Source organism: Chloroflexota bacterium (assembly GCA_009840355.1).
Taxonomy (GTDB): Bacteria; Chloroflexota; Dehalococcoidia; order Lucifugimonadales; family JADFKI01; genus Bin90.
On sequence record VXNZ01000056.1, the window covers coordinates 57,259 to 172,601 of the forward strand.

General features: G+C 58.2%; 101 protein-coding genes, 1 tRNA gene, 1 pseudogene and 1 other annotated feature (3 of these 104 cut by a window edge). Of the genes and pseudogenes, 43 read left to right on the top strand and 60 right to left on the bottom strand.

What is annotated here, in order from left to right; translation table 11 throughout:
• Positions 1-167, top strand: the 3' portion of a protein-coding gene (locus tag F4X57_14260) for a polyphosphate kinase (GenBank protein ID MYC08308.1). It extends 739 nt beyond the left edge of the window; the window shows 167 of its 906 coding nt (coding positions 740-906); its start codon lies off the left edge, out of view; the stop codon is at positions 165-167.
• A complete protein-coding gene (locus F4X57_14265) occupies positions 160-612 on the top strand; it encodes an NUDIX domain-containing protein (GenBank protein MYC08309.1) in 453 nt (150 codons plus the stop codon). Before F4X57_14260 ends, F4X57_14265 begins: the two co-directional genes overlap by 8 nt.
• Before the next feature lie 128 nt (positions 613-740).
• On the opposite strand, the gene F4X57_14270 is transcribed toward F4X57_14265, so the two are convergent.
• From F4X57_14270 to F4X57_14280, 3 genes are all read right to left on the bottom strand, one after another.
• Positions 741-1,787, bottom strand: coding sequence for a hypothetical protein (locus tag F4X57_14270; protein MYC08310.1), 1,047 nt, complete (start codon positions 1,785-1,787; stop codon positions 741-743).
• Between the two features lie 470 nt (positions 1,788-2,257).
• Complete coding sequence (locus tag F4X57_14275; GenBank protein MYC08311.1) at positions 2,258-3,388, bottom strand: DUF1501 domain-containing protein; 1,131 nt, start codon at positions 3,386-3,388, stop codon at positions 2,258-2,260.
• A gap of 105 nt (positions 3,389-3,493) precedes the next feature.
• Positions 3,494-4,912, bottom strand: coding sequence for a DUF1800 domain-containing protein (locus F4X57_14280; GenBank protein ID MYC08312.1), 1,419 nt, complete (start codon positions 4,910-4,912; stop codon positions 3,494-3,496).
• 383 nt (positions 4,913-5,295) lie between these two features.
• On the opposite strand from F4X57_14280, the gene F4X57_14285 reads away from it, so the two are divergent.
• From F4X57_14285 to F4X57_14310, 6 genes are all read left to right on the top strand, one after another.
• Positions 5,296-6,846, top strand: coding sequence for an MFS transporter (locus F4X57_14285; protein ID MYC08313.1), 1,551 nt, complete (start codon positions 5,296-5,298; stop codon positions 6,844-6,846).
• 103 nt (positions 6,847-6,949) lie between these two features.
• The gene (locus F4X57_14290) at positions 6,950-7,627 is read left to right on the top strand and encodes an alpha/beta hydrolase (GenBank protein MYC08314.1); all 678 of its coding nucleotides are present in this window, start codon (positions 6,950-6,952) and stop codon (positions 7,625-7,627) included.
• Between the two features lie 63 nt (positions 7,628-7,690).
• Complete coding sequence (locus tag F4X57_14295; protein MYC08315.1) at positions 7,691-8,500, top strand: SDR family oxidoreductase; 810 nt, start codon at positions 7,691-7,693, stop codon at positions 8,498-8,500.
• Between the two features lie 190 nt (positions 8,501-8,690).
• A complete protein-coding gene (locus tag F4X57_14300) occupies positions 8,691-9,182 on the top strand; it encodes a cysteine hydrolase (protein MYC08316.1) in 492 nt (163 codons plus the stop codon).
• Complete coding sequence (locus tag F4X57_14305; GenBank protein MYC08317.1) at positions 9,179-9,544, top strand: hypothetical protein; 366 nt, start codon at positions 9,179-9,181, stop codon at positions 9,542-9,544. Before F4X57_14300 ends, F4X57_14305 begins: the two co-directional genes overlap by 4 nt.
• Positions 9,545-9,789: 245 nt before the next feature.
• Entirely contained in the window at positions 9,790-10,599 is an 810-nt protein-coding gene (locus F4X57_14310) for an SDR family oxidoreductase (GenBank protein ID MYC08318.1), read from the top strand.
• Between the two features lie 232 nt (positions 10,600-10,831).
• Here F4X57_14310 and F4X57_14315 read toward each other — a convergent pair whose 3' ends face one another.
• The 3 genes from F4X57_14315 to F4X57_14325 form a co-directional block, all read right to left on the bottom strand.
• Entirely contained in the window at positions 10,832-11,419 is a 588-nt protein-coding gene (locus F4X57_14315; protein MYC08319.1) for a hypothetical protein, read from the bottom strand.
• Positions 11,388-11,858 (bottom strand): MaoC family dehydratase, encoded by a 471-nt coding sequence (locus F4X57_14320; GenBank protein ID MYC08320.1) that lies wholly within the window; start codon positions 11,856-11,858, stop codon positions 11,388-11,390. The genes F4X57_14315 and F4X57_14320 overlap by 32 nt, the downstream gene beginning before the upstream one ends.
• A gap of 138 nt (positions 11,859-11,996) precedes the next feature.
• Entirely contained in the window at positions 11,997-12,650 is a 654-nt protein-coding gene (locus F4X57_14325; protein ID MYC08321.1) for a PHP domain-containing protein, read from the bottom strand.
• A gap of 223 nt (positions 12,651-12,873) precedes the next feature.
• On the opposite strand from F4X57_14325, the gene F4X57_14330 reads away from it, so the two are divergent.
• Together F4X57_14330 and F4X57_14335 are read left to right on the top strand one after the other, a co-directional pair.
• Positions 12,874-13,920, top strand: a complete 1,047-nt coding sequence (locus F4X57_14330) for a hypothetical protein (protein ID MYC08322.1) — start codon at positions 12,874-12,876, stop codon at positions 13,918-13,920.
• 138 nt (positions 13,921-14,058) lie between these two features.
• The gene (locus tag F4X57_14335; protein MYC08323.1) at positions 14,059-14,709 is read left to right on the top strand and encodes a hypothetical protein; all 651 of its coding nucleotides are present in this window, start codon (positions 14,059-14,061) and stop codon (positions 14,707-14,709) included.
• Positions 14,710-14,745: 36 nt separating this feature from the next.
• Here the strand turns inward: F4X57_14335 and F4X57_14340 are convergent, their stop codons facing one another.
• The 4 genes from F4X57_14340 to F4X57_14355 all read right to left on the bottom strand — a co-directional run bounded on the left by F4X57_14340 (position 14,746) and on the right by F4X57_14355 (position 18,291).
• Positions 14,746-16,149 carry an amidase gene (locus tag F4X57_14340; GenBank protein MYC08324.1) on the bottom strand — a complete coding sequence of 468 codons (1,404 nt, stop codon included), beginning with the start codon at positions 16,147-16,149 and terminating at the stop codon, positions 14,746-14,748.
• Positions 16,150-16,323: 174 nt separating this feature from the next.
• On the bottom strand, positions 16,324-16,563 hold the full coding sequence (locus F4X57_14345; GenBank protein MYC08325.1) for a hypothetical protein: 240 nt from the start codon (positions 16,561-16,563) through the stop codon (positions 16,324-16,326).
• A 150-nt stretch (positions 16,564-16,713) separates the two neighbouring features.
• On the bottom strand, positions 16,714-17,457 hold the full coding sequence (locus tag F4X57_14350; GenBank protein ID MYC08326.1) for a DUF3179 domain-containing protein: 744 nt from the start codon (positions 17,455-17,457) through the stop codon (positions 16,714-16,716).
• Between the two features lie 3 nt (positions 17,458-17,460).
• Positions 17,461-18,291 (bottom strand): DUF3179 domain-containing protein, encoded by an 831-nt coding sequence (locus F4X57_14355; protein ID MYC08327.1) that lies wholly within the window; start codon positions 18,289-18,291, stop codon positions 17,461-17,463.
• Between the two features lie 376 nt (positions 18,292-18,667).
• Between F4X57_14355 and F4X57_14360 the strand changes: the two genes are divergently transcribed.
• From F4X57_14360 to F4X57_14370, 3 genes are read left to right on the top strand one after another with little or no spacing between them, the layout of a single operon-like run.
• Positions 18,668-18,964, top strand: coding sequence for a hypothetical protein (locus F4X57_14360; protein MYC08328.1), 297 nt, complete (start codon positions 18,668-18,670; stop codon positions 18,962-18,964).
• Between the two features lie 32 nt (positions 18,965-18,996).
• The gene (locus F4X57_14365; protein MYC08329.1) at positions 18,997-19,305 is read left to right on the top strand and encodes a hypothetical protein; all 309 of its coding nucleotides are present in this window, start codon (positions 18,997-18,999) and stop codon (positions 19,303-19,305) included.
• Positions 19,283-19,708: a hypothetical protein gene (locus F4X57_14370; GenBank protein MYC08330.1), complete on the top strand. Its 426-nt coding sequence runs from the start codon at positions 19,283-19,285 to the stop codon at positions 19,706-19,708. The genes F4X57_14365 and F4X57_14370 overlap by 23 nt, the downstream gene beginning before the upstream one ends.
• Positions 19,709-19,798: 90 nt before the next feature.
• Here the strand turns inward: F4X57_14370 and F4X57_14375 are convergent, their stop codons facing one another.
• From F4X57_14375 to F4X57_14410, 8 genes are all read right to left on the bottom strand, one after another.
• Positions 19,799-21,400: a hypothetical protein gene (locus F4X57_14375; GenBank protein MYC08331.1), complete on the bottom strand. Its 1,602-nt coding sequence runs from the start codon at positions 21,398-21,400 to the stop codon at positions 19,799-19,801.
• Between the two features lie 107 nt (positions 21,401-21,507).
• The gene (locus tag F4X57_14380; GenBank protein ID MYC08332.1) at positions 21,508-22,878 is read right to left on the bottom strand and encodes an ATP-grasp domain-containing protein; all 1,371 of its coding nucleotides are present in this window, start codon (positions 22,876-22,878) and stop codon (positions 21,508-21,510) included.
• A gap of 7 nt (positions 22,879-22,885) precedes the next feature.
• Entirely contained in the window at positions 22,886-23,107 is a 222-nt protein-coding gene (locus tag F4X57_14385) for a biotin/lipoyl-binding protein (GenBank protein MYC08333.1), read from the bottom strand.
• A gap of 118 nt (positions 23,108-23,225) precedes the next feature.
• Positions 23,226-25,703 carry a CoA transferase gene (locus F4X57_14390; GenBank protein MYC08334.1) on the bottom strand — a complete coding sequence of 826 codons (2,478 nt, stop codon included), beginning with the start codon at positions 25,701-25,703 and terminating at the stop codon, positions 23,226-23,228.
• Positions 25,704-25,715: 12 nt separating this feature from the next.
• On the bottom strand, positions 25,716-26,456 hold the full coding sequence (locus tag F4X57_14395; GenBank protein ID MYC08335.1) for a biotin transporter BioY: 741 nt from the start codon (positions 26,454-26,456) through the stop codon (positions 25,716-25,718).
• 324 nt (positions 26,457-26,780) lie between these two features.
• Complete coding sequence (locus F4X57_14400; protein ID MYC08336.1) at positions 26,781-27,761, bottom strand: D-2-hydroxyacid dehydrogenase; 981 nt, start codon at positions 27,759-27,761, stop codon at positions 26,781-26,783.
• A 68-nt stretch (positions 27,762-27,829) separates the two neighbouring features.
• A complete protein-coding gene (locus F4X57_14405; GenBank protein MYC08337.1) occupies positions 27,830-28,462 on the bottom strand; it encodes a hypothetical protein in 633 nt (210 codons plus the stop codon).
• A gap of 23 nt (positions 28,463-28,485) precedes the next feature.
• The gene (locus F4X57_14410; protein ID MYC08338.1) at positions 28,486-29,691 is read right to left on the bottom strand and encodes an LLM class flavin-dependent oxidoreductase; all 1,206 of its coding nucleotides are present in this window, start codon (positions 29,689-29,691) and stop codon (positions 28,486-28,488) included.
• Positions 29,692-30,155: 464 nt separating this feature from the next.
• On the opposite strand from F4X57_14410, the gene F4X57_14415 reads away from it, so the two are divergent.
• The 6 genes from F4X57_14415 to F4X57_14440 all read left to right on the top strand — a co-directional run bounded on the left by F4X57_14415 (position 30,156) and on the right by F4X57_14440 (position 40,350).
• Positions 30,156-31,610, top strand: a complete 1,455-nt coding sequence (locus F4X57_14415; GenBank protein ID MYC08339.1) for a DUF1800 domain-containing protein — start codon at positions 30,156-30,158, stop codon at positions 31,608-31,610.
• Between the two features lie 156 nt (positions 31,611-31,766).
• Positions 31,767-32,405 carry a Uma2 family endonuclease gene (locus F4X57_14420; GenBank protein MYC08340.1) on the top strand — a complete coding sequence of 213 codons (639 nt, stop codon included), beginning with the start codon at positions 31,767-31,769 and terminating at the stop codon, positions 32,403-32,405.
• A gap of 74 nt (positions 32,406-32,479) precedes the next feature.
• Entirely contained in the window at positions 32,480-33,496 is a 1,017-nt protein-coding gene (locus F4X57_14425; GenBank protein ID MYC08341.1) for a hypothetical protein, read from the top strand.
• A gap of 339 nt (positions 33,497-33,835) precedes the next feature.
• Complete coding sequence (locus tag F4X57_14430) at positions 33,836-35,437, top strand: ribonuclease J (protein MYC08342.1); 1,602 nt, start codon at positions 33,836-33,838, stop codon at positions 35,435-35,437.
• A gap of 112 nt (positions 35,438-35,549) precedes the next feature.
• Complete coding sequence (locus tag F4X57_14435; GenBank protein MYC08343.1) at positions 35,550-38,252, top strand: DNA translocase FtsK; 2,703 nt, start codon at positions 35,550-35,552, stop codon at positions 38,250-38,252.
• 298 nt (positions 38,253-38,550) lie between these two features.
• Positions 38,551-40,350, top strand: a complete 1,800-nt coding sequence (locus tag F4X57_14440) for an acetyl-CoA carboxylase carboxyl transferase subunit beta (protein MYC08344.1) — start codon at positions 38,551-38,553, stop codon at positions 40,348-40,350.
• Positions 40,351-40,777: 427 nt separating this feature from the next.
• On the opposite strand, the gene F4X57_14445 is transcribed toward F4X57_14440, so the two are convergent.
• The 16 genes from F4X57_14445 to F4X57_14520 all read right to left on the bottom strand — a co-directional run bounded on the left by F4X57_14445 (position 40,778) and on the right by F4X57_14520 (position 55,021).
• Entirely contained in the window at positions 40,778-41,656 is an 879-nt protein-coding gene (locus F4X57_14445; protein ID MYC08345.1) for a dihydrodipicolinate synthase family protein, read from the bottom strand.
• Between the two features lie 48 nt (positions 41,657-41,704).
• Positions 41,705-42,325 carry a 3-isopropylmalate dehydratase small subunit gene (gene leuD, locus F4X57_14450; GenBank protein MYC08346.1) on the bottom strand — a complete coding sequence of 207 codons (621 nt, stop codon included), beginning with the start codon at positions 42,323-42,325 and terminating at the stop codon, positions 41,705-41,707.
• 135 nt (positions 42,326-42,460) lie between these two features.
• Positions 42,461-42,820 carry a cytochrome c gene (locus F4X57_14455; protein ID MYC08347.1) on the bottom strand — a complete coding sequence of 120 codons (360 nt, stop codon included), beginning with the start codon at positions 42,818-42,820 and terminating at the stop codon, positions 42,461-42,463.
• Positions 42,821-42,832: 12 nt separating this feature from the next.
• Positions 42,833-43,060 carry a hypothetical protein gene (locus F4X57_14460; protein MYC08348.1) on the bottom strand — a complete coding sequence of 76 codons (228 nt, stop codon included), beginning with the start codon at positions 43,058-43,060 and terminating at the stop codon, positions 42,833-42,835.
• A 14-nt stretch (positions 43,061-43,074) separates the two neighbouring features.
• Positions 43,075-43,566: a hypothetical protein gene (locus F4X57_14465; GenBank protein ID MYC08349.1), complete on the bottom strand. Its 492-nt coding sequence runs from the start codon at positions 43,564-43,566 to the stop codon at positions 43,075-43,077.
• Positions 43,567-43,599: 33 nt separating this feature from the next.
• Positions 43,600-44,997: a 3-isopropylmalate dehydratase large subunit gene (leuC, locus tag F4X57_14470; protein ID MYC08350.1), complete on the bottom strand. Its 1,398-nt coding sequence runs from the start codon at positions 44,995-44,997 to the stop codon at positions 43,600-43,602.
• A 241-nt stretch (positions 44,998-45,238) separates the two neighbouring features.
• Complete coding sequence (locus tag F4X57_14475) at positions 45,239-46,792, bottom strand: 2-isopropylmalate synthase (GenBank protein MYC08351.1); 1,554 nt, start codon at positions 46,790-46,792, stop codon at positions 45,239-45,241.
• A gap of 476 nt (positions 46,793-47,268) precedes the next feature.
• Positions 47,269-47,772 carry a hypothetical protein gene (locus tag F4X57_14480; protein MYC08352.1) on the bottom strand — a complete coding sequence of 168 codons (504 nt, stop codon included), beginning with the start codon at positions 47,770-47,772 and terminating at the stop codon, positions 47,269-47,271.
• A gap of 36 nt (positions 47,773-47,808) precedes the next feature.
• Positions 47,809-48,423 carry an HAD-IA family hydrolase gene (locus F4X57_14485; GenBank protein MYC08353.1) on the bottom strand — a complete coding sequence of 205 codons (615 nt, stop codon included), beginning with the start codon at positions 48,421-48,423 and terminating at the stop codon, positions 47,809-47,811.
• 27 nt (positions 48,424-48,450) lie between these two features.
• A complete protein-coding gene (gene ilvC, locus F4X57_14490) occupies positions 48,451-49,452 on the bottom strand; it encodes a ketol-acid reductoisomerase (GenBank protein MYC08354.1) in 1,002 nt (333 codons plus the stop codon).
• A 55-nt stretch (positions 49,453-49,507) separates the two neighbouring features.
• A complete protein-coding gene (locus tag F4X57_14495; GenBank protein ID MYC08355.1) occupies positions 49,508-49,864 on the bottom strand; it encodes a four helix bundle protein in 357 nt (118 codons plus the stop codon).
• Positions 49,865-49,920: 56 nt separating this feature from the next.
• On the bottom strand, positions 49,921-50,493 hold the full coding sequence (gene ilvN, locus F4X57_14500; GenBank protein ID MYC08356.1) for an acetolactate synthase small subunit: 573 nt from the start codon (positions 50,491-50,493) through the stop codon (positions 49,921-49,923).
• Positions 50,493-52,190 (bottom strand): biosynthetic-type acetolactate synthase large subunit, encoded by a 1,698-nt coding sequence (gene ilvB / locus F4X57_14505; GenBank protein MYC08357.1) that lies wholly within the window; start codon positions 52,188-52,190, stop codon positions 50,493-50,495. The genes ilvN and ilvB overlap by 1 nt, the downstream gene beginning before the upstream one ends.
• Before the next feature lie 74 nt (positions 52,191-52,264).
• Positions 52,265-52,541, bottom strand: a binding site (T-box leader).
• Between the two features lie 381 nt (positions 52,542-52,922).
• Positions 52,923-52,998 (bottom strand) — tRNA-Pro (locus F4X57_14510).
• 330 nt (positions 52,999-53,328) lie between these two features.
• A complete protein-coding gene (locus F4X57_14515; GenBank protein ID MYC08358.1) occupies positions 53,329-54,117 on the bottom strand; it encodes a 2,4-dihydroxyhept-2-ene-1,7-dioic acid aldolase in 789 nt (262 codons plus the stop codon).
• A gap of 352 nt (positions 54,118-54,469) precedes the next feature.
• Positions 54,470-55,021, bottom strand: coding sequence for a uracil phosphoribosyltransferase (locus F4X57_14520; protein ID MYC08359.1), 552 nt, complete (start codon positions 55,019-55,021; stop codon positions 54,470-54,472).
• Positions 55,022-55,257: 236 nt separating this feature from the next.
• Here F4X57_14520 and F4X57_14525 point away from each other — a divergent pair, with 236 nt between their 5' ends.
• Positions 55,258-55,803: a type II toxin-antitoxin system VapC family toxin gene (locus F4X57_14525; protein ID MYC08360.1), complete on the top strand. Its 546-nt coding sequence runs from the start codon at positions 55,258-55,260 to the stop codon at positions 55,801-55,803.
• Between the two features lie 19 nt (positions 55,804-55,822).
• On the opposite strand, the gene F4X57_14530 is transcribed toward F4X57_14525, so the two are convergent.
• Positions 55,823-56,728, bottom strand: a complete 906-nt coding sequence (locus F4X57_14530; GenBank protein ID MYC08361.1) for an NAD(P)-dependent oxidoreductase — start codon at positions 56,726-56,728, stop codon at positions 55,823-55,825.
• A gap of 266 nt (positions 56,729-56,994) precedes the next feature.
• On the opposite strand from F4X57_14530, the gene F4X57_14535 reads away from it, so the two are divergent.
• The gene (locus F4X57_14535) at positions 56,995-57,669 is read left to right on the top strand and encodes an RraA family protein (protein ID MYC08362.1); all 675 of its coding nucleotides are present in this window, start codon (positions 56,995-56,997) and stop codon (positions 57,667-57,669) included.
• 80 nt (positions 57,670-57,749) lie between these two features.
• Here F4X57_14535 and F4X57_14540 read toward each other — a convergent pair whose 3' ends face one another.
• Both F4X57_14540 and F4X57_14545 read right to left on the bottom strand, forming a co-directional pair.
• The gene (locus F4X57_14540; protein ID MYC08363.1) at positions 57,750-57,887 is read right to left on the bottom strand and encodes a multicopper oxidase domain-containing protein; all 138 of its coding nucleotides are present in this window, start codon (positions 57,885-57,887) and stop codon (positions 57,750-57,752) included.
• Positions 57,884-58,084 (bottom strand): multicopper oxidase domain-containing protein, encoded by a 201-nt coding sequence (locus tag F4X57_14545; protein MYC08364.1) that lies wholly within the window; start codon positions 58,082-58,084, stop codon positions 57,884-57,886. The genes F4X57_14540 and F4X57_14545 overlap by 4 nt, the downstream gene beginning before the upstream one ends.
• A gap of 112 nt (positions 58,085-58,196) precedes the next feature.
• Between F4X57_14545 and F4X57_14550 the strand changes: the two genes are divergently transcribed.
• From F4X57_14550 to F4X57_14560, 3 genes are all read left to right on the top strand, one after another.
• A complete protein-coding gene (locus F4X57_14550) occupies positions 58,197-60,005 on the top strand; it encodes a gamma-glutamyltransferase family protein (protein ID MYC08365.1) in 1,809 nt (602 codons plus the stop codon).
• Positions 60,006-60,034: 29 nt separating this feature from the next.
• A complete protein-coding gene (locus tag F4X57_14555; GenBank protein ID MYC08366.1) occupies positions 60,035-60,469 on the top strand; it encodes a nucleoside deaminase in 435 nt (144 codons plus the stop codon).
• A gap of 72 nt (positions 60,470-60,541) precedes the next feature.
• Positions 60,542-61,894, top strand: coding sequence for an MFS transporter (locus F4X57_14560; protein ID MYC08367.1), 1,353 nt, complete (start codon positions 60,542-60,544; stop codon positions 61,892-61,894).
• 38 nt (positions 61,895-61,932) lie between these two features.
• On the opposite strand, the gene F4X57_14565 is transcribed toward F4X57_14560, so the two are convergent.
• Positions 61,933-62,346 carry a hypothetical protein gene (locus tag F4X57_14565; GenBank protein ID MYC08368.1) on the bottom strand — a complete coding sequence of 138 codons (414 nt, stop codon included), beginning with the start codon at positions 62,344-62,346 and terminating at the stop codon, positions 61,933-61,935.
• Between the two features lie 457 nt (positions 62,347-62,803).
• On the opposite strand from F4X57_14565, the gene F4X57_14570 reads away from it, so the two are divergent.
• Positions 62,804-63,301, top strand: coding sequence for a hypothetical protein (locus F4X57_14570; GenBank protein MYC08369.1), 498 nt, complete (start codon positions 62,804-62,806; stop codon positions 63,299-63,301).
• A gap of 89 nt (positions 63,302-63,390) precedes the next feature.
• On the opposite strand, the gene F4X57_14575 is transcribed toward F4X57_14570, so the two are convergent.
• Positions 63,391-63,699 carry a hypothetical protein gene (locus F4X57_14575; protein ID MYC08370.1) on the bottom strand — a complete coding sequence of 103 codons (309 nt, stop codon included), beginning with the start codon at positions 63,697-63,699 and terminating at the stop codon, positions 63,391-63,393.
• 153 nt (positions 63,700-63,852) lie between these two features.
• Here F4X57_14575 and F4X57_14580 point away from each other — a divergent pair, with 153 nt between their 5' ends.
• The gene (locus tag F4X57_14580; protein MYC08371.1) at positions 63,853-64,986 is read left to right on the top strand and encodes a hypothetical protein; all 1,134 of its coding nucleotides are present in this window, start codon (positions 63,853-63,855) and stop codon (positions 64,984-64,986) included.
• Between the two features lie 126 nt (positions 64,987-65,112).
• Here the strand turns inward: F4X57_14580 and F4X57_14585 are convergent, their stop codons facing one another.
• The 8 genes and pseudogenes from F4X57_14585 to F4X57_14620 all read right to left on the bottom strand — a co-directional run bounded on the left by F4X57_14585 (position 65,113) and on the right by F4X57_14620 (position 84,914).
• On the bottom strand, positions 65,113-66,018 hold the full coding sequence (locus F4X57_14585) for an NAD(P)-dependent oxidoreductase (GenBank protein ID MYC08372.1): 906 nt from the start codon (positions 66,016-66,018) through the stop codon (positions 65,113-65,115).
• A 62-nt stretch (positions 66,019-66,080) separates the two neighbouring features.
• Positions 66,081-66,851: a sulfite exporter TauE/SafE family protein gene (locus tag F4X57_14590; GenBank protein MYC08373.1), complete on the bottom strand. Its 771-nt coding sequence runs from the start codon at positions 66,849-66,851 to the stop codon at positions 66,081-66,083.
• 419 nt (positions 66,852-67,270) lie between these two features.
• Positions 67,271-68,659 carry a signal recognition particle protein gene (locus tag F4X57_14595; GenBank protein MYC08374.1) on the bottom strand — a complete coding sequence of 463 codons (1,389 nt, stop codon included), beginning with the start codon at positions 68,657-68,659 and terminating at the stop codon, positions 67,271-67,273.
• Positions 68,660-68,753: 94 nt separating this feature from the next.
• The gene (gene hrcA, locus F4X57_14600) at positions 68,754-69,965 is read right to left on the bottom strand and encodes a heat-inducible transcription repressor HrcA (protein MYC08375.1); all 1,212 of its coding nucleotides are present in this window, start codon (positions 69,963-69,965) and stop codon (positions 68,754-68,756) included.
• On the bottom strand, positions 69,931-73,209 hold the full coding sequence (locus F4X57_14605; protein ID MYC08376.1) for a hypothetical protein: 3,279 nt from the start codon (positions 73,207-73,209) through the stop codon (positions 69,931-69,933). Before F4X57_14605 ends, hrcA begins: the two co-directional genes overlap by 35 nt.
• Positions 73,210-73,647: 438 nt before the next feature.
• Positions 73,648-73,875: pseudogene (locus tag F4X57_14610) on the bottom strand (hypothetical protein).
• Between the two features lie 1,067 nt (positions 73,876-74,942).
• Entirely contained in the window at positions 74,943-81,101 is a 6,159-nt protein-coding gene (locus tag F4X57_14615; GenBank protein ID MYC08377.1) for a cadherin repeat domain-containing protein, read from the bottom strand.
• 141 nt (positions 81,102-81,242) lie between these two features.
• Positions 81,243-84,914: a cadherin-like beta sandwich domain-containing protein gene (locus tag F4X57_14620; GenBank protein MYC08378.1), complete on the bottom strand. Its 3,672-nt coding sequence runs from the start codon at positions 84,912-84,914 to the stop codon at positions 81,243-81,245.
• A 446-nt stretch (positions 84,915-85,360) separates the two neighbouring features.
• Here F4X57_14620 and F4X57_14625 point away from each other — a divergent pair, with 446 nt between their 5' ends.
• Positions 85,361-86,032: a hypothetical protein gene (locus F4X57_14625; protein MYC08379.1), complete on the top strand. Its 672-nt coding sequence runs from the start codon at positions 85,361-85,363 to the stop codon at positions 86,030-86,032.
• A 22-nt stretch (positions 86,033-86,054) separates the two neighbouring features.
• On the opposite strand, the gene F4X57_14630 is transcribed toward F4X57_14625, so the two are convergent.
• From F4X57_14630 to F4X57_14660, 7 genes are all read right to left on the bottom strand, one after another.
• Entirely contained in the window at positions 86,055-86,426 is a 372-nt protein-coding gene (locus tag F4X57_14630; protein ID MYC08380.1) for a hypothetical protein, read from the bottom strand.
• 63 nt (positions 86,427-86,489) lie between these two features.
• Positions 86,490-86,906: a hypothetical protein gene (locus tag F4X57_14635; GenBank protein ID MYC08381.1), complete on the bottom strand. Its 417-nt coding sequence runs from the start codon at positions 86,904-86,906 to the stop codon at positions 86,490-86,492.
• A 66-nt stretch (positions 86,907-86,972) separates the two neighbouring features.
• The gene (locus F4X57_14640; protein MYC08382.1) at positions 86,973-88,256 is read right to left on the bottom strand and encodes a transcription termination factor Rho; all 1,284 of its coding nucleotides are present in this window, start codon (positions 88,254-88,256) and stop codon (positions 86,973-86,975) included.
• A 540-nt stretch (positions 88,257-88,796) separates the two neighbouring features.
• Positions 88,797-90,467, bottom strand: a complete 1,671-nt coding sequence (locus F4X57_14645; protein MYC08383.1) for a CTP synthase — start codon at positions 90,465-90,467, stop codon at positions 88,797-88,799.
• A 175-nt stretch (positions 90,468-90,642) separates the two neighbouring features.
• A complete protein-coding gene (locus tag F4X57_14650; protein MYC08384.1) occupies positions 90,643-91,395 on the bottom strand; it encodes a glucose 1-dehydrogenase in 753 nt (250 codons plus the stop codon).
• A 129-nt stretch (positions 91,396-91,524) separates the two neighbouring features.
• Positions 91,525-91,950 carry a ThuA domain-containing protein gene (locus F4X57_14655; protein ID MYC08385.1) on the bottom strand — a complete coding sequence of 142 codons (426 nt, stop codon included), beginning with the start codon at positions 91,948-91,950 and terminating at the stop codon, positions 91,525-91,527.
• On the bottom strand, positions 91,833-92,186 hold the full coding sequence (locus F4X57_14660; protein ID MYC08386.1) for a ThuA domain-containing protein: 354 nt from the start codon (positions 92,184-92,186) through the stop codon (positions 91,833-91,835). The genes F4X57_14655 and F4X57_14660 overlap by 118 nt, the downstream gene beginning before the upstream one ends.
• A gap of 397 nt (positions 92,187-92,583) precedes the next feature.
• Between F4X57_14660 and F4X57_14665 the strand changes: the two genes are divergently transcribed.
• The 7 genes from F4X57_14665 to F4X57_14695 all read left to right on the top strand — a co-directional run bounded on the left by F4X57_14665 (position 92,584) and on the right by F4X57_14695 (position 100,183).
• Positions 92,584-93,855: an MFS transporter gene (locus F4X57_14665; GenBank protein ID MYC08387.1), complete on the top strand. Its 1,272-nt coding sequence runs from the start codon at positions 92,584-92,586 to the stop codon at positions 93,853-93,855.
• Between the two features lie 187 nt (positions 93,856-94,042).
• A complete protein-coding gene (locus tag F4X57_14670; GenBank protein MYC08388.1) occupies positions 94,043-95,731 on the top strand; it encodes a thiamine pyrophosphate-binding protein in 1,689 nt (562 codons plus the stop codon).
• A 146-nt stretch (positions 95,732-95,877) separates the two neighbouring features.
• A complete protein-coding gene (locus F4X57_14675) occupies positions 95,878-96,705 on the top strand; it encodes a hypothetical protein (protein ID MYC08389.1) in 828 nt (275 codons plus the stop codon).
• A gap of 98 nt (positions 96,706-96,803) precedes the next feature.
• On the top strand, positions 96,804-97,718 hold the full coding sequence (locus tag F4X57_14680) for an SMP-30/gluconolactonase/LRE family protein (GenBank protein MYC08390.1): 915 nt from the start codon (positions 96,804-96,806) through the stop codon (positions 97,716-97,718).
• 17 nt (positions 97,719-97,735) lie between these two features.
• Positions 97,736-98,779, top strand: a complete 1,044-nt coding sequence (locus tag F4X57_14685; protein ID MYC08391.1) for a hypothetical protein — start codon at positions 97,736-97,738, stop codon at positions 98,777-98,779.
• A 122-nt stretch (positions 98,780-98,901) separates the two neighbouring features.
• Positions 98,902-99,954: a Gfo/Idh/MocA family oxidoreductase gene (locus F4X57_14690; protein MYC08392.1), complete on the top strand. Its 1,053-nt coding sequence runs from the start codon at positions 98,902-98,904 to the stop codon at positions 99,952-99,954.
• Positions 99,955-100,027: 73 nt separating this feature from the next.
• Positions 100,028-100,183: a hypothetical protein gene (locus F4X57_14695; protein MYC08393.1), complete on the top strand. Its 156-nt coding sequence runs from the start codon at positions 100,028-100,030 to the stop codon at positions 100,181-100,183.
• Positions 100,184-100,302: 119 nt separating this feature from the next.
• Here F4X57_14695 and F4X57_14700 read toward each other — a convergent pair whose 3' ends face one another.
• Complete coding sequence (locus F4X57_14700) at positions 100,303-100,656, bottom strand: GYD domain-containing protein (GenBank protein MYC08394.1); 354 nt, start codon at positions 100,654-100,656, stop codon at positions 100,303-100,305.
• A gap of 204 nt (positions 100,657-100,860) precedes the next feature.
• Between F4X57_14700 and F4X57_14705 the strand changes: the two genes are divergently transcribed.
• The 5 genes from F4X57_14705 (at position 100,861) to F4X57_14725 (ending at position 106,031) form a co-directional block, all read left to right on the top strand.
• On the top strand, positions 100,861-102,039 hold the full coding sequence (locus tag F4X57_14705) for a PLP-dependent aminotransferase family protein (GenBank protein ID MYC08395.1): 1,179 nt from the start codon (positions 100,861-100,863) through the stop codon (positions 102,037-102,039).
• A 136-nt stretch (positions 102,040-102,175) separates the two neighbouring features.
• The gene (locus F4X57_14710; protein ID MYC08396.1) at positions 102,176-103,456 is read left to right on the top strand and encodes a DNA helicase UvrD; all 1,281 of its coding nucleotides are present in this window, start codon (positions 102,176-102,178) and stop codon (positions 103,454-103,456) included.
• 30 nt (positions 103,457-103,486) lie between these two features.
• Positions 103,487-103,915, top strand: coding sequence for a pyridoxamine 5'-phosphate oxidase family protein (locus F4X57_14715; GenBank protein ID MYC08397.1), 429 nt, complete (start codon positions 103,487-103,489; stop codon positions 103,913-103,915).
• A 7-nt stretch (positions 103,916-103,922) separates the two neighbouring features.
• Complete coding sequence (locus F4X57_14720; GenBank protein ID MYC08398.1) at positions 103,923-105,662, top strand: hypothetical protein; 1,740 nt, start codon at positions 103,923-103,925, stop codon at positions 105,660-105,662.
• A gap of 81 nt (positions 105,663-105,743) precedes the next feature.
• Entirely contained in the window at positions 105,744-106,031 is a 288-nt protein-coding gene (locus F4X57_14725) for a DUF1330 domain-containing protein (GenBank protein ID MYC08399.1), read from the top strand.
• 50 nt (positions 106,032-106,081) lie between these two features.
• Here the strand turns inward: F4X57_14725 and F4X57_14730 are convergent, their stop codons facing one another.
• On the bottom strand, positions 106,082-106,288 hold the full coding sequence (locus F4X57_14730; GenBank protein ID MYC08400.1) for a hypothetical protein: 207 nt from the start codon (positions 106,286-106,288) through the stop codon (positions 106,082-106,084).
• Positions 106,288-107,712 carry an MFS transporter gene (locus F4X57_14735; GenBank protein ID MYC08401.1) on the bottom strand — a complete coding sequence of 475 codons (1,425 nt, stop codon included), beginning with the start codon at positions 107,710-107,712 and terminating at the stop codon, positions 106,288-106,290. The genes F4X57_14730 and F4X57_14735 overlap by 1 nt, the downstream gene beginning before the upstream one ends.
• A 265-nt stretch (positions 107,713-107,977) precedes the next feature.
• Here F4X57_14735 and F4X57_14740 point away from each other — a divergent pair, with 265 nt between their 5' ends.
• Positions 107,978-109,216, top strand: coding sequence for an MFS transporter (locus tag F4X57_14740; protein ID MYC08402.1), 1,239 nt, complete (start codon positions 107,978-107,980; stop codon positions 109,214-109,216).
• 50 nt (positions 109,217-109,266) lie between these two features.
• Complete coding sequence (locus tag F4X57_14745; GenBank protein MYC08403.1) at positions 109,267-109,614, top strand: diacylglycerol kinase; 348 nt, start codon at positions 109,267-109,269, stop codon at positions 109,612-109,614.
• Between the two features lie 76 nt (positions 109,615-109,690).
• On the opposite strand, the gene F4X57_14750 is transcribed toward F4X57_14745, so the two are convergent.
• The gene (locus F4X57_14750) at positions 109,691-110,443 is read right to left on the bottom strand and encodes a class I SAM-dependent methyltransferase (GenBank protein ID MYC08404.1); all 753 of its coding nucleotides are present in this window, start codon (positions 110,441-110,443) and stop codon (positions 109,691-109,693) included.
• Positions 110,444-110,547: 104 nt separating this feature from the next.
• Between F4X57_14750 and polA the strand changes: the two genes are divergently transcribed.
• Positions 110,548-113,415 carry a DNA polymerase I gene (polA, locus tag F4X57_14755; GenBank protein MYC08405.1) on the top strand — a complete coding sequence of 956 codons (2,868 nt, stop codon included), beginning with the start codon at positions 110,548-110,550 and terminating at the stop codon, positions 113,413-113,415.
• Positions 113,416-113,420: 5 nt separating this feature from the next.
• Positions 113,421-114,356, top strand: a complete 936-nt coding sequence (locus tag F4X57_14760; GenBank protein MYC08406.1) for an LLM class flavin-dependent oxidoreductase — start codon at positions 113,421-113,423, stop codon at positions 114,354-114,356.
• Between the two features lie 58 nt (positions 114,357-114,414).
• Here the strand turns inward: F4X57_14760 and F4X57_14765 are convergent, their stop codons facing one another.
• Positions 114,415-115,343: the 3' portion of a crotonase/enoyl-CoA hydratase family protein gene (locus F4X57_14765; protein MYC08407.1), read on the bottom strand. The gene runs 133 nt beyond the window's last position; the window shows 929 of its 1,062 coding nt (coding positions 134-1,062); its start codon lies off the right edge, out of view — the gene reads right to left on this strand; its stop codon occupies positions 114,415-114,417.
• Position 115,343, bottom strand: partial view of a class I SAM-dependent methyltransferase gene (locus F4X57_14770; GenBank protein ID MYC08408.1) — a 1-nt sliver only. It continues 728 nt past the right edge of the window; just 1 of its 729 coding nucleotides falls inside the window; its start codon lies beyond the right edge, outside the window — the gene reads right to left on this strand; the stop codon is cut by the window's right edge — 1 of its three bases falls inside, at position 115,343. The genes F4X57_14765 and F4X57_14770 overlap by 134 nt, the downstream gene beginning before the upstream one ends.

A 115,343-nucleotide genomic window follows, 5' to 3' on the forward strand; every position in this document is an offset into this window, starting at 1 on the left:
TCCTGAGCAGCTTCGACTACGACGGCAGAGACCTGAGCCTTAGGGCGGTGGACGCGAGCGTGAGCGCATCGCGGAAAACGCGAAATGTCATGGTCGATGGAGTGCTGTTCAGGCAGATGACGCCGGAGCAAGTCTCCGTGCTCGAACGGATAATGATACATGTCTAACGCCGAACTGCCCCAAACGGCTGCCGCGGGAGGGCTTGTGCTCTGCGGCGGCAACGCTCTACTAATTCGCAAGCACGGTCAGTGGGACATACCGAAAGGCAAGCGCAAGAAGAAGGAACACTTAGAGAAGTGCGCGCTGCGCGAGGTGGCGGAAGAGACGGGGCTGGACAAAGACATGCTGTCGGTCCGGCGCCACTTCTGCCGGTCGAGCTACATCACCTATTATGCCAGCAAGCCGGTGAACAAGACGGTTGACTGGTTCCTGATGGACTACGCCGGCACGCCAAACGACCGCCTGACCCCCGACCTGTCAGAGAACATCGACCTTTGCATCTGGGTCCCCTTCGCCGAACTGTCCGACAGAATGCGGCAAGCCCGCACCTACCTGCGCGGCGAAGTGGCGGCAGCAATCGAGGGGGCGCTGGGAGCGCCCGCGCCAGCATAATGTACGCTGTGCTGCATTCCAATCGAAATTGCCAATCAATTGAGTGAAGCACATATCTTACGGGGAATAGCCCATTACCGGAGCCGAATTAAGCATCGCGGCTGCATAGAATCCGTCATCGCTGATTTCTATCGGAATTGCAGTTCGCGCTTTGGGTTCTCCAGGTCCAGCCAATCCGCATCAACGGCTACGGATTCCTTTTGGTAAATTTGCAGGCGGTGGCGGCTGGTGTCGGTGATGATGATGCGGTCTTCCGGATCGACCTGCACGGAGTTGGGACGCCAAAGGCTGCGCTCCGGCTCTAGCGTGGCGCGGTGGCGTTCTCGCGCGAAATCCGGGCTGCCTAGGATAATCTCCAAGCCCCATTTCGAGAGCGACGCGTCGCCGGTGAACTTGAGCTGGTAGATGCCCTTGGGGTCGAAGACTTGCACTCGGTCGTTGCCCCAGTCCGCTACATATATATCGCCGCCTCTATCGACCGATACGCCCGACGGACGGTGGAACTGCCCGCTGCCGCTGCCGCGCGCGCCGAACGACATGATGAACTCGCCGTCCGCCGTGAACTTCTGCACGCGGTCGTTGCCCCAGTCGGAGACATACACGCAACCCTCGCCGTCGAGCGCGACGCCCCAAGGCATGCTGAACTCGCCTTCGCCGCTGCCGCGCGCGCCCCAGTCCATGATGTACTTGCCGTCCGCCGTGAATTTCTGGATGCGGTGGTTGCCCGCGTCCGCGAGGTACATGTTGTCGTCCGCGTCGAACGCGATGCCTGTCGGCTCTTTGAATTCGCCGCGCTCGCTGCCGTACAAGCCCCAGCGCGTTATCAGCGCGCCCGATTCGTCGTACACATTGACCCGTTGCGTGTGCTGCTCGGTGATATAGACCCGGTCGGCGCTGTCGATGGCGATGCCACCGGGCCAGCGCAGCTGCCCTTCGCCGCCCGCGCCCGGAGTGCCAAACTCGCCGTGAAAGTTCTCGTCGATGTCGATGATGGTAACGCGCGGCGTGGTCTCGGCGCGTCCGGCGACATATATCCTGCCCTTGGAGTTGAACGCCGTATCCACCGGGCACTCGAAGCTGCGCCCGCCAAGCACGCCGTGGCACCCTATCGTCTTCACATAGTGGTGCCCGACCCGAATATAGACTTGTTCCTTCGCCTTTTCTGTCGTCGTCATGCTTCACCCGTCCAATCTTAAAATCAGCGTTGCCAGCGTGAGAACGCCAACTATCTATGTTACCGCGAGCGTGAGGAAGAACCGCCACATGTTTCGGTTCGTTTCATCGAGTTTATCAATTATGTCGTCAAAGGAATTCACCCACCGAGTCTCCACATCAGGGCTACGGGTTAACTAACATGGTAAAACGATTTCACAAATCCCTAATGCTGTCATTCCCCTCTGTCTTTGTCATTCCCCACTATTTCTGTCATTCCGAACGCAGTGAGGAATCTGAAGCATGTCCCTGCGAAGGCAGGGATCGTCGCATGCAAACCTGTTTCCGACTTTAGATTCCTCGCTTCGCTCGAAATGACAGGCATAAATTGCATTTGTGAAAGCGTCTTATGGATACACAGAATGGACAGGATGGGGATGGAGTGTCTATCCTCCTTATCCTGTATATCCATGTTAGTTCTAGTAATTCGTGGCTACTGCAAGAACGAAATCTGCTCGTAAGTACCATCGACTATCGGCGCGGCGTCCAGCCCCAGCCACTGGTCTAGGATGCTGGAGTATAAGCCGCGGTAGTCGTAATTGAAGCGCAGGTCGCCGTCGAGCTGCTTTTCCGGGGCGAGCGAGGGATATTCGGCGTACATGCCGCCCTGCACTCGGTCGCCGATTAGGAACGAGCCGCCACCGCTGCCGTGGTCCGTGCCGTTGCCGTTGTCGCGCACGCGCCTGCCGAACTCGGTGAAGACGAGCATGACTACATTCTCGGACGCGTTGTGTTCACGCAGGTCGGCGAAGAAGTCTGATATTGCACCCGACACATCGAGCCAGAGCTTGTTCTGCGTCTCGACTTCGTTGGCGTGCACGTCGAAGCCGCCGTACTGCGTGTAGAAGACGCGCGTGCCGAGGTCCGCCAGATGCACCTGCGCCACGCCTCGCAGCGCCTGCGCAATGGAATTGTCCGCATACTCTATCGTGGACGAATACCGCTGCGGCGCGACCTTGATGATGTCCGCGCCCTTCATCGCGTCCAAACCTGTCTGTCGGATGTAGTCGTTCACTTGCCCGCTGCCTATCGCCTGTCCGTAAATCTTCTGAAACACATCCAGCGCCGCGCTGCGCTGCGATTCAGCCTGCATGCTGTTCAGCAAGCCATACGATTCGAGATTCGATACGGATGTCACCGGAACGCCGGGCATCGCCATCGCGCGCGGCAGACCACTGCCGAAGTTCACGCCCGTCAGCACATTTTCCTTGTGCGGGTCCATATTGCGAATCGCCCTGCCTAACCAGCCTTCGGTCGCCACCTCGTCCGGCTCGCATGTGTGCCAGATGTCCATCGATCGGAAGTGGGACCTGTTCGGATTGGGGTAGCCCACACCGGCGACTATCGCCATATCGCCCGCGTCCCACATCGGCTTTATCGCCGACAGATGCGGGTGAAAGCCGAAATCGTCATCGATGGGCAGCACTCTGTCCTGCGGCACATTCACCGTCCGTCGGAAGTCGTAGTACAGCGGATTGCCGTATGGCACGACTGTGTGCATAAAGTCGTTGCCGCCGCTAAGCTGCACCACGACCAGAACCGTATCCTTCTCTTGCGTAGTCATGTCCTCTCCTCATTGAGTCCGTCAGTGGAGATTACTCTGAAAGCTCTTTATCTGAAAGCCCTTTACCTCGATGTACCGACTACTGATAACTGCCCACTGAAAACTCTATTCCGATTGGTATTCCGGCGTGGCTACGATGAGCTGCATCATCTCGGTGGCTCGGGCGTCGAACCTGTCGCGGTCTGCCGGCGTATCCGCACGGAGCGCGCCACTGCCCGCGACATGCTGAACGAGCGCCGAATGCGTGTCCGCTTCAAGCTCCAAGTCGCCCATCAGGCGCAGGCATCCATCCACGAAGCCTTCCGGCGACATGCTCGCCGTGTCGTCCGCAAGCTTGTCGAGCATAAGGCGAACGCCGGGCATATCGGCATCGCCGACCTGCTCCGCCGCGAAGTTGACGCGCTGCACGAGAGCGCCGCTGTCTATCCACTCTTTGCCTGTGTGCCAGCCTTCGACGCTGGGCGGGTTGAACACCTGCTGCCCCATAAAGCCAACGGTCGCCGCGAGCCCGGTGAGACCGTGCTTGGGGAATGTGCCCATTTCTACATTGAAGTCGCCGGTCATGCGCACGGTGTTGGACACCAGCTCAAGCGGGCTTTTGACCTTCTTGAAGGTTGCTTCCTTGAAGAAGTCGGACTTGAACAGCGTTTCCAGCACGGAGCGCATTTCGTAGCCGGAGTCTATGTATGCCTGCGCCAGCGTGTTCACGGCGTCAGGGTCGTTTGGCGGCGTGTAGGGCCAGGCTGGCACTTGCGGCTCGTCCGCGACGAAGAAATTGTACAGATGCCGCGCGAGGAACTGCCCTGTCGCCGGCTGCTTCACGATGATGTCGATGATGTCCTCGCCGTTGAAGTTACCCGTCTCACCGAGGAAGGTCTTTTCGCTGCCGTCGTGGTCCCACTCGCGGTACTCGAAACTGGGATGGTAGAACAGGTACGGAACGCGTGGCAGCGGGTCGGTGTATGTCCAGCCGGTGAACGCGCGCGCCGCCGTCTTCACATCGTCTTCGGTGTAGTTGCCGATGCCCATGGAGAACAGCTCCATCAGCTCTCTGCCGTAGTTCTCGTTTGGCGTGCCGTCGTGATTGTCGCAATTGTCCAGCCAATAAATCATCGCCGGGTCTTTGGACAGTTGCAGCAGCAGGTCGCGGAAGTTGCCCATGGCGTAGGCGTGCAGCATTTCGTACTGACGCCACATCGCCGTACCGGAGTTGAGCTTGGAGAAGCCGGTGGCGAATACGCAGTGCCAGAAGAGCGTCATCTTCTCTTCGAGGGGGCGGCGCGTATTCAGGATGCGGTACAACCAGCGGCTCGCCGGACCGGCGAAGCCCTGCGGTTCGACATGCATCGGCGTGAAGCGCAAGGTGATATCGTCGTCGGTTTCGGGTTCGCCGACAGGGTTCAGCAGCCAGTCAACGGTAGCGTCGTATCCCTTGGTGGCAAGCGCCTCTATTTCATCGAATCGCGCACCGAAACCGGCGCGACGCATCAGGTGCGCTATGAGCGCAGTATCGTTAGTGGACATGTGCCGCTCCTTGCATTGAACTTGACCGCATTTTATCGCACAACAGACGCCAGCACAACGCGGGGCAACTTACATCAATGGACACGATGCGGGACACGATGAACAGTATGGGATAATTGCGAATAATCCTATATATCCTAATCCTATATTCTTGTGTATTGATGCAATGCGAGGATTTCAGATCGGTCGATTGGATTACGAATGATTTACCATCGATTTATCGCATCCGTCCCCATCATGCCTCATGCCAATCCTGTACATATATGTTAAGCAGCCCATTGGTTTAGCCGCTATGCAAAGCATGGTGGTGGTGATATAGTTGCTTGGTTGATGGATAATTGGCAGGCTGCGGGTTAAGCGGCTAGTCAGGAGGGTCTCAACCGATGAAACTTGGCGCGCTCGCCCCCTTGCTTTCCACGCCCCAGCGCCGCGCGGTTCTCATCGCGCTGTCCTCTGCGTATATGCTGGTGCAGCTTTCAAGCCTGCCGGTGGCATTGTCGCTGCCCACTCTAGCGGAGCACTTCAACCGCGGCGTTGACGATGCGGCTTGGATGGTCGTCTTGTATCTGCTTACGCTCGGAGCGTTCGTGATGCTTGGCGCGCGGCTGGGCGACAGGTACGGACATGCGCGCGTTTTCTTCATCGGCCTTGTGCTTTCTACTATCGGGTCGATACTTATCGCGCTATCGACATCGCTATTGCAGGTCATCATCTGGCGCGGGCTGACGGGTCTTGGGTCGGCGCTCATTATGGGCAACGCGAACGCGATACTCGCCGCCGCATTCCCACAGGAGGAGCGCGGCAGGGCGTTCTCGGTGCCTATCGTTGGAGCGCGCTTCGGCACGCTGGTCGGCTTGGCGCTGTTCGCGCTGTTCCTGCAATACCTGAGCTGGCGGCTGGTGTTCCTGACATTCGTGCCGATGGGCATACTCGCCATAGCCGTGTCGCGGCCGATGCTGATGATGCTCAAAGACGAACCGCGCGTCAACCTGAATCCGGTGGACATCCCGGGCGGGCTGATGCTCGTGGCGACTTCGGTCGTGTTCCTGCTTGCGGGGGCGCACCTGCACGGCGGGGAAGAATCGTACACCAGCGACCAGGGTATTTTGTACCACGGTGGGATGTATGTGCTTGCGATTGCGCTGCTGGGCGTCTTCATCCTGATAGAGCGCCGCATGAAAAACCCGCTCGTGGACATTCAGCATTTCCGGCACAAGTACTTCTCGCTGTCGCTGGTGTCGAATGTAACCTTCCACTTCTCCATGCTGGCGACGATGACGCTCGTTCCCATCATCGTGGAATTGGGCTACAACAAGTCGCCGATTTGGGTGCCGCTGGTGCTGCTGCCCAATCAGATAATCGGCTTGTTCATGACATTCGCCGCAGGGTGGATATACGACCAGTACCAGCCTAAGTTGCTGCGACCTGCCGCAATGGTCAGCATCGCGGCAGGGTTCTTGCTGCTGGGCATATTCATAGGCGGCGTAACTGTTGGCGGCGCGTCTATCGGCGGATTGTACATACCCGCGCTGGACATTGGCGGCGGCGTGCCTATCTGGTACATCCCGTTGTTGATGATTCCCATATCGTTCGGCACGGCGTTCTTCAATCCGGTGAACAACGCGATGATTATGAGTTCGCTGCCAATGAGCGAGCGCGGCTTCGCGTCCGGTATGCTGGAGACGACACGCGAGCTTGGACACGCGCTCGGCTCGACCGTTTCCGCTACCGCGCTTGCGATGGTTTTGCCCGTGGGCATCGCGCTGCTGTCCCCCGAGCAGGTTGGACCCTTCTACTTGGAAGGCTTCCAGACTGCGGCGATGCTCGTCGTTATGACGATGCTGACGGGCGGCATTATCGCGTTCTTCCACAAGCCGTACTCGGAAACGCAAAGGCCTTCCACGCCTGCCGCAGCCGCAGCGGGCAACGACTAGAACATTCTATTCCGTTATTCCTACGAAGCATGTCCCTGCGAAGGCAGGGAGCAGGAATCCACGAAAATTGCCGATCAAACTGACAATTGATGACTGACAACTGATGACGCAAGATAACGACGACCTGACGATACAGATAGAAGATGTCAGCCGATGGGTTCCGCACGAGGATCAGCCCGGCAACGGCGTCCTGCTGCACACGACGCGCGGCGACATTCACACCATCGTACACAGCAACCCGGACCCGGAATACCGCACGACGAAGGCGGTTGTCTATGTCTGGGGAGCGCGCGGCGGCTTCGATGGACCGGCGGAAGGAATATACGCACGGCTCTCGGAAGACCTGAAGTATGAGATGACATCCATCCGCATCGACTATCGTCTGCCGAATGTGCTTGCGGAGTGCGTGTTGGACACGATGGCAGGCTTGTCCTTCCTCAGCGCGACGGGGCATTCCGAGGTTGCGCTTGTCGGGCATTCGTTTGGCGGCGCGGTGGTCATCGCGGCAGCGCCGTTCAGCCCGCTTGTAAAGGCGGTAGTGTCGCTCTCGCCGCAGACTTATGGCGCTTCAAATGCCGGCGCGGTATCGCCGAGACCGTTGCTGCTGGCGCACGGCGGCGCGGACACTCGCCTGCCGCCGAGCTGCTCCGAGCAGATATACGAATGGGCGAATGAGCCGAAGGAGATGGTGATTATCCCGGGCGCAGAGCACGGGCTGGTCGAGTGTAAAGACGCGCTCGACGACCTTCTAGTAGATTGGCTGCGGCATAATCTTGCCTGAACGCAGATAACAACTACCTTACATCGAAATACAGGATGACTAGGATTAGAAAGGACTGGATTAATGGGAGACCTTGACGGAAAAGTGGCAATCGTAACCGGCGCAGGGCGACTGCGCGGTATTGGCAGGGCGGCAGCGGTGGAACTGGCGCGAATGGGCGCCGATGTGGTCGTTACCGGCACGGGACGCAGCCCTGACCGCTATCCGGACGACGAGAAGGCTGTGGGCTGGCGCGATGTGGAGAGCACGGCAGACCAGGTTCGCGAGCAGGGTACGCGCGCGCTTACGCTGACGGTCGATGTTTCCAGCGCGGACGATGTGCAGATGATGATCGATCGCACTGTCGAAGAGTTCGGCAGGCTGGATGTTCTCATCAACAACGCCGCCTTCGCGCGAGGTCCGGACCGCGTGCCGATTCTCGATCTGCCGCAGGATATTTTCCAGCGCGTGGTGGACATTAAGATTACCGGCACTTATCTTTGCACCAAGGCTGCGATACCGCACATGATAGATGCGGGCGGCGGCAAGATTGTCAATATATCGTCCACGGCGGGCAAGCGTGGCAGCGCCAACACGCTCGCCTACAACGCATCAAACTTCGCGCTTGTGGGCATGACGCAATCTATGGCGCGCGAACTCGGACAGTATGGCATAAATGTCAACTGCGTTTGCCCCGGCGCGGTGGACACGCACCGCATGGACGACATTGACCGCGAGACGCGCTGGGTCGAGATGGCGAATACCACGCCTATTGGCAGGAACGGCACGGACGACGAGGTGGGCGATTTCGTCGCGTACCTCTGCTCCAACGCCGCATCCTGGATTCACGGGCAGTCCATAAACATCAACGGCGGCTCCGTGATGGAGCATTAGACTCTATTCCGTCATTTCCGTGAAAACGGTAAGAGATGCCGGTCTCACCTAATTCTGCCAATCACACCCGTTGATGGCGCCGGATTCCCCTGTTTGCACAGGGGCAGGCTCTGATTTCGCAGGAATGACGAGTGGAGAGGACGCGAGAATGACCGGATGATTTTCGCACAGCCTAGACGGAAGCACTGAAATGGAGAACCCTCACTGCGCGCTGCTGATAGTCGATGTTCAGGTTGGATTCGTCAACGACGCTACGCGGCACATCTTGCCCAAGGTCGTGGCGCTGCAATCGCAGTACGCGCATGTCTATGCCACGCGCTTCGTCAACGCGGAGGGTTCTCCATACCACAAACTGCTGGACTGGCACAGATTCTACGCCAATTCCGGCGATGTGCCGCTCGCCTTTGAGCCGGTCGATGGTGTACAGGTCATCGACAAGAATGTTTACACCTGCGTCACACCCGCATTCGTCGAGGAGCTGCGCGGCAAGGGCATCGAAGAGGTGGCAATCTGCGGCATCGACACGGACGCCTGCGTAACGCAATGCGCCATAGACCTGTTCCAGAACGGTTTTCGCCCGGTGTTGCTATCGGAAGCGTGCGCCAGCCATGCGGGGGCGGAATATCATGACGCTGCGCTTCGCATTCTCGCGCGCCTCATCGGAAAGAACCAGATAGTATGACGACATCCTCCGAAGACTCTAATTCTCCAGCCACCACCCCGCAATTGCCCACAAGCGAAACCGCCGAATGCGAAGAGGGCTTGCGGCGCGTACTGGCGTACATCTGCGAGAAGCGCTATCGCAGGTGGAGCGCGTTTGCGCTAGTGTTCCTCGTCATTTACGCTATATTCGAGATGGTCATCTCGAATATGTTTAGCTTCCTCGTCGTGCTGCCAGCTGCTACAGGTTGGTATGATCTGCTTGAAGTTATCCCTGAATCGAGGAGTTTAGGCGTGTTATTATTTCTGGCAAAGTTTCCTCTCCCAATCGTGCTTACTCTTGTAGTTTTCGTAAGAATGAGTAAGGTTTACAGAGTTGGTTGACGATTTAGCCTAGGCTCTGTGGGGATTTGAATAATGGGTGTAATTATCTTGAAAAATCCTCTTAATCTCTCATTCTTCACTGCGTTCGGAATCTAAAATCGATGTATATGAGCCAATTTGCAACTTTAGATTTCTCGCTTTCGCTAAATTAGATTGCTAGATTTCTCGCTTTCGCTCGAAATGACGAACGAAACTGAAGCCATTGGCGAAATGTCCACATAACCTAGTTGCAGGAGTCAACAGCCATGCCCGAACTCGACGGCAAAGTGGCAATCGTAACCGGCGCGGGCAGGCTGCGCGGGATTGGCAGGGGCGCGGCGGTGGCGTTTGCGCGGCTTGGCGCGGATGTCGTGGTTACCGGCACGGGACGCAGTCCAGACCGCTACCCGGACGACGAAAAGGCGGTCGGCTGGCGCGACATAGAGAGCACGGCGGCGCAGGTTCGCGGCGAAGGCAGGCGCGCGCTGCCGTTGGTCGTGGATGTCTCGGACGCCGCCAGCGTTGAGCGGATGGTAGAGCGCACCATCGACGAGTTCGGCAGAATCGACATTCTGGTGAACAATGCCGCCTACGCGCGTGGCCCGGACCGTGTGCCTATCGCGGATGTCCCGCAGGACATATTCCAACGCGTGCTTGATGTGAAGATTACCGGCACATACCTGTGCAGCAAGGCGGTTATCCCGCACATGATGGCGCAGGGCGGGGGCAAGATTGTCAACATATCGTCCGGGTCGGGCAAGACGGGCAGCGCGAATAATCTGGCATATACTGCGGCGTGCTTCGCGCAGGTGGGGATGACGCAATCGCTGGCGCAGGAACTCGGGCGACACAACATCAATGTGAACTGCGTCTGCCCTGGCGCGGTGGACACTTCGCGCGTGGACGATGTGGGCAGAGGCGATGCGTGGCAGGCTATCGCCGACAACCTGCCCATCCGCAGGACCGGCACGGACGACGAAGTGGGCGCGTTCGTCGCGTATCTATGCACGACAGCCGCGTCGTGGATTCACGGGCAGTCCATCAACATGGATGGGGGCGGCACGATGGAGCACTAGCCCATCCTCAAACTTCCAAGGTCTTTCGGTTGTCACCCTGAACGAAGTGAAGGGTCTAAAATCGCTGTGTGAAAATAAGGCAGCCCATAGTCAGCAATTTTAGATTTCTCGCTTCGCTCGAAATGACATAGCGGAGGAATATAATAACCGAAAGCCCCTGCCCAGACTTCCCCCATAAAGGGCATCAACTAACAGGCTACACAATGTGTAGGTCGGGCGAGCAGTTGCGCGGCTATTCCTCGCGCTGGGGCAAGGTTAATATGGCGTTGCCCATGACGAGGCGCATGCCTTCTTCGCTCATCATGAACACATCGCACTCTAGGCGCGGCTCGCCGTCCACGATGTCCTTGTCCGTGACGATGCCGCTCAGGGTTATCGGCTTGTTGTGCGGGACCATGCCACGGAACACCACATCCAATTTCTTCAGGCGCACCGTGTCCGCCCAGCCCGTCAGCAGCTGCGACAGAATGGTGATGTTCATCGCGCCGGGTACGATTGCGCCGTCCAGCCCTTCCGCTTGCGCGTATTCGTCGCTGGTGAAGCGGCTGTCAACGGGCGTTTCACCGCGCACGGAAAGAAACCGCCGCACCTGCTCCACGTCAACGACCCGCTCAATGGGACCGATGTCGTCACCGAAATCTACATCTTCAAAATACAGTTCGCTCATATTAAATCTACCTTCTGACAAGCCTGACAAGCCGCTTTCAAGCGAGCTTGCGCGGCGCATGCCTATCATCAATGCCGCGCGGCGCGCCCGTATGACGGACAATTGCGGACAATACCGTTCGTTAGCCCGCGCGACCGCTGTTGCGCCGCACATACGATTCGTCAACGCGCGCTACCGTTTCGCCGTCCTGATTGTCGAAGCGCGTCTCCCAGACGGCGAAGACCATCTTGCCGGAGCGCCCGGTCTTTGAGTACACCTGCTTCAGCCGTGAAGTAACTTCGACCGTATCGCCCGGGCGGATTGGCGCGACGATTTCGATAGCCTGCCCCGCGAAGAAGCCCGTGTCGCCATATTCCAGCTTGATGTCTGGCTTTTCGCCGCCGTTGACGAACAGATTGCAGAAAGTCGGAGGCGCAATGATGTCGCCGTACTCGGACTCGGCGGCGCGCGCCTCATCGGAATATATCGGGTTCGTCTCGCCGGTCGCCTGCGAGAACTCCAGAATCATCTCGCGGCTGACCTCGAATGTGCCAATGGGGAACTCTTTTCCGAGGAGACTTCTGTCGTAGTCGATGCCTGCGTCTGTGGTCATATCGCTCTCCGCGCATGGTGGCGCCGTCGTTGTTGCTGTGATTGACTTGCGGTTTTCGCGCGTTGTAGAGGGATGGGGACTTTTGCCACCATCCTAACCTTCCCCCTGAAGGGGAAGGGACATATATACCCTAGGGCTTCATTTCCCTATCGTTTCTTCTAGGTGGACGGCGCGGAATTTGCCGTCTTTCAGCAGGTTTACTATGTCGTCAATGCATTGGACATCGCCGTAGAACTGCGTCATGCATTTACCGATGGCGCTGACGACATGCGCGTCGCTGCCACCGGTGCCCATATAGCCGTATTCGGCGATGAGCGCATCCGCCCGTTCCTGCTCGCCTGAGCGGTTGCCGGAGTTGAGCTTTTCGACGATTTTCACATTCTCGAAGCCGGGCACATCCTTGACATACTCGCAGTAGCCGATGCCATAGCGGCCCGGATGCGCCGGATACGCTATCCCGCCGCACTCGTCGGCAACTCGCACCAGCGTGGGCGCATCGAGATGCACATCGCCGAAATCTAGGCGAGTCGTCATCTCTTCAGTTACGCCAAACACCAAGAAATGCCCGCAGTTCGTGTCCAGTTCCGCGCCCTTCAGGATGAGCACGTCGTTGTCCGCTGCAAGTTGGCTGTAATCTATTTCGTGGTCGAACTTGCGGTGTTCGGTGAGCACGAATCCGTCTATGCGGTGCCCCTTGCGCCGCAGAACGTTGATCCATTTGACATATTGCTCGACGGACGCCCGAGAGTCGTCCGACGCGACCGAGTGTGTATGAATATCTATGTACATCATCAGAATACTAGGCGAGACTCCCCCATGCGTCAAGTGAATGGATTGCGATTAGCTAGGTCTATTCGGATATACAGGTTTGGACAGGCTTATACCCACCTCATGGTATCCCGACATAGAATCCCCATAAAGCGAACATCGCATTGTATCGCATGTTCGTCAGAAATGCTAAACCAAGTTCGCCAAGAATGCTAAACGTTGTCAAAAATATACCAAACTTCGCTTGATGGATTGCCTGCGCCTGTGTTGTCCTAAATGGAGCATATCAGGCACAAGTGGAAGGAGCTTGCTCATGCGAATACTCATCATACCCATTATGGCGCTGCTGCTGTTGGCGTCTCTTGCTTGCTCGTCCGAGGGTAATCCCATCGTGTTTACATCCAACATAGATGGCAATCAGGAGATATTCTCACTCGACCCGGAGAAGGCGGAGCTTGTCAACCTGACGAAGAGCTCCAGCAACGAGTACGCCCCTGCGCTGTCGCCTGACGGTTCTCGGCTTGCGTTCTTGTCGGGCGACGACGAGCATAATGTGCTGCAGGTGATAACGCTGAACGGGGAGAGTGCGAACCGAACCTCCGTCAGTGAGTTTGACGGCGGACACCGCGACCATCGCTGGGCGCCCACAAGTGAGCGTCTCGCGTACTTGGTGCAGAACGGCGGGGATCCGACAACGCATGTCTCGGGCTATGACGGTTCGACGACGATGGCACTGACAATGATAGTCGCGCACGAAGTTGGAGGCTGGTCTTATGATGGCTCTAGCGTTGTGTTCACGGTGCGCGGCGGTGCCGGGCAAGGCATTTACATCCGCAATCCCGACGGTGTGAACGAGGTGCGGCTTACCGACCAGAACGACTATATGCCGGTGTGGTCGCCGAACTCGCACAAGATTGCGTTCATTTCCGAGCGCGACGGCAATCCGGAGATTTATGTGATGAACTCCGATGCAACCGAATTGAAGCGCCTCACCGAGAGCAGCAGCACAGAATATGACATATCGTGGTCACCGAACGGCAGGAAGTTGGCGTTCGTCAGCGAGCGCGACGGCAACCCGGAGATTTATGTCGTGGATGTACGCGATGGCGAGGTCAATCGGCTTACGCACAACAGCGTGCGCGACGACCAGCCGGTCTGGTCGCGAGACGGCAAGCGCATCGCATTTGTGTCATATCATGATGGCGACGGCGAGATTGTGATGATGGACGGGGACGGCACAAACCAGCAGCGTCTTACGAATAACGGCTACGACGACTACGCGCCAACTTGGTAGCCCAAGCAATCCTCTCTCACCTGCGAGGGGATTAGGTGATGGTTGCTTAATGCAGCCAACTGATGTTATGAGAAGGGACTTGTGAAGTCTTCTCATCGGCAATTAAAAGGTTGAGTGATGGACAACACTATATGGAGAATGAATCTTGGAACCCCGGAGCAAAAGGTATCATATCTACATGAATACGCCGTAGCCATTATATGGGAAGCGCTGCATTCGGATGGTTCTTCGCCAGTTTACCTGCGAACTAAAACGGGCAAGTTGTCCGGCAACTTAAAAGCAGGTATGGCGCGCGTGGACATCCCCGATGCCTTGACCCATGTAGGAGGTATGGTACCGGATATCGCAATCTACAACTGGGAGCATCGCCCTATTAGGGTCATCCAAGTCGATTTAACTCATGACACGAACAAAGACAAGATTCAAAGGCTGTTCAAGCTAGGCGTAGAAACCTGTGTAGCCAAGATACGAACACATAGAGACCTGAACTCATTGATCATTACTGAAAGGGAATGCCAGAGTTCTCTCAAGCGATTCTCGCCGGACGCCGATGCGGTAAATCAGGCGGTGCCCAACATCCGACAGCGGAGCACAAACCTAATAATGCAGCGCGCCGCCGACAAAACTATAGAAGGCATAACACAGGCGCTTGCGTCGTGCAGTCCGAGGGTGCGACGCGAATTCCACGACATGCTCATCGGAAGCGGCAGAGCGTATGGACGCTACCCAATATCCGAGGGGAATCCCAAATATCAGATACTCGCGGACGCCGAAAAATTGGGTAGATAAGAACAAACTAAGCCTATACCGTACTGTACGACTAGGCTATAGCCCCTCCGGATGCCGTGTGTGCCAGTCGGTCAGCGACTGGTACGCCCGCGCCACTGCCAGGATGCGGTTTTCGTCATACGCGCGTCCCATGAACTGTATGCCCGTGGGCAGCCCTTCGTCCGAGAAGCCGCTCGGCACGCTTATCGAAGGCAAGCCCGCGCTGTTGCCCACCGCGCCCATCGTGTCGCGCGCCGTGCCAGCCACGACACCGCGGAAGTCCTGGTCTATGGGCGGCGCGGTGTTCGTGCCGGTCGGCGCTACCAGCGCGTCGTAGCCCTTCATCGCTTCGTCTGCAACGCGCGCTATCTTGCCGCGAATTCGCAGCGCGCGGATGTAGTCTTGCGCCGGAATCATCAGGCGCGCGTGCGGATGATGGCACTCCGGCGCGGTCAACCCTGCGACAGCGCCGCTCTCGATAAAGTCCTCGAACACGCTCGCCGATTCCGCGTTCAGAATCGTGCGTGTTGCCGCTTCGTATGGCAAGTCGGGGAACTCTATCTCTTCAATGTCCGCCACATCCGCCAGCGTGCCAAGCGCGCGCTCGAAATTCGCCACGACGACTTCTTGCCTGCCCTCGGTCACATTCTTCAGCACCGCGAGCTTGAACCGCTGCCCGACCGATGCGTGGATATCGTAGCGATACGGCATATCGGTCGTGGATGGGTCGTCAGTGTCCGCGCCTGCAATCGCATCAAGCACCAAGCCGCAGTCATCCGCGGTCAGGCACAAGGGACCGAGCTTGTCCAGCGTCCACGAAAGCACCATCGCGCCCTGCCTGCTGACACGCCCGTATGTTGGACGCAGCCCTGCCAGACCGCAGTTGTTCGCGGGGGATAGTATCGATCCCCAAGTTTCGGAGCCGATTGCGAACGGCACGAGTCCCGCCGCCACCGCCGCGCCGGAGCCGCTCGACGATCCGCCCGACCATGCTTCGTTACCTTCGCTGCCCCAGGGCGTCATTCCGGGACCGGTGAACGATGCGTTTGGCTGCCGATAGCCCATACCGCCCGCGATTTCGACCATCGCCAGCTTCGCCGCGAGTGTCGCCCCCGCCGCTTCGAGTTTGCGCACGACCGCAGCGTCATAATCGAAGGTCTGCTCGCGGAACGGCGCGGCGCCCCAAGTCGTCGGGATGCCGCCGGATGTGGCGAGCAAGTCCTTAGCGCCGTATGGTATGCCGTGCAATGCGCCCTTGTACTCGCCGGCGGCAATCTCGCTTTCGGCGCGGCGCGCCTGCTCCATCGCGCGCTCCGCCGTAACCGTGACGACGGCATTGTAGCGATGCCCAATGCTCTCCAGCCGGGCGACGAATGTCTCGGCAAGTTCCAGGGGCGACACCTGTCGCGTGCGCACAAGTTCCGCAAGTTCCCGTATAGGCATGAATATGGGGGTTGTCATAGTGGTGTCCTTTTGTCTTGGCTACTCTGTTAGGTTCTGTGGACATTTCAGTCCGTCATTCCTGCGGAAGCAGGAATCCAGTGGTTTGCAGATAGCATTAATGGCACGAATTCGGCTCAATCTTACGGCTCCGGATTCCCGTTTTCACGGTAATGACGCAAATGCCCACACAACCTAGTCCTTGCGATACGGCGGCACGCTGAACGGCAAATCGCCATGCCCAAGCTCAACGGCTCGCATATCCTCGGACGCCTGCACTATCGCCTTCGCCGCCTCGCCCACTTCATCGAACTCGTCCTCGCTGAGCCGGTCGCCATATCTCTGCCGCAGGACGGTCATGATTTGCTCTACTCTGGGGTGTGGCTCGGGTGATTCCTCTGCTTCGTGCGTCCGGTCTGTCTCGTTGGTGTTCATGTATTACCTCCGGCGAGGTCTTGAAAATGCTGATGGTTGCTCTGCTCGTCAGTGTATCTGATTTCGCCGATGTTTGTTCTATGTTGAAGAGACTGATACGTCAGCATACCGACACACCGACATACTGAAATACCGATATACCGGCAAATCTCATTGCCATAATAGCGTATCCGGGTACGTAATGTACCAGCCGAACCAGAAGGATATGTTTGCCGGATGCAGCGGCAGTGTGCGGGTTGGGTCGTCGTGCATCGATAGCGAGTCGCGGTTGATTTGCCAGATGGCGCCGGTGTCGTCGATTAGCGTGGTGGGCAAGCTGTCGGGCGCGTTGTCCGGCAGCGTGAACTGCATGCCTTCCGTGCGGAATGCGAGCGCGTCCGATGACAGCGATGACCCCACGATGACCATATCCACGCCACCAACGCTGTCATTGACCACACGCGCTTGCTGCAGTGCGTCTATGGAATATGCCTTGCGCTCTTCACCTACGGACACGCCCAGAACAAGCCGCTTGGGAGCAAGGCGTTCGTCGCGATTCCATATCGGGAACATCGTCTCCGGGTCCGCTCGGTAGGCGTGGTATATGGAGCGGCTGTCGTCCTCGCTTTCGTACATACGCGGCGCGTAGTAGCCGGTTTCGCGCGACAGCACTTTAGTGTCCGGATGCTCGGCGCGCCATTCGCCCCAAGTGGTGAGCGCGACGGGGAAGTAGTCCAATTTGGCGCCGCTGCCTACCAGTTCGCCTACTATCGGCACGCCGAGAAGTTGGCTCCAGAGCGTATCGGTTTGGCGGTCGTACATCACCTTGTTGCTGCGGTAGAGCAAGCCGGATGTGCCGAATGTGGTCGGTTCGCCGTTTACCTTCGCGGAATACACGATCCCGCTATTGCACAGCGTTCACCACGCCAGCGAGATTGGCTCGCCGCCGACGGTGTCGTTCACCATTTCGTGCCCGTTGATGATACGCAGCGGGTAGGCGCGTGTGTCGCCGTTGATGGACACGCCGAACACCCTGTCGTCGTCTCGCAGATAGTCCGCCGCCTCCGCAGTCAGCAGCTTCGGCGCGTAGATGTCCGGTATGCCGTCCGTAATCACGCCGCCCCAGACAATCTCGGTTGGGTCAACTGAAATCTGCCCATCAAGCGCAGGTCGGAGGAAGCGCGCGAATTGCGGGTATATCTGGTACAGGATGTCTATCTTCCAAGCCAGGTAGTCATCCGGCGGCGGGTAGTCTGCGCTGTTCCTGCCTAGCCATTCCATCCACTGCTTCCAATCTTCGCCGCCGTACTGCTCGCCGGTCAATTCACGCAAGACTTCGGCCGACGCTTCGCGCGCGTTCAGCGTGGACTGGTAGCGCATGGATTCGATAAGCACCGGCACCATCGACTTGTCGCCGTTGAGCCTCACTTCTTCGAGCGCGTCGTAGGTGCGAGCACTGGTCATCCCAAAGCCCGGAAACACCTTGTACATCGCGCTGCCGGAGTCGTATGGTATCGGCGTAGGCTCGGATGTGGATACGGCAGTTGGCGTAGTCACTGCTGATGGTGGCGTCGAAGTTGGGCTAGGCGTTGCTAATTCGGCGACGGGCGATTGCGCTGCGGGCGTTTCGACCGGCGGTGATATAGGCGCGGGCGTTGGCTCGGCGGCGCAGGCGGCTATCGTGATTAGCGCCGTTGCGAGCGCAGCAATTAGAACGATGATTGGTATTATTCGTGAGGTTAGTGGCACGTTACATCCTTACGGTCTGACTTCTAGTTATATCTAGGCTCTGTGGACATTTGGTGAATGAAGCGTTTTATACTTGAAAAGCAACTCTATTCTTGTCATTCTGAACGCAGCGCAGCGGAGTGAAGAATCTAAAATCGTTGCATGCAAGCCTGTTTTCGACCGTAGATTTCTCGCTTTGCTCGAAATGACAAGGCGAAAACGAAATGTCCACACAACCTAGTTATATATAGGATGCACAGTTGGACAGAAACGATAGCGAGCGTCCATTATTGCCCCCACCCCAACTACCCGAGAAGACAATTATACGAGAAACGGAGGCGTAACAATGGCAGAGGTTCAATTCTACACTTGGGCGCGATGAAGCACGTGCCGCAAGGTGAAGGCGTCGCTTTCACAGGACGGGACGGAGCTTGATGAGCGGGATTTCTTCAAGGACGGGTTCACGGAGGCGGAACTGCGCGGTCTGCTGGGAGACACCGACCCGGCAGATGTGTTTTCGTGGCGCAGCCCGTCGGCGCGCAAACTGGGGCTTGACCGCGACACGGTGACGGCGGGCGAACTAGTCCGCCTGATGCTGGACGAGCCGCGCCTGATACGCCGCCCGCTGATACAGGTCAACGGACGGCTAATCGTAGGCACGGACAAGAAGGCGATGGCGGAGGCGTTTGGATAAGATAATCGAACGCCGAAACTGTGAGGCAACATGTGAATGACTCCGAGATAACATACCGTCCGCATTTCAGACTTCGGATGCGGCAACGGGAGTTTCCTGACGGTTTCGGCGAAATGTTGTTGCGAGATGCAGACAACTACTATTATGATACACAGGAAAATACATCAGTTGCCGTAAAAAGAGTGCCGTTCAAAGGTCGTGAACGCGATATTGCGCTGATATTCTCCGTCGAGGGGAGCGCAATCGCATTTATCAGCATCTTCCCACTTAAACTTGGTGAGCTGCGGCGCAAGACGCAAATGGGTAAATGGGCGCGGGATGAAACTGCAAGTAACCTATGACAAAGAAGCCGACGCTTTCACGCTGGGGCGAGGACAGGTCAACGGCGAACCTACAGAATTGTGGGAGGCTTATCCGTGGGTCCGCCTGGAAGTGGGCGAAGAAAGCGGCGACCTGCTCTGCGTGGAGATACTAGGGGCAGCAAAGACCCTAGGCAACCTGCTGAAGCCGCTCGACACGGGGCAAGACTTCGTTTGCGCGAGCGTAGAAGGAGAAATGTCGCCGATAAAGGACGCGCTGCTGAAGCCGGACGGTGAGCTAGAAGGTCGCTATACAGAGTACATCATGTTCGGCCCAGGCGAAGAATCGGATCAGGACGCTCGTCTCAAGCAAGTGCGCGCAGCACTAGCGCCGTACCTGCTTCTCGTCCGCGAAAGTAACTTAGCACAGACGCAGACTGCTTGACACACTTCGGATTTTGCGAACCAGAGGGGGATCGCTTCGGTCCCCTTGTTGCTCATTGAGCAAACTTCACAGCTAGAAGTTTCTTGCCCCCTACGGCCGCACCGCCCGCTTCTCCCTCTGCGCCAGCTTGTGCAGCATTGGCTGCGCGAGCTTGACGAACGTGCACGCCAGGCGGCGTGTCTCGCGCGGGTCTATCAGGTCCACTACATCCCCACGGTAGGCTGCGCGAAAGGGCGAGCGCAGTTTCAGCAGGCGCTCTTCTATCATCGCGCGGTGTGCCTCCGGGTCGGGCGCGTTCTCGATTTCACGGCGGTACGCAGCCGCCACGCCACCTTCAATGGGTATGCCGCCCCACTCGCCGGCGGGCCAGCCGAAGCGCAGGTTCAAGCCATCTGGATGCCCTAGGCTGTGCGCCGCGTCCGCTGCCACGCCATACGCCTTGCGGATGTTGAACTCTATCTTCGGCACTTTCGCCTCGGCGCTGGCTATTAGCGCGCGGATGCCGCGTCGCATGGTGGCGATTCGCTCCGCGTGAGAGCCGAGCATGAAGCCGGGCATGTCCAAGAATATGACGACCGGCAGGTTGAACGCGTCGCACAGGTCAACGAAGTGCGCGTACTTTTCCGCCGCCCAGCCGTCCATCGCGCCTGCGAGCTTCATCGGGTCGCTGCCTATGATGCCCACGCTGTAGCCGTCGAGCCGGGCGAATCCGGTGATGATTGAACTCGCCCAGTGGCGGCGCATCTCGAAGAACTCGCCGTTGTCCACGACCAGCTTTATCAATTTGCGCGGGTCGTATCCGCGACGCCTGTTGGGTGGGATGATGTTCAGCAGCTCTTCGGGACGGCGGTCCGGCGGGTCGCCGGTCTCCACACGCGGCGCTACATCGTTGGTTGTGTTCGGCAGGTAGGATATGAACTTCTTTATCTGATTGAAGGCATCTTCTTCAGACTCGGCTACATTGTCAACCTGCCCGCTCTCGTGAACATGTCGCTTGTAGCCGCCGAGTTCTTCTTTGTCCATCTGTTCGCCGATTGCGCGGCGCACGACGGGCGGTCCGGACGGGAATATCTGCGACTGCTCTTTGACCATGACGGTGAAGTGCGACATCAGCGCGAACGCAGCCGGCGCTCCCGCGACCGATCCCATAATGCCCGCCGCGACCGGCACGCGCTTCATAAGCTCTACGCCCTTCCACCACAGGTCGCCGCCGGGCAAGCCCATGTGCCCTGCCGCCTCGTCCGCCTTCGCGCTGTGCCCGACGCCTTCAACGAGCTGGATGTACGGAATGCCGTACTGCGTGGCGAGCGGCTGCGTGAACTGCCGCGAGTGCTTGCGGACATTGTGCGGGCTGCCGCCGGATATGGTGAAATCGTCGCCGCCGATAGCGACCGGGCGCCCGTCAATCTCGCCAAGCCCCATCACATACGCGCCGGGCGTGAACTCGACCATATTGCCTTCGTCGTCGAACTCGGCTGCGCCAACCATCGGACCGGCTTCTAGGAAACTTCCGGGGTCAACCATCTTCTCGATGCGCTCGCGGATGGTGTAGCGTCCGCCGCTGTGCTGTCGTTTCACGCGCTCTGTCCCCCCCAGCTCAGCGGCTAGACTTCGCACGTACTTCATGTCATCGATGGCTTGCTCCCACGGCTCGCCGGGCTTCCACATATCGCGGTTCTTGTCGATTGGCATATTCAGTCCTTTCAGTTATCTGCCATACCGGGCAACGTGAATAATTTGAAATCGGAGACATGCCCCTATCTTCGCTGCGCTGCGCCGAGAATGACAATTGACGGAGGTTACCCCCAGCCCAAGCGGGGCAGCACATCGCCGTACCGCGAGAGCGAGCCTATCAGGTCGGTGGTGTACAGACCGGCGACGAAGTCCGGGTGCACCAGCGCCACATGGAGCGCGCCGATGTTTGTCGCCACGCCGCGCACTTCGGTGGCGTCAAGCGCCTCTTGCATTAGCCATATCGCTTCGTCTCTAGTGTCGCCCCATGATATGAACTTGGCGAGCAGCGGGTCAAAGTATGGCGTTACGACATCGCCTTCGCGGAATCCGCTGTCGATGCGCAGGTCGGGCATGGTGGGCAGGCGGAATGTTTCGAGCGTGCCGGGCCAGGGGATGAATGTGCGCGGGTCTTCGGCGTAGATACGGCACTCGACAGCGTAGCCGTTCAGCAGCACATCGCTTTCGATGGACAGCGGCAGACCCGCTGCGGCGCGGAGCTGCTGTTCCACGATGTCCACGCCGGTGACCGCTTCCGTGATGCCGTGCTCTACCTGAAGACGCGTGTTCGCTTCGAGGAAGAACGCCGAGTAGCTATCGTCCACGAGGAACTCAAATGTGCCCGCGCCGGCATAGTTTGTGGCGCGGGCGGCGTTTTCCGCCCAGCTCACGAGCGATTGGCGCACGGACGGCGGCAGGCTAGGCGCGGGCGCTTCTTCGATGACCTTTTGATGCCTGCGCTGCGCGGAGCATTCGCGTTCCCACAGATGGCGCGTGTTGCCGAGTTCGTCCGCGATAATTTGCACTTCGATGTGTCGTGTAGGCTTGACCAGCTTCTCGAAGTACACTAGGTCGCTGCCGAAAGCGCGGAGTGCGGTCGAGCTGGCGCGTAGAACTGCGTCGTGCAGCCGGTCCGGGTGTTCCACCATCTGCATGCCGATGCCGCCGCCGCCGTCGTTCGCCTTGACCATCAGCGGAAACCCTATCTCCGCGGCGCCGGCGTCCACGCTTGCCGAGTCAGCCGCATTGACATTGACGCCGGGCAGCACTGGCACGCCGAGCGAGTCCATCTTCTCGCGCGCCTGCCACTTGTCCGCCATCAGCCGCGCGAGTTCCGGTCGGGGACCTATGAAGACGACGCCGTGCTTCGCGCACTGATTGGTGAGCGCGTATGATTCGGACAGAAAGCCGTAGCCGGGATGGATGGCGTCCGCACCGCTCTTGAGCGCAATCTCGACAATCGCCTCGGCATCGAGGTACGACCCGGCGGGCGTCTCGCGCTCCGGCAGTTCGTATGCCTCGTCCGCGAGTTCGGCATGCAGCGGCATGCCTTCCGCAGATGTATAGACCGCGACCGCGCTCACGCCGATATTGCGGCACGTCTGTATGATGCGACAGGCAATCTCGCCCCGATTCGCAATGAGAACTTTGCCGAACACTGCCCGCTCACTCCTCGAGAATCAGCATCACATCGTCTTGCGATATGTTCTGGTTGTTACGAACGCGAATCTCTTTGACCACGCCGTCGTAGTCGGAAAGAATCTCGTTCTCCATCTTCATGGATTCGATGACGACCAACACATCGCCGAACTCGACGGTATCGCCGACCGACACGCTTATTTCAACTATGACTCCGGTTATCGGTGATTCGACTGGTATATCTGCCAACCCACTTTCACCTCGTTAAGAAAATTGCACCTGCCAGTTTATCAAGATTGTAGAAGGGATTCACCCTAACAAGTCCTGTGTATGCTGTTAGTTGCTGGCAATTGCTGCCAATTGCCAACTATTCGCTGCCCAATAATTCGTCAAGTATGTATTCGTTGTGCGCTCCCAGACGCGCGGATGGTCGCCAGTTTTGCTTGGGCAGCCCGTCCGTGATGATAGCCTGCCCCGGGTATGTTTTGCGTCCTATGTCCGGCTCGTCCAAGGATACGAAGAAGTCACGCGCTCTCAGGTGCGGGTCTGCGAGCATGTCCACGCTGCGATGCACCGCGCCGGCCGGGACGCCTGCCGCTTGAAGCGCGTTCATCGCTTCTACGGCATCGCGGGCGCTTGTCCACGCGGCTATGATGTCGTCCAGCGCGGCTTCGTTAGCCTTGCGCGCCGCTTCATCACGGAAGCGCGCGTCGTTCGCTAAGTCGGTATCGGCAATCACTTCGCATAGCGCCGCCCACTGCTCTTCGCATGTTATGGCAATGGCAAGCCATCTGTCATCACCGCGGCAGGGGTAAACGCCGTGCGGCGCGTACTTGTGGTGCTTGTTGCCCTTGCGCGGCGGTTGTGCGCCGGTGCGGGAATGTGCGCCGATAAACTCGCCTATCTGACATACGGGACCTTCCGCAAGCGCGATGTCGATGAACTGCCCCTGTCCTGTTGCCGTGCGGTGTCGCAGCGCAGTCATTATAGCAGCAGCCGAGTTCATCCCGGCGACCGGGTCCGGATACGCGATGCCCGATGTCATCGGCATTTCGCCATCGTAGCCCATCAGGCTGGGGATGCCGGTGATGGATTCGACGGATGTGCCGTACGCGGGGAACTCCGCCGCCGCGCCTTCCGAGCCGTAGCCGGATATGGAGCAGAGAATGATGTCCGGCCGCACCTGCCGCAGTGAATCGTAGTCCAGCCGGAAGTTACGCATCACATGCGGACGGAAGCTCTCGATTACGATGTCGGACACGGCGGCGAGTTCCAAGAACGCGTCCCTACCCTCCGGCAAGTCCAGACGCAACGCGAGACTGTCTTTGTTGCGATTGTGCTTATTGTCCACGCCGCGCGTGCGGTCGATAGGCACACGCGGATCCCACACCTTGACCACATGCGCGCCATAATCGCCCAGAATCCGCGCCACCAGGGGGCCCGCCCAGACGCGCGTCAGGTCTATCACGCGAATTCCGGACAGCAAGCCGCGCTGTGCTATGCGCTCTTGCAGCGCCATCGCTATTGGAGAATTGCCGTGCCGACGGGCGGCGTCGGACGGCATGCTTAGCGTACTTTGCGCGGGCGAATCATCGGTATATTCAGGTGGTGCATTGTCCGGCGAGTCGTCCGTGAGAGTAGGCTTTGCCGGCGATGCGGGCGGCGCAGTATTCGGCGGATTGTGCTGCCCTAGCAACGGCGCGGGCTTGAATTGCGGTGGCGTAGCGCTCATGTGGAAGGGAAAGCGAGGGAATGTCAGCCTGCCGCCTTGCGGATGAGCGAATTCGGCGAACAGACCGCGATAATTGTACTGGCTGTCTTGCAGTGTTTCCGACAGGTCGAATACGGGGGATGCCGGCACGGAATACACACCTGCCGCTAGTTCGACAATTTCCTGCCGCGTCTTGTCGGCGCACCATTCGAGAAGTATCTCGTCGATCTCGTCGGCGGCGTCCTTGAGGCTTGTGAATGCGGCGAAGCGCGGGTCGATGAGCAAGTCTTCGCGGCCTATCATGGCACAAACATAGTCCCACTGGTGCGCGGCGGACGCGGAGAATGTGATATAGCCATCTTTGCAGGGCAGCGTGGTTATCGGGTACCCGCCGGTGCGCCGTCCCGTTGCCAGCCGCACGCCGGCCCGCTTGCGGATGATGCCGTCGTACTCGTGCGAGACGAATGTGAATTGGTGCAGCGCGCCCAATGCCTCCATTTCCGACACTTCGACGGGCTGTCCCTTGCCCGTGATTTCGCGCGCGAGCAGGGCGAGCATCAAGCCGGCGTAGCCTTTGAGCGCGGTCAGACGCTGCGCCTGATAGCCGGGCAGCATCAGCGGCTCGCGGGTCTCTTCGCCGCTCAGGTACAGGTAGCCGCCGAGCGCAAGGCTGACAATCGGCGTGGATTGCCAGTCGGCGTATGGACCGGTCAAGCCGAATGGCGTCAGCGACAGGTTGACCAGCAGCGGGTTGAGCGCCTGCAATGTCGCCGCGTCGATGCCCAGAGATTGGCGTGTGCGCGGCTGCCAGTCGTCTATCAGCACATCGGCATTTGCCGCCAAATCGAGCAGCACAGCCATGCCGTCCGCGCTCTGCCAGTCGAGCAAGACGCTTTCCTTGCCCATGTTGTCATACAGGAACAGCGCGCCGGATTCGGGCGCATAGCAGTCGGGCAATTGTGGCTGCGCGTAGCGTGTCCAGCTGCCGCGCGGCGGGCGTTCGACCTTGATGACGCGTGCGCCGAATGCCGCGAGCATGCGCCCGCAGAACGCCCCTGCGACAGATTCCGCAACCTCGATTACGGTGAGATCGGCTAGGGGCAGGACGCCGGATGATGCCGCTTCGTTGCTCATTGCCTGCCGGCTTTAGTCCCTCGACCTGTTGCGGTGATCGGCAACAGCCCAGCCTGCGCTGATGACGATGGACGAGAGCATGAGCTTGACCAGATCGCCGGGGATGAACGGGTACACCGCGCCGGAGAACAGCTCGCCTTGCGCGGGCCAGCCGAAGTCGAAGATGGACAGCCATATCAGCGCGGGGACGTATATCCACAGGTTGCCGAGCAGCATCGCCCACAGCCCTTTGCCGCGAATCCAGCCGCGCTCGGACATGAAGCCGATAATTGGCACTGCCGTGATGAAGCCGATGAGGTAGCCGCCCGTAACGCCCGCGATCGAGCTCAAGCCTCTGGCGGTGTCCCACGACAGATCGGGATTGGCGAACATCGGCGCGCCCACCATGCCAAGCAGGTAGTACACAATGATTGCCCCCAAGCCCCAGCGCCAGCCGAGAAAGCCGCCCATCATCAGGACGCCAGCCGTCTGGAATGTGATAGGCACGGGGTTGTCGGGCAAGTAGAAGTGCAGCTTACCGCAGATTGCGAGAACGACTACCGCCGCCAGCGCCAACAGCGCGCGCTGAACGGTCGTTAACGAAGGAAACAGCGCATCCATCAGCGACGGATTACGCGTACCGATAAGAGCCTCGCCCGACTCGCGAGCAAGCGATGGCGCCGTGCTTATGTCTCTCTGCATAAAGAACCCGCCTCCTGCGTAGAATGCGTGATTGGCGTTGTTGTGCGCGATGTCGGCGATTTTGGTTACCACGTGATTGCGCAGCCGCGATTGCCGACAGTGACTCTCAATAGCCCGCGCCGATGGTAGCAACGCGGCGTGGCGGTGTCAAGGAAGCGATGCTTTGGACGGTCCCTTGCTTTGCGGCGCTGTCACCTAGGTTCTGTGGACATTTGACCAGATACGCTTATCATGTCATTCCGAACGCAGTTTCCTTGTCATTCCGAACGCAGTGAGGAATCTAAAGCCTGTCCCTGCGAAGGCAGGGATCGTTGCATACAAGCCTATTTTCGACTCTGGATTTCTCGCTTCGCTCGAAATGACAAATTAGAGCCATCGTCGAAATATCCACAGAGCCTAATACCACTTGCTCTTGTCCACTACATTTTGCAACCCTTCGCCGGCTAGGAAACGGCGCGCGTTGTCGAGGATAATCTCGAAGCGCCTTTCGGGGATGTTGCCGGCGTCCCGGACTGCGACGTGCGGCGTCATTAACACGTTCGGCAATCCCCAGAGCTTGTGGTCGGAGGGCAGCGGCTCTTGCTCGAACACATCCAAGCCCGCGCCTGCTATGACGCCGTTCTCGATGGCATCCGCGAGGTCGTCTATCTTACACACCATGCCACGCCCGATGTTGATGAAGTAGGCGGTGCTCTTCATCAGGCTGAAGCGGGCGGCATTGAAGGTGAACTCGGTTTCGGGCGTGTGTGGCACTGTGGTAATCACGAAGTCCGCTCTTGGCAGCACGGCGTCCAGCTCGTCGGGCGTATGGAACTCGACATACGGCAGGTCGAACTCTCGTCGCGGCTCGATGCCGATGACCTCCATGCCAAACTCGTTGCATAGCCGCGCCGTCTCGTGCCCGATGCCGCCAACGCCATTGATGAGCGCGACTGCGCCGGCGAGGTCGATGTACGGCGACTTGCGCGCGTCCTTGTCCCACTCTCTGCGCCGCTGAGCATCCATGTACCAGGGCAGCCCGCGCGACAGCGCCAGCAGGAACATCAGTATATGGTGCGATATGTGGTCGAAGTATATGCCACGAGGGTTGCATATCGTTAACGGATGCTCTATCAGTTCCGGATAGTAGTAGCCGTAGAAGGGGCCAGCGTCAGGGTTCTGCACCCAGCTCAGCTTCTCGGCGACCTTCAGCGCGTCGGGCGAGACCCAGCCATACACGCCATCGGCGTCGCGTATCGCCTCCATCGCCTCTTCGTCCGTCTCCGGCGAGGCGACCTCCCAATCGGCTTCGGTGTCCGCGAGTCGGGCGGCGAACATTCGCCTGTCATCGTCCTGTGGGGGCAGGAACACGAACTTGGGCATTTTCTTTTCCTCCATTCAGGTTTATGCATGTGAAAACCCGCCAGCGTTTGGCGGGTTCTCGGTTTATCGAGCGTGGCAGGTCGTTACTCGCCGTTCCGTCCTCGTTCCAGTTCCGCGATGCGTGCTTTCAGGATTTCGATTTCAGCATCCCTTTCGGCGTGTCCTTCGGCTCTGCCCTGCTCCCTGCTTAGGACTATTCCCTTCTCTATGCCGCGCGCTATGCCTTCCTCTATGCCCCGAGCTACACTATCTTCTATACCTTTACTTAGGCTTTTCTCTATTGCCCTGTCCCTACTTTTCTCTTCCAATATGGATTTGGTCTGAGATTCAAGCTCAGCTTTCTCCTGAGCGGCGAGGCGTCTGCGACGAGCGCCAACCGTGTTGTCCCACATGTATCCAAGCACTGTAACCACCCCTTCCAGCCATTTCAGAAGAGCGAATGACAAAATAGCTGACACCGACGCCGCTAACACGACGGCAGTCGCCAATTCCCTGTCCAGTGCTTGTATTTTGCCATCGCTCCATCTATAAATCAAGAACGACGACAACCCTACCGTAATCGCGCTGAATGCGGTGAACCAGTCCGAACGCACGCTGAACGGGGAGACCATGCCTTCGCCCGCGCCCGGCTCGCTACGCGTTCTCTCATAGAACTCTATGCACGCCGGAATGATGTAGCCAAGTGCGAAAGCTATGACCGCGAGAACTATCAGCATTTCTATGGCTGCCGCCCATCCCCCTAATCAGCCGCCATCACCGCCTCTATCTTGTCCTCCGCCTTTCGCGCCTCCGGTATCACATACTTGCCGAACATCTCGATGGAGCTCATCACCTTTTCGTGCGGGATGGTCTCGGTCTGCATTATCATCAGCACCTGATCGACGCCGATTTCTTCGTACATGCGGATGGTCTTCAGGCAACTTTCCGGGTCGCCCGCGATGATTACGCCCCTGTCCGCAAGCACATTCGCGTCCAGCGCTGCGAGGGCTGCGCGCGCGGCGCCGGGGCCGGAGTCTAACGATATGCCCACTTCAGACGCGAGTTCCTTGTGTTCTTCGTCGGACTGCCGCAGCCAGCGGCCGAAGTCCGCTTGCAGATGGTCCGGCACGCCGCCCCAGTCTTGCAGCAGCTGCTCGTATGCGCCGATGCGCCCTTGGATGTACGGCTTGTCGGGACCGAAGAAGGTCTTCATGGATTCGGCAGCGAGTTCCTTCGCGTACTGGTCGTCGCTGTCGCAGAACCCATGCACGTTATTGCCCCAGAAGTTCGTGACGAACGCACCCGCAGGCTCGGAGTCCTTGAGCGCGTCGCGGTAGATATTCACCTTGTCCTTGAGCACTTCCACGGCGTACGACGCGGACGACAGCACGCCGATGCCCTTCTGTGCGGCGAGGCGGAAGCTGTCCTCGGACGTGCAGGCGAGATACATTCGCGGGTGCGGCTTTTGGAATGTCTTCGGCAGCACTCGGCGCGAAGGCACATTCCAGAACTTGCCCTCGTACTCGAACTCGTCAGACTGCCATATCTTGGGCAGCATGGATAGGGACTCGCTCCACATATCGCGTGTGTCGCGCGGGTCCACGCCAAGCCCCATCTGCTCGTAGGCGTTGGAGCGACCAGTCCCGAACTCAACGCGCCCGTCGGTGAGTTGGTCCACCATTGCCACGCGCTCCGCGATGCGGACCGGATGCGCGTGCGGCAGGATGGACACGCCAAAGCCGATGCGAATCTGCTTCGTAATCTGGCTGAGCGCGCCGAAAAGCACTTCCGGGCAGGGCGAGCCGGAGAAGCCGGTCAGGAAGTGGTGCTCGACGAACCAGAGCGCATCGAAGCCCACTTGGTCGGCGAGTTCGCACTGCTCCAGAGTTTCCTTGTACAGGTTGTTCCAGTCGATTTCGGTTCCCGAGAATGGACGCTGCGTCTCATATAACAATCCGATCTGCATGCGGTCGACTCCTTTTGGCTATGGGTAGCTCCGTCAATGCGCGAATTATACTTGCAATCCGCAATAAGGTAAAACGGGCGGTCGTGAGGCAAGGTTGGTCGATCGGATGGTACTTAATCAGCCGATGAGACAAGGGCGCGCAATGGTCAAGCATAATAGGTATGTACGCGACACATCACGGCGCCATACTGGGCTTTCCCCTAGTGGGAAGGGGCTGATTAACGACGCAATTACGGTTGTTCAACTGTATTCCCAAACATCCTTAAACTATATTCCTAATGGACAAAGCACTTTAGGGAAACTGAAAGCCGCAATACCCCGCCGTGTGCGCCTGCATTATCCCCAAAAGGGCTAGACCATGTGCTATACTGCGCGCAAAGTCCAAAGGTGTACCTTGTGGGTTTTCAACCAATTTTCTTACGCTTTCAAACCGCTACATAAGTAAAGTCCGAGAGGAGGGCATTATGGTCGTTGAGACAACGCAGGCAGTCGAACAGATAGCACACCTCATGCGCCGCGCCGGATTTGGCGCAACGCGAGACGAACTGGACGCGCTAGAAGCGCAGGGCTACGACGCGGTTGTCGCCGCGTTGATTAACCCAAGCGACAATTCCGCGATGCCGGACGACATCATCAGGCGCTACCATCACGAGCAGTCCGGAATGATGGGGCAGATTAACCCCGGCGCCTACTGGCTGTATAAGATGATATCCACGAAGGCGCCGCTCGTCGAAAAGATGGCGCTCTTCTGGCACTCCGTCTTCGCCACCGGCTACCCGAAAATCACACAGGGCAAGGTGCTTAGCGACCAGATCCGCATGTTCCGCAGGTACGGCATGAGCAACTTCAAGACGCTGCTCACCGAGTTATCGCGCGACCCGGCGATGATTGTCTGGCTGGACAACCACGACAATCACAAGGGAGCCATCAACGAGAACTACGGCCGCGAGTTGCTGGAGTTGTTCAGCATGGGCGTGGGCAACTACTCGGAGGAAGACATCAAGGAAGCGTCGCGCGCCTTCACCGGCTGGACGCTGGGCAACACCGAGTATATGGCGCTACGCGGCGAGCGAGATTCCATCTGGCCATACGGCAGAATCGCATGGCACTTCGAATACAAGCCCGAAGACCACGACGAAGGCGAGAAGACCTTCCTAGGGCAGACGGGCAACTTCAACGGCGAAGACATCATCGACATTATCTGCCAGCAAGAGGCGACAGCGCGCTTCATCTCACGCCATCTGTACGATTTCTTTGTGGCGGAAGAGCCGCCCGTCCCCGCATGGCCCTACTCGCCGCCGCGCGACGAAGCCGCCATTCAGACTCTGATGGACGCATATTTCGACAGCGGCTACGAAATCTCCGCGATGCTGGATACACTGTTCACATCGGACTTCTTCAAGGACGACGAGGACATCCGCTTCATCCGCGTCAAGAGTCCGGCGGAGTTGGTCGCCAGCACGCTGCGGCTGACGGGCGAGTTCGCCAACAGACCGCGCCGCGAAATACTCGACCGTGCGATGCAGATGAACTACATGGGGCAGACGCTGAACAATCCGCCCAGCGTTGAAGGCTGGCACCAAGGCATGGAGTGGATCGACACCGGCACGCTTGTCGAGCGGCTAAACTTCGCCACCGCGCAGCTCGGCGATGTGAACAAGCCGGGCGTCGGAGCGATGATAAGCCGTGTCGCGTCCGAGAGCGACGGAGTCATATCGTCGGCGCGGCTGGTGGACGCATGCCTAGACGCGATGGGCGTGGTCGCCGTCTCCGACGACACGCGCGAGGCGCTGGAGACATTCGCCGCCAAGCGCGGAGACCTGTCGGTGGACGCGGACAATGTGAGCGATGCCGCAGAAGAGCACATCGCGCAGATGTTCCAGATGATCGGCGCGTGCCACGAATTCCAGCGCGCATAGCATCGGCAACGATACGGCTGTCCTGCAACCGGATTTGCGATGGGACAGCCGTATCCGCATTTCCGCATTTCCACATTCCCGCATTCGTGCGAATTGCCAAGCACGAAGATGGTGCCAAACACTTCAATTGCTATACCTCAGTAATCGGTGGACGATATGACGCAGACAGCCATCCGCCCGCAGCAGACGGTAGTCGAACACGAACCCGTCTGGGTAAAATTCAAACCGCTTGAATACATGGACGACGAGGCTATCGCCAGGTTCAGCGCGCTCAACCCTGAGTTGCGTATCGAGCGCACAGAGGAAGGTGAAATCGTCGTTATGCCACCAACACACGGCTATACAGGCTTACGCAACTCTGAAATCAGCGCCGACCTGACAGTTTGGGGAAGGCGGGATGGTAGAGGAAAATACTTCGACTCATCCACAGGATTCCGCCTTCCGAATGGCGCGATGCGCTCCCCTGATGCTGCGTGGGTTCTGCAGTCGCGCTTGGATGCGCTGAAACCGGAAGAGAAAGACGGCTACATCCACATCTGCCCCGACTTCGTTATCGAACTGCGCTCTACATCCGACAGCCTCAGTGCGCTCCAAGCCAAGATGCAGGAATATATGGACAACGGCGCTCGGCTTGGCTGGCTCATAGACCCGGTGTCATCGCCGCCGCGTGTTCATGTCTATCGACCGGGCGCGGAAGTCGAGATTTTGGACGAGCCAACCGAGATTTCCGGCGCTCCCGAATTGCCCGGCTTTGTGCTGAATATGACGCGCATTTGGGAGGCGTCCTTAGATTGAATTGGGATTGGCGCAATTGCGTCAGATTTGGCATTGAGACTACATTAGACAGCGCTGAACGGCGAGGTGCTACGATGACTACTGCACAGAAGACGGACTTCCTGAAGTACAGCCATTCCATCGGGCTTTCGACCATGGAAGGGCGCGGGTTCTACTATCCGGTGGACACAACCTTCGATGGCGACGGCAAGGTCTATACGGTGAGCCGATCGCTCGATGGCGACAATCGCGGCTTGCGCGTTACCATATATGACGCCGATAGCAACTACTACACGACATTCGGACAGTATGGCGAGGGCGACGGCGAGTTCGTCTGGCCCACGGCGATTGCGCGAGACAGCGCGGGTAATACTTATGTAGCCTGCGAGTACCTCAACCGAATCGCGCGCTTCGACTCCGCGGGCAATCCGCTGCCTAGTTGGGGCACAGCAGGTTCTGCGGACGGCGAATTGGACGGACCCTCTGGGCTGGCGGTTGATGCGGACGACAATGTCTATGTCGTTGACCATCATAACAACCGCGTACAGCAGTTCACCGCCGGCGGGCAGTTCCTGAGCAGCTTCGGCTCACAGGGCGACGGCGACGGGCAGTTCAACCTGCCGTGGGGCATCGCCATCGACGGGGCAGGCTACATATACATCGCGGACTGGCGCAACGACCGCGTGCAGAAATTCTCGGCAGACGGCGAGTTCATCGCAGCATTCGGCGAATCCGGGCGCGGCGACGGCCAGTTCCACAGGCCTGCCAGCGTTTCGGTAGACGGCGACGGCAATATCTATGTCGCGGACTGGGGCAACGAGCGCGTGCAGGTGCTCGACAGCGAAGGCAATTTCGTGCAGAACATCCGCGGCGAAGCGACAGACTCGAAGTGGGCGGACGCCTTCCTTGCGATAAACATCGAAGAGGCGGCGGCGCGTGCGGGCGCGAACTTGGAGCCGGACATCGAGTTCTTCAACGACGACCCGCACGAGGAATCTTCGCACATCGAGAAGTTCTTCTGGGCGCCCACTTCCATTAAGCTGGACGGCGAAGGGCGTGTGTTCGTTACGGAGAGCAATCGGCATCGGGTGCAGATTTTTGCGCGGGCGTAGTGGCTGATGTTCTTGGTGGGCTGATGCGCAGGGATGGAAGGCAGGGATTCAATAGATACTGAGATGCTGCGATGCAACGGTGTGCGGTATAATTCCGAGGCTTTTCGGTTGTCACCCTGAACGAAGTGAAGGGTCTAAAATCGCTGTGCGGAAACAATCCTGTCCATAGTAAACGCGTTTAGATTCCTCGCTTCGCTCTAAATGACATGAATAATCGAAAGACCTTAGTTATAATTGGGTTCGTAGGGCATTAGCGGATCAGGAGCAACCATCACACAAGCATCAGACTCTATTCTCAAAGTCATTCCTCTCGGCGGGCTGGGTGAAATCGGCCAGAATATGATGGCGCTGGAGTACGATGACGATATTGTCGTCATCGACTGCGGCTTGCTATTCCCTGAAGAGAATATGCCGGGCGTTGACCTCGGCATTCCTGACATTACTTACCTTGTCGAGAATTGGGACAAGGTGCGTGCCATACTCATCACGCACGGACACGAAGACCACATCGGCGGCTTGCCCTTCGTGCTTCCCGAACTGGATGTCCCAGTCTATGCTTCGCGGTTCGCGCACGGGCTGATTTCTGCCAAGCTGCGCGAGCGCGGTCTCCTCCGAGAGTCCCGGCTGAATGTCGTCGAGCCGCACTCTCCCTTCACGTTGGGCTGCTTCCTCATTGAGTTCTTCCCCGTCTCCCACTCCATACCGGACTCCTTTGGCATCGCCGTTACCACGCCCATCGGCACTGTCATCCACACCGGCGATTTCAAGATCGACCACACGCCTGCGGTCGGTCCGCCTATGGACCTCGCCTCCATCGCGCGGCTGGCGGGAGACGACGGCGCACTGCTGCTGTGCTCGGATTCCACATACGCCGATTTGCGAGGATTCACCGAGTCCGAGCAGGTCGTCGGCGATGCGCTCGAGCAGATTATCGCGGACGCGCCGGGCAGGGTAATAGTCGCCACATTCGCATCGCTCATATCGCGGATTCAGCAGGTCATAGACGCAGCCGTGCGACACAGCCGCAAGGTTACGGTTGTCGGGCGCAGCATGAGCAACAATGTCAAGATGGCGACGAACATGGGCTACCTTGACGCGCCACCGGACACGCTAGTCTCGCTGAACGAAGCGCGGCGGCTGCCCAACGACCGTGTGATAATCATGGCAACAGGCAGTCAGGGCGAACCGACATCGGCGCTTGTGCGCATCGCCAACGGCTCGCACCGCGACATCACGGTCGAACCGGGCGATACGGTGGTCATTTCGGCGACGCCCATACCCGGCAACGAATTAACGGTCGCCAAGACCATCGACAACCTGTTCCGGCAAGGCGCGAACGTCATCTATAGCAGGATCGCAACTGTGCATGTGCACGGACACGCCAGCCAAGAAGAGCTGAAGACGATGCTTAGCATAGTCAATCCGCGCTTCTTCATGCCTGTGCAAGGCGAATTCCGGCATCTCATGGCGCACGCGGCTATCGCGCATTCTATGGGCATTCCGGATGAGAACATATTCGTGCTCGATGACGGCGATGTTCTCGCGCTGACTTCGGACGAAGGCGTGGTCGTGGATAAGGTTGTCGCCGGCTCCGTGTTCGTCGATGGGCGGACATTATGGGATATGGACAGCAGCGTATTCGCAGAACGGCGGCGGCTTGCCAGGGACGGCGTCGTGGTCGTGTCCGCCACGATAAGCGCAGCCACTGGCGAAGTCCTGACCGATCCGGAAGTCGCCGCGTACGGCTATGTGGAGTTGAACGAAAGATTAGAATTTTTTCAAAAAACATCAAAAGTGGCACTGACCCTACTAGAAGATATGGGCGCATCCGCCTTAACTTTAGATAAGGCAAGAAATCGGGTCAGGGATTCAATCTCCAAGTTTTTGCACAAAGAGACCGGCAGGCGTCCTACCGTTCTAACAGTCATCGACTACATCTAGGACTGCATCGCTTCCGAGCGCCACGCATTTGTGCCGCCTGCCGCATCTACGCCAAGTCTGACCCGCTTGCCCTGAGACATTCTCTCGTCTTATCAGGTGAGGTCAGAAATATATGGCAAAAAGCACCACTAACGCGCCTGACAAACCGCGCGGCGCTTCGTCCAAACTAATGCGCTTGATTGCGAAGGTTACTTGGTACGAACTGCTCGCAATCCCGTTCATCGCCGTCGGCGCGGCAATCTTCTGGTTCAGAGACGAAATCGCAAACGCGTTCTGGACAGCGCAAAAAGCCACCATAGAGATGCTGGGACTCGGCATCGTGCCGCTAGGCTTATGGACAGCGGCACTCATCGCCACTCTGATATTCCAGCCGCGCCTGTTCCGCCACGTCAAGGCATGGCTGGCGTCCGCGCTGATGGTCGTGCTGACTTTCGGCGTGCTGTCGCTGTTCCGGCCGATGAATGGCACGCTCGCGCCGTTCACGCTGGGCGGCTATGTGTCGCTCGGCGGTCTCGTCGGCGAAGCAATCGCGGGATCGGCGCTGTGGCAGCGCGTACTGCGGCTTGGCGGCTTGGCGGCGCTAACACTGCTCGTCATATCGCCGGCATCCCTGCTGTTTTTCGCCGTAATCCTCGGCAGGATATTCACATTCGGGCTTGTCGCACTCGCGCTCGCGGGCAAGGGCATCGCAAGCCTGTTCAAGCGCAAGCCGCGCGACCCTGAAGAGGCGCAAGACGCCGCCGATGGCGCCGCATCCTACGACGAACAAGCGAACAGCGAATTCGCCAATTCCTATGACACACACCACAGCCCTTATTCGGACGACGACTCTGCACGCCCGCGCTCCAAGTTCGCAGAGGCGATCGCCTCCACGGAGGACGAAGGCGCGTTGGACGACAGCGAGGTGGCGCGACATCTTGCCGATTATCTAGGACTACCAGAACGAGAGGACACCGAGATGCAAGCGAACACAGACTTCGATTACGGCTTTGCCAACACAGCGAACGGCGCCGCGCTCGCGGATGCGGACAACTTCGACCGCGAACACGTGAACGGCTATGCCAATGGCTACACTAACGGCTACGCGAACGGACACGACCTCGCCGATTTCGATTCAGCGGACGACAGCCTGCTTGACGAAATAAACGGCATAGTATCCGCTGTAGATGCTGGTGAAGACGATGACGGTGCGAATTTCGTTGTAGGCATGCAGGACATCGAAGACCTGAACAGCCAGTCGTCTGCCGAAATGGTGGAAGACGACGAAGAGCGCGCGAGCTATGCCGTGCGGTTGCTGGGCAGGAATCGCGCGGATTGGGATAAGCCGTCGATACAGCTGCTCGAAGGCGTGCAGGAGCGCGGCATCCCCGAAGAGCAGATACGCGAGACAGCGGAGACCATACGGCAGGCGCTCGCGGACTACGACATCGAGGTGGAAATCGGCAGCATCAAATATGGGCCCACCGTTACAATGTACGGCATTATCCCGGGCTGGAATCGGAAATACCAGAATGTGAAGATGGAGGACGAGTTCGGCAACCCGATTAAGGACCAGAATGGCAAGCAGATTACAAAGCGTCAGGAAGTGAAGACGCGCGTCAGCGTGCAGAAGATACTGGCGCGAGAAAAAGACCTGTCGCTCGCGCTGCGCACGCCCAGCCTTCGCATAGAAACTCCCGTGATGGGCAAGGCGCAGGTCGGCATAGAAATCCCCAATGAAGACCCTGCGCCGGTAACGCTGCGCGCGATTATGGAAAGCCCGGAGTACAGGAAGCTGCGCAAGGACGCCGACCTGCCGGTTGCGCTGGGCAAGGGCACCGGCGGCGAGAACATAGCGCTCGACCTTGCCAAGATGCCGCACTTGCTCATCGCCGGCGCGACCGGTGCAGGCAAAAGCGTCGCGCTGAACGCCATCGTCGCCGGGCTGCTGATGGAACGCTCGCCCGCAGAACTTCGCATGCTGCTGGTCGATCCCAAGCGCGTCGAACTCACACCGTACAACGGGATTCCGCACCTGCTCTGCCCCGTCATAGTGGAAGTTGACGAGGTTGTGGGTATGTTGAAGGGCGTCATCAACGAGATGATGAACCGCTACCGGCTAATGGAAGACCTCGGTGTGCGCAACATCGAGGCGTACAACAAGCGCGTGCGCGACGACAAGATGCCGTTCTTGTTGGTCGTCGTGGACGAACTCGCAGACCTGATGATGACCGCCGCGTTCGACGTAGAACAATCTCTGTGCCGTCTGGCGCAGCTCGGCCGCGCGACCGGCATTCACCTGATTCTTGCCACGCAGCGACCGTCCGTGGATGTGGTTACCGGACTTATCAAGGCGAACTTCCCCAGCCGCGTCAGCTTTGGCGTAACATCGCACATCGACTCGCGCACGATATTGGACACAAACGGCGCAGAGAAGTTGCTGGGCAAGGGCGACATGCTCTACCTGCCGCGAGACGCCGCAAGGCCGCTGCGCGCGCAAGGCGCGTTCATCTCGGACACGGAAATCGACCGGCTGATCAACCACTGGCAGACGACACCACGCGGCTGGGTGCCCGATGTTGACCTGCGTCCGGTGTCCGAGAACGAAGATGACGACGACGAACCCGACGCATCCTCATCGACAGACGCGCTGTTCGACAAAGCGGTGGAACTGGCGCGCACGCAGAAGAAGCTGTCCACATCGCTGCTGCAGCGCCGCCTGCGCATAGGCTATCCTCGCGCCGCACGGCTGATGGACGAACTCGAAGAGTGCGGCGTGGTCAGCGCGAGCGACGGCGCGAAGTCAAGGGATGTTATAATCTCTGGTACAGCGTAGCGGCTGCCCTTGCGTATCGTAGCCGCGCATGCGCCGGGGCTGTGCATAATTGCCGTTCCTCCAGTCCCTTCCCCTTTGAAGCGGGAAGGTTAAGACACAGGATCTTTCGGTTATTCATGTCATTTCGAGCGAAGCGAGAAATCTAAACGCGTTGATTACGGACAGGCTTGTTTCCGCACAGCGATTTTAGACCCTTCACTTCGTTCAGGGGGACAACTGAAAGATCCTGGGTTAAGACATGGATGACATGGCTTAAAGTAAATTATGCCCACCCCAATCAAGTGTGGGAGGGCGTGCTATGATGCGTAACTTTACCGGCATCGTCGGGTCAGTGATGAGCAGCCGCAACGGACAGTCGGAGCCGCCTGTCCGCGAAATATGCCTCGTCTGCGACCAGAGTATGGCGTTCTCAGACCTGTACGCCACGCTGCGCGTCTGCCCGATCTGCCGCTTTCACTACAGCCTGACCGCGCGCGAACGCATCGAATCGCTGGCAGACACCGAGAGCTTCCGCGAGATAAATCGCTCCATATCTTCGCTTGACCCGCTGTCGTTCTCCTCGCGCGGGTCGTACAAGCAGCGCATATTCAACGACCAGCGCCGCACCGGACTCACGGAGGCGGTGGTTACCGGCAGGTGTTCCATCAGCGGCAGTCCGGTGATGATGATCGCGCTCGACTTTGGCTTCATGGGCGGCACGATGGGCTGCGTCGTCGGCGAGAAAATTGCGATTGCGCTGGAACAGGCGGCGCGGCGCAACCTGCCCGTCATCGCGGTCATCACAAGCGGCGGCGCGCGCTTTCAGGAAGGCGTGCTGTCGCTGATGCAGATGGCGAAGACGTCCATCGCAGCCGTGCAGCTCGCCAACAAGGGCTTGCCGTTCATCGTGGTGCTCGCCAACCCCGCGACCGGGCAGACTTATGCCAGCTTCGCCAGTCTCGCGGACATCATCGTCGCGGAACCGGAGGCGATAGTCGGCTTTTCGTCGATACGCGCGCTGCAAGAATCGACCGAAACTCCCCTGCCCGCCCTATCGCAGACCGCAGAGGCGAAGATGCAAAGCGGGCTGCTGGACGGCATCGTTGATCGGTCGAAATTGCGCACCCTGCTCGCCATCATTCTGGATAATCTCGGCCGTCAGTACAAGCTCACATCGGCGGAAAAAAGTCGCACGCAGACCGTCGAGCCGCACAAGACGGACGCTTGGGATTATGTGCAGTTGGCGCGGCACGAAGACAGGCCTACCTCGTCGGACTATATCCGCAGCGTGTTCGGCAACTTCGTGGAAATCCACGGCGACCGCGCGAGCGCAGACGACGACGCGGTAATCTGCGGCTTCGGTCAGCTCGGCGCGCAGACGATTATGGCAATCGGACAGGAACGCCGCCGCGCGGATGGCAAAGGTATTTCACCCAGCGGATTCCGCAAGGCGCAGCGCGCGTTCGACATGGCGGAGAAATTCAAGCTTCCGGTCGTCTCGCTGCTAGATTCCACGGGGCCAGATGTCAGCATAGAGTCGGAGCAACACGGGCTCGGCAACGCGATAGCCACGACTATCGCCCGCATGAGCGGCAACCGCATGCCAACCATCGCCGTGGTCATAGGCGAAGGCGGCAGCGAGGCGGCGCTGGCGTTCGGCGTCGCGGACAGGGTGCTGATGATGGAGAACGCGATTTACTCCACCATCTCGCCCGAAGGCGCGGCGGAGCTGATATACCAGGACGAGGGACGCGCGGAAGAAGTCGCCGAATCGCTGAAGCTCACTGCGCACGACTGCCGAGAATACGGCATAGTTGACCTGTTGGTGCAGGAACCGCCCGGTGGCGCGCACACCGATCCGGCGGAAGCGGCGAGGCAGCTGAGGCGTGTCCTGCTGCAAGAGATCGCAGAATTACAGTCGAAGTCCGGTCGCAGCCTGCTGAAAGACCGCTACAAGAAGTTCCGTAACATGGGCGAGTACAGCTCATACTTCCGCGCCGCCATCACCCGAGAAGCAAACGCGCTGCAAGGCTTCGTCTCCAGCGGGGTTCGCCGAATAGCCCGCCGCCAACAAGAAGAACAGCCTTCGCCGCCGCAGAACACCGCGATGTTTGACTGATCCGGCTGATGGCGTAGCCCCTACGCGACACTGCTCGATATGGCGGCGAACTCGCAAGAGTTCGTTCCTACATGGATGGGCTGATAGGGGTAGGTCAAGGGTGATTTCAGTACAAAACCTATTCATTCTGTCATTCTGAACGCAGCGCAGCGGAGTGATGAATCTAAAATTCTTGTGGTAAGACAAGGCTATTCGTAGTCGGAGATTGTAGATTCCTCACTTCGTTCGGAATGACAAGGGAAAACTGCCGAAGCACCGTTAATCAAATACCTACCCATGCCAGCCATGGATCGGGAAACTCCCAGGGCATTTCGGTTGTTACCCTAAACGAAGTGAAGGGTCTAATATCGCTGTGCGGAAACAAGCCTGCCCGTAGTCAACGCATTTAGATTTCGCAACACATCCGCATAATCACGACTATGCCGCATTAGAGCAACCCTTCCTCCACCAACGCCAGGCGAATGCGCTCGGAAGCATCCACATCGACAGGTACCATCGGCATACGCGGCATCATGCCTTCATAGCCCAGCAGACGCAGCGCCTCTTTTACGCCGGGCGTGCCGTATTGGATTATCACACGGTCTAGCTTCGATGCCGATTCTTGCAAGCGCCGCGCCTCCGAGAACTCGCCGCGTATGCCGTGCGTCATAATGTCGATGCACAACGCCGGCGCGATGTTGCCCAGCCACATGCACGCGCCGTTTGCGCCCATCAGTGCGCCATACGCTAGCAAGCCGCCGTTGCATATCCAAAAGCGCATATCGTCCGGCACTTCGGCGCGCACATACCCTTCGAAGCGGATGTCGTGGTCGGTGATGTAGCCCGCGACATTATCCATAGCGCAGACGGTGCCCAGCGTCTCCGGGGAGGCGGCGGGCTGCCCGCTGAATGTCTGGTGTATCACCACGATAGGCAATGGCGAATGGCGCGTAACCTCGCCGAAGTAGCTTTCGACCGCACTGTCGGGGATGCCGCGCGGCACGCGAACTCGCACCATATCGGTGCCCGCTGCGGCGTAGCATTCCGCCAGCCGTAGCGTTTCGCGCGTGGACGGGTTATCGATGCCCGCTATGGTGAAGCGCAGCCCGCCGTGCGCTGATGCTGCGACACGCACGATTTCGATGCGCTCCGCCTCGCTGAGCGCCAGTTCTTCGCCGTTTGCCGTAGTCAGCACAAAGCCAGACAGCGGCGTGCTTAGCCAGCGCCCGATGTTGCGTTCGAGCGCGGCGTAGTCCACCGTATCGTCCGCGCCGAATGGCGTAGGCGTAGGCGCGACTACGATGGGGGCGGCGTCGGGAATGGGCATTAGCGTTCTCGCGCGGCGTTGCTCTTGTTGTCTGCGTTACCGCCCGCGTTATCGCCCAACAGTAAGCGTACCGCCGTGCGGACTGCGACCGGCCTCGAACGACGATATGGCGTCTTCCTGTTCCAGCGTCAGCCCGATGTCGTCCAGCCCGTTGAGCAGCAGGTAGCGGCGGAACGCCTCAATCTCGAAGGTCGCTGAAATTTCCTCGTCATTGTCCCAGACACGCTGCCCGTCAAGATCGACATTCAGCGTGTAGCCGGGTGTGCTTTCCGCTTTTTCCAGAATGCGCTCCACGATGTCCTCGGGCAGGACGACCGGCAGCAACCCGTTCTGGAAGCAGTTGCTGAAGAATATGTCGGCGAAGCTCGGCGCGATGATGCAGCGGAAGCCGTAGTCTTGCAACGCCCAGGGGGCGTGTTCGCGCGAAGAGCCGGAGCCAAAGTTGCGCCCCGCCACGAGGATGGACGAGTTTTCGTAACCGGGCTTGTTCAGGATAAAGTCAGGCTTGTGCGTGCCGTCTTCATTGAAGCGCCAGTCGTTGAACGCGAACTGGCCGAAGCCGGTGCGCTCGATGCGCTTCAGGAACTGCTTGGGGATAATCTGGTCGGTGTCAACATTGACCCGGTTCAGCGGCGCCACAACGCCCTCATGCTTTACGAATGCATCCATAGTTGTTATTCCTCACTACTGCCAACTGTTTGGTAATCATCGTCGCTCAATTGTCCCTTCCCCAATTGGGCAGGGCTAGGATGGGAGCAGATATGCCATATACACGCTCATCCACCCTTTTACTCTGGCTTGTACTTATCTGATAATACCGCCCTCACGTTGTAAGCCTCTGACATAGGCGATAATCTGCGTTACATCGTCCTCGGACAGACCGGCTACGGGCGGCATGTCGCCGAAGTCCCAGTGGTGCGATACGACGCCATTCTTGACCGCGTTGTAGAAGGTGAAGTCGGCGTGGTGTCCCGGCTCGTAGATGCGGTGCACGAGTGGCGGTCCCAAGTTCGTGCCGTCCGCCACCGCTCCGTGGCAGCGCGCGCAGTTGTCGGCGAAGAGTCGCTCGCCTTCCTGTTCGGGCGAACCGGCGCCGCAAGCCATCGACACAATGAGCAAGACAACCAGCGCAATTGGCGCACAAACCGCAATCCTCACACGCATTCGGCGGTAATCCTATTCGTCATCGTCCAGGCTTGGCGGCGGCTCATTGAAATCGCGCCCTTCTGCTTTCGCTAACAGACGGCGGTAGTTCCAGCCTTCCCACTTCAACTGCACTCTCATCTCACCCATCGCTTCGCCATACTTGCTGCTCTGTTCAAAGGCCTTATCTATGGCCAGTTCATGGTTTTTCTTAGCTTCTTCCCGTTCAAGCCGTTCAAGCCAACGCCTTGCAAGTATCATAATCGCAGGGATCCTTAGCTGTCATCGCTGTTTTCGTTGTCAATACGCGGCGGCGGCTCATTGAAATCACGCCCTTCTTCTTGCGCCTGCAAGCGGCGGTCATTCCAGCCTTCCCATTCCCTTTGCCGCCTGGACTCGCCTCGTTCTATTCCCTGCTCCCTACCCTGCTCCAAACCTTGTTCCAGCCCTTGCTCCAAACCTTGCTCGAATCCCTTCTGCTCTTGTCGCTCAAGCCAGCGTCTTGCAAGCACCATAATCGCAGCGCCCCCTTCTACAACGCCAAATGTAACACCGGCGTCCGCTACTGCCACATATCCAACATCTATGATAATAGCATACACCGAATCGGCGGCGGCATGGCCGTTTGCCGCCGCCTTGCGAGTGAGTTCGTACCACAGCATGAAAGCCGTCCCCGCAATTAGCACGGGCAGGTACATCAGCGCGTACAAGCCCTCTATATGCGGAAGCAGCTCTCGTGATGAGATGCTGCGCTGTCTGATACTCACTCGCTCATCCTCCAATGGTTCAGCGTAACGCCACTACCACTCTCGGATGTCCACGAAGTGGCCCGCGATTGCCGCTGCCGCTGCCATTTCCGGGCTGACTAGGTGCGTTCGGCCGCCCTTGCCTTGCCTGCCCTCGAAGTTGCGGTTGGATGTGGACGCGCAGCGCTCGCCCGGTTCCAGGATGTCTGGGTTCATTCCGAGACACATGGAGCAGCCGGCGACGCGCCAGTCGAAGCCGGCGTCTTTGAATATGGCGTCCAAGCCTTCTTCTTCGGCTTGCTGCTTGATGGCGGCAGAACCGGGCACGACCATCGCATACACATTGTCATTTACCTTGCGTCCGCGCGCTATCTCGGCGGCGGCGCGCAGGTCGTCTATGCGCGAGTTCGTGCATGAGCCGATGAACACGCGGTCTAGGCGGATGTCCTCCATTGGCGTGTCGGGTTCTAGCCCCATATACTGCAATGCACGCTCGGCGGATTCCTTTTCGCCGGCGTCGTCGTACGAATTCGGGTCTGGCACGCGGCTCGTTATCGGCGCGACCATGCCTGGGTTCGTGCCCCAGGTTACATGCGGTTCGAGCGCGGCGCCGTCAATCTCCACGAGGCTGTCGTATTCGGCGCCTTCGTCGGTGGCGAGTTTGCGCCATTCTTCGATAGCGGCTTCGAAATCGGCGCCTTGAGGTACCTGCGCACGACCGCGCATGTACTCGAATGTCGTGTCGTCCGGCGCGATCATACCCGCTCGACCGCCGCCTTCGATAGACATATTGCACACGGTCATGCGCCCTTCCATCGACAACGACCGAATCGCTTCGCCGGTGTATTCGATGACATGGCCCGTCGCGCCGGCGACGCCAATCTTGCCGATGATGCTGAGCACGACATCCTTCGCGGTAACGCCGTTGGGCAGCTTGCCATTGACGCGAATTTCCATCGTCTTGGGCTTGAACTGCCGCAGCGTCTGCGTGGCGAGAACATGCTCAACTTCGGATGTGCCGATGCCGATGGCGAACGCGCCGAACGCGCCGTGCGTGGATGTGTGGCTGTCGCCGCAGACGATGACTTTGCCCGGCTGCGTGTACCCTTGCTCGGGACCTATGACGTGGACGATGCCCTGCAGCGGGCTGAACCTGTCGTACAGCGGCACGCCGAACTCTTCGCAGTTCCTGTCGAGCGCGTCCAGCTGCGCCTTTGCGATGGGGTCGGTGATGGGCAGGGACAAGTCCCAAGTGGGCGTATTGTGGTCAGCCGTGGCGACTGTCAGGTCGGTGCGGCGCACTTTGCGTCCAGCCATGCGCAGCCCGTCGAACGCCTGCGGCGAAGTAACCTCGTGGACAAGATGCAAGTCAACATACAGGATAGTCGGCTGCCCGGCTTCCTGATGCACCACATGGCTCTCCCAAATCTTCTCGAACATTGTCTTAGGCATTTATCTCAAATCCTCCCAAATTTGCATTTGATTCGCACATTCGTAAGGGCGGCATGAATAGCCGCCCCTATGTCTTTTCACTCGGTCATCCCCACATCTCTCCCTATCACTCCCGCATTTCTATCCGTCATTCCCGCGTAGGCGGAGTCCAGAGTCGCAAGGCGTCGTCCGTTTTCTTCATTCTCGCCCGTCAAATGCACCGGATTCCTGCTTCCGCAGGGATGACGAAGAATGTTGCAGGTTACGAAATCGGGACTTCCTCCGTGGGGCGCATTTCTTCGGTGGCGATTAGGCGGTTCAGGGCGTTCATGTATGCCTTGGCGCTTGCCACTATGATGTCCGTGTCGGAGCCGCGCCCGACGTAGGCGTGCTCATCCTTCTCGATGCGGATCGTTACATCGCCGAGCGCGTCTATGCCCTCGGTTACGGCGTCCACGCGATATTCGGTCAACCTGTTCGGCACATCGATAATCCGGTTGATCGCCTTATACACGGCATCTACGGGACCTGTGCCCGTGGCGGCGTCCGTGGTAGCGTTGTCATCGCTATCAACGAGCGTAACCGTCGCGGTAGGCACATCGTGGTTGCCGCAGGTTACCTGAATATGCTCCAGTGCGTACACGGCGGGAATGTCAGCGATGCGGCGCTGGCTGGACATCAGCGCGACCAGGTCCGCGTCCGTAACTTCGGGCTTGCGATCGGCGAGGCTCTTGAACGCCTCAAAAGCTTCGTTCAGGCCTTCCTGATCCAGGTGATAGCCCAGTTCGTCGAGGCGCGAGCGCAGCCCTGCTCTGCCGCTCAGCTTGCCCAGCACCAGCTCGTTGCTCGGCCAGCCGATGGTCTGCGGATCCATAATCTCGAAGGTCGTGCGCTCTTTCAGCACGCCGTCTTGGTGTATGCCCGAAGCGTGGCGGAAGGCATTGGCGCCCACAACCGCCTTGTTCGGCTGCACTGTGAACCCGGTGATGTCGCTGACCAGACGGCTCGTGCGGAAAATCTGGCGCGTATTGATGTTAGTGTCCACGCCGTACAGGTCTTTGCGCGTTTCCAGCGCCATTATGACCTCTTCGAGCGCAGCGTTGCCGGCGCGTTCGCCCAGCCCGTTGATGCAGCCTTCGACCTGCCGCGCGCCTTCCGCTACGGCGGCTAGGCTGTTGCCGACCGCCTGCCCCAGGTCGTTGTGGCAGTGGACGCTCAGCGTCGCTTCGTTGATGTTCGGCACATTTTCCTTGATGAGGCGGATGCGCTCGCGGAACTCCCATGGCATCACATAGCCGACGGTGTCGGGGATGTTGATGGTGTTCGCGCCGGCGGCGATTGCGCCTTCCAGCATCTTATACAGATATTCGATGTCGGTGCGTGTGGCGTCCATCGGCGAGAACTCTACATCGTCGCAGTAGCTCTTGGCGCGCTCTACGGAAGCAATCGCCATATCCATGACTTCTTCCGGGTTCTTGCGCAGCTGGTTCATAATCTGCACATCGGAGCTGGAAATGAACACATGGATGCGCGGCCGCTCGGCGTCCTTGATTGCCTCCCATGCGGCGTCCACATCGGGCAGCACGCAGCGCGCCAGAGACGCGATGACGGGACGGCGCACTTCGCGGGCAATGGTTTGCACAGCCTCGAAGTCGCCGGGCGAACTCGCGGCGAAGCCCGCCTCGATAACATCCACGCCCAGCCTGTCCAGCTGCCGCGCGATTTCCAGCTTCTCCGGCGTGGTCAGTCCGATGCCCGCCGATTGCTCGCCGTCTCGCAGCGTCGTATCGAAAATGATTACTTTGTCGTCTGACATTTGTTTCTCCTGTGAGTTTTCAGTAGTCAGTTATCAGTGATTAGTAGTCAGTTATCAGTTTTCAGTCGTCAATGATTAGCATATCGGGCAGTCCACAGACTGAAAACTGTCAACTGATGACTGATAACTACCCAAGGACAACGCAGTCCGCCTGACCGAGCATTGCCAAAACCCGGTCATTGCGGCGAACTGCGAAGGATGCCTCCGTGCGGTTCATGTTGTTTATCTCCCTGCTACGCTATGACTACAATCGTAAGAGTCAATATCCACATAATGGCTATGAAGAAGTACACGACCCATCTAGCCCGTCTGAAGAAAATCGCATCTCTAAGAGCTTCGCCTGAACGTCCCTCTAGTTTTATGTCGTTCAAGTAATGGTTATAAACCAGAAAAGGCAAAGGCGGCAAAAGCATGGTGAACACAATCACCAACTTTATGAGTGTATCGCTTTCCACCACAGTGGCGATTTCCTCTTTCTAAATCTTCATCCTTATGACGATTTCCATCTCGGCGTCTGCGAAGCCTTTTGCTTTCAGGTATTCGCGGATTAACTCTTGGAACTCGCTTGGCGAAAGTTCAAATATATGCTCGCGTATGTCTTGGTTAATGTTCCTTTCCGTCTGACGTTCAACTTCAGGGGAGGAATTCAAGGCAGAGTAACCTAATCTGGACAACAATTCGTCGCGGCTCAATGGTTTGGTATTGCCCGCAGTAGGCAATATCTCAAACTCAAAGTACACATTTGCACCCGCGCGAGAAGGAGCTTTACTATCATCTACTCCAACTAGTTTCACACCAGCCTGTTTGTGAAATTTGACACCGCCAAGAGCCTGGCAAACAGTGCCATGAGCCATTGTTAAGCGTAGCGCACTGTGAATATCACCCGCACGGAGGGTTATGCGCGTTCTACCTTCACGACGGACTTCTTCAACCAATTGTGTCCCATAATTCCGGACTTTGTCCGAATCTCCAACAGGCATTTACCCTCTCCCTATATAATCCCTATTGAGCATACTTCAAGACCATATTCCATACCTTCGCAGCACATCGCGCAACGCCTCCACACCCTCTCCCAACTCATACTCAACGCCATGAATCCCCACGCTCCGCGCCGCAGCAACATTCCTGTCCCTGTCGTCGATGAACAGAAGTTGCTCCGGCCGGTACGGCAAAGACTTCAATATCGCGTGAAAGTAATCGGGGTCCGGCTTCATAGCGCCCACCCTGCACGAGTAAAACTCGCCGTCGAAGAGGTCCGCATAGCCGAAGACTTCTGACATATATTGCGCTCGATACTCATGCTGGTTAGTCGCAAGATAGGCGCCGACTCCTGACTTTCTCAACGCACGAACTACTTCGATGGATTCAGGGTTCATCGTAACTATCTTCGTGTGCGTCTCAATGGCATGTGCGACGCTGAAGGGCGAGTCCCATTTCTTTAGAACTTCGGCAATCGTGTCAGCCATGTCGGCGTCGCCTCTCATACAGGGCATTTCGGCTCTGAAGAAGTCCTGAAGAAAAGCCTCATTCGGAGTCGCCGACCCATCGAGACAAGCGAGTTTCTCGCGTCCGCCCTCCACTTCTTGCTGCAATACGCCGTCGGCGTCGAATAGAACTGCCCGTATGTTCAATTCCTTACTCACAGTTTTGCTAAAGCCCTAATCCACGTCCTGCAGGAACGGCATCATGTCTCGCAGTTCCTTGCCCACTTCCTCGATGGGATGCGCCGCGTTCTCGTCTCGCATGCGGTAGAAGGTCGGACGACCTTCGTCGTTTTCGGCGATCCATTCGCGCGCGAAGCTGCCGTCCTGTATGCGTGCCAGCACTTCTTGCATATTCGCCTTCACGCTCTCGTCAACGACGACGGGCCCGCGTGTGTAGTCGCCAAACTCTGCCGTGTCGCTGACCGAATAGCGCATATAGCCCATGCCACCCTGATACAGCAAGTCAACGATGAGCTTCAGCTCGTGCATGCACTCGAAGTACGCTGATTCGGGTTGGTAGCCTGCTTCGACGAGCGTCTCATACGCCGCCTTGACGAGCGCGGTAACGCCGCCACATAGCACCGCCTGCTCGCCGAACAAGTCGGTCTCGGTCTCTTCCTTGAAGGTTGTGTCGAGAACACCGGCGCGCGTGCAGCCAACGCCGCGCGCATACGCCAATCCTATGGCATGCGCGTTGCCGGTCGCGTCCTGATGCACCGCCAGCAGACCGGGAACGCCGGATCCCTTCGTGAAGACTTCGCGCATGCGATGGCCCGGAGCTTTCGGAGCGACCATCGAGACATCGACGCCCTCGGGCGCGGTGATTGTCTCGTAGTGGATGTTGAAGCCGTGCGCGAACATCAGCGTCTTGCCCGGCAGCATGTGCTGCCTGATGGAATCTCGATAGACCTGCGACTGCAGGTGGTCGGGTATCAGCATCATGATGATGTCCGATTGCTCTGCGACTTCCGCGACCATGCCGACCTTCAGCCCGTCCGCCTCCGCCTTCGCGATGCTGCTGCTGCCTTCGTACAAGCCGACCATCACGTCCAGCCCGTTGTCGTGCAGGTTGAGCGCATGCGCGTGTCCCTGGCTGCCGTAGCCGATAATTCCGAACGTCTTGCCATCGACTAGCGACATGTCGGCGTCCGCTTCGTAGTACATCTTTGCTGCCATTGAGTATTCGTCCTTTCAAGTTAGTATTTCAGTTTTCAGTAATCAGTTTTCGTTGTTAAGTGCGGCTGGTTCTTTTGGATAGTCCAGTAAGCATTCGCTTAATCTCCGTGAGTCGTCGGGAAATGCTGTTGTAGTCTTCAGTGGGCATATAGTTAAGGTCATGCGCCAAGAGGATATGATACTCAAGTTCGCTGGCAGAACCCATGGAAATGCGGAGAAAGCGGGTTAGCTCGGCGTTCCCATATCTGCCGCAGCCTTCGGCGATGTTCGCAGGAATGGAAGCGGCAGACCTTCTAGTCTGACCTGTCAGTCCATAGAGTTCGCTCTTTGGAAATCTGCTTGTGATTCTGTAAATGTCCAGGGTCAGAGAATGGCTCTTCTTCCAAACTTCCAGATTCTTAAAATCCTGCACATCTCGGCCTTCTGCCTTCAAACTGACAACTGAACACTGACAACTGACAACTTACTCTACACGCTTCCCGTTTCGCTGAATGCCTGCCTTGCGCTGCTGCCGTTTCTGCTGCGCGCCGCGTTCAGCTGCGGGTTCGCGCCGCGCGTCATCGCCACGATGCCGGTGCGCATAACCTCTGTAACGCCATAGGGTTCTAGCAGGCTTTGCAGCGCGTCCACTTTTTCTTCGTCGCCAACGACTTCGATTATCAGGCTGTCCACGGCGACATCGATGATATGCGCGCGGAAAAGGTCCACAATCTGCATTACATCGCTGCGGGACTGCGAATTCGTGAGCACGCGTATCAGCGCTAGTTCGCGTGTTACGGCGTTGTCGTCGGATATATCCGTAACCTTGATGACATCAATCAGCTTGTGCAGGTGCTTAGTAACCTGCTCTACGGTGCGACTGTCGCCATCGACGACGAAGGTCATGCGCGACATGTTTGGCACTTCGCTGTTGCCGACGGCAAGGCTGAAGATGTTGAACCCGCGCCGCCTGAACATGCTCGCCACGCGGTTTAGCACGCCCGGCTTATCCTGCACCAGCGCCGTAATCGTGTGTCTGTTCTGCTCTGCCAACGCAGTCATTAACTCACCCCCAGAGGCACCGGCGACGGCTCCTCTATCAATTGCTGTACCGACATACCGGCCGGTATCATCGGATACACGTTGTCGTCGTTTTCGATTATGAAGTCCACTATGACAGGACCCGGGTGCAGCATCGCGCGCTCTATCGCGGAGTGTACTTGGCTTTTATCGGTAACGCGGATGCCGAGCATGCCGAACGCCTGCGCCAGCCGCACGAAGTCCGGGTTGCCGGTGTACACGGTTGCCACATGGTCGTGCTCGTAGAAGAAGTCCTGCCACTGGCGCACCATACCGAGCGCGTTGTTGTTCATTATGGCGAACTTGACCGGGATCCTGTTTTCGACGAGGGTGGCGAGTTCTACCATCGTCATCTGGAAGCCGCCGTCTCCGGCGACCGACCATACCACGCGGTCTTCCGCGCCGACCTGCGCGCCCATCGCGCCCGGCACTTCGTAGCCCATCGCGCCGGAGCCACAGGACGATACCAGCGAGTTAGGCTGCTTGAACGAGTAGTACTGAGCCGCCCACATCTGGTGCTGCCCCACGCCCGTTACGATGACCGCGTTGCCGTTGGTCGCATCGTCTATCGCCTGCACGACATAGCGCATTTCAAGGCTGTCGGACGAGTCCGCGCCCAGCAGAGGGTGTTCGCTCCGCAGTTCGTCTATGCGCGAAATCCAGTCGCCGTGCAATAGCGGCTTGACGCGCTTGTTCAGTGCTTGCAATACGAGCTTGATGTCGCCAACTATCGGCACATCAACGGCGATGTTCTTGCCGATTTCGGACGGGTCAATGTCCACATGAATCTTCTTGGAATTGACGGCAAAGGTGTTCGTATCGCCCGTGATTCTGTCATCGAAGCGCATGCCGAGCGCAATGAGCAGGTCTGCTTCTTCAATGGCGAGACTGGCGTACGCCATGCCGTGCATACCGGGCCAGCCGGCGGATAACACATGCCCTGTCGGAAAGCTGCTGACGCCGAGCAGTGTGGTGATAACGGGTATCTGCGCCTTCTCCGCAAGTTCGAGCAGCTCGTCGTATGCGCGCGACAGGATGACGCCGTGTCCGGCCAATATCACCGGGCGCTCCGCCTCTTCGATAAGCCGCGCGGCGCGGCGCACCTGTCCGGAGTGCGGCTTCAGCGTGGGACTATAGCCCGGCAGGTCGATCTGCTCCGGATACTCGAACTCCGCGACTTCCGTGAACACATCCTTGGGGATGTCAACCAGTACGGGACCGGGCCTGCCGGTATTGGCGATGTAGAACGCCTCTTTGATGACGCCGGGAATCTCCGCGGCGCTCATCACGAGGTAGTTGTGCTTGGTTATGGGCAGCGTGATGCCAGTGGTGTCACACTCTTGGAAGGCGTCGGAGCCGATGGCAGCCCTGCCGACCTGTCCGGTGATGACGACCATCGGCACGGAGTCCATCTGTGCGGTTGCGATGCCCGTAACTAGGTTCGTCGCGCCGGGACCGGACGTCGCCCACGCGACGCCGGGGCGTCCGGTAACACGCGCGTAGCCATCGGCGGCATGCGCCGCGCCCTGCTCGTGGCGCACCAGAATATGGCGCAGCTGCGGAAACTCCGGCAATGTTTGGTAGAGGGGAAGTATCGCCCCGCCGGGAAGCCCGAATATCACATCCACGCCTTCACGAATGAGGCTCTCGCAGACCATCTGCCCGCCATTCATCTTCATATATCCAACACCTCCAAGTCCATCTCTCGCTCTGTGCTTGCGACTTTCAACTTTCAACAAAAAATCCCGCCCACAAAAGGGACGGGATTAGAAATCTCGCGGTACCACCCAATTTGCCCCCTAGTATCCAACAGATGTTTCTTGGACGCCCAATGTGAACGCCATTGGCAGGAGACCTCTTAACGGCTGATAACGGTTGCCAACCGACCAACCCTAGTAGGCGGCGAAAGTGCCGTCGTTCGGGCTGGGCGCTCAGGGGCGAGTTCCGGAAGGTCCTGTGGCATCGGCTCGCAGCGCCGCCGACTCTCTGTTGCCGGTGCCTCCCGTACTACTCCCCATCTTTGCGTTTCGGATTATCGTATCATCTTGTTCAGTGCGCCTGTTTGGTGCGAATGAGATTAGCAAAGTTCAAGTGCCATTGTCAATAAATAACGCCATGTTTCATCACATTGGTGAATGATTAGCGAGTTGCTGTATTGGAATGGTCGGAATTCCTACTAGGGTCAGTGAACAGCAATTATGTCAGCAGCTGGATTATCGCTATCAAACCGGCGATATTCGCTAGTATCGCAGTAACTTGCAGTCCGATTAGCACGCGCATCCAGTGTTCGAGATTGTCCAGTCGCCTGACGATATGCGATACTTCGCCTTCCAATCTGGCAACCCGAGCTTCCAAACCTTGCTGCATTGCGTATTCCCTTTTCGGGAATGCACCGATCACATATATTTTAGTGGTCGGGGCGACTGGACTTGAACCAGCGACCTCCACGTCCCGAACGTGGCGCGCTCCCGACTGCGCTACGCCCCGACACTTCATGTCATTTTAGTCGCTAACACACCAAAAATCCACCTTTAGAAACAATGTCATAATTAACAATGACTCGGAAAAGTGCTTATGAAAGCGTCTCACTTTTAGGTCAGCAAGGCTATGGCAATCTGTATGACCGCGACTGCGCCTATAACAACGCCCGCGCCTATCCAGACCTGCTTCTGCAAGCCGTCAATCTTATTCTCCAACCTATCGAGTTGCTTGCCCTGCGTCTCTTGCAGGGCTTCAACCCTAGCCATCCGTTCACCTATCGGCTGTTGCTGATCGATGCCATATCGCAGCGCCCTCCGACTGATTGCGACAGGCTAACTATTCGCCCTGCATCGCGCGCAGCAGCGCTTCGCCGTTGCTCTTCCACCAGCCGTAGAGTATCGCCAGGTCCGTGCCTATGGAGAAGTGGCGCACGCCCATGTCGAGGTATTTCTTCGCCTCGTCCGGCGACTGAATCTCGGCGCGCGGCGCAACGCCCATGTTGATAGCGGTTTTGAAGGTCTTGTCGTGCGCGGCGAGGACATCCGGGTGATTGCGCTGGCCGGGAACGCCGATGCTCATGGAGAAGTCCGAGCCGCCCCACTGCACCATGTCGAGTTCCGGAATCTCCAGAATCTCCTCCAGTTCGTCCACGGCGCCCTTCTTTTCAATCATCACCGCCATGACCACATCGTTCAGCGATTCGACATACTCGGCGGATCCGCCATAGCCCATGTATGTATTACGGCGCGTGGCGACGCCGTACAAGCCATCAATGCCCGGCGTGTCCGGCTTTGCCTCGCGGATGCAGTCGCGCACGTCGGCGGCGCTGCGGCAGTCCGTGAACAGCACGCTGGTGAAGCCTGCGCCCACGCCGCGCTGCGCCAGGAATCCCTGATGGCTCTGGTCAACCTTAATCATCGAACCCATGCCGTGCAACTCGGCGGCGCGGCACAGGTTGTCGAGGTCGTGCAGGTCGAACGAGCCGTACTCCGCGACGAATTCCACATAGTCGTAGATGCCCGTGTGTCCGATAGCCTCCACGACAGAGGGCCAAGCGGAAAGGATGTGCGTGCTCAGCGTGGGTTCGCCTGCGTCTAGTTTCTGCCTCAGCTTGTTGGGTCTCATCAATCTTCCTCCATGTTTCAGTTCAGCATTTCTATTCACGCCGCCATTCTATCACAGCAGCGCATCGGAGTTTCTACCCTTCCCATCCCGTCCATAGGGTCCTTCGATTATTCATGTCATTTCGATTATTCATAGCACATGTCATTTCGATTACTCATAGCACATGTCATTTCGATTACTCATAGCACATGTCATTTCGATTACTCATAGCTCATGTCATTTCGAGCGAAGCGAGAAATCTAAACGCGTTGACTACGGACAAGCTTGTTTCCACACAGCGATTTTAGACCCTTCACTTCGTTCAGGGTGACAACTGAAATGCCCTGCCCCCGTCCATCCATATCAATTTCCACTATGTCCCAAAATATCTGTCTCCATAGTCGCCAATCCCCGGCACGATGAAATTCCGCGCGTCCAGCTCCGGGTCAACCGCGACCACGCTGATGTTTCCGCGCGGAATCACGCCGGCAAGCCGCTCCATGCCCTCGCGCGATGCCAGAACACCGACGAAGTGCATGGCGTCAGGTGCATAGCCCTCGCGCATCAGTAGTTCGGTAACGAGGCATGCCGTTCCGGCAGTAGCAAGCATCGGATCTATGATGAGAGCTCTTGTCGGCATCACCTCGGGAAATCGCGTGTAATACAAATCCGGCTGAGCCGTATCTTCATCCCGCGCGATGCCGATGAACGCGACCGGCGCATCCGGCAACGCACGCGTGAACGCCGGCAGCAACGCCAGACCCGCACGCAGCACAGGCACGAGCATCAGCCCGCGCGCAGCCTCGTCGCCCAGCCCCTCCAGCGTCTCCGCGCACAGCAATCGCGCCAGCTCATCCGACGCCTTTCGGAAGTCTGCGGTGCCAGTGGTGCGGTCGCGGAGAGTAGAGAGCAAACCACTTTTCATTTATATCTGATCTCCTTGACCAAGCATCATTCGTTAGTTAGCATTGATGCGTGTTATAAATGGATCGCTATTCTGTCAGACGCACAAACGCTTTGCAAAAGGAGCGGAGTCATGGAAGATGTAACTCAAACGCAAGATACGGAATTAAGCGAGAACGGGTATATGCCGATAAACGAAGCTGCACCGGAAATGTCAAACGCTGCCGCCGAACTTCTAGCAGACCCTGCCGTACCTGAATGGATCAAAGGATTTGTCAGGATGGCGGAGGAAATGCCGGAAGAAGAGCGCAAGAAGTTCCCGTCCGACTATTCCGAGAATATAGACCACTACCTCTACGGCTTGCCCAAGAAATCGCAGTAGATATGCCTGCTCGAGTGATATTCATCGACTCACAGTACTTTATCGCTATATCATCTAAAGATGACCAGTGGTATGAGTTGTCGATGCAAGCCGCCAGAACGCTCAGTGATGCAGTGCGATTCGTAACTACTTACGATGTTCTGAGTGAATTTCTTGCAGCAGTGTCCAGGGGCAACCCAGATACTCGCCTAAGAGCGGTGTCACAAGTGCGCAACATATTCGCGGACGACACCATTACGCTCGTGCCGCAGACCTTGGAACTCTTCACAAGCGGTCTCCAACTCTACGCCAGCCGACCCGACAAGCGTTACAGCCTCACCGACTGCATTTCAATGACGGTCATGCGCGAATTGGACATCACCGAAGTCCTCACGCATGACCGCGACTTTGAGAACGAAGGCTTCATTCGCCTCATCAGGTAGTGGGCAACGCATCCCTACCCTACCCTACCCGACCTCCGCCGGCACCCCCGTCAATCAGCAGCCTCCGAACATCCTCGGCAAACTTCACCTCCGAATCGTCCTCCGGCGCGTATCCCAGAACTTCGCGAGCGTTGCTCAGCGACCAGAACGCCCGCGTGTTGTTGCTGATGCCATAGACTACCTGCCACGGCACACCGTGTTCGTTGTCGATGTTCGGCGTCTCTATCGCCTTCTGAAACAGCTGCGTGATGTCGCGCGGGCTGATATATGCGCCGAGGTCGCGCTTGTAGTTGTCCGGGTCGTCCACGTATATCGCGGGGTCAAGCTCGCGCGGCGCGCCGATGCGCACCATCACCACGCCCGTCTTGCGAAGGAACGATGTGCCACCCGTGTGCTGCTGCCTGCCCGAGTCGTCGCCGAAGCCGCCGAGTCCGCAGGCGAACAAGAACCCCAAGTGCTCATAAGTTGCCTTCGCCCAGCCGTAGAAATTGTCCGACAGAGGCAGCTTGTATGGGTCGAGCGATTCCATCTTGCGCGTGTGGATGAGATTGTGCTCGTACCAGTCTGCGGCATGGTTCGAGCTGGCGATGGCGAGGCGAGGCACGCCGGCGTCATACGCGCTTCGCAGCACGTTGTACGCCATCTGCACATTCTCATTCTCGTCGAAGAAGTGGTCGAGCGGCTCGCCCTGCCTGCGCTTGTAGCCCAAATGCACCACCGCGTCCACGCCCTCGAACAAGCCCGCGTACTTGCTGCGGTCGGTGTCTATCAGATTGGCGATTTGCACGCCCTCCACCTTCTCGCCGCGCGGGTTCTCGTCCTTAACATCCACGAGCACCATCTCGTAGCTCTCGCGGAATGTGGGCAGCAGTTGATTGGCGATGTACCCGGTCGCCCCCGTCATAAGCACCTTGTTGACAGCCATATTCCAGTTTTCCTTTCTTTATAGCTCGTTAGTCGATCAGCATTTTCAGTTGGATTTCCAGTCGGTCGGTATGTCGGCTATCGTTTCGGCAGTCCCGTCCTTTCCCGCGTCAGTCGCGCTTTCGCAGGCCCAATTTCGCAGGGATGATGGGGCACAAGTATAATCTAAATGGTCTTGCGCGGTTTGCTGACATTGACGGCAATTCGCACGCGAAACTGATAAACTGACTATCCGACAGACTCATTTACTTCAATGGAGATTTTACCATGTACGAACCGCTAAACGCCGACGAGCTGAACGCCCTACGCCGGATAGACACCGCGACCATCGCCAACGCGATTGAGCACTTCGACATTCGCAGCAATACGGACGGGTTTATGGGCTGGGACATTCGCTGCATGTTCCCGGAGATGGGAGTGATGGTCGGGTACGCCGTAACCGCCACGCTCGACACCACTACACATGGCAGAGTCCATGACCGCGAGGCGCGCTTTCAGATGTTTGAGGCGATCGACGCATCGCCCAAGCCCGTCGTGCTGGCGCTGAAAGATGTCAGCTCCAAGCCGCGGCACGGCTGCCACTTCGGGGATGGGCTTGCGACAGTATCCATGCGGCTGGGCGCCATCGGGCTGGTAACGGATGGCGGCGTGCGCGATGTGGACACGGTGCGCGATATGGGCTTCCACTACTTCTCGCCCGGCATGGTGCCGGCACACGGCAATTTTGGCTTCCTAGAGGCGCAAGTGCCGGTGCTAATCAGCGGAGTGCTGGTCAACCCGGGCGACCTCATCCACGCTGACGCGAACGGCGTAGTAACCATCCCGAACGAAATAGCGCGCGATGTCGTCGCAGCCGCGAACGAAGTGCTGCAGCGCGAAGAAGAGTACCGGGACTGGGTGAACGGCGACGATTTCTCGGTGGAGAAGCTGCGGCAGAGGTAGGCCGCGCATATTTGCGTCATTCCCGTGAGGCATGTCCTCGATCCCGATCGGGGAACGGGAATCCAGAGCCGTAAATTGAATCACCTAACGATTCTATACTGCCCCATCATGTCCAGGTCCTCATGGTCGAGAATGTGACAGTGGAACAAGTACGGAATATCCTCAGCCGGATAAGTATCGAAGCGGGCTGCGATAACGACTTCGCCGTCCGCATTCACTCACACCGAATCCTCCCAGCCTGCTTCCCCAGGCGGCGGGGGTCGCTATTTATCGCCAATATCTGAAACATCGTCTGATGGACATGGAACACATGTTGCCCGTCGCCAACGGTGAGCGTCCAGCACTCAGTATCTCCGAACTGCACCGTCTCGTCGATCCTGTTCATAAGGGTTGATTTACAGTCCTCGCCCATCAAGGGTAAGGGGCTGTCAATATCGTCAATGCCAGTTTGACATACGCGCGTGTCTAATGGAACATGAACGCCAGAAGTCAGGCGACACGATTAGCAGCAGAGCGAGAGGACAAAAATGCCTACATCCGACAATCACATCAGCATAGATAAGGGCGACATGGTGCGCCCGCCTACCGGCAGGCCCGTGGTGTATGGTACGCAGGGCGTCATTTCCAGCGGGCATTACCTCACCTCTATGGCGGGCATGCGAATGCTGCTCAACGGCGGCAATGCGTTCGATGCGGTGGTCGCGGCGACTTTCGCGGCGGGTGTAACCGAGCCGCTCGCCAACTATTCGCTGCTCGCGGAAGGCGTCTTTATGATATACGACTCGCGCAGCGGCGACCTGCTCTCCCTCAGCGGTCAGGGCACCGCGCCCGGCAAGGCGAGCGTGGACTTCTACAAGTCGCGCGGCTTCGATGAGATACCGACCGGACCGGGCGCGGACGCGCCGATGTCCTTCACCACACCCGGCATCATCGCGGCGCTCACATCCATGCTGGAACGCTACGGCACGAAGACACTTGGCGAAGTGCTTTCTCCCGCGATTCACCACGCCGAGTTTGGCTTCCCCAACTATGAATATATGCTGCAGCGCCTCGACAGCCCGGGGACGCGGCAGCAGTTCGAGCTGTTCCCGCCGGGCGGCACGAACATTTTCTTCGACAATGGCAATGTGCCGGAGCCGGGTTCGCTGCTGGTGCAGAAGAACCTCGCCGATATGCTGAAGCGCATGGTCGCCGCGGAGAACGCGTCCACCGGCAACCGCATCGACGGCATCCGCGCAGGCAACGACGCCTTCTACAAGGGCGACATCGCCAAGAGCATCGCCGACTACTCGCGGCAGGTGGGCGGCATTCTCGACGCGGACGACCTAGCGAACTACGAACCGGAGTACGGCGAGCCGATCAAGGGCACATTCCAAGGGCACGAGATAAGCAGCCATTCCACTTGGACGCAGGGCATAATGGCGCTGCAAATCCTGAACATTCTCGAAAACTTCGACCTGCGTGGCATGGGACACAACTCGCCCACATACACGCACACCGTCCTAGAGGCGTGCAAGCTGGCGTTCGCGGATCGCGAAGCGTACTATGGCGATCCCAACTACGCCACCGTTCCGATAGACGGCCTAATTTCCAAGGAATACGCCGCTGAGCGCGCGCAGCAGATTGACCCGTCGCGCGCCTGCCTCGAACTGCCCGCGCCGGGCAACCCATGGGCATACAGCGCCGTTACCAAGCCCGCCAACGGCACGGTCGAAATGCCCGTCGGCGCGGCAGTCGGCGAGTCGGGCAACAGCAGTGGCACGACGCATATCGCCTGCATCGACCGTGACGGCAACTTGGTCTGCGCCACGCCGAGCGGCGGTTCGTTCAGCAAGGGCGTGTTCTTCCCCGAGCAGGGCGCCGCAATCAGCACGCGCATCGAGATGTTCAACTTCATCGACGGGCATCCGAATAGGCTGGAACCGGGCAAGCGCCCGCGCACCACGCTCATCAACTACATCGTCTCCAAGGACGGAACTCCCGTCATGACCGTCGGCTGCCCGGGCGGCGACCATCAGGCACAGGCGAATGTGCAGCTGATGCTGAACACGCTGCTGTTCGGCATGAACGCGCAGGAAGCGGTGGAAGCGCCGCGCTTCGCCACCGAGAGCGTGCCGGATTCGTTCTACCCGCATGTGTATTACCCGAACCGCGTGTCGCTCGAAGAAGGCTACCCGGCGGGGAACTGGGATGCACTGCGCGCGCTAGGACACGGCGATCTTGTGCAAGCGGCGACCTGCGGCATGGGCGCAACCGTAACCACGCGCGACTCGAACACGGGCGTCCTGAGCGCCGGCGGAGACCCGCGCCGCGCCTGCTACGCCATCGGCTGGTAACATTCTTCAAACAGGAGAGCAGAATCACAATGGACGAATTCATGAGGGCTGCGCTTGAAGAGGCGAGGCGTGGGTTTGAGGAAGGCGGCGTTCCCATAGGCGCCGCTCTCGTGAGTAACGGCAAGCTCATCGCAACGGGGCGCAACCGCCGTGTGCAGGAAGGCGCTCCCATAATGCACGGCGAGATTAACTGCTTGTACAATGCGGGCGAGGCCATTTACGACTACACCGACCTGACGCTCTACTCCACGCTGATGCCGTGTTATATGTGCGCGGGCGCGGTCTTGCAGTTCGGAATAACGAAAGTAGTTGTTGCGGAGGGTAGAACAGCCAACGAAGGGCGCGACATGATGCTCCAACACGGCGTTGATATCGTTGACATGGAAATCAGTGAGCCGCGTGAAATGCTGGCGCAGTTCATCAAGACAAAGGGCAATCGGTGGCACAGCCATCCCCCGGATTAGGACATAGCTACGGAAACAACCTCAGTAAAGGCAACTAACAAGTGGCTTGGTCTAGTAGCGGCGGCGCTGGGGATGTACCTGGCTTCGCTGGACCTTGCCGTCAATGTCGCGCTGCCGGACATCACATCCAACCTCGCCACCGACTTGCGCACTGTGCAGTGGGTTATCGTGTTGTATGTGGGGGGCAGTGTTAGCCTACAGCTCGGTCTGGGCAGCGCGGCGGACGCTTACGGGCTGCGGCGATTCTACATAATCGGGCTGGCGGCATACGCGCTGGCGGTGCTGCTCATCGGGCTGGCGCCAAACCTGTCCACCGTGCTCGGGCTGCGCGTGATGCAAGCGGTCGGCAACTCGCTGATGGTGGCGTCGGCGCCGGCAATCATCACCGCCATATTCCCGTCGGAGCAGCGCGGCAGAGCGCTCGGGCTGATGTCCGCGATTTCCACGCTGGGCATGATTACGGCAACGCTGGGCGGCGGCGCGCTAGTGGAAGCATTCGGCTGGCGCTCCATATTCCTCGCGCGCGTGCCGCTCACGCTGCTTACGCTCGCGCTCGCGCTCCTCATACTATCGGAGCGCAAATCGGGCGAACGACCGCAATTCGACCTGCGCGGCGGACTGCTCGCGATGCTTGGGCTGGCGTGCCTCGTGATGTTCCTGCAGTTCGGCGGCAGAATCGGCTGGCTCTCTCCGCTTACGCTGGCTTTGGGCATCGGCGCGGCGGTAACGCTCACCGTATTGCTGAGATTAGAGCGCGGCGTTCAGAATCCGGTACTCGACCCGAAAATGCTGACCAATCGGCTGCTGCTGCCGGTTATCATAGCGGCGTTCCTGCTGTTCATGACGATATTCCTGAACCTGTTCATCTTGCCGTTCTACGTCTCCGATGTGCTCAAGGCGGACGCAAAGGCAATGGGATTCCTATTGATGCTCGCCACCGCATTCGCAGGCGTCGCCGCGCCCATAGGCGGCTGGCTGTCGGACAGAATGCCCACCGCTTATATCACAACGGCCGCGCTGATCCTGACAGCCGGCATTCTGTTCTGGTTCAGCGCTCTCACGACCGATTCGAGCTTGAACGATGTGGCGATACGAATGGCGGTAGGCGGCATCGGAATGGGGGTATTTCAGGCGACTAACGCCACTCTAATCATGGGCGCTATGCCGAGAGACAGGCTAGGCACCGGCGGCGCGCTCATATCATTATCCATGAGCATGGGCATTGTTGCCAGCGTTGCGCTGCTGGGCGGCATGTTCGACGGCAGGCTCGCCATGTACGAAGCCACGACGCCGGACGCATCGCAGGCATTCGTAATGGCATTCCGCGACACCTACATCGTCGCCGGCATCATAACCGTGCTTGCGGTCGCCGTGTCGGTGAGTTACTGGCCGCAGGCATTGCGGTGGCGCGCTACAAAAAAATAAGGGAATGGTATTTAATGAGAGTAACCATTCCCCTAATTTTATCCTTGCGCCTCATACGACGCTCGTATTACTCGCATCGCTCTGTCAATATCTCGCGTATTTCCGACACGCATAAAGTAGAAATCTTTATCTAAAGCAAAAGGTCTAGGATCTGGCTCTATCCAAGGAAATTGTCGTGCATTTACATGCTTCACTTGCACCACCAGGGCGGAACTATCGATAAGGATTCTATTCCATCGCCCTTGATAATTCGGTGTTATGAATGTAGCGAAATTCACGCGACCTACAAATGATGCATCATAGGTTGGAATGGTATCGCGCACTCCAACATCTGATAAATCCAGAATACGATTACCAAGTTCATTTATAACATCTGCCTGCACAGGATTTTCGGATGCTAACCGTGCTATAACAGCATGGGCTCGTACACCAGTTAAAACTTCAGCTGCCATTATTTTCCTCCTATTTATGTATGGTCACTCTTGAATGCAATTGTCTGAATCATAAATGTTCTATTTCACTGATTGTTCTGACGGGATTGGGCTACTAGGGTTACAGGAAATTTGACTACACTTAGGGTTGAGGGTTTGCGGTCTAGCCTACCGCAGGCGTGATGTTCTTGGTGCGAGTTACTCCTTTCGGCAATGTTGTTCGGATTTTGATGGTTCGTCGTATCGTACCTTGAATTCTGACCTTCGGCTTTCGCATGTCGCCCTCGCTTTCTCCTAAGTAGCCCTATATCAATTTTAGCAAAAAAACCAGCGTTGCAGTTGGGTTAAATACCTGTTAGCCTCGCCTCACTCCTAGCACGAGTAACGACCACAGACGCGCTCTGCGTCATGTGTCAAGGTGTGGCGTTCCGCCCTCTTAATGCACACATGAGGTGGTCGCTCGTGCTAGGGTAGCCATATCTGGCTGAGAGGGGGCACCTTGAGAAATAATAATGAGCGTTTGGAGAAAAAAACTTCAGAGGTTTTACTCTCCAAATATAATGAACATAGAATAGTTGTTTGGGTCGTTGTGGCGGTTGCAATAGGGGCACTATTGATACTCACTTTGACCAACGAAAGTAGCGCACCTACTCAACAAGCCCGACCAGCCCCGACACCTATTCCGGGAGTTAGTCACTACATCGAAATGTGGGAAGCAAACGGCGTAGCGTTTGAGAGCCAATACTACGGCAGGCACATTGTAGTCAAAGGCAAAGTTGATAGCGTCAGCAATCGTATTCTCGAAGAGGGCTATCGTATAACGATGGTCGAGAACTTTGACACGATGGATTGCAATGTCACTCCCGAAAACAAGCACATGGCCACTTCTGTGTCAAAGGGTCAGTACATCGTCGCCGCAGGCATTATAGATAGCGGGTTTTTGGGGCCAGACTTGTATGACTGCACAGTCAGATAATTTGATACTGCTGGAACGTGTTGGTGTGAACCGCGCTATCTCTTCCCTTTCTGTTGGAAGTTAGGGCAGAACACATCCCCATACCCGATCTAAACTTGTGTAGGGCTGTCTATCCTGCTAATTCTCCTCTCCTCTGACCTCAATGCCCGCCGTCTCCTCCGCAACCTTGATAGCCGCATACTGGTCTTCATTGCCCAGCCCCTTGCCCATGGCGAGCGTCTGCACTTGGTATGCCGCCGAGCCGCCATGTTCGCCGCGCCCACCGGCGCGGAATAATTGCGGTTGGAGTTGAACGGCGGGTCGAGATAGATGAGGTCAACCGACTCGCTGTTCATCCCGCGCAGGATGTCGAGATTGTCACCTGTCCAGATGGTTTTGTCGGCGAAGTTGGGTTGCATATTGGTCTCCCGTTTCCTTATCTCGCCCACACAGATTACCACATTACCATATACTCCCCCCTTGACAACACAAAACACTCATCTTTATAATCAGAACAAATGATTGCCACCCCGACACCAAAACCATGAAAGACTGAAAGACTGACAACCCATATGTGCATTCAAAACGCCCTGCAACAACATATACTCCAAATCACCGACGACGGCAAAACCGTCGCCGACTTCCTACACGCCACAATGCAGGGCAATACCCTCAACGCCAAAACCCACCACCGCCTAGAAGCCGCCAAGCAACTAACCAAACTCGCCCTCGCCAACGACATAACCGTTCGTCCTGAGCCTGTCGAGGGACATGCCCAAGAAGACACCCCTTCCCCCTCGACGGGGGAAGGCTGGGATGGGGGTGAAGACCACCAGAACGCCGACACTGCGGCATTCCAAGACAATAACCCTACCCAGACTGTACATCCTGTTACGGATTTAGACATCATCAACTATAAAACGGCGCGCCTAATCCGCGAAGAGACCAACGACGGCTACCACATCGCCGACTTCCTAGCCCGCGTAATGCGCGGCGAAGACGCCCGCGGCAGCGCCGTCAGTCCCGCAGACCGTATGGCAGCCGCCAAAGAACTGCTAAACCGCGGCTTGGGCAAATTCGGCGATACACGCGACCGCCGCATCTCCGACAGCCCCGAAGACAAAGAACTCATCCATTCCGGACTGTCTCGCTACATCAGAGAGCGCACGGACGACGGCATCGAAGCCGTCCGCTTCCTGCTAGAAGTCGCGTCAGGGCAGGACGCAAGCTTCTCGACTCACCAGCGCGTCATCGCCACGCGCGAACTGCTGCGGCGCGGCTGGGACACCAACTACGACGCCGTAACGCCCGAACATATCGCCGCCTACCGCGAAAAGCAAGACGCCCTAGAACCCACCGACTACGACATCAGACTGCAAGAGTGGCGCGAAGAAGAGCGCACGGCGCGGGAAGCGCAAGAAGCCCAGAGTGAAGACGAGCCGCAGCTGGAAGCCGGCATCTTCGCCCACCTAACCTTCGCCGAAATCGACCGCTACGAAGCAATGAGCACCGAAGAGCAGATAGAGTTCATAGAGCGGCAAAGAGACAGCCGCAACTCAGACGATAGCGCCCACCCCACGGACGAACCCACCGAAGACCGCGAAAACATCGACTGGAACGCCCTACTCCAAAACATAGGCGCATCGTCCCGACATCCCCATCCTGCCCATCCTGTTAATTCCCAAACCCGCATCCGCAGCCCATAGCCAATAAGTCGGCTCCCACCCTTGACACCCCGAATACCCGCGCCTATCGTGAACATGCACTCAGCCACAGAGCGAGGAGGTTAGCGATGCCACGAGTCGAGTTCCCTACCCATCCCGTACATCCTGTTAGCTCTCGCTGCCCTTGACCTCCACGCCGGCGGTTTCTTCGGCTACTTTGATAGCCGCATGCTGATCCTCGTTGCCAAGACCCTTGCCCATGGCGAGCGTCTGCACTTGGTATGCCGCGGAGCCGACCATGTTCGCCGCGCCCAGCGATGCCGCAAGCTGCGCCGCAAGTCCCAGGTCTTTGTGCGACAAGGCGAGCTTGAAGCCAGGCTCGAAGTTGCGCTCGAATACCTTTGCCTTCAAGCCCGTGCGCCCGTGCAACGTGCTTGCGGCGGTGTTGTTCATGACTTCTCGCAGCCGCTCCGGGTTCAGTCCGGCGGCAACGCCCATGGTGACCGCCTCGCCAAGCAGCGTGGCGACCGAGCAGGATACGAGGTTGTTGACTATCTTAGTGGTAACGCCCAACCCCAGTTCGCCGCAGTAGAATTGCTGGTCGCCGAGCGTGTCCAGCACATCCTTGCAGTCTTCGACGACGCTCGCGCTGCCGCCAATCATCAGCGTGAGAGCGCCGGTCGCCGCCTGCTGCGGGCCCATGCCGACCGGCACATCGAGCATGTCCGCGCCTTTCGCCTGCACCGCCGCGCCGACTCTGCGCGTGGTGTCGGGGTCGATGCTGCTCATGTCGATATAGACCTTGCCCGCGCTCAACCCGTGCACGAGACCGTCCTCGCCGGTCGCCATGCTCTCGACTATCTGCGGCGTGGGCAGCGAGCTGACTATGACATCGCACTGCTCTGCGACCTCGCGCGGCGACGATGCGGCGGTCGCGCCCTTGTCCACTAGCGCCTGCACCGCCTCAGCGCGTATGTCGTACACCGTTACATCGTATCCGCTTGCGAGCAAGTGCGACGCCATGCCGCCGCCCATATTGCCCAAGCCGATGTAGCCTATCTTCCTGTCTGCCATGTTGCGCCTCCTGTAAATTGTGCCAATCCCGGCAACTATCGTGCCCAATCCGCAAGCTTTCGTCAAGCCGCCACCAGATTCCACATCTTCAGCGCCAGTCCGAACGTGCTGGATACCAGCACCAGAGCAATTACGCCGCGCCGCCACACCGCATCGGTCAGGCTCTTGGCTATGCGGTCGCCCAGCAGCGCGGCAAGCATCGCCGGCACAATAGAAGCCAGCAACAGCGTAGTCCGCGCCGGCGTGTACAGGTCGTTCAGCCCATAGCCGACAATCAGAGCAGTTCCCATGAATATGAAGTACAGCGCCATAGACGCGCGAGTGCCTTGACGGCCCCAGCCCTGCGAGATGAAGAACAGCACCAGCAGCGGTCCGCCCACGCCTATGCCCGTGATAAACAGCCCCACCAGAAAGCCGCACACCGGCCCCAGAATGCTTGCCCTGGGCATACGGAAGGGCATCCGAAACATCCCGCCAACCGTGAGCGCGATGATGACCACCAGCACCGCAATGCCGAAGATGTCCTTGTACTCCGCGATGTCTAGCATCGCCAGCACCCAGCCGCCGATAAGCGCGCCCACAATGCCCGCCACCACGATAGGCACAATCTCTCGTGGGCGCAGATGCTCCCGGTTCCGCAGCACAACCAGAATCACCACCGGCAGCGCCATCACATTCAGCAGGATGATCGATGTCGCCGGGTCGAACAGCAAGAACAGCAGCGGCAGCCCCACGATCCCGATGCCAAAGCCCATAGCGCTGAACACCGTGCAGGCGAAGAACACCACCAGCACGGCGAACACCAATTCCGTCGGGCTTACGGCGTCGAGCAAATCATCTCCAATTCCGAGACACGCGCTTCAAAACAAAAGCCCGGCCGCTCATGGGAGCTACGTTAATGTGCAAGTCCTGTTTCGTCGGTCTTCGAAGGGTTAGTTGGTCGTCTATGCGATCGTCCTGCTGGGCTTTGGCTTCCAGTCGATGACGAAGTTGGTGTATTACGAGACGCTGCATATCAGGATTGTGGGGAACCGCGCGAAGTACCAGCGCCGTTCGCCTTCCATTATGCTCCAGATCGATTCCCTGTTCGTGTCGCTGCGACTTTGCATAGACCACACGCGATACTTAGGTTGCACATCGCGAGAATGCTAACAGAGCGACTATACAAAGCGCAATTTGGCGACGGCGGCGGCAATGCTAGCGAGTGGCGTGCAATCGTAACAGATCGCAGCACATGTTAGAGCGCGCCGTATCAGCGCATGTTCGGCATGTTCAGGATGTTCCCCTGCTGGCGCATCATGCGGCGCATCTTTTTGCTCTGGCGCTTGCTGCCTTTACCGCTGCTCACGCCCATGAACTGGCGCATCATCTTCTGCATTTGGCTGAACTGATTGAGCAGCTGGTTGACATCCTGCGGCGTCGTGCCGCTGCCGCGCGCGATGCGCCGCCTGCGACTGCCGCCGATAATCTCCGGGCGGCGGCGTTCTTCGGGCGTCATGGAGCGTATGATCGCCTCGGTCTTGACCAAGTGGCTGCCGTCTAGTTCGTCCACGGAAATCTTGCCCTTCATCGCGGAGAAGCCGGGCACCATTTCCAGCACTTGGCTTATGGGTCCCATCTGCTTGAGTTGCTGAAGCTGCCCTAGGAAATCGTCAAGGTCGAATGTCGCCTGGCGTATCTTGCGCTCCATCTCGGCGGCTTCGTCTTCGTCGAAGGAAGCCTGCGCCTTGTCGATGAGCGTCAGCATGTCGCCCATTCCGAGAATGCGCGAGGCGAGCCTGTCCGGGTAGAATGCTTCCAGCGCGTCCGCGCGCTCGCCCGTGCCCATGAACTTGATAGGCACGCCGGTTACCGAAGTTATTGACAGCGCCGCGCCGCCACGCGCATCGCCGTCCATCTTGGTCATAATCAACCCGGTCAAGCCTATGCGGTCGTGGAACTGCTTGGCGGCTTCGACGGCTTCCTGACCCGTCATCGCGTCCACGACGAGCAGCGTTTCGTCAGGCGATACGGCGTCTTTCACCGATTCCAATTCGGACATCAGTTCGTCATCAACCTGAAATCTGCCAGCCGTGTCAACGATAGCCCATGCCGCGTTCAACTCGGCGGCGCGTTTCACACCGTCTTTGGCGACTTTGGGTGTATTTCCGGATTTCGAATCCTGATAGACCGACACATCAATCTGCCCGCCCAGCGTTTCGAGTTGCTGAATGGCGGCGGGACGTTGCAAGTCGGCGGCGACCATCACCGGTAGCTGACCGTCTTGCTTCAGATGCCGCGCGAGTTTCGCGGACGCGGTGGTTTTGCCCGCGCCGTTTAGCCCGACCATGAGGATGACAGACGGACGGCGCGGACCGGATTCGAGGCGATGTACCTTACCGCCGAGGATGTCCACGAGCGCGTCATTGGTAATCTTGACGACCTGCTGTCCCGGCGACAGGCTCTTCAGCACATCGGACTTCAGCGCCTCTTCGCGAATGCGAGCGATGAACTCGCGGGCGACGCCGAAGTTCACATCGGCTTCGAGCAGCGCCATACGCACTTCACGCAGCGCCTCGTCCACATCGCACTCGGTCAGCCTGCCCTTGTTTCCAAGGCGGCCGAATACGCCGTTCAGCTTGTCTGATAGAGCCTCAAACATCTTCTGTCCTTTGCGGTTGCCGCCGCTTTCATGGGTCTAATGGGAATGCAGATTAACAGGTCAGGCGGCGAAAAGGGGATAATACACGGCGCGGTTAATCGACATATACGTTCTCAAGCAGTTCGCTCATCGCGGACGAGACGAACCTGACGCCCGCGATTGTCCGCGTGTATTCCATGCGCGTGGGTCCAACGACGCCTAGTGCGCCGACTGCGCGATGCGGCAGTCCGTATTGACACACAACCACGCTCAGCGGCGATAGCGCGTCGTCCGGGTGCTCGTGTCCGATTATGACGCGCACGATGCCGCCCTCGGGCGTCTCCGACAGGATTGTCTGCGCTAGGCTGCCGTCCTCCACGCCCTCTACAATGGCGCGCGCGCGTTCGTTTTCGGCGAATTCAGGCTGGGAGAGCAGATTGCGTATTCCATCGACATAGTGGTCTCTGAACGCCGTCTTCTCTTCCGCTTGCAGCACGGTAACCGTCGCATCGACAAATTCCTCTTCGAGCGGCGTCAGGTGCATCACCTGCGATTCGATTTCGTGCTGGTTGTGCCCTGTTAGATATGACCGCAGCCGCGCGGTTGACTCTTCCAGTTCGTCCATTTCCATCGGGTGCGGCAGACGAATGAGCTGGCGGTGAATTCGCGCCTGCTCCAGCACTACAATGAGCATGACCAACAGGTCTTGGATGTGCACCAAGTCGAGGTGATGCACGCGGGTTTCGCGCGCCTTTGGGAAGGTGGAAATCGCCATGTTGCCCACCAGACCGGACAGCACCGCCGCGGACACATTCGCCCATTCGTCGAGGTTCTGCAGGATGTTCTGCAGGCGTTCTCGCGCGTCTTCTCGGATGCTATGCGGGATAGTCGTCGCAAGCACCGGCTCGATGGATTCGACGAAGAAACGATACGCCTTGTCGAGTGGGACGCTGCCCGCCGATGTGTGCGGGTTGGCGAGATAGCCCATATCCTTCAGCACGGCGACATCGTTGCGCACCGTGGCGGAGCTGACATTCAGCTCGTGGCTGCGCGCGACCGCCTCAGACGCGACGGGCATCGCGGTGCGCGTGTAGCCGCCGACGATGATTTTCAGTATGAGTTCTTGTCTTTTCGTGAGCATAAGCGCACTCGGCCAAGATACAAGATGCCACTTGCGGAAGGTAGTATCTTCACATTCTACAATCGCCGCCGCTGCCAAACAAGGCTTGCCTGTCCGATTGGCAATCTCGCCCCAGCTCACTGGTGATAATGCGCTTACATGCGCCGCCCCATCACTCATCCGACTCCGAACACAACGGCAGCCCATCTATGTTCGAATCGCCTTGCTTAATCATTGCCAAATCGTGGTGCGCAATGTCTTCCAATGCGTCAGGTATGCAGCCTTCCAGCGCATTGCCGGACAGACTGATATTTGCCAATCTTTCAAGCATCGTCAGTTCAGTCGGTATCTCGCCAGTCAGCATGTTGTCCGCCAACAGCAGCGCCTGAAGGTTAGCGAGATTGCCAATTTCCTGCGGTATCTCGCCATGCAGATTGTTGCCATCCAACAACAGCGTCTTAAGGTCAGTGAGAGTGCCGATTTCGTCAGGGATGCCGCCGTAAGGCATGGCGTCGTCCCCAACTATGTCGCTGCCTAGCATGTTGTTGGACAGTTTGAGATTTGCCAGTTTCACAAGATGCTTGATGTCAGGCGGTATCACGCCAGTCAGCGGGTCTGGCGTCGTAGTGTTGTCCTCTCTGCTAAGGTCCAAGCCTTCGACGCGGGACTGCGTCGTGCCGACTGTGATGCCTTCCCACATCTTGATTGGGACGCCAACAGCCCAGTTCAGTGTGCGGGCGCCGTCTTCGCCTTGCAGCATTTCCTGCAGCGACAGAAGCGTATTACAGTCGGACACAAGCCTATCGTGTGCCGCGCCATTTGCAACTTGAACCGCCATAGAATCGGCGCACTCGCCTCCGCCGCAATACTCTAAGTCTAGCACTCTGAAGTCATTTCTTGGGATGTCTTTCAATTCCTTAGGTATGCATCCGACAAACTCATTGCCGCGAAGATACAGGTCGCTCAAGTTCGAGATGTCGCCGAGTTCATCAGGAATTTCGCCACTCAGCGTGTTGTCCGCAAGAGCTAGGACTCGCAGATTGACGAGACTTCCCAGTTCAGGTGGCAGATGTCCGCTGAGCATGTTTCTTTCGAGCGAGAGGTTCTCTAGCAAGGAGATTCCCGCTAATTCCGGCGGTATCTCGCCGCTCAGCATGTTGTCGTCGAGATGCAGGGATCTCAAATTTGGAAGACTTCCCAATTCACCCGGAATGGCGCCGGTCAGTCTGTTGTCTTTAAGATCGAGAGAAGCCAATTCCTCCAATATGCTCAACTCTGGCGGAATCTCGCCGCTTATCATGTTGCCTTTCAATGACACATAATGCAGGGATGACATGTCGCCAATTGCTGACGGTATCGCGCCGGAGATTGAGTTATTACCAAGGATTAGAATTTGCAATTTGGTGAGTTTGCCAAAAGACGAAGGCAATGAATCGCTCAGATTGTTGTCGTCTAGTTGCAGCACTGACAGCTCGTCAAGTTCGCTTAGTTGCGACGACATCCGGCCGTTGAGTCCACGGCTAGGCAATGCCAGCCTAATTACTCTGCGTGGCAAGCCACTAATAGTTATGCCTTCCCACTCCTCTATCGGCTTATCGAGAGACCAGTTGAGTCGCGCCACATCTTCGCCAAGCGTGCCTTCAAGTAAGATCCGCGCATCTAATAGGGCGTTGCAATCCCCAACAAGTCCTGCATTTTCGAAGGGATTGGGCACAGCGGGCTTGTCAAAGCATATGCCACTAGGGCAGAAGGGCAGACCGAGACGGGCTGTGTCATTGTCAGCGACAGCTTCAAAACTCGACGGCACGCAGCCGCTGAACGAATTGCCCGCAATTTTGACATCTTCCAAATGGGATAGCCGATCCAACTCGGTAGGTATTGCGCCAGTTAGCTGATTATCAGCAAGATCCAACACTCTGAGGTGATGGAGATCGCTAAACCCAGCAGGTATTTCGCCGGTTAGATCGTTATTGCCAAGACGCAGGACTTGGAGACGGACGAGGCTTGTCAAGCCGTGCGGTATCACTCCGTCCAGTTCGTTATCTTTTAGTGTTAGTGTTTCCAGTGCCAAGAGATTGCCCAGTTCAGCGGGTATAATCCCGCTCAATCGGTTGGAATCGAGCTCCAATACGGTCAGATTATCGAGCGTGCCAAGTTCGCCGGGAATCTCGCCATACAGCCCATTGTCTGACAGCGACAAGGTTTCCAAACCGGATAGCGATTCGAGTTGGGTGGGAATAACGCCATTCAACCCACTGCCGGCGAGCGCCAATTCCGTCACGCGCAACGGCGAGCCGCCGGTCGTGACGCCTTGCCAGTCATCCATCGGTACATCCGCTGCCCAGTTCAACAGCCCGCGTCCATCGAGTGTAGGTCGCAGTTCCAATAGGACCTCGCACTCCGCGACCAGTTGGACATTGGTTTCGGGATCCTGCACCGCCCCACCGGTGAGGCAGTCAGGTTCCTCGCCCGCTCCCGACAGACCACTGACAACCAGCCTGAATCTGCCAGTCTTTTCCGCAGCATAGGTCGTAGCTTCTATGGTGTATTCGCCAGCAGGGAGCTCTCCCGTCCGGATCGAGGAGTTCAAGTCAACTCTAGGCAGAGCATCGTCATTCTCCGCGACTATATCGCCGTTGCTACCGACACCTCTCATGAGATATAGGTAGGTGTCAACTTCCGATGTCAGCGAAATGGATATAGTCGTAGGTTCATCGAGAGTGAATGTGAAGTATCGGGCATAATAGTCCCCGGTCCCGGGCCTACTGCTGAGGGGTCTGTTCATTGAAAGACAATTATCATCCTCAATCCAATCTCCCTGACTAACTCTGCCTTCAATCGCTCTGCCGCAGTCCCCTAGCGGTAAGGGAGTGGCGGTCGGAGTGGGCGTAGGCATCTGCGGACCAGGGTCAGTCTCGGTAATTCGTAGCCGAAGCGACACTTGCGTGGATGCTCCGCTCTCGGCGCTTGCCAGTACCTCAACGGAGAATGTGTCCTGTGTCTCGCTATCAAGCGTCACGCCTTCCTTGAGCAACAGATGCGCTCGATGGTTGCCTTCGTCGCTCATTCCCGCCGGCACCAGCAAGAAGTTCGCAGAATCGGAGGTTTCGCGCAGCGCAAAGGTTACATCGCCATTTTCACTGGTGAATGCTTCAAAAACACTAATGGCCTCGTTCGCTCGCTCGACATGCCAGTCTTCCGGAATAGCGGTTTCGACCACAATCACGGGTCCCGCGACAAACGGTGTTGCGTTAGGGACTACTACCGTTGGAGTAGGTGGCGGGGTCTCTGTTGGTGTCGCGGTGGGTGTAGTTGTAGCGGATGGTTGTATCTGCGCGCCAGCGCCACCGCTGCCAAGCGCCAAGAGTCCAAACAGACCTGCGGATACCAAGACCGCCAGAACAAGAGCCGTGAAAGGCTTGGATGCAGCAAACAAGTCAGCGATTTTCATATTGCCCTTTCAGCGCCGTTGATATTCACGAAGGCGGCACTTGCATCAGTATTATTGATAGTGCCGCCCTACATTTAACGCCAAATTGCAGCCGCCGTCTATACTTATCGCCGAACTGCCTCCAATCAGGCATCAAGCCATGCAGACGAGACGAAAAGAGAGGCTCTTGCCGTTGCAAAGAGCCTCTCAATTGATAAACGATGACCGAACCGCCGCCGCGACACCCCCATAAGCAAAAGGCTTAGGCGCGTCTAAACGGCTCTATTCCCGTCTTCGCTTGCCACGCACATACTTAACGCCGCCAAGCATCACAAGCGGAGCGAACAGCAGCATCAAGTTCGCCGCGGACTCCTCGAAGGGCAGCTGTGTCGTACTGGAGCATATCCCTCCGCCTTCACCTTCAGAATCTTCGTCATCTTCAGAAGATGTGGTCACAACCGGCTCAGGCGTGGGCGTGGGCGGTAGCGGCGTGCTGGTGGGCACGGGTGTCGCCGTAGGTTCCGGCGTAGCAGTCGGCGGAATAGGCGTGTTCGTCGGCACGGGCGTCGCCGTAGGTTCTGGCGTAGCAGTCGGCGGAACAGGCGTGTTCGTCGGCACGGGCGTCGCCGTAGGTTCTGGCGTAGCAGTAGGTATCGGTGTATCCGTCGGGATCGGCGTGGGAGTATCGGGGATACTTTCGAATACTAGATTTACCTCATTTCGTGAACCGGGCTCAAACACGCCGGATGCAGGCGGAGTTGAAGGGCGTCCATTGAGGAAGAACTCTACGGGCAAGCCGATCAATTCTTCATCGTCCGTCAATATGACAAGATTGATGAACTGCCCATTGGACAGAATCGCTGCCGGCGGGCTCTGGTAGGGACCCACACGGGCAACGAGCAGCATATTCTCAGATACGGTTCGCCCCGCGACGACGATGGTTCCCGAGTAAGTCGCGGGCAACACGGGCACCGGCGTGGGGGTCAGAGTCGCCACCGGAATCTCATTGAATGTCAGTTCAAAGTTGAACTCATTCACACCTGGGGCATGCCGCAGGCGTTCATTCGCCTCAACGCCCTCAAGGTAGAAAGCAATTTCCTCGCCAATGAAACGCGAATCCGGAGGGGCTACCTTAATCAAATACGTCTGGTCAACCACCTCTACAGGAGGCGTCTCATAGACGAACCCTCCCTTAGTAATCTTCGCAACTACCTTAAAGCCATCCGGAGCGCCAACTGCCTCCCCGGTGACAACCATCGGGATCTGCGGCACGCTAGCTAGAGGGGTTTCAGTCGCAGAGGGCGTACCTGTCTGCGCGAATATGTCCCTGTCGGGAATCGCGAACAGCGCCATAGCGAGCACAAACACGCCCAATAATCCTACCAGTGAATAACCAATCTTCATAGCTCTCTTCTCTCGCCCAGCGTCGTATCGCCATGGGCATCACTTCAGAATTGAATCTTTTTCAGAACACAACCCTTACATTATAGCCAGCAATCGCCGATTCCGTCCATACAAATTACGCGGGTACGATTGCCAACCTGCACTCTGCGACACGCGGTGAGAGCACCAGCGATGCCCGCGTTCAGCAGGGCAAACGTCGATACGCCCAAAAAAGTCCCCCAACCGAATAAACGGAAGGGGGACTCTGCTTTGTCTTAAAGTTGTCTTACATGCCTACTATGGGTCGATTCGTAGTCTTGGGCGAATTGCCTCCCCGCCCGTTGCCGAACGGGGAAGCCTTTCGTTTAATCCTAGTCGCTGGAACCTCCGCTACCTGCGACGCCGCCAGGCACCAAGGCAGTAGCATTCCTAACGAAGACCCAGTAACCGGAACCGATTAGCAGGTTCGTACCCATACCCGGGGACATCATGTCGCCGTCAAGCACCGTGTACCATTCGTTCCTGATGGTGTCGAAACCGAGCACTCTAGCTGCTTGGATGCCGTCCTCCAGGCTCTGCAGATACACTGCTGCGTCGATTGGCGTACCGTGGTCAAGAGCGTTGCCCTTAACATCCGTAACCGGGATCAGGTTCCAACCAGCGTACAGCGGGATAACCGGCGGCTGTATCGGCGTTCCGGTTCCGACGGCTCCGCCAGCCAGTCTCGGGATGTTAACTTCCCAATCCTGAATCGCGTCGCTGAGGACCCAGTAACCGCGCTGCCCAGTAATCTCTGTCAGGTCACCCTGCCATTCGCTGTCAAGCGTCTCGCGTACTGCGACCTGCCAACCGCCCGGTACGACCGGGTTGTAGGTGTAAACGGTCCGTACTTCAACACCGGCGCCAAACACTGTGGCTATGCTGCTGTCCGCGGGCTCACCCGGCAGGGAAATCAGGTTCCAGCCTGGGCTCAGCCGCTTCTCGAACGGATCCCTGTCGCTAACCTCGAAGTCAATTTCCAGAGCGTCCTCAAGCTCGTTGCCGGCCTGGTCCATTGCCTGGATTTCTACCTCGTGGTCGCCGAGTCCAATGTTCTCAAGCGTAACCAAGAATGTCTGCTTGTCCGTTGTCCTGACGCTGTCCGTAATATCCACGCCGTCCAGCACGAAGCTCGTAACTACGATGTCGTCGAAGCTGTCCTCCGCGTATTCGCTGTTCTCGTTCATGCAGTTGGCGAGGCGATAGTTGTCGCTCAGACTCGGCAGATCTTCGCACGCGACTGCGTCTTCGTAACGCTGCGTGAAGTCGATCTCGAGGAACAGACGCGACCTGTATTCGACTGACGGTTCGTTGTCGGTGATGCTCACGCCACCCAGCTTCACATTGGGCTTAGGCAGGTTGATGTCGCCTTCAAAGAACACTGCGTCGCCGGTGTCAACATCGCCGTCCGAGTCAAAGAAATCGGTAACGATACTGCCAGGGTTAACACCTTCGCTGCCGGGGTTCTGCTGTGCAGAGCGGTCCTTACCAGCGATGTGGAAGTTGTAGTAACCGGTGCCCTTAGGCTCGCCTACCGTGATTATCCACTCGGTGTTGGTAACCTTCTCAATTGTCGTCTTTAGGTTGTGGTCGGTAGCTAGGCGGTCGTCCGCGCAGTCATCTGACGTCTCGCCGGATGTGTTCATCACGACTTCGCCGCGCTTGCGCTTGCCCTTGTCTGCGCCGTCATCGTTGTCGCAGGTCGCCGTGCCCTTGGTGTCAACACTGGCTGCGTCAACATACGATACGGTTACGGTCGGGCGGGCGGTGTTGAGGCGCTCGTCAACGGTTACGTTGAATACTACCTCATCGCCGTCGCCGGCCAGCACCTTGTCCGGGTTCTCCGTGGTTTCGCGCGGGGATACGATCGATACTATCGTGAACGCCGGGGAAATCCAGTCGTCCGCTTCCGCTTCGCCGTCGTCCTGCTCGTTGCCGGCGACATCTTCGATACCGTTCGGCACTAGCGTTACATCAGGCGTCTCGTCGGCTTGCAACTCGTCCTCGAGGTGTATGAATACAGATGTCTCGATGGACTGCCGCAAGTGAAGTCCGTCAGGATTCCTGTACCTTTGCTCGCCGCCGGTCGCGTACCTGCTGTCGTCGGTCCAGTCGTCGGGCTGTTCATATACATTCACTGCCACGACGGTGTGGCCTTCGACCACGAAGTCGTCAATCTCAACCGTTGCGGGATTCAGCTGTGTCAAGTCGTTGAAGATGACCTGGATTACGCTCCGGTCGTCGTCGTACTCTTCATTGCCTTCGTCCCATGTTACGCCCGCACGCGCTTCGTACAACTCAGGCTCGTTAACATCGATTACGATTTCGGCGTATTCAACGTCGTCGTCGGAACCGTCCGGATCGAAGTACGTCATGTTACCGGCGCGGTCAACTGCCACGAAGGTTACATAGAATACCTTATCCTCGTCCAATACCAACGTCGTCTCGACTTCGATGCCGTTGTCGATGTCGTCAAAGTCCTTGTCTTCGCGTACTGCGATGTAGCCCCACTCGTCGCGGGAGGCTGTGGTCGCGTCGTACTCGTGGGTGCCGCGCTTGTCGTTGCACTGGGCTACGTCCGCGCGTACCGTGCCATTGTTCCCAAGGTCAATCTCCTCGGGGCGCTCACACTGCATTCGGCTCACGACTGCGATAACGGGTATGTAGTCTTCATCGCCGTCGCCGTCGGGCAGGTCTTCAGGGCTAGGAATGCCGGATAGGCCGTCCGTTACCCGGAAGCTGTAGTCCACATCGGCGTCATCGAACGCGGATTCGTGCTCAGGCGCGAACGATTCGATTTCCGGCGGATCGTTTTCAACATCTACGCTGTCGCGCAGGTTGTCGAACGCGATACTAATTTCGTCTTCCTCGTCAACCTGGATGCGCGCTACGGAGCCGTCCGTGTGCTTGTACACAGGACTGTCGCCAGGTGTTGCGCCCATGTCGCGCGGACGTACGCCACCGGCTTCGCGATGCTCTGTCGGCATCAGGTACGCCGGGTCAGCATCGCCGTCGCCCGAGCTTGACGAGCGGCCAACTAGCTTGACTGCCGCGAGGAACTTGTTCTCTTGATGCGCGCTTCTGTAGGCGATGACGCTGAGCTTATCGTCTGCGGAATCGCTTTCCAGATCGACTACCACGCACTGGTTGCCGTTGCCGCAGTCAGAGTCCGGGGATTCGGAGGTGATTTCGATCAGGAGCACCGTGCCCCAGTTCGCCCATTCCGTCTCCACGAAGTTGACAGCGTTAGTAACGTTGTCCGGCGTGCCGTCATTGTCTAGGTCGTAGCTTGTGATTGTCGCCGGCAGGTCTGCCGGGCGCTCCTGAACCGCTGCGCTGCGCGTGGTCTTCGCGCCGGATAGCGCGGAGTCCGGGAGACCCGCGTTCGGACCCGGAACCGGGTTCGCCTTGCGGATGTCCAGCGTGCTTACAGAGTCTTCAGCGTCAACTACGGTGATACGAACATCTGTGGCCAGCGACTGAGCGCCGTCACTTGCGTTCACGGTAATGTTGCAGACATTGCCTGCACAAGGCGTTCCGGAGTCGGCGTCGATGGATTCGAGCGTCACCAGGTCGCCATTGCTCATTATCTCGAACGAATCGGCGTGCGCGCCACTCAGCGAGTAGCTAATGCCAGCGTCAAGGCCGTCAGGATCGGTCGCCGAGTAGTTCGCCAAAACCGTGCCGCGAGAAGTGTTTTCCGCGAGGTTCAGCGCAGTGCTCGGTGCGGAGTCCCAAGTCGGGGCCTCATCGTTCAGGTTCTCCAGGTTGACCCTAAGCAGCAACGTATCGTTCAGACCCGCTGGGTCGTTGACTTCCACGTGCACCCTGGAGTCGTACTCTGCGTTTTCATAGTCGAGGCCCGGGCCGTCGCTGCGCACATGCAGCTCACCGCTCCATACCTCAACACCGTTAACCATCTCACTGGACTCGTTCTGGACTTCGAACAGATCCTGGGACTGTCCTTCGCGTAGCACGAAGGTCAGGTCGTCCCCGTCCTCGTCCGTAGCCGTGAAGACGAATATCACAGCGGCGCTGCCGGTATTCTCCGGTATCGTCGTCACTGCGGCGTCGCCCAGCGGGCTGGTGAAGTTCGGCGCCTCGTTAGCGTTAAGCACGTCCACCGTGATTGACATATCGTCGGACAGGCCGTGTTCGTCCGTAGCCTTCACCGTGAAGGAATGGCTGCCGGCAACTTCCGCGTCCAGCGCGCCGCTAACCGTCAGCGCACCGGTTGTCGGATGCACTACGAACGGCGGCTTGCCCGAGCTGATGGAGTAGGTAATCGAATCGTCGTCCTGGTCATCAGCATGGATGAAAATGGGAAGTTCGCTGGCCTCCGGGCCGTCCTGGTCCTCTACGACCGCATCACCGGACTGCGCGGTCTCGTACACCCACGGGGTGCCGCGTATCGCGTCAAGTACCGGAGCTTCGTTGACATCAGTAACCGTCACGCGCACCGAAATCAGGCCCGCGAGATTATCTCCGTTCTTTGCGTTCACCAAGAACGCAGGACTCTCGTCGTCCTCGAAGTTGGGCATATTCACAACACTGATCGCGCCGGTGCTGCTATCTACCGCGTAGTTCGTGTCACCGCCCTCAACACCGCTCTCGATGCTATAGGAGGTAGCGCTTGCCACGATGCCCGCGAGGGAGCAGCCGCTTGCCACGCCTGCCTGCGAGCAGTCGCTCGTGTTCTCAGCAACAAATATGCTCACGAACTCGGATGTAACCGGGTCCGGCTGACGCTGTGATACCGCAATTTCAATATCGATTGAATCAGATGCACCATTGAAGCCGTCGGTCACGCTGACTGAGATTGTGTCAGTGCTAGGACCTGAATGCGCATCGCGCGGAAGGTAGGTCAGCAGCAACAAATCAGAAGTGTCTGACGAGTCAAGCACGATGTATGCCGGGTTGTTCGAGATCGAGAAAGTGAGGGAGTCGCCGTCAGCGTCCGTCACTGATGCCCGGAGGTCGAGCAGAGGGTACGGCACTTCACCTGCGGTTAGCGTCATCGCAATATCGTCGTCAGCGCCGTCATTAAACATTGCCGGCGAATTCACGTCCACCGTAACGGTGGCGGGAATGGTCTGCTGATTCGCGGTTACGCCGTCCGAAACCATTATGTTGAAGGTATAGACGACGTCGCCATCGTCGTTAACCGTACCGCTGTCGCTGCGAGTGAAGTCGGCGGCGGTATCCGCTATGGCGCCCTCGACAGTTACCATGCCGTTGCCGCTGTTAATGTCAAAGACAGCATCACCGGCGCTATCCAGCGAATAGGTCAGCACGTCGCTGTCATTGGCGGAAACGCCATAGCTGGCATCACCAACCTCGGCTCCGGCGCTAATAAGGCCGTTGTCCGGCAGGTTTTCTTCCTTGAGGGTAGCAGTGAACGCAGAAGGAACCGTCGGCGCCATGTTCGACGCGGTAACGGTTATCGTAACGTCTGCGATGGTAGTTCTGTTGGCAAGGCCAGCATCACCGCTCACGGTGAGCTTGAGGTCGTAGTCGCCAACAGACAGGGAACCACTCTGGAAGGAGAGCGTCATGTCGTCGTCATCGACGGAGAACATGTCGCTGCCCGTGCCACTCAGGATGCCGTCCAGGTACTCACCCGAAATACCGCCACTGACCGTGAAAGCACCTATATGGGTACCTTCAGCAATGCCCTGCGGTATCGTGAACTCATTACTTGACGTGATAGCGAGCGCGTCTCGCGAGTTTATGTCACCCTCAAGGGTGGTCGTAAGCTCGGTGCCATTAGCGTCGGTATAGGTCAAGTCAACATTGATTGACCGCGAGGTGCCCAAGCTGGGAGCCCCGGAGTTAACCACGAAGAGACCGAACGTGCCGTCGCCAGTCCTCTTGACCACGAAGTCGCCGGTCGCGCCGTCAAAGTTCTCGTCAAGGGTGTATCCTGTCTCGTTGATAACCCAACCCAGAGCACCGTCTTCAATCGGGTTGCCCACACTGGACACCCTGGCGTCCTCAACGGCCTTCGAGGCAACGACGTCGAACTGGAGGTCATTCGACTCCGGAGCAGGGCCTGTCTGCGCTGCGGCAGTCCTGACCACTACATCGGAATCGCCCGTAACGTCAACGTCATCCATGCCTGGGCCTGGATTTAGAGCGCCACTAAAAGAATAGGTGGCGTCCATGTCGGAAGCTGTGACCGTATAGGAAAAGTCTCCGTTCCCTAGAAAGCGAAATTCAACTTCAGATCCTGTCTGAGTTCCACCAAGCGTATTCGTGGTGGAGACATAAGTGAATCCCGCTGGCAGCGTTTCCGTCACACTGCCCGCCAGACCGACGCCTTCGACATCAATGCTCACCGTCACCGATCCGCCCGGCGCCACTGTCGCCGGCTCGAAGGACCGAGTGGCGCTGGGATCCGTCTGTGCTGCCAGGGGTGACGTACTCGACACGAGAGTCAAGCCGCCGACCACGCTTAGCAGCAATGCCGCCAAAATCAATAGTCTATTCAATGCCTTTCTCCTTTAATGTGGGTTGGAAGTTCCGCTTTTGGCTTCGTTAGATCCGTAGGTCCGTTCGCCCTTGCGGACTCCGCTCACGCCTCGCCCACAGGTGAGGCGAACGGACCTGCCGTACTTTTTATGGTTTCGCCTTTATCCTCCGAGATAGATGCCTATAAGGGTATTCATATCGGCATCTGAGAGCATTCCGTCAAGGTAAGCACCAATAGCCGTATTCATCTCACCATCGTCGATCACGTCGTCGCTATTTGCATCGTACTCAGCAAGCAGCCTTGCCTCGTCAGACATGTCCACACGGGTCACCGTTACGGTGTAGGTCTCGGTCTCGGTCTCGTCTTCCGACGTTACCATCACTGCGACCGCGTTATCGCCTACCGACAGCGGGACGTCGTAGTAGTTAGCGAATGTCATATCCACTACATCCTTTGCGTCGCCCATGAGACCCGGATGCGTGGCATCCGCATTGTAGGTTGTGCAGTACGGGCTGGTAGCATTATCAGGATGGCTGTGATCGTCGTATGCGCGCACTGAGTCATTCATCGCCGGGCAGCCCAGCATGTCCCAGTACATCGGTATGTCTGTCTTCATCGCGGCAATGCCGTTGACCGTTACGGACACACTGGCGTCCGAATTCGTCGTCTTCGGGGTAACCGTTATCGCCTCTGCGGAACCCGCGTCGGCGGTATATGTCATCGTGCCCGAATCAAACGCCGGCATCAGCTCGATAGCCACGCCTTCCATCATGTTCATCGGTAGGTGCTTCAGACCCAGCGACGCTAGCGACGCATCGTCGCCTGCGGACTCACGAGTTATCGTAACCGTGTATGTGTTCATCGCGACGTAGTCCGAAGCCGTCACCATTACGGTGATGACATTGGCACCAACCATTAGGTCAATGGCATGGCTAGTCAAATTCCGCACACCGGTCGTGTCTAGGTTATTGCCGATTTCATCATCCCTGTCCGACATTATCCGAACAGTCGCCCTGTTGTTATCAGTAACGGTAGTATTGTCACCAAAGCCCGTAGCCGTTACCGTAACCGACCCGACTGCGTTCCCAACCTCAGCAGTGTATGCCATGGTGTCCTGGTCATAGTCCGGCATCAAAATGCCAGTGCTAATTGTCAAACCACCGGTCTCGATCAACTTCGCATCACTGGAAGCTCCTGCCGGCGCGCGGTTCACCTGCAGCATGTAAGTCTTATTGCTGGCCGACAGACCGTCTTCAGCCATCACCTGTACCGCGATAAAGTTCGTATAGCCGACAATCAGGGGAATGTTTCCATCGGCGTCTATCGATCCTGTAGCAGCGGCTTCTGCAGTAGCACCCGTCCTTATGACTGCCATCGCTCCGGCGTGTGTCGGAGTGGCATCAATCTGGATCGAGTTCATTATGTTAGAAACGCCGGTCGCATAGGTCGACGCCGAAATAGTAGCGGCGCTAGTGCTGTCAAACTCAGGCAACGGCAGGGACACAGTTTCGGAACCCACCATCAAGGAGCTCAGACTTGCGTCATCCGAAGTGCTCTGGGTCGCGCGCGTCACAGTCAAGGTGTATGTCTTCGTCGCAACGGCATCCTCAGCCTCCACCATTATGGTGATGACATTCGCGCCTTCCGCCAGCTCAACAACGTGTTCATTAGGGGTAGTCGTCGTGGCAATAGCGTCATCCATGTCCGACGTTACTTCGATAGTTGCGCCAGTAGCCAGCGGCAGGGTTAGGGTGATTTCATCTTGTGTCCCAGCGGTAGGACTGTCTGTATTCGCGTCCACATCGTGTGGCACGGAAGCCGTGTAGCTCGTAACGTCCTCGCCAAAGGTCGGCGCCACAGTGATACCGGTGGGGGCTGTAATTGTCAAGTTGGTCAAATTCGCGGTGCTGGAAGCGGTCGGTGACGCGCGTGTAACGCTCAGTATGTAGTTATTTACCGTCTCGCCATCTGCAGCCGTCACCTGCACCGTGATGAAAACCGCCGCCCCAGCGGTCAGGTCAATCCTGCCGTCCGTGTCTATAGGATTTGTGAGGGCAGCACTTACGTCAGCGCCGCTTCGTATGACGACCACAGCGCTGGAGTCCGTCGGAGTGGCAGCGACTAGTACCCTTTGCACTGTAGTAGGAACATTGGTCGTGTAATCCACATCGTCAGCAGAGGGACTGGCAGTAGAAGTAAAGCCGGAAACGCTCACACTTTCGCCGCCCACCGTCAAGGCGCTCAGCGTCGCATCGTCCGAACCGGTCTCAGCGGCGCGCGTTACTGTCACGGTGTATGTCTTCTTCGTCACCACATCCGCGGCTTCCACTACTACGCTGATGACATTCGCACCTACCGCCAACTCAACGATATTATCACTGCCAATTTCTGAATCCCTGTTCGAGGTTATCGTGAAGGACGCATTAGCAGGAGCAGCAGTCGTATCTGACAGCGTCGGCGTTACAGTGACTTCGTCGTTTACAGTTACAGGGGTGGCGCCGTCGACATCGTATGGCACGAAAGCCGTGTAGCTCGTAGTGTCCTGGTTGTAAGCCGGCGCTAACGCGACTGCAGGATTTGTAAGTGTCAAACCATCAGATGCCGCCAAGTTCGCATCGCTGGCAGCATCCTGTGCCACACGCGTTACTTGCAGTATGTAATTCCTTCGGCTGGCACTCGTCCCGTCCTGAGCCGTTACTTGCACCGCAATGAAGAGCGGCGTCCCTGCCGTCAGAGAAACCCTTCCGTCCGTGTCTATCGTTCCTGTAACAGAGGCAGCCGCAGCATCACCAGTCCTTACGAGGACCTGAGCACCGGCGTGGTTCTTCACAGCAGTAACTTGGACCGACTCCGTTGCGAACGGGAATCTGGTTGTGTAGTCCACAAGTCCGTCGGCGCCATCAGCGAGCTCAATGTTCGCTGCGGGTACGGACTTGCCGCCCACCGTCAAAGAACTCAACCTCGCATCGTCCGAAGAATTCGCGCGGGCGCGCGTCACAGTTACAGTATATGTTTTCTTCGTGACTACATTCGCAGCCTCCACCGATATGGTGATGACATTCGCGCCTTCCGCCAACTCCACCGTGTAAGCGCCACCACTTTCAGCAAGCTCGGAATCCTTGTTCGAGGCTATCGTGAACGACGCACCTGCGGTGGTCGTTTGCGGGTCGGTATCGTCGGCTAGCGTCGGCGTTACGGTGATTGTATTGGTAGCGTCATTACCGGAGTCATTCACATCGTATGGAACGAAAAGCGAGTAGCTCGTAGTGTCCGGGTCATAATCCGGCACTAAAGTGGTGCCAGTTGGGACACCACCGATTGCCAAACCAGTGGTCGCCGCCAAGTTCGCATTGTCGCTAGCGCCTGACGACACGCGCGTAACTGTGACGACATATATCGTTCCAGTAGCGGTGGCGCCACTTCCTGTCGCTATAACAACGCCGATATCTGTGCTTTCATTCGATCTAAGCGGCACGTTGCCACCGGATGCAACTTGGCCTGGAAGGGTCGTGAAATCTGATACTGACCCTGCAGTGCTAGAAGGAGTAATATCCGGAGCGTACCTGATGCTATGCACACGGGACCCTGACACCGCTGAGGCGTTGACTTGTATGTGAGTGGTTCCACTCGACACCCGTGTGGGATTGGCAGTGTAGTCAAAAGTGCCAACAGCGAAGCCGCTTACTGCCTTGCCGCCCACAGTGATGCTGGCTGCAGACTGCGCGTGTGCGCGGTCGGGATCAGCGACAAACGGCGTCATCGTTGCCACAAGTGCGAGCAACAAAGCCCCCAGCAGCGCTGATATGGGGATAAATGCTTTTCTATTGTTCAATTCGTCCTCCTAACATTCGGGTTAGTACCGGTTCGTATTTGTTCCGAATAATCCATTCCGATAGTCTAGTTGTCGCTATTGAGAGTGTTCGCCACTCGTCTATTTGAGAACGCTACACCGCGCGGCATACTTCCGCAAGGCATTATTTTGAATGTTTTTGGCGAAGTTTCTATACAAAGCCCTAAACTATTGCCCAAACAAGTCCTGCACAAAGGCATGAGTATGCCCAGCACGCAGGCGTACAGAGTCCACACTATAGGACTTATATTACGGGAGTATTACGGGGAAAGCGGGAATCCGGGGCGATTAGGCGAGGGTAAGGGGCATTTCGCCTGTTTGCGCTTACCATGATGAATCTCTGACGATAGTTAAATGCTGTTCAAAGGCTGAGCGGGCCGGCGACTGAAAACTCCGAACGGTGTTAAAATTGTGTGGATACATTATACATGCATAGGAGGCGTAAAGTAATGGAAATATCGTGGCTGGGGAACTGGGCGGTGCGAGTGCAGTCGGGGCAGACGGCGGTGGTGTCGGATCCGTATTACGCGGAGGACGGCGCGCGGATGCCGGAGACGAGCGCGGATATAGTGACGGTGAGCATTGACGCGCCGCGCCATTCCAATGCGGGCGCGGTGGGCGGTTCGCCTCGCGTGCTGCGGGGACCGGGCGAGTACGAGATTGCGAACTTCTACATAAGCGGCATGGGCACGCCGTACGGGAACGCGGAGGACGCGGACGGTCGGCTGGTGAGCACGGTGTACGCGATGCGCGCGGAGGGTGTGCGGGTGTGCCACGCGGGTGGCAGTGTGCCGTCGCTGAGTTCGCGGCAGCTGGACGAGCTGAACAATGTGGAAGTGCTGGTGGTGGACGCGAGCGGCGGTGAGAGCGCGGCGAAGCGTGTGGCGCGGCTGGTGCAGCAGGTGGGACCGCGGATAGTGGTGCCTGTGGGCTGGCAGGCGGGCGCGGATGGCGCGGGCGATGATGATGCGGGTGCGCTGGGTGCGCTGCTGGGCGAGCTGGGAGCGAGTGATGTGTCGCCGCGTCCGACGCTGCGCGTAACGGCGACGAGCTTGCCGCGCGAGATGAGCGTGGTCGTGCTGTCGGCGCAGGCGGGGTAGGCGGGCTAGAAGAGGAGCAGGGTTAGGTGAGCAGGCTGACGATATAGGCGGCAACGCCCCCGCCGACGATGGTGAATATGCCGATGCCCGCGAGGAAGATGTGGTGGTTGAGTGCGTCGAACTTGGCGTCGAAGCGGTCGTTGATGCTGTCAAACTTCGCGTTGATGCTGTCAAACTTCGCGTTGATGGCGTCAAATTTCGCTTCGTATTTCTTATCAAGGGCGTCTATTTTGGCGTCGAACTTCCTGTCGAGGGCGTCAAAGCGATCATTGATGGCGTCAAACTTCGCGTTGTGATCCCTCAGCAGCTCAATGATAATCTCCTGCTGCGCCTCTATGCGCGCCATCCGCTCTTCGACGGAATACGGATTAGTCGTCGGGGCTTCGGTGGTCATCAACAGAACTCCTTAATAGGGATGGTGCGTGCAGTATAGGCGATTATGCGCGGCGCGGGAAGGTTAGGTGAGCAGGCTGACGATGTAGGCTGCGACACCCCCACCGACGATGGTGAATATGCCGATGCCCGCGAGGAAGATGCGGTGATTGACAGCGTCGATGCGGTTGTTGGTGGTGTCAAACTTCGCGTCGAACTTCTTGTCAAGAACGTCCATTTTCGCGTCGAACTTCTTGTCAAGAACGTCTATTTTCGCGTCGAACTTCTTGTCAAGGACGTCTATCTTCGTGTCGAATTTCTTGTCAAGGACGTCTATCTTCGTGTCGAATTTCTTGTCAAGGGCGTCTATCTTGGCATTGTTTTCCCTCAGCAGCTCATTATTGTCTCTCAGCAGCTCAATAAGAAGCTCCTGCTGCGCCTCCATTCGCGCCATCCGCTCTTCCGCGGAATACGGATTAGTCGTCGGGGCTTCGGTGGTCATCAACAGAACTCCTTAATAGGGATGGTGCGTGCAGTATAGGCGATTATACGCGGCGCGGGAAGTCGGCTACCGGCGCATGGGCGAGACTTCCTGCGCGAGGCGGGGCAGGTTGACGAGGAATTCCTTGTTGTTGCGTGTGTTGCGCATAATTTTGGTGATGACCTCGATGGCGTTGTCGTCGCCTTGGGACTTTTGCAGCGCGACGAAACGGCGGAGCAGCCAGACATGCTGCAGTGAAGCATCGTCGATGAGCAGCTCTTCGCGGCGTGTGCCGCTGCGCTCGATGTCGATGGCGGGGAAGAAGCGGCGCTCGGCGAGGCGGCGGTCGAGATGGACTTCCATGTTGCCCGTGCCCTTGAACTCCTCGTACACGAGGTCGTCGAGCCTGCTGCCCGTGTCGATGAGGCATGCGGCGATGATGGTGAGCGAGCCGCCCTCTTCGGTATTGCGGGCGGCGCCGAAGAACCTTTTGGGCGGGTAGAGCGCGACGGGGTCCATACCGCCCGACAGTGTGCGACCGCTGCTCGGCACGGCGAGATTGTAGGCGCGAGTGAGCCGCGTGATGCTGTCGAGCAGGATGACCACATCCTTGCCGCCTTCGACGAGGCGCTTGGAGCGTTCCAGCACCATCTCGGCGACGCGGCAGTGGTCTTCGACCGGCTCGTCGAAAGTGGAGCTGTACACCTCGCCGTTGACCGAGCGCGTGACATCGGTCACCTCTTCGGGGCGCTCGCCGATGAGCGCGACCATGATGTGGATGTCCGGTGCGTTGGCGGCGATGCCGTCGGCAATCTGCTTGAGCAGCGTGGTCTTGCCTGCCTTGGGCGGGGAGACGATAAGCCCGCGCTGCCCTCTGCCAATGGGCGCGAGCATGTCGATAAGCCGCGTGGACACGAGGTCTTTGCGCGTTTCGAGCGTGATCTGCCGCGTGGGGTGGATAGCGGTCAGGCTCTCGAAGTGCTTGCGGCGGCGGGAGCGATCGGGCTCGCTGCCGTTGACCTGCTCGACGCGGACAAGGCCGAAGTAGCGCTCGCCGTCCTTTGGGGGGCGCACCTGTCCGTGCACCTCGTCGCCGGTGCGCAGGCTGAAGCGGCGGATCTGCGACTGCGAGACATAGACGTCGGAGTTGCTGGCGGAGGCGCCGGACTGTCGCAGGAAGCCGTAGCCGTCGTTGAGGATGCTGAGGATGCCGCCCGCCTTGAGATTGCCGTTCTTCTCGGAGAGGTTGGCGAGCACCTTGTTCATCATCTCGCGGCGATGCGGCATGTTGCCGTTCTCGAAGACGCCCAGCTCTTTTCCGAGCTTGTAGAGGTCTTCGTTGTTAAGGCTTTGAAGCTCAGCGAGGTTCATGAGATACTCCGCACCCAAAAGGCGCATGCTAAAGGCTGATGGACTGAAATAGACGGGAAGAAATAATGCGGCGCAATTGCCTTATGACAAACTAAACGGCGCGCTCATACGGGCGGGCAGGCTAGACGGCAGATTCAACAGGCAGGCTCATGGCAGGGGACAATCAACAATTGGGGAAAGTGCACATCAGCGTTAGACGCCGCAGGGGAGTCTCAACGAAGTATAGCACACTGGAATACGCCCTGCCTTAAGCATTATATCCGCTAAAATCCCCATTCGCAACGCTTGCTTCAAGACGATTTCACAAATGCAATTTATCTGTCATTTGCAATTTATACCTGTCATTTCTCGCTTCGCTTGAAATCTAAAGTCGGAAACAAGTTTGCGTGCAACGATTTCAGATTCCTCACTGCGTTCGGAATGACAAAGGCAACGCGGAATGACAACATTAAGGAATTGCGAAATCGACCCTCACGGTCTAGGGCTGGGCGAATAGGAACTTCTCCCCCATCATGTGGGAAGGTTAGAATCACACCTGCGTCATTGCGCGTCCACGGTGCGCTTGGCGCCTTCGTCTATCGGCAGCAAATGTTGCGCGCCCTCGCGCAGTGTCTCCAGCGCGGATTCGACGAAGCCCTCGAACAATGGATGCGGCTTGTTAGGCCGAGAGCGGAACTCCGGGTGGAACTGCACACCCAGCATGAACGGGTGCATGTTCGGCTCCAGCTCCATAATCTCCACCAGCTTGCCATTCGGGGAAAGGCCGGAGGGCCATAACCCAACAGACTCGAACGCTTCCTGATAGTCGTTGTTGAACTCGAAGCGGTGGCGGTGGCGCTCGCTGATCGACGATACGCCATACGCGGCGCGCGCCTTGCTATCCGCCATCAGGTCGCATGGGTACTCGCCGAGCCGCATCGTGCCGCCCATCTGCGTTATGACGCGCTGCTCCGGCATAATGTCGATAACCGGGTCTGCGGTGAGCGGGTTGAACTCGGTGGAGTGCGCCGCCTCTTTGCCAAGCCCGTTCCGCGCCATCTCGATTACCATCACCTGCAAGCCAAGGCACAAGCCGAGATAGGGTATCTTGTGCGTGCGAGCGTATTCCGCGGTGAGGATCATTCCCTCGACGCCGCGCTGCCCAAATCCGCCGGGCACCACGATGCCACGCACATCGTCCAGCAGGCGCGCCGGTCCTTGCTGCTCTATGTCTTCAGAGCGCACCCAGCGCACATCGATGTCCACATCGTGCGCCATGCCCGCGTGGAACAGCGCTTCCTTGACCGACAGGTACGAATCCTGCAAGTCCACATACTTGCCCACGACCGCGACGGGCAGGGCTTCCTTGGGCGTCTTGATGCCCTCTACCAACATCTCCCAGCCCGCCATGTCGCGTCCCGCGCTCTCGATGCCCAAGGTGTTGACTACGAGTTCGCCCATGCCTTCGTCTTCCAGTATGAGCGGCACTTCGTACACCGTATCTACCGTGGGCAGGGTTATGACGGCGGGAAGCGGCACATCGCAGTGGATGCTTATCTTACGCTTGATGTCGTCATCGACTTCGTAGTCGCTGCGGCAGACGATGACATCGGGCTGAATGCCGATGCTGCGCAGTTCGCGGACGCTGTGCTGAGTGGGTTTGGTCTTCAGCTCGCCCGTTGCCATGATGAACGGCAGGAATGTCAGATGGATGTAGCACACATTGTCGCGGCCGACTTCGTTGCGCATCTGCCGGATGGCTTCGAGAAATGGCAGCCCTTCGATGTCGCCGACCGTGCCGCCGACTTCGACGATGATGACTTCGGCTTCGCTGCTTTGCGCAAGACTGAGCATGTGCTGCTTGATGGCGTCGGTGACATGCGGCACGGCTTGGATGGTGCCGCCGAGGAACTCGCCCTGCCGCTCGCGCGATATGATGTCTTGGTAAATCTGCCCGGCGGTCAGGTTGGATGCGCGGGTCAGTTCCACATCGATAAAGCGCTCGTAGTGGCCAAGGTCGAGATCGGTCTCGCAGCCATCGCGCGTTACGAATACCTCGCCATGCTGATACGGAGACATAGTGCCCGGATCGACATTGAGATACGGGTCGAGCTTCAGCACGGAGACGGACACACCCCTGCTCTTAAGCACACGCCCAAGAGACGCGACGGCGATGCCCTTGCCAATAGAGCTGACCACGCCGCCGGTAACAAACACAAAATTAGTCGTCATTCACCTACACCGCTATCCATTTCGCAAAAGTATATGGACGGCATATTTACAGTGTCAACGGAAAAGAAGAGCCAGTTTAGGGCTGGAACTAACACGGATGCACAAGATATACAGGATGGGCTGGACAATTTCAATGAGAATCCTGTACATCCCGTATATCCATGTCAGTTGGTGGCTACTGCGCGATTACGCCGCCGTCGATTACTAATTCGCTGCCTGTCATGTAGGACGATTCGTTTGATGCCAGGAACAGCACGCCGCTCGCTATCTCGTCGGCGTCGGCGTAGCGGCCCAGCGGTGTGTTTTGCTCGGTGCGCTGGCGTCGCTCTGGGTCTCGCCAGCCGCGCGCGGTCATCTCCGTGCGCACCGGACCGGGATGCACAGAGTTGCAGCGTATGCCTTCTTTCGCGTATTGGATCGCGGTGGACTTGGTGAGTATGCGAACCGCGCCCTTGGATGCGTTGTAGCCGGGATGGATGGTCGCCTGCCCCACCATGCCGGATATGGACGATATGTTCACAATGGAGCCGCCGCCCGCATCGCGCATCGCCGGAATCACCACCTTCGTGCCTAGGAACACGCCCTTGGCGTTGATGTCCATCACGGTGTCCCAGTCTTCCACGCTTGCGTCATCGCCGAATGTCCAGAACGCGACGCCGGCGTTGTTCACCAGAATGTCCACTTTGCCGTAGCGCTCGACTGCGGTATCGACGGCGTTCTGCCAAGCGTCTTCGCTGGTAACATCCAAGTTGACATAGGTTGCGTCTCCGCCGGTCTCGTTAATCTCGGCTTCGACCTGCTTGCCTTCGTCATCGAGGATGTCGCCGAAGACAACCTTTGCGCCTTCGCGCGCGAACATCTTCGCCTCCGCAGCGCCCTGCCCTCGCGCGCCGCCGCTTATGATTGCGACCTTGCCTTCTAGCCTCATAAGCCTTGCCTCCTAATCTTATGGGTAAGTCCCTCATGGGTAAGTCCCTCATGGGTAAGTCCCTCATGGGTAAGTCCCTCATGGGTAAGTCCGCGCTATGGATTTGTCGTCCGGTGAGTAACTGACGGATTATGATGTCGTCCAGTCGATGCCGTTTAGCACTGTGCGCTGAAACTCCGGTGTCTCGAAGCTCAATCCGTTGTGCCCTAACAGTGTTACGAACACTTTACCGTTGCCGAACTGCTGCGTCCAGCCGAGCGGGAATGTGCCACCGGGCATGAATGTCTCTTCGCCGCGCCAAGTCCAAGTGCCGTCTTCGGAGTCGCCGGTCATGAAGACATCGTTGCCGTCTTTGAATTCGATGCCCATATAGAGTTCGTCGTTCGTCTCGAAGTCGGATATACCCGCTGCCGCAGGACTATCCGCGTCAGTGATATTCACCTCGAACTTGCCGTATGGCGGGTGGTAGCTATCCGTGAGCAACCAACCGCCGCCGGTGATGTCGTAGTATTCGTGCCAGTCTGCCGAGGCGCAGCCGGCGATGTGGATGCAGATGAAGCCCTTCCCTCCATTGTCATGCCTGCCTGCTGCTCGCGCGTCATCGCGTCGTCGCCCGCGCGCATCGTGTTGAACACCAGCGCATCGTAGCCGCTCATCGCATCCGCATCCGCCAGAATCGAAGCGTCTTCGGTAACATTCACCTCGTGCCCGGCTCCGGTCAGAAAGCCCTCTAGCACAGGCGTGGACTCTTCATAAGGATGTCTGCCGCCGGATAGTACCAGTAGATTCATCGCCAATCCCTCCTATAATAATGCAGGCTCTCCATTCTTAGTCTCAATTCGTCTCAATCGCCCGCCTTCATATTATTATGCCCGTGAGTATAAGCCTAATGCCGCCGCGCCGCAATCTGGCGCGTACGCGGGGAATCAGCGCAAAGTCCTACTAGAATCATCTTTTGCGAGACAATTTCAGACTCCTCACTGAGTTCGGAATGACAACATTAGAGATTTGTGAAATCGTCTTCTTAGATACCCTCGGTAAGCCCTTGCTGGGGGAAGGTTAGAATGGGGACAATCCGGCGTGAATGGAACTATGCCATATCCTGTACATCCTGTTTAGCATAGCGGCTGATATGTTACAGTCAGTTGCGGTGCTGGCAGTTGCGGTGCTGGCAGTTATGATGCCGGATTGGCGGAAAGAAACGAGAAGGTTGCCGTGAACGAGTTGGTCGGGCGGATTGCCGCCGTTTTGGATGGAAAGGGCGATAGGCTTTGGACGCGCGATTTCATCCTGACGCTGATTACCGGGCACTTCATGTTCGCCGGCTACACCGCGACTCTGACGATTATCCCGCCGTTCGCCGTCGAATACCTTAAGGGCGACGCGTCGTTTCACCTGCCTATAATCATCGGCGCGTTCGGCATTGTGGGCTTGCTGATACGACCAGTCGGCGGGCAGTGGATATACACGCTGGGGCCCAAGCGCGTGGCGGTCATCGGCACGGCTATCGTGGCGCTCGGTAGCCTATCGTACATATTCGCGCTCAGCCCGTGGTGGCTGATGCCGATGCGCATGCTGCAAGGCGTCGGGCTTGCGCTCGGTCCCGTCGCCACATCTACTATGGTAGCGAACCTCGCGCCGAACACACGCCGCGCCGAGGCGATGGCGTACATGGGCAACGCCATCAACATATCGTTCCTGTATTCACCGTTCGTGGCGTCGTTCTTGTACGATAACGCCGGCCCACAGAACGCGTTCCTATTCTCGGCGCTGGCGGCGGCTATCGGCACATTGGCATGCCTTCGCATATCCGCAAGCCGCATCGGGTTCGAGCGTCCCGCTCCGGGTCCTGCAGCCGGCGCATCCGGCGACAAGCCGCCGCTAATAGCGCGCTCGGCGCTGTTTCCCACGCTGGTGTTCCTGACTTATACCTTCACCACCGCGCCGACGAACACCTACTTGCCCTTGCTGGCGCACGAGCAGAGCTTGGGCAACCCGGGTCTGTACTACACGGTGTTCTCGGTCGTGTCCATGTTCGCGATGGCGGCAGGCGGACCGATCGCAGACAGACTTGGGCGCGCGACGGTCATCGTGCCGGGTTTGCTGGCTGTGGCGATTGCCATGTTCGTGCTGAACGGAGCATTCTTCCAGGCGATGTTCTTGAGCGGCGGATTCTTCGCCGGGCTGGGATTCGGGCTGCTGCAGCCGGGCATACAGTCGTTCACAGTGGACAGAGCGCCTATGCGAGAGCGCAGCGCGGCGATGGCGACGCTGCAGCAGGCGTGGGATGTAGGCGGCTCGTTCGGCGCGTTCGTGTTCATCCCAATACACAGCTTCATCGGCACATCCAACACATTCGGCATAACGGGCATCGGAGCGCTAATCGGCATGCTAGGCTTCATAATCGGCAACGCCAAGTCACGGACCAAGCTGCCAGAACAGGCTGCGGCGGGAGACTAACATAGATGGGCGGAGCAGAGGAATCGGAGACTATCAAAGTTATGGGAGCACAGCTAATGAAGAGATATAACAAATATTTTCGTCGTGTTAGAATGGCTTCGGACAAAGCGAGAAAGCAGCCTCGGATGAGACTATCCTAAGCAGCGGTTTTCCTGCACGACTGAGAGCAATTTGCGGAGTGGAAGCGTTGGCAAAGATGAGCGGCGGCGAGGCGCTGGCGAAATCACTCGTGCGGGAAGGCGTAGAGGTGGTGTTCGGGATTCCAGGCATACAGATATATGGGATCGTCGCCGGTCTGCGCGATGAACCCGGCATACGCATGATAACTACACGGCACGAGCAGGCTACGACTTACATGGCGGACGGGTATGCTCGCGCATCGGGGAAGCCGGGAGTGGCGCTGGTGGTCCCGGGAGTGGGTCTGTACAATGCCGCATCGGGCTTGACCAACGCCTACTCGCGTTCCTCACCCGTCCTGCTCATCGCCGGTCAGATTCCGCGCGGCGCGATGGGCAAGGGGCTTGGCACTGTGCATGGAGTCGAGAACCAGCCCGGCGCGGTGCGCTCAGTAACGAAGTGGCAACGATTGGCAATGAGGCCGAGGGAGGTTCCTGACGCAGTGTTCGAGGCGTTCAGGCAGATGCGTACAGGAAGGCCTCGTCCCACGCTCATCGAGATCCCGCCGGAAGTAGGCGTCGAGACGGAGGAAGTCGCGCTTCGCAATCCTGCCCGAATCTCGCGAATCGTGCCGAGCCCGGACGATCTTCGAGAAGCCGCTCGCATCATCGCGCGGTCTCGCTTGCCACTGATATACGCGGGTGGCGGAGTGGCGAGGTCGGATGCCGAGGAAGTTCTGGTGAGGCTTGCGGAGGCGACGAATATACCCGTGGTTACTTCGAGCGGCGGAAAGGGAACCATACCGGACGGACATCCGCTGTCTTACGGTTCTTGTTTCAGCCCTCGCGGAGAGATACAGGAGATGAACCAGCTTTACGAGGTGATGCAGTCCGCCGATGTGGTGATTGGAATCGGGGCGCGCTTTTCGCTGGGCAATCCTGCGGGGGAGTCGTCCACGCTGGTGAACATAAACATCGACGACGGCGAACTTACGAGAGTCCAGTCCAACACCATCCCACTACATGGAGACGCGAGAGCTACGATAGATGCCCTGATTCCGCACCTGATAGAGGCCGGCGCCGGAGAGCGCCCTTCGCCTGCCGAAGCGGTGGAGGCGGCGCGCAGCCTGATTGCCTACTATGACATCAGGCTCAAGGAGCCGCAGTATCCTGTGATGGAGGCAATCCGCAGGGGCATACCTGAGGACGCTTTCGTAGTCTGGGACATCAACCAGTTAAGCTTCTACGCCCGCACGCATTGGTCGGTGAACCACCCCAAGACTTACATAGACGCGGGCTACTCGTTCAATGTGGGCTATTCATTCCCGACGGCGCTGGGTGTGAAGGTAGCTAAACCCGACCGTCCCACGCTGTGCATGGTGGGCGACGGCGGCTTTATGTTCAACGCATCGGAGCTATCCACTGCCGTCAAGTATGGTATCAATGTGGTAACAGTCCTGTTCAACAATGACTCTTACGGCAATGTCGCGCGCGACTTGGAAGAATCTTTTGCAGGAACTTACGAGACCGACCTACACAATCCGGATTTCGTCAAGTTCGCGGAGTCGTTCGGCGCGGTCGCAATGAGGGCGAATGACCCAATGGAGCTGGAAACGCTGATTCCTCTCGCGCTGGAACGCGAGGCTCCGGTGGTCATCGACGTGCCTCTCCGAGACATGCCCTTTCCGCCCGCGCCGCAGTTCGCGCCTCTCTATAATCTGCCATGGACGCACCCACAGGAAGGTCTGATTGTATCGTGAGATGGCAACTCGCGCGGAGGTACGCGGCAAGGGCGGCGCGTGCTTGACACACGACCATTGCAGGATACAATTCATCGTAGTGTATGGCAGCAGAGCAATTCATGCGGACTGATTACTGATTACTGAAATCTCACTCGGAGGACTACATGAACGGGGCAGAATTGAAGGAACGGGTGCAGAACGGCGGCATCGTCTATGGCACGATGATTAGCATGGGGCGCAACCCGCGCTGGACTTCGGCATTTGCGAACTTCGGCATCGACTATGTGATTATAGATACGGAGCACTCGCCGCGCGGCAGGATGGATGTCGCCGACTTCATCGCGGCGTTCACATTCAGCGGCGTCGTGCCCATTGTGCGCATACCGATTCCGGATTCGCACTATGTAACGATGGCGCTCGACGCGGGCGCGCAGGGCGTTCTCGCGCCGTACTGCGAGACTGTCGATGAAGCGAAGGAAGTCGTCGGCGCGGCAAAGTGGCGTCCGCTGAAGGGTGCTCTGGTGCGGAAGGCTGTGGATACCGGCGAGTTCCCCAGCGAGGCGTCGAAAGCGTACCTCGAAGCGCGCAACGCCAACAATGTGTGCATCATCGGCATCGAGAGCGTGCCCGCCATCGAGAATCTGGAGAACATCCTGAAGGTCAAGGACATCGACGCTATCTTCGTTGGGCCAAACGACCTGAGCATCACGCTCGGCATCCCCGACCAGTACGACCATCCCGACTACGAAGCCGCATTGCGCGAGATTATCGCCAAGTGCCAGGCGGCGGGCGTGCCTACACTGATACACCACCAGACGGTCGATCTGACGACCAAGTGGCTGCGCGAGGGCGCCCGATTCGTGCTATACAGCAGCGACGCGCGCAGCATGCATAACGCCTACCGCGAAGAGTTCGGGTCTATCAAGGCTGTCGGCGCGGAATTGGGCGGCGGCGCTGCCGACGATGTGGGCGAATCCGAGGAAGTTATCTAGCAAGGCAAGAACTGACATGCATGAATGGACAGGGTATTCAGGATACACATTCCTGCTCATCCTTGAAATAGACAATCTAACTCAAAGAAATCTAGCGAATGGAGAGATACATGAGCTGGCAATTTATTCTGGTCAACGGGCCTTATGGCGGCATTGCTGAGGGACCGGCGTGGGACGGTAGCGCGCTGCTGTTCACACACATCCCGGCTAGCCGCATCATCCGCTACGATCCGCAGGACCGCGGGTCTAGCGTCTATCGGTCGGACACGAACAACGCGAACGGGCTGATGTTCGACCCGCAAGGCAGGCTGTACGCATGCGAAGGCGGCGCGAGGCGTGTCGTGCGCTACGAGGCGGACGGATCCGCGACGGTGCTCGCGGACGGCTTTGAAGGCAAGCGGCTTAATGTGCCGAACGACCTTGCTATCGACCCAAACGGCAGCGTCTGGTTCACCGACCCGTTCTACGAAGGCGCGGGCGGCGAGTGGAGCAACGACCGCTCCAACAAAGACCTCGACCACGATTCAGTCTATCGACTGGACGAGCAGGACGACGGCAGCTGGTCGATCACACGCGTAACTTTCGACACTACGCGGCCGAACGGACTGCTGTTCTCGCTCGACCACAAGACTCTGTATGTGGCGCAGTCCGGGCGCAACGCGGACGAGAAGCGCGAGTTACGGGCGTATCCGGTGAACGAAGACGGCAGTCTCGGCGATCACACCGTGCTGCACGACTTTGGCGCGCACCGCGGCATCGACGGCATGGTGCTGGACACCGAGGGCAATATCGTAGCGACGGCGGGCTTTGACGAGAGCGGGCCGGGGCCGATGATATATGTCTTCGCGCCCGACGGCGAAGTGATCGAAACGCACCCCACGCCCACCGATCGCCCGACAAACTGCTCGTTCGGCGGCTCCGACCTGACCACGCTGTTCGTAACCACAGGCGGCGGCGATGTCTATATGGCGCATACCGACCGACAAGGCAGGCTGCACTACCCTAGCGTGTAGGGTCAAGCAGGCAGGCGATGAACGCGCATTCGGCTCGGGACATAGACGAGAAGGTTGAAGAACTGCTCGCGTCCCCGGCGGGATGCGCGTTCTTGGTTGTGCTGCAAGAGTCGGGAGTGAGCGCGGCTGACGCAGTTCACCCAGAGATAAGCCTGCAAGCGGCGTATCACGCTATCAACGAGCTGAGTATATGGAGTCCTGACTTCCAAGAGACTGTGAAGTACACGCTGCTGAACGGGCGAAAGCTGAGTAAGTTGGCGCGCGCTATTTTGGAGTTGCCGGAGGTTGGATGGTGGTTCGCTCCGCTGGATAGGAAGGCGCAGACATGGGCTGCTAGAAGAGATGACGAGCCAACGCTCCACAAGTTCAAGCCGCCAAGCGCCGCGCCGTTGACATACTGGGAACAGCGCACGAACAAGCCGGAGTCGGGACTGTACACTTGCACGAGCTTCAAGGGCAATAGTTCGTTCCTCACGGCTATGGATATAAGCGATGTAAACGGGCCGAACGACTTGACCTTGGAGTTCAAATTTCCCGTAAAGCAGTGGCGGCTGCGGGTGAGCGATGCGGCGCGCGTGTATGAGATTAACGGGCCGGCGGACTGGCATCGGCTCTGCGCGAAGTATCCCGCCGGATCGGCGCGCGACGCCTCGGACCCGGCGGAATCGGATAATGAAGGATGGACGCTGTATCCTCTGACAACACTGCCGCGCGATTCCGACGGACAAGACTTTGCGACGGACATGGAGAGTTGGCTGACGCCGAACTGGCCGGCGGTTGCCGCGGAATGGGACGGGGTGCATCTTACGCTGGGCGGGCTGCTGACGGCAGAAAAGGTGCGGGTTGCGTCGGCGGCGGGATGGTCTATGCTCAGGTTCTGGGATATGGAGCAGACGATGTGGCTGAACTGGGTGTTCGACGATGCAGAGCGGCTGCCGGACCGCGATGCTATACCACTGCCGGTTGAGTTGTATTTCCCGTTTGCCGATTATAGGGCGTTCTTGGATGCGGAGGGGAAAGACTACGGCGGAGCGATGAGGAGATATACTTTTCCCTTCTGACTGATAATCACACGCCTATGCACGCTGCAAATAGACTGACAAGCGCCGTGTAGCCTATAATCCATGCGATACGGATACGACGGCTTTAGATACAACATACAAGAAAGAGGAGCGATTTACACATGGCAGACGACACTATACGAATCGGACTTGTGGGCGCGGGCGGGAATACGACTCTGCGCCATATACCCGGCTTTCAGGAAATCGACGGCGTTGAGATTGTCAGCGTGGCGAACCGCAGCCGCGCGTCCGGTCAGCGCATCGCCGACCAATACGGACTGCCCGAAGTCTATGACAGCTGGGTTGACCTAATAGACGCGGACGACACGGACGCCATTTGCATCGGCACATGGCCGTATATGCACCGCGATATGGTGCTTGCCGCGCTGGAGAGCGACAAGCATGTGATGACAGAGGCGCGGATGTGCATGGACGCGGCGCAGGCGCGGGAGATGCTGGATGCGTCTCGGCTTGCTCCGCACTTGGTCGCGCAGATTGTCCCCTCACCGATGACGCTGCGTGTGGATAACACTGTCAAGCAGCTCATCGCGGACGGCTATCTGGGCGATGTGCTGTCCGTGAACCTCGTGGCCAATGACAAGACGATGCATCCGGCAGGTTTCGTCGCGCCGGAAGCTCCGTATCACTGGCGGCACGACCGCGACTTCAGCGGCTACAATATCATGCAAATGGGCATCTGGTACGAGGCGATGATGCGCTGGGTCGGTCCCGCGCAGACAGTGCAGTCGCTGACGCGCGTGCATGTGACGCGGCGCGACGACAGCGGCAGCTCGAAGGTCATCACGATACCGGACCACATCGAAGTACTATGCGAGATGTACTCGGGGCCACTGCTGCACATACGCATGAGCGCGGTAACCGGGCATTCGCCGCAGAACGGCGCGTGGCTGCACGGCACCGACGGCACGCTGTTCGTCGAGTCGCCCGGCATGGCGCTGTACGGAGGCACCCGCGACGACAGTGAAATGTCTGAGATTGAGATACCCGAAGAAAACCAGGGCTACTGGCGCGTGGAAGAAGAGTTCATCAACGCCATTCGTGGCGTCGAAGAGATAACGCACACCAACTTCGCCGACGGTGTGCGCTACATGGACTTCACCGAGGCGGTTACGATAAGCGCGCAGACGGGGGAGAAAGTGCAACTGCCGCTGTAGTAATGGATATATAACCCCTGATTGATTAGGGCTTTCCCGTGCGTCTTAAAGACTACGGGGAAGCCCTAATGTTATCGTCCGGGCAGCCTATTACGGGCAAGCGTCGCCTCCCGCCGGCAAGTTCACAAGTATCAGCGCCGGTAGCGTTCATACATGTGGATTAAAGGAAGACGGCAATGTCACTTGCTGGGGTATGGACTTATTTGGGCAGGCATCTCCACCTTTTTAGTCTGAACCGCCGGGACTTGAAATGGGTTCAATGAGTCAACAGTACACTGCCGACAGGTTACAAACAGTAGGACATCGTATAATCCAGAGACAGGTTCAGCTCATATCCACAAAGCCAATTTATGACGCGCCGGCGCCTCCGCCCGGTCCGGAGCCGATGACGGCGTAGGCGCTTTGCCCTCTGGGGCGGTCGCCGGACCTGTCTTCGAGGCGGCCGATCGGGATGGCGGGTAGCGTAGTGGTTCGCAAGCCCGCCTTTACGCCAAGTTCCAGGGCGAAGCGCGCGGCGGCGGCGTTGTCGTCAGCCTCCAGTATGGCTACGAAGTCTATGTCGCCCAGCACGGCGTACAGCCCTATTATCCCCGCGCCAGTGAAGTCCATTTCGTCCTCGGTGTTGAGGATGACATTCGGGTCTTCGAGTATCATCCTGCGCCCTCTGGATGTGGTAGATATACGGAGTATGTATGTTGCCATTGGGTTTCTCCTTGTCCTACTGAGAGCGCTCGCAATTCCACTATGGCATGATAGTATAGATTCGCAGCGTGTCAAAGGGTACGGTGAGCCGGTTAGGGTTGGCGTGGTTCATCATAACTCCCTTCCTAACCTTCCCTGAGAGGAGAGTAAAGGACAGGTTGCGGCAATTATGTACCGTTAAATAAATGGCGACTGGAGATTTGAATGGATTACTCAGAGTTTTTCTCTAAAAATCTGCCCGCTGCGGTGGATATGCCCGCCGGGCTGCGCGCGGATACGGCGCACATATTCTCGGTAACGAACGCGGTGCCGCAGGCTATCGACGGTGCACTGTACGCCGAGGCGATGAGCAGCGTGCTGTTGCGCGAGGCAACGAGTCTCGCGGGCTATCCCGGCTTGAAGGGACACGAAGGGCTGCGCGGCGTGATTGCCGACGAGCTGAAGGACAAGCGCAGCGCCGATGTCGATATAGACGATATATTCATCAGCGATGGCGCGGGCGGCGCAATCCGCAAGCTGGTCGATGCGTTTATCGACGCCGGCGATGTCGTGATTGCCGAAGAGTTCACCTACTCCGGCACGCTGAATATGCTGCTCAGCAAGCGCGCCGAAGTGATTCATGTGAACTCGGATATGGACGGCATGGACACCGAGGCGCTCGAAGCCGAAATTAAACGGCTCGCCGCGCAAGGTAGAAAGCCGAAGTTCATCTACACCATTCCCGTGTACCAGAACCCCACCGGCGCGACACTCAGCCTTGAACGCCGCAAGCACATGCTGCGGATCGCCGCCGAGTACAACATCCCTATCGTCGAAAATGAGTCGTACGCGGACTTTCGCATAGACGGCGACCCGCTGCCGCCATCAATGCTGGGCATGGACGACAGCGGCTTGGTCATCTATGTGTCATCGTACACGAAGCTGCTCGGCTGCGGGCTGCGCGTAGGCTTTGCGGTCGCGCCGCAGCAGGTGCAGGATGCGCTGACCGGCGGCATGCCGAGCCAGCTAGCGACGATGCTGGTGTACGAATATCTGCGAACACGCAAGGCGCAGCATGTCGAGACGGTGCGGCGAGAGCTACTGTCCCGGCGAGACGCGCTCGTCAGCGCAGTGCGCGAGAACTTCCCGTCAGAGTGCGAAATCGTCGCGCCGCACGGTGGCATGATGGGCTGGGTACGAATGCCCGAAGACACCGACACATGGGCAGCGCTCGACAGCGCGGTCGAGGCAGGCGTGAAATACAATCCCGGCGGCATCTACCGCGCCGACCGCGCCCGAAACAACCACCTGCGCATGACATTCAGCCACAACACGGCGGAAGAAATCCGCGAGGGCGTCGCCACGCTCGCCGGTGTGTTCGAACGGCGTGGGATGTTCGGATAAGGCGAAACCGCAAATCCTCGCCATCCTAGCGTCCCTATTGCCCCTTCCCCTTATGGGGGAGGGACATGATGGGAGCAAAGCAAACGACAATCCATCCCTGTGAAAACCATCCCTTCCCCAGGACGAAAATTGCCCATTGACATACTCCGCCGACCTACACTTGCACTCGCCATTCGCGCGCGCCACCAGCCCCGATCTGACATTCGAGAATATGGCGAAATGGGCGCGCATTAAGGGCATAGACCTGCTTGCAAGCGCGGATTTCACGCATCCGGAGCGGTTCGACATTACTAAGCGCACGCTGCGGGCAACGGACGACGGGCTGTACGAATACAACGGCGCGCGGTTCGTACTAGGCACGGAGGTCAACTGCAACGCCTATCAGGGCGGCAAAAACCGGCGCATCCATATACTCATTCTGGCGCCGAGCATCGCAGTCGTGGAGCGCATCAACGCAGCGCTGAGCGGCAAAGGGCTGCTGGCGTCAGACGGACGCCCAACGCTGCATATGACACCGAGCGAGTTGCTGGAAACGATGCTGCACATCGACGATCGCATTATGCTGATTCCTGCGCACGCGTGGACGCCGCACTTTGGCATCTACGGCTCGCGCACCGGCTTCGACTCGCTGCAAGAGTGCTTCGGCGACCTGACATCGCACATCCACGCAATCGAAACCGGGCTGTCCAGCGATCCGGCGATGAATTGGCGCCTGCCTGAGCTTGACGATGTGAGCATCGTGTCGTTCTCGGACGCGCATTCGCTGCCGAAGATGGCGCGCGAGCTGACAATCATCGACGGCGATTTAAGCTACGACGGTCTGCGGCAAGCGTTGAAAGAGCAGCGCATCGCCTACACCGTCGAGTTCTTCCCCGAAGAGGGAAAGTACCACAATTCCGGCCATCGCAAGTGCGGAGTCAACCTATCGCCTGAAGAAGTCGCATTGACCGGCGAATCCTGTCCGGTGTGCGGACGGCGCATGACTTTGGGCGTGATGCAGCGCACTGAACGACTGGCACAAAGGACGGTAAACAAGCGACGCGACGCCAACGGCTTTATTCACAGCTGCGACGGCAGACCGCCGTTCAGGCCGCTGGTCGGTTTACAGCAGATTGTCGCTGAGAGCATGCAGCGCGGCGTCAACACGAAGGGTGTGCAAGCGCAGTACATGCAGATCGTGAACGAAATCGGCAGCGAACTGCACATACTGACGGACGCGAGCATCGCGGAGATAGAGCTGGTCGGCGGCGAGCGAATCGCGGAAGGCGTTGAGCGCGTGCGGTCGGGCAACATAGTCATTGAGCCTGGCTATGACGGCGTGTTCGGCACAGTGAATGTGTGGCACAATGAAACGAGCAAGCCCAATAAGAACATTAGCAGAGTGGAAAGCAAGCAAGGCGCTTTGTTTTCCGTCTGACACTCCCGGACAATTCAAGGAGAACTAGGCATGGCGATTTCGATAACTGACGATATGCGACAGAAGATTAACGGCGCGCTGGGTGACGGCTACCCATGCTATGTGGGGACGGCATCGGCGGACGGCAGACCGCAAATCAGCATGCGCGGCAGCGTGGCGGTGTACAACGACCGAACGCTGTGCTGGTGGGAGCGCGGTATGCGCTCGTCGGTGGACAACATCGACGAGAACCCGCAGGTGGTCATCTTCTATCGCAACAGCGCCAAGCGCATACACTGGCGCTTCCACGGCAGGGTTACGGTGCACGCATCCGGCACCGAACGCGAGCGCGTGATGGGGCTAACTCCCGCTCCAGAAATGGCGCGCGACCCTGAGCGCAAAGGCGTCGCCGTACTGGTGCACCTGGAAACCATCTCCGAGCTATCCGGCAACGTGCTGCAAGAGGCGGACAAGGGTTGAACCGGATATGAGAATTGCGGGAATAGACGAGCACATCCGTTACGAACCAGATGAGTGGTGCCCAACTCTGCTATCGATTGGCGTCGCCCTTCAAGGCGTGACGATAGCCCTGGCGAACACTGTGCTGTTCGTAACCATTGCCTTTCGGGCGGCGAGCTTGGGCGATGACTACATCTCGTGGGGCATCGCTTGCTCGCTGATAATCGGCGGGGCAATCACTGTTCTGCAGGCAGGTCGCCTCGGAAGGCTCGGAGCCGCGCATATCCTGATGACGGGAGCCAGCCCTCACTTCATAGCCGTATCGGTTCTGGCGCTGGAACTGGGCGGAATCTCCATGCTCGCAAGTCTCATCGTCGTTGCCTCACTGGTTCAGTTCGCCGTTGCCGCGTGGCTTCCGCTGCTCAGGCGCATCATCACCCCGGTCGTCTCCGGAGTGGCGCTGATGCTGATAGCGGTTACGGTGATGTCTATCGCAGTCGGAAGGCTGGGCGATGTGCCTGAGTCCGCTCCTCCGTCCGCCGGTCCTGCCGTAGCCGCCGTAACGCTGGTGGTCGCAACGCTGCTGGCGATGCGAGCCACGGGGCTTTGGAGGCTGTGTGGTCCACTCATCGGAATCGCTTCAGGCTGCGCGGTAGCCGCTCTCTTCGGGCTTTACGATGCGGGCAGGGTGATTGAAGCGTCCTGGCTTGACCTGCCGAATGTTGCGGCTTGGCACGGACTTGACCTGACGCCTGCTGGCGATTTCTGGACCATGCTGCCCGTGTTCCTGATTGTGAGTCTCGTGGGCGCAATTAAGACGAGCAGCGACGGCGTGGTGATTCAGCGGGTATCGCGGAACAGTCCGCAGGCAACCGACTTCCGCCTAGTGCAAGGCTCGGTCAACGCTAACGGGTTGGGCACGCTGCTGTCCGGAGTCGCGGGCACGCTGCCCACGATAGCCTACTCGCCGACCAGCCTTGCGCTCATCAACCTCACCGGAGTCGCGGCACGCAATGTCGGGTATGCAGTAGGCATCATCCTGTTGGGACTGGCTTTTCTGCCCAAGGTGGCTGCCATCCTGCTCACGGTCCCGACACCCGTCGCGAGTGCGTTCCTGCTGCCGATAATGGGCCTTCTCTTCGTCGAAGGCATGAGAACAGTCTTCCAAGGCGGTCTCGACCCGCGCAGGGTGATGGTGGCGGCGGTATCCCTCTCGGTCGGAGTGGGTCTGGTGACTCAGGACATTCTAGTGGATTTGCTGGGCAGAACTTGGGGCGCGCCGCTCGACAACGGACTAACCGCCGGGGTTCTCGTCGCGATGCTGATGACGGCGTTCATTGAACTGACCAGCCCGCGTAGGAAGCGCATGGAAGTTACTCTGGAGTCCTCGGCACTGCCTAAGGTGGATGCCTTCCTCTCCGAGATTGGTTCCGAAACCGGCTGGAGCGAAGATTCGACCGAGCGGCTGCGCGCCGCGGGCGAGGAGACGCTTTCGAGCCTGCTGCGTTCCGGTGAAGACCTTGACACGAGCACGGTGCCGCGCCTTATAGTCGTTGCGCGCCCCGGCGAGACGATTGAGTTGGAGTTCATGGCGGTCTTTGACGAGCAGAACCTCGAAGACAGGCTGGCGCACCTCAGCGACCAGGCCGAGGTGCCGGAGGAACACGAAATCTCCTTCCGGCTGCTACGGCACTACGCCTCTTCGGTGAGCCACAGGAAATATCACGGGATAGACATCGTTACGGTACAGGTAGAAGGCTCGAGTTAATTCAGATAGAATTATTTCGTTTCAGGAAATACATGCCCGTCTTGGGCATAAAGGCTTCAACACTGGAAAGGAGTGTTACCAATGGCAGGATATGTAGTCGTAAATGACGACATCAAAGACGAGGCGGTGTTCGAGGAGTTTCGAGAGCGGGTCGGGGCGACCGTAGAGGCGCATGGCGGCAGATACCTGGTGCGCGGCGGCGCCACCGAGGTGGCTGACGGCGACTGGACGCCCGACCGTCTCGTGGTGATTGAATTCGACAGCGTTGAGCAGGCGCGTGCATGGCTGAGTTCGCCAGAGTACCTAGAGATTAAGGACATTCGTGCAAGGTCGGCCAGCGCCAGCGTCATCATCGTGGAAGGCGTGTAGCCCGGTCGCGGTGTGAGACGAGACATAGTAATCGCCTTTGTTTGTCAGCGCTACGAGCCGAACTTGGCGCGCTGGGTGAAGTATGCTGCCATTATGACTATGGGAATGGCTACGATTATCGTGCCTAGCACGATGACTACGGCGCCGTATCCTAGCGATACGATGCTGTAGAACAGGTGCAGCACCCAGGAGAGCAGCACAGGGTCGCCCGGCTCGTCGTGGTGGGCAAGCACCGAAAGCAGCGGCAACGGGAACATTAGTCGCCTCCGCCGGCGGTCGCGGGGTTAGGCGTGCTCTGGTATCGCAGCGAGAATTTGCGCTCGTTAACCGAGTAGCTCGCGATAGTCGCGCCGAGCAGGAACAAGCCCGCTATCGCGAACGGTATTTCGTATGCGCCGAACCTGTCATACAGCACCCCAGCTAGATACACGCTCATCGCGCCGCCTATCTGGTGCGACATCGTGGATAACCCGTTCAGCGTGCCGATGTTCCTGACGCCGTAAATGTCCGCCGTCAGCGAGCTCGTCAGCGGTGGCGTCGCAAGCCACGACATGCCGGCAAGCACGGCGAACGACCAGATACCTATCATAGGCGATATCTGAATACCCCAGAACATCAGCGCAAAGCCGGGCAGCACCAGCATCACATACGCGAGGAAGCGCACGAAGTATATCGTGCCAAGCACATTCTTGCGGCTATACTTGTCCGCGAGCATGCCCGCCACGATTACGCCCACGATATTCAGTCCTTGCGATAATCCAAATGCCATCGCAGCAATTCCCGATGATATGCCCAAGTCGATGGCGAACGGCACGAAGTGCGCGGATATTATGATCGTCGTTATGCCGCAGACGAAGTACGCGCTCGACAGCTGCCAGAATGGCGACGATTTGAGCGAGTCCTTCCAGACTTCTGTCTGCAATGGGGTTTTTCTATCCACAACCGCCGTAGGACGCGCAACCTGCGTGTCGCCGGTGACTTCGTTGGCGTCGCCGTCCGGGTTTTCGCCGACCTCGTCGGGACTGTCCCGCAGGATGATGTACGCGAGCGGCAGTGCAAGCAACAACACGAATAGACCCAGCGCAGCCCACGCGAAGCGCCAGTTCGCCCACAGTATCAGCGATGCGGAGAACGGCGTAAGCAGCAGTCCTCCTGCCGAAGTGCCGGCAGTGGCGATGCTCAACGCCTTGGCGCGGTTTCGCAAGTACCACTTGGACAGCATCGCGTGAACGGTTACCAGCGAAACGCCGCTGGACGCCATGGACATCAGCACGCTGTAAATGAAAAACATGTACACTAGGGAGTTGTTCAGCTCGAACTGTCCCAGCAAGCCGCCCAATATGCTCACATTCACGCTGAACTCTGGGCCGATGCTTTGCGTGAAGGCAAGGGTTATCGTTGAGACACCAAGCAGCAGCAGGCTGCCGGAAATCACGGCGCGCCCGCCATATCGGTCGTACAGATTGCCGAAGAACGGCTGCGTTAGCGCGTTGACCAGTGTCCCCAAGCCGATGACGGCGGCGATGGCGGTGCGGTTCTGCCAGACGCCGTCCGCCTCCATCGGGTTGATGAAGATGCCCAAGCCGTTGCGCGCGCCCATGCTCACGAACAAGGCAAACATACTGCCCGCGACGATAAAGTAGCCGTAGAATAAGCGCTTCTGCCCAAATACCTGAAGCAACGCGGTCTCCTCAAAGAGTAATGCAGTGAGATTAACACCGCCCTGCCCGTTTAGCAAGGCAATCGTGAGGGCAATGTGGCTGTGGCGGCGGTACGGTCAGCTAGTGATTGCAACATCATTCGGCGGCGGCAATGTCCCCCCAAGGCCCTTACTCCTAATCCGGAAGGAACAATTATCCCGCCCTCATCCACTATGACAAACAGCGCTCAAACAGGTAAAATCGTGCTGAAATCTACACGGGCAGCACTTAGCGCGGGATAGGCAATTGGCACTGCAATTAGCGGCGACACTTTCATCGACACAGGCGCTCGGCGCGCTGCGACACCGCAACTTCCGGCTGTACTGGTTCGCCGGCATGGGGCAGGCGGCGGCGCTCGGCATGCAGTTCCTGATACTCGGCTGGCTGGTGCTTGAGCTCACGCGCTCGCCTACGCAGTTGGGCATCGTCATCGCCATCTACGGCGCGCCCAATCTTGCGATGCTGATGTTCGGCGGAATCTTCGCGGACCGCGTGGACAGGCGCTGGCTGCTGTTCTACAGCCAGACCATCGTCGCGGCGCTGATATTCGGCGCGGCGACTCTCACGCTGTACCAGCTCATATCCATCTGGCACATATACGGCATTTCGTTCGTGCTCGGCACGATACAGGGGCTGAACATGCCCGCGCGAATGGCGATAGTGCCGGACTTAGTGGGCAAAGACGACATCCTTAACGCGACATCGCTGAACATGGCGGTATTCAACACGGGTCGCATTATGGGGCCATCGCTCGCGGGCTGGATTATCCAATATGTCGGAATGGGACACGCGCTCTATTTCAACGCCATCTGCTACGCCTTGGGCAGCGTGTGCTTGCTGATGATGACGGGCGTGGAGTCGCGCAGCCATAACGACGACGCGAACATCCTGCGCGACTTCTGGGACGGTGTCAAGTTCGTGTGGATGACGCCGGTTGCGTTCACTCTGGTCGGCATGAGCTTCGCGTTCGGCTTCTTTGGTGCGGCGTATGTGCAGGTACTGCCCGCATTCGGCAAGGAAGTGCTGCGCCTGAACGCAGACGGCGCAGGATTCTTGCTCACGGTTGCGGGGCTGGGGTCGCTCGCGGGCAACATATACCTCGCGTCGCTGGGCAACGCCAAGCACAAGAACTGGCTGCTGCTCGGCATGATAATACTGTTCGGCGTGTCGCTGTTCTTTTTCGCGTTGTCGTCGATCTACCCCATATCTCTGGCGCTGCTGTTCCTGACCGGCATCGGCTTCACAGGCTTCATATCGATGGGCACGACGATATTGCAGTTGTCAACGCCACCCGAGCTGCGCGGTCGTATGATGAGCCTGTGGCTTATCGGCGCGGCGGTGCACTACATCGGAGCTTGGCCCCTAGGCACGGTCGGCGAGTACTGGGGCTGGCCCATGTCGCTGGGCGGCGGCGCGCTGGCGATGCTGGCGATGGTGTTCTGGCTAGGCATAATGCGCCCAACGCTGCGGCGGCTCACAGTCTAATTCACATCTATGGACGGGATAGGCAGGACAGCGGATAGGGTGTAATCGGCATGCTGGACTTTGCGCGGCTTTTCAAAGCCATCGGGTATTCGGTCAGCGGGTTTCGGGATGCACTCCGCGATGAGCCGGCGTTCCGTCAAGAGACCGCGCTGGCGCTCATCCTGATACCGTTGGCGGTCTGGTTGGGCGAAAGTAATATCGAGCGCGCATTGATGATAGGCGCGCTGCTTATCGTGTTAATCGCAGAACTGCTGAACTCGGCAATTGAGGCTGCGGTGGACAGGATAGGAAGTGAGGTCAACGAACTGTCGCGGAAGGCGAAGGACCTGGGTTCGGCGGCGGTGTTCTTAGCGCTGGCGCTGGCTGTGGTGATATGGGCGCTGATGCTGCTGAACTAGCCGAGTCCGAGTCCCACGCAGTCCGCGAATAGTCCCTATTCCCTATAGGGTAAGGTCAGGATAGGGCGATACTGCGCTATGGCACCTTCTCATAGATGGAGATGTGGTATTCGCTGGATGCGGTGAAAGGCGCGCCATACCAGTCGCCCCAACGCTCGCGGAGGCGCATGCCGGCGAGCTGCGCCATGAGGTCAAGCTCGGAGGGCCAAGAGTAACGCACCTGCACGGGATATAGCTTGACTCCCGACTCGCTGACGAACAGGTGTTGTGACTGGACGAGCTGATTAACCGGGTCGTGTCGGGAAATGTCAACCGAGACGAGGCCAGACTCGACCCTACCGGCGCTGATATTCTGATTGCGGGTAAAGCGTGTTTGGTCGGGGACGAAGGCTTCGACGAGGAAGACGCCTTCGTCGGTGAGGTGCGCGGCTACGCTTTGGAAGCATTGCACTTGGGCTTCCTGCGAAGTTGCCTGAAATAGGGTATTGAAGACGACATAAATGAGATTGAACCGCTTGAGTTGCCGGTCAGCGCTTATGGTGAACTCGGAGAAGTCGCCTATGGTTACGGGGATGTCGTTGCCGTCGGGCTTGGCGCGCATCTGGGCGACGATAGCTTCAGAGGCGTCTATGCCGTGAACTTCAACGCCGCGTGCCGCGAGGGGTAACGCGACCCTGCCCGTGCCGATGCCGAGTTCGAGCGCAGGTCCGTCGCCCGCAAGCTTGGCAAGCGCTTCGACAGTCGCGCCAACATCGGCGCGCATGGGGTACATTTCGTCATAGACATCGGCGATTTTGTCCCCGTAGGTTGCAACGGTGTAGTCATTCATGCCCTCTCCCTAACCAAAAGATACCTTGTGGATTTGACGCGGAGCGCGTGTATAATCATCATACAATCCATAGTACACGCGAGAATGGGCTAGGTGAAAGCATTATGACCACTGTTGCCGGCGCAGCGCCGCTGTTGGAAGCCGAAGGTAGCCCGCTGCTGATTCTTATAGATGGCCACGCGCTTGTGCATCGGGCGCACCACGCGATCCGAGACCCGCTTACGGTGCAAAGCTCGGGCGAGGTGGTGTCGGGCGTGTATGGCTTTTTGAACATGTTCCTGCGCACTCTCGAAGAGTGGAAGCCGACTCATTGCATCGTTACCTTCGATGTGTCCGCTCCAACGCACCGGCACACGGCGTTTCCGGATTACAAAGCGCACCGTCCGCCCACACCGCCGGAGTTGCGACCGCAGTTCGACCGTGTGCGGCAGTTTATGGAAGCGTTCAGCGTGCCGGTGTTCGAGATGGCGGGCTATGAAGCGGACGACCTGCTCGGCACACTGGGCGCGCAGGCCGAGTCGGCACATCTGAACACGCTGATACTCACCGGCGACAGCGACATCCTGCAGCTCGTGTCGCCGTCGGTGCGCGTGCTGCTCGACTCCGGCAGACAGCGCGCGCGGGCATACGACATCGCCGGGGTGCGCGAACGCTACGATGGCTTGGGGCCGGAGCATGTGGCTGAAATCAAGGCGCTGGAAGGGGATAAGTCGGACAACATCCCTGGTCTGCCGGGCGTGGGCAATAAGACAGCGGTAAGGCTGCTCACCGAATACGGCAGCATCGAGGGAATCTACGAACACATTGACGAAGTGAGCGCTCTTCCGAAATTAAGGGGCGCGAAGAAGATACAACAGACGTTGATAGACAACGAAGAACTCGCCCTGCAATGCAAGATGCTCACGACCATCGTGCGAGACGCGCCGGTTACGCTTGACTTGGACGCGGCGCGGTTCGGCGGGTTCGCGCGCGCCGATGTCGTGTCACTGATGCGCGAGCTCGAATTCTTCAGCATGCTCAACCGCATACCATCGGCAGGCGCGGAGTTCGAGCAGATGGGAATGTTCGATGAGCCGCAAGAGCCGCGCGTGGAGACCGAGTACATCGTGGTGGATACCGACACGGCGCTTGACGATATGTTGCGCGCGCTAGAATCGTCCGAGATTGTCGCGTTCGACACCGAGACGACATCGCAGACGGCAATGCTCGCGGAACTCGTCGGGCTGTCGTTCTCCAACGAAGAAGGCAAGGGCTGGTACGTGCCTGTCGCGCACTCCGAAGGGCGGCAGCTGGCGCGCGACCATGTGCTGGAACGCCTGCGACCACTGCTGGAATCGGGCAAGGCGTGCCTCACCGCGGATGACAAAAATTATGCGCTTGCCGCGCACAATGCCAATTACGACATGACAGTTCTGGCGAACTACGGCATCAACATACGGCACATCGCTTTCGACACAATGATAGCGGCGCACCTGTGCGGGCGCACGCGCACTGCGGTCGGACTGAAACCGCTCGCGCTGTCCATGCTGAAGGAAGAGATGACGCCCATCGAGGACATAATCGGCAAGGGGCGCAATCAGACTACGATGGACAAGGTGGCGATTACCACTGCCGCCGACTATGCGGCAGCCGACGCCGATATGACATACCGCCTCGTCGATGTGCTTGCTGGCGAACTCGCGGACAACAGCCTGCGCCACACATTTGATACGCTTGAGATGCCGCTCGTGCCTGTGCTGGTGAAAATGCAGCGCGACGGCGTAGCCATTGACACGGGTGTGCTCGCGCCGATGTCCACCGAACTCGGTGAGCAGATAGACGCCATCACACAGAGCATGTACGACACGGTGGGGCACGAATTCAACCTGAACTCGCCCAAGCAGCTCGGCGAAGTGCTCTTCACGGAGTTGCACCTACCCGCAAGGCGAAAAACGGCGAGCGGCGGCTTCTCCACGAACGCGGCGGCGCTGGACGATCTGAAAGAGTTCTTGGACAGCGGCAACGCGGAAGGCGTCGATCCGAAGGCGTATCAGGTGCTGGACTTGGTACTGGAATATCGGCAGCTGTCCAAATTGAAGTCAACTTATGTCGATGCGCTGCCCGCGCTGGTAAATCCACATACGGGCAGGATTCACACCGAGTACAAGCAGACCGGCTCCGACACCGGACGGCTGTCCAGCACCGAACCGAATATGCAGAACATCCCTGTGCGCACCGAGTTGGGGCGGCGTGTGCGCTCTGCGTTCGTCGCGGAGAACGCGCCGGAATGGACGCTGCTTGGCGCGGATTATTCGCAGATTGAGCTGCGGATACTGGCGCACTACTCGCGCGACGAAGGACTTGTCTCCGCGTTCCTAAACGGCGAGGACATTCACGCGGCGACGGCGGCGAGCGTCTATGACGTGCCGATTGGCGATGTCGATTCCGAGATGCGGCGCGTGGCGAAGATAATGAATTTTGGCGTGCTGTACGGGCTAAGCCCGTTCGGCATCAGGCAGCAGACCGGGCTCAGCGCGGACGAGGGCAGGCAGTTCATCGACACATACTTCGCCAAATATCCCGGCATCGAGCGTTACATCGACGGCATCAAAGAGCGGGTGCGAGCCGAAGGCTATGTGGAGACGCTGATGGGCCGTCGCAGACGCATCGGCGAGATTAGTTCGCGCAACTTTCACACACGCGCGGCAGGCGAGCGCATGGCGGTAAACATGCCAATTCAGGGCACAGCAGCGGACATCATCAAATTGGCGATGATACGCATTCAGCAGCGCCTCTACGAACTTGGCATGCGCTCCAAGATGATAATCCAAGTGCACGACGAGCTCATATTTGAAGTGCCGCGAAACGAACTAGCGCAGATGCAGGCGATAGTAATGGAGCTGATGCCGTCCGCCGTCCCGCCCGATGTGGGATTTGAAGTGCCGCTGGAAGTAGAAATGAAGACCGGCGACAACTGGGGTGAGATGGGGTAAGCGGCATGCTGGAAACATCACCGAACTTCATCGTCCGCCTGCATCAGGGCGGCTACGACTACGCATACCTGCGGCGTATATTCCAAGCGGCCGATGCGCTGGGATACGACGGCGCGTCTCTATATGACCTGCTGGGCATCCCAACGCTGGAATGCTGGACGACGCTGTCCGCGTTGGCGGCGGAGACGGAGCACATACGGCTGATTCCGATGGTTCTGGCGAACCTGTACCGCCATCCCGCAACGCTGGCGAAGATGGCGGCTACACTGGATGTGATAAGCGATGGCAGGCTGGTGCTGGGCATCGGCGCTGGCGGCGGCGAGGGCGACCATAAGGCATACGGTCTGCCCTACCCGTCCACACGCGAACGAGCGCGAATGCTCAGCGAGGCGGCGCAGGTGATACGGCTGCTGTGGTCAGGCGAGCGCGTCAGCTTTGATGGCGAATACTACCGGCTGGACAATGCGCTGTGCGACCCTGCGCCAGCGCAGCATCCGAGTCCGCGCCTACTAATCGGCGGACACGGCGAACGATACCTGCTGCGTGTGGCAGCGCAACACGCGGACATCACGAATATGCACGCCGATATGAGCATCGCAGAGCATCACACTAAGCGGCGCGTGTTACACGTTCACTGCCGCGCGGTCGGTAGGGATCCGTCGGCAGTATCGCTGAGCCACAACGCGAGCGTGTTCATCGGCAAAGACAAGGCTGCGGTCGATGCAATGCTGGCAGAGCATGCCACGCGGCACAGCATTTCACCACAATGGTTCAAGGCAAATCTGGGCAACGCCATAGTCGGCACGCCACAACAATGCATAGACCAACTGCGACAGTACACCGACTACGGCATTCGCTGGTTCTTCCTGCTATTCCCGGAGCCGGTAAGCACGTCAGACTTGGAATTATTCGCGAATGAAGTGCTGCCGCGCTTCAAGTAAGCCAGTTGGCAAGATGGTCGGCACGCTGTCAATGGCACACACTGCCCATCGCCGTGAGTTACTTGCTGCCGCGGTAGTCGCGGAAGGGGCCGTCGCGCCAGTCTAGGGCTGCCTTCAAGCCCTCTTCACGCGAGCGGCGCGCGAACTCTTTGACGATGGGCGCTTGGTGCGCGACGGCGTCCGTCTCGGCGGCGATGTGCTGCAAGGTGTTGCGTCCCATCAGCTCTAGCGCGCGATTGACAATGCTCTTGTTCGCGGCGAGCAGCTCCCAAGGGATGCGCGCCATTGTGCAGGCGAGGTCTTCAACCGCGTCTTCGAGTTCTTCGCGCGGCACGGATTTCCAGACTAGCCCGATTTCTTCCGCGCGCTTGCCGGACACGGATTCGCCGGTCAGCAAGAACCACTTCGCCCACTGTGGGCCGACCATATATGTCCACATGTGCGTCGGCGGCGTGCCCATCGAGCGCACGGGCGGAAATCCAATCTGCGCGTCGTCTGCGGCAATGGAAATGTCGCAGTGCATTGCGAGGTCGGTGCCGCCCGCGATGCAGTAGCCGTGAATGCCCGCGATGACAGGCTTGCTCATATTCAGCACCTGCGCCATCGTGTTCGGCGTCTGCTTCATGCGGTGAATATCGGAGCGGATGTTGTCGCGGCGTTCCTGCGCGGCGGCGGCTTCCTCGGGCGTCGCCGGCGGCGTGATGTCATAGCCGGCACAGAATGCGCGGCCATTGCCCATCAGCGTCATCACGCGCACATCCGGGTCGTCGTCCGCGCGCTGCAGGCAATCGACCATCTCCAATTGTAGTTCGCGGCTGAGCGCGTTGAGCTTCTGCGGCCGGTTGAGCCTAACGCGCCCAATGCCGCCCGATGCGTCATATTCGATGAATTCGTAAGTCATGCGGAAAACCTCTAATGTAGGATTGCGCGATATTGTAGCACAGGGACGGGGGCTAACATCGATGGATAGGATAGACAGGATGGGAT

What these genes read in the sequence shown, in the direction of transcription:
- F4X57_14265 (MYC08309.1), top strand. Translation starts at nt 160, where the DNA reads ATGTCTAACGCCGAACTGCCCCAAACGGCTGCCGCGGGAGGGCTTGTG.
- F4X57_14270 (MYC08310.1), bottom strand. Translation starts at nt 1,787, where the DNA reads ATGACGACGACAGAAAAGGCGAAGGAACAAGTCTATATTCGGGTCGGG.
- F4X57_14275 (MYC08311.1), bottom strand. Translation starts at nt 3,388, where the DNA reads ATGACTACGCAAGAGAAGGATACGGTTCTGGTCGTGGTGCAGCTTAGC.
- F4X57_14280 (MYC08312.1), bottom strand. Translation starts at nt 4,912, where the DNA reads ATGTCCACTAACGATACTGCGCTCATAGCGCACCTGATGCGTCGCGCC.
- F4X57_14285 (MYC08313.1), top strand. Translation starts at nt 5,296, where the DNA reads ATGAAACTTGGCGCGCTCGCCCCCTTGCTTTCCACGCCCCAGCGCCGC.
- F4X57_14290 (MYC08314.1), top strand. Translation starts at nt 6,950, where the DNA reads ATGACGCAAGATAACGACGACCTGACGATACAGATAGAAGATGTCAGC.
- F4X57_14295 (MYC08315.1), top strand. Translation starts at nt 7,691, where the DNA reads ATGGGAGACCTTGACGGAAAAGTGGCAATCGTAACCGGCGCAGGGCGA.
- F4X57_14300 (MYC08316.1), top strand. Translation starts at nt 8,691, where the DNA reads ATGGAGAACCCTCACTGCGCGCTGCTGATAGTCGATGTTCAGGTTGGA.
- F4X57_14305 (MYC08317.1), top strand. Translation starts at nt 9,179, where the DNA reads ATGACGACATCCTCCGAAGACTCTAATTCTCCAGCCACCACCCCGCAA.
- F4X57_14310 (MYC08318.1), top strand. Translation starts at nt 9,790, where the DNA reads ATGCCCGAACTCGACGGCAAAGTGGCAATCGTAACCGGCGCGGGCAGG.
- F4X57_14315 (MYC08319.1), bottom strand. Translation starts at nt 11,419, where the DNA reads ATGTGCGGCGCAACAGCGGTCGCGCGGGCTAACGAACGGTATTGTCCG.
- F4X57_14320 (MYC08320.1), bottom strand. Translation starts at nt 11,858, where the DNA reads ATGACCACAGACGCAGGCATCGACTACGACAGAAGTCTCCTCGGAAAA.
- F4X57_14325 (MYC08321.1), bottom strand. Translation starts at nt 12,650, where the DNA reads ATGATGTACATAGATATTCATACACACTCGGTCGCGTCGGACGACTCT.
- F4X57_14330 (MYC08322.1), top strand. Translation starts at nt 12,874, where the DNA reads ATGGATTGCCTGCGCCTGTGTTGTCCTAAATGGAGCATATCAGGCACA.
- F4X57_14335 (MYC08323.1), top strand. Translation starts at nt 14,059, where the DNA reads ATGAATCTTGGAACCCCGGAGCAAAAGGTATCATATCTACATGAATAC.
- F4X57_14340 (MYC08324.1), bottom strand. Translation starts at nt 16,149, where the DNA reads ATGACAACCCCCATATTCATGCCTATACGGGAACTTGCGGAACTTGTG.
- F4X57_14345 (MYC08325.1), bottom strand. Translation starts at nt 16,563, where the DNA reads ATGAACACCAACGAGACAGACCGGACGCACGAAGCAGAGGAATCACCC.
- F4X57_14370 (MYC08330.1), top strand. Translation starts at nt 19,283, where the DNA reads ATGAAACTGCAAGTAACCTATGACAAAGAAGCCGACGCTTTCACGCTG.
- F4X57_14375 (MYC08331.1), bottom strand. Translation starts at nt 21,400, where the DNA reads ATGCCAATCGACAAGAACCGCGATATGTGGAAGCCCGGCGAGCCGTGG.
- F4X57_14390 (MYC08334.1), bottom strand. Translation starts at nt 25,703, where the DNA reads ATGAGCAACGAAGCGGCATCATCCGGCGTCCTGCCCCTAGCCGATCTC.
- F4X57_14400 (MYC08336.1), bottom strand. Translation starts at nt 27,761, where the DNA reads ATGGAGGAAAAGAAAATGCCCAAGTTCGTGTTCCTGCCCCCACAGGAC.
- F4X57_14405 (MYC08337.1), bottom strand. Translation starts at nt 28,462, where the DNA reads ATGCTGATAGTTCTCGCGGTCATAGCTTTCGCACTTGGCTACATCATT.
- F4X57_14410 (MYC08338.1), bottom strand. Translation starts at nt 29,691, where the DNA reads ATGCAGATCGGATTGTTATATGAGACGCAGCGTCCATTCTCGGGAACC.
- F4X57_14415 (MYC08339.1), top strand. Translation starts at nt 30,156, where the DNA reads ATGGTCGTTGAGACAACGCAGGCAGTCGAACAGATAGCACACCTCATG.
- F4X57_14420 (MYC08340.1), top strand. Translation starts at nt 31,767, where the DNA reads ATGACGCAGACAGCCATCCGCCCGCAGCAGACGGTAGTCGAACACGAA.
- F4X57_14425 (MYC08341.1), top strand. Translation starts at nt 32,480, where the DNA reads ATGACTACTGCACAGAAGACGGACTTCCTGAAGTACAGCCATTCCATC.
- F4X57_14430 (MYC08342.1), top strand. Translation starts at nt 33,836, where the DNA reads ATGATGGCGCTGGAGTACGATGACGATATTGTCGTCATCGACTGCGGC.
- F4X57_14435 (MYC08343.1), top strand. Translation starts at nt 35,550, where the DNA reads ATGGCAAAAAGCACCACTAACGCGCCTGACAAACCGCGCGGCGCTTCG.
- F4X57_14440 (MYC08344.1), top strand. Translation starts at nt 38,551, where the DNA reads ATGATGCGTAACTTTACCGGCATCGTCGGGTCAGTGATGAGCAGCCGC.
- F4X57_14445 (MYC08345.1), bottom strand. Translation starts at nt 41,656, where the DNA reads ATGCCCATTCCCGACGCCGCCCCCATCGTAGTCGCGCCTACGCCTACG.
- leuD (MYC08346.1), bottom strand. Translation starts at nt 42,325, where the DNA reads ATGGATGCATTCGTAAAGCATGAGGGCGTTGTGGCGCCGCTGAACCGG.
- F4X57_14455 (MYC08347.1), bottom strand. Translation starts at nt 42,820, where the DNA reads ATGCGTGTGAGGATTGCGGTTTGTGCGCCAATTGCGCTGGTTGTCTTG.
- F4X57_14460 (MYC08348.1), bottom strand. Translation starts at nt 43,060, where the DNA reads ATGATACTTGCAAGGCGTTGGCTTGAACGGCTTGAACGGGAAGAAGCT.
- leuC (MYC08350.1), bottom strand. Translation starts at nt 44,997, where the DNA reads ATGCCTAAGACAATGTTCGAGAAGATTTGGGAGAGCCATGTGGTGCAT.
- F4X57_14475 (MYC08351.1), bottom strand. Translation starts at nt 46,792, where the DNA reads ATGTCAGACGACAAAGTAATCATTTTCGATACGACGCTGCGAGACGGC.
- F4X57_14480 (MYC08352.1), bottom strand. Translation starts at nt 47,772, where the DNA reads ATGCCTGTTGGAGATTCGGACAAAGTCCGGAATTATGGGACACAATTG.
- ilvC (MYC08354.1), bottom strand. Translation starts at nt 49,452, where the DNA reads ATGGCAGCAAAGATGTACTACGAAGCGGACGCCGACATGTCGCTAGTC.
- ilvN (MYC08356.1), bottom strand. Translation starts at nt 50,493, where the DNA reads ATGACTGCGTTGGCAGAGCAGAACAGACACACGATTACGGCGCTGGTG.
- ilvB (MYC08357.1), bottom strand. Translation starts at nt 52,190, where the DNA reads ATGAAGATGAATGGCGGGCAGATGGTCTGCGAGAGCCTCATTCGTGAA.
- F4X57_14515 (MYC08358.1), bottom strand. Translation starts at nt 54,117, where the DNA reads ATGAGACCCAACAAGCTGAGGCAGAAACTAGACGCAGGCGAACCCACG.
- F4X57_14520 (MYC08359.1), bottom strand. Translation starts at nt 55,021, where the DNA reads ATGAAAAGTGGTTTGCTCTCTACTCTCCGCGACCGCACCACTGGCACC.
- F4X57_14525 (MYC08360.1), top strand. Translation starts at nt 55,258, where the DNA reads ATGGATCAAAGGATTTGTCAGGATGGCGGAGGAAATGCCGGAAGAAGA.
- F4X57_14530 (MYC08361.1), bottom strand. Translation starts at nt 56,728, where the DNA reads ATGGCTGTCAACAAGGTGCTTATGACGGGGGCGACCGGGTACATCGCC.
- F4X57_14535 (MYC08362.1), top strand. Translation starts at nt 56,995, where the DNA reads ATGTACGAACCGCTAAACGCCGACGAGCTGAACGCCCTACGCCGGATA.
- F4X57_14550 (MYC08365.1), top strand. Translation starts at nt 58,197, where the DNA reads ATGCCTACATCCGACAATCACATCAGCATAGATAAGGGCGACATGGTG.
- F4X57_14555 (MYC08366.1), top strand. Translation starts at nt 60,035, where the DNA reads ATGGACGAATTCATGAGGGCTGCGCTTGAAGAGGCGAGGCGTGGGTTT.
- F4X57_14560 (MYC08367.1), top strand. Translation starts at nt 60,542, where the DNA reads ATGTACCTGGCTTCGCTGGACCTTGCCGTCAATGTCGCGCTGCCGGAC.
- F4X57_14565 (MYC08368.1), bottom strand. Translation starts at nt 62,346, where the DNA reads ATGGCAGCTGAAGTTTTAACTGGTGTACGAGCCCATGCTGTTATAGCA.
- F4X57_14575 (MYC08370.1), bottom strand. Translation starts at nt 63,699, where the DNA reads ATGCAACCCAACTTCGCCGACAAAACCATCTGGACAGGTGACAATCTC.
- F4X57_14580 (MYC08371.1), top strand. Translation starts at nt 63,853, where the DNA reads ATGTGCATTCAAAACGCCCTGCAACAACATATACTCCAAATCACCGAC.
- F4X57_14585 (MYC08372.1), bottom strand. Translation starts at nt 66,018, where the DNA reads ATGGCAGACAGGAAGATAGGCTACATCGGCTTGGGCAATATGGGCGGC.
- F4X57_14595 (MYC08374.1), bottom strand. Translation starts at nt 68,659, where the DNA reads ATGTTTGAGGCTCTATCAGACAAGCTGAACGGCGTATTCGGCCGCCTT.
- hrcA (MYC08375.1), bottom strand. Translation starts at nt 69,965, where the DNA reads ATGGGCTGCCGTTGTGTTCGGAGTCGGATGAGTGATGGGGCGGCGCAT.
- F4X57_14605 (MYC08376.1), bottom strand. Translation starts at nt 73,209, where the DNA reads ATGAAAATCGCTGACTTGTTTGCTGCATCCAAGCCTTTCACGGCTCTT.
- F4X57_14625 (MYC08379.1), top strand. Translation starts at nt 85,361, where the DNA reads ATGCATAGGAGGCGTAAAGTAATGGAAATATCGTGGCTGGGGAACTGG.
- F4X57_14630 (MYC08380.1), bottom strand. Translation starts at nt 86,426, where the DNA reads ATGACCACCGAAGCCCCGACGACTAATCCGTATTCCGTCGAAGAGCGG.
- F4X57_14635 (MYC08381.1), bottom strand. Translation starts at nt 86,906, where the DNA reads ATGACCACCGAAGCCCCGACGACTAATCCGTATTCCGCGGAAGAGCGG.
- F4X57_14640 (MYC08382.1), bottom strand. Translation starts at nt 88,256, where the DNA reads ATGAACCTCGCTGAGCTTCAAAGCCTTAACAACGAAGACCTCTACAAG.
- F4X57_14645 (MYC08383.1), bottom strand. Translation starts at nt 90,467, where the DNA reads ATGACGACTAATTTTGTGTTTGTTACCGGCGGCGTGGTCAGCTCTATT.
- F4X57_14650 (MYC08384.1), bottom strand. Translation starts at nt 91,395, where the DNA reads ATGAGGCTAGAAGGCAAGGTCGCAATCATAAGCGGCGGCGCGCGAGGG.
- F4X57_14660 (MYC08386.1), bottom strand. Translation starts at nt 92,186, where the DNA reads ATGAATCTACTGGTACTATCCGGCGGCAGACATCCTTATGAAGAGTCC.
- F4X57_14675 (MYC08389.1), top strand. Translation starts at nt 95,878, where the DNA reads ATGAACGGGGCAGAATTGAAGGAACGGGTGCAGAACGGCGGCATCGTC.
- F4X57_14680 (MYC08390.1), top strand. Translation starts at nt 96,804, where the DNA reads ATGGAGAGATACATGAGCTGGCAATTTATTCTGGTCAACGGGCCTTAT.
- F4X57_14685 (MYC08391.1), top strand. Translation starts at nt 97,736, where the DNA reads ATGAACGCGCATTCGGCTCGGGACATAGACGAGAAGGTTGAAGAACTG.
- F4X57_14690 (MYC08392.1), top strand. Translation starts at nt 98,902, where the DNA reads ATGGCAGACGACACTATACGAATCGGACTTGTGGGCGCGGGCGGGAAT.
- F4X57_14700 (MYC08394.1), bottom strand. Translation starts at nt 100,656, where the DNA reads ATGGCAACATACATACTCCGTATATCTACCACATCCAGAGGGCGCAGG.
- F4X57_14705 (MYC08395.1), top strand. Translation starts at nt 100,861, where the DNA reads ATGGATTACTCAGAGTTTTTCTCTAAAAATCTGCCCGCTGCGGTGGAT.
- F4X57_14715 (MYC08397.1), top strand. Translation starts at nt 103,487, where the DNA reads ATGGCGATTTCGATAACTGACGATATGCGACAGAAGATTAACGGCGCG.
- F4X57_14720 (MYC08398.1), top strand. Translation starts at nt 103,923, where the DNA reads ATGAGAATTGCGGGAATAGACGAGCACATCCGTTACGAACCAGATGAG.
- F4X57_14725 (MYC08399.1), top strand. Translation starts at nt 105,744, where the DNA reads ATGGCAGGATATGTAGTCGTAAATGACGACATCAAAGACGAGGCGGTG.
- F4X57_14730 (MYC08400.1), bottom strand. Translation starts at nt 106,288, where the DNA reads ATGTTCCCGTTGCCGCTGCTTTCGGTGCTTGCCCACCACGACGAGCCG.
- F4X57_14745 (MYC08403.1), top strand. Translation starts at nt 109,267, where the DNA reads ATGCTGGACTTTGCGCGGCTTTTCAAAGCCATCGGGTATTCGGTCAGC.
- F4X57_14750 (MYC08404.1), bottom strand. Translation starts at nt 110,443, where the DNA reads ATGAATGACTACACCGTTGCAACCTACGGGGACAAAATCGCCGATGTC.
- polA (MYC08405.1), top strand. Translation starts at nt 110,548, where the DNA reads ATGACCACTGTTGCCGGCGCAGCGCCGCTGTTGGAAGCCGAAGGTAGC.
- F4X57_14760 (MYC08406.1), top strand. Translation starts at nt 113,421, where the DNA reads ATGCTGGAAACATCACCGAACTTCATCGTCCGCCTGCATCAGGGCGGC.